Raw genomic sequence first — 115,343 nt, forward strand, 5'->3', positions numbered from 1 at the left:
AACCCACCGCCGCCGAGCGCCAGCGCCTGACCCCAAGCCAGCTGCAGGCCCTGGAGGCGATGCCCGCCTCGTTCACCCTGCCCGCCGAACCGGGCGACGAAGTGAGCACGGTGGCCGCGATGCCGGAGCAATGGCCGGGTACCACGATGGATGTCAACGAACAGGTGCAGGCCGAGGTCAGTTGCCTGCTGTACATCAGCCCGCGCCAGTATTACCCGGGCATGACCGACATCTACGCGGCCAAGGGCGATGACCCGCAGCGGGTGGTGCTGGAGTTTGCCGAAACAGGCGAAGCGGATGCCTTCAGCCTGTGGAAAGTGAGTGCCCGCTACCGCTTCAAGCAGGCCAGCCTGCAGCAGCAGGTCGACAAGGGTGAACTCGCGCTGCTGCCGGCTGACGAGCAGAACCGCAAGAGCCTGAGCATCGCGTTCAAGCTGGCGGACCTGGGCGAGCACGAGCTGATGCGTGCCTACCAGATCGACTATCGGGTCAAGGCCCTGAACAGCCAGTGCTACGCCGAGCAGATGAAGCTCGGGCGGCCGTACACCTTCTTCATGGGTACGGGGCTGGATCGGGTGGAAGCGGTCACTTATCCACAGAAATGAGTTGGCTGCTTCGCCAGCAAGGCTGGCGAAGAGGCCCGTCGGCCTTACACCAGCTCGGCCCGGCGCAACTCGCTCTTCAGGTACGCATAGTAGATCGGCCCCGCGACCACGCCCGGCAAGCCGAACGCCGCCTCGAACACCAGCATCGCCAGCAGCAGCTCCCACGACTTGGCGCGAATCTGCCCGCCCACGATGCGCGCATTGAGAAAGTACTCGACCTTGTGGATCACGATCAGGTAGCCCAGCGCCGCCACAGCCACCCAGATCGACAGCGACAGGCCGACGATGGTGATCAGCGTGTTGGACATCAGGTTGCCGATCACCGGCAGCAGCCCCAGCAGGAAGGTCAGCACGATCAGCGTCTTGGTCAGCGGCAGGTGCACCCCGAACAGCGGCAGCACCACCGCCAGGAATACCCCGGTAAAGGCGGTGTTGAGCAGCGAAATCTTGATCTGCGCGAACACGATGTTGCGAAACGCCTGCACCAGCAGCGACAGGCGCTCGAACAAGGCCGCGGCCAGCGGTTTGCGCTGGGTCAGGTCGGGGATGCGCTGCAAGGCCACGATGGCGCCCAGGATCATGCCGATCAGCAAGGTCACGAACATGTGCGCCGCGCCCTTGCCCACCAGTTGCAGGTCGGCCAGGTGGGTGCGCAACCATTCGCCGATGGCCACCTTGAACTCCGCCGCACTGGCCGGCAGGTAGGCGTCGATGAACGGCGGCAACTGCCCGCGCGCCTGGTCCACCAGCAGCATGAACTTGTCCAGCGACGCGCCGGGATTCTCCGCCTCGTGCAGCAGAAAGCTGATGGCCCCGGCAAACAGCAGGCTCAGCACGCTCACGATCAGCGTGCCCAGCAACGCCACCGCTACCCAGCGCGCACGCTGCCCGGCAATCAGGTGCTGCAGCTTGGGCGTGAGCATGTTGACCAGCTCGAACACCAGCAGGCCGGCCAGCAGGCTGGGCAGCAGCTTGAGCGGCAGCGCCAGCAGCAACCCGGTGAACACGATGAGCCAACTCGCCAGGACGATCTGGCGCTGGGTAAATGTCATACAACCTCGGAGGCAGAAAGACCACAAAGACGGCAGTCTGCCAGCCTTCTACGAGCAGGCATAGGGGCACGCGGGGCGCGGCGCGCTGGCGTTGCCAGGGCAATCTTTCTATGATGCCCGCCCTCACGGAATGACCGCGCGCCCATGCGCAATCGCAGGAGCGTGCATGCGCGAAAAAGATATCCTCGAAATACTGGTGCCGATTCTCTGCGTGCTGATTGTCTGGCGCATCACGCCGATCTTCTGGACGTTCTTCATGACCTGGCTCAACCGCGTCAGGTACCTGCGCCGCGCCACCCCGATACGCCAGCTGAACGACGGCGAACGCGAGGCCCTGGCGTTTCTAGGCGGCCCGGCCTACATGCTGCGCACGCTGGTCGGCACCACCGACCTGCCCTGGAAGAAACTGGCCCACGTCACCGGCAAGCGCGCCGCGGTGTACCGCCTGCAAGGCCCGCTGGACACCTGGGGCTACTCGCTGCAGCACTTCGGCGAAACACACCACCGCATCCAGGGCATCGCGGTGCACATGCCGCTGGAGGACATCGAGGAAAAGACCGACCCGCACAACGAGGTGGAGGTGATGTTCAGCCGGGGCGTGGCCATCATTCTTAGCGTCAATGGTCGGCCCACCCTCATCGAAACCCTGCGCCTGTGGCAGCCTCGCCTGCTGCCGCTGCAGGAACACGCCGACACGGCCAAGGAACCCCATGCGTAAGGTACTGCTGTGCGCGCTCGCGCTGTTGCTCGCAGGCTGTGACAAGGACTTTCTGGTGCTGCACTTCCAGGCGCCGGTGGGCGACCTGTACTACAGCCGGGACGTGCATTACAGCTACCGCGAATCGATCTTCGCGCTGCTGGCCGCGCACCACATCCCCACCGACAGCCTGGTGATGGAGATGGACGAGTACAACGACAAGGTGGTGCACCTGCGCCTGACGGACGACTCACTGAGCCCACAGCAGCTGGACGAGATTCGCGAGGTGTTCGAAGCCATCATCCCGGCACGCAATGCGGTGACCCTGAACATGAAGCTGCGGTTCGACGCTGGCCAGGCCCAGGGGCTGACTGGCCAGCGCCAGGGCACCGGCGCGCCGCCGCGTCACTTCGACAGCACCGTGCTGACCCCGCAGAACCTGCACATTGCCCTTGGCCAGGACATCGGTACCCCGCCGCACAGCAACCCCTACCTCAAGGTGCTGCCGCAGGCCGATGACCAGATGCTCTGCACCCTGGAGGCCGGCATGACTCCGACACTGCCGTTCTACATGCTCGCCACCGGGCCAGGCGAGCTCGGATCGGGCCGTCAGGGCCTGCTGCACGTGCGCAACCGCGACTTCCAGGCCGCACAGGTGCCAGTGCACCTGCAGTTCGAAGACGCGGCGCTGCGCCGACTGGTCGATAACGGCACCCTGCAGGTGGCGTTCAGCACCCGCAACTGGCTCGACTACCTGAACCCCGACAACATTCACCTGCACTTCGTGATCGGCCCGCCACTGGTATCGGCGCCGATGGCCGAGATGACCCATGCGCGTGCCCGGGAACTGCACGCCGAGTGCAACCAGCGCATGGACGCACTGGGGCGGCCGTTCTCGTTCTTCTTTGGCGAGGGCGTGGACCGGCTGGTGTATGTGGGCCTGCCGGCACGCGACTGAGCCTCAGCGAGGGCTCATTTCTTCTTCAGGCAGGTACTCATGAACGCCTTGCGCTCGTCGCCCTTGAGCGCCTGGGTGGTGGCGTCGGCATTGCAGGTCTTCATCTTCTCCTGCTGGGTCGCGGGCTCGGCCTTTTTCAGGCAGGTGCTCATGAACGCCTTGCGCGCGTCACCCTTGAGCGCCTGGGTGGTGGCGTCGGCATTGCAGGTCTTCATCTTCTCCTGCTGTGCGGTGGCGGCGAACCCCTGCGAACACATCAGGACGCCAAGCAGCAGCAACGGCACACGCAACATTTTCATGGGGCATTCTCCTGGTCGCCACGCCATCCGCGCAGCCTCGACACCAGTGTAGACAAGAATTTTTACAAACCCCTGTCAGCCGCGGCGCGCCTGGCGTCGGTACTGCTCCGGGGTGCACTGGGCCTGGCGCTGGAACATCGCGATAAAAGCCGATGGGCTGCCGTAGCCCAGGTCGAAGGCGATCTGCTGGATGCTCTGCTCGCCCTCCAGGGCCTCGATGGCCCGCAGAAACCGCAGGCGCTGGCGCCATTCGCCAAAGCTGATACCCAGCTCGCGGATGAACTGGCGGGCCAGGGTGCGCTCGCTCACATGCACGCTGGCGGCCCAGTCGCCCAGCGGACGGTTGTCCCCAGGGTTGCGTTGCAGGGCCTGCAGCACGCTGCGCAGGCCCGGGCCCTGGGCATACGGCAGGTAGCCGGTGTGCACCGGCGCGCAGTGCAACTGGTCCACCAGCACCTGGGCCAGGCGCTGGTCGGCATCGGTGCGCGGTACCTTGACGTCGCGCCGGGCAAAATCGCCGAGGATGGCCTTGAGGATGTCGCTTATCACCAGGCTGCACGGCTGCGCAGGCAGGCTCTGGCTCAGCTCGCGGGTGATGTACACCGAGCGGTACACCACGGCCTGGGGGTTGTAGCAACCATGCTCGGTGTCCGGCGGCACCCATACCGCGTAGTTGGGCGGCGAGAAGAAGCGCCGACCGTCGATCTCCAGCTGCATCACCCCATGGGCGGTGTAGTTGAGCTGGCCCCAGGCGTGACGGTGCGCGGCGCTGTGGGTGTCGGCGCCGAACTCGTCATAGCGGAAGTACACCGGTGCCGGTAGCGCGTCCAGCTGCGGGATGTCGAGGTATTTGCGTGCCATGCTGTCGGTCGAATGCTGTCTGGATCAATGGGCGGGTTGTCTGGATCGCAGTATAAACATCCAGACAGACAGGCGGATAATGACCGCCGTCATCTTCAAAGAGTCCCTGTTGCATGAATTATGCGTTCCCCCTGCTGGCCATTCTGATCTGGGCCGGCAACACCGTGGTCAACAAGCTGGCCGTCGGCGCCATCTTCCCTGCCGAGATCGGCTTCTACCGCTGGGTGCTCGCCGGCCTGCTGCTCAGCCCGTTCCTGCTGCGGGCAGTGCTGCGCAACCGCGCGGCGATCCGCCCGCACCTGGGCAAGATCATCATCCTCGGGGTGCTGGGCATGGCGGTGTACCAGAGCCTGGCGTACTTTGCCGCCGCCATCACCAGCGCCACCAACATGGGCATCATCCTGTCGCTGATGCCGCTGATGTCGCTGACCCTGGCCATCGCCACCCTGGGCCAGCGCCTGAGCGCCGGCGCGCTGCTGGGTGCACTGGTGTCGTTCGCCGGGGTGCTGGTGGTGGTGTCCGGCGGCGACCCGGCCGCGCTGCTGGCCCACGGCCTGAACCTGGGAGACGCGATGATGCTGATCGCCACCCTGGCCTATGCGGTGTACAGCACCCTGCTGAAAAAGTGGCAGCTGCGCCTGCCGCCGCTGCAACTGCTGTACCTGCAGGTGCTGGTGGCGATCGTGGTGCTGTTGCCGCTGTACCTGTTCTCGCCCAAGGCCGGGCTGAGCGTGGACAACATCGGCCTGGTGCTCTACGCCTGCGTGCTGGCCTCGATCGTGGCGCCACTGGTGTGGATGCAGGCGGTGGTGCGCCTGGGGCCCAGCCGCACCACGCTGTTCTTCAACCTGCTGCCGGCGCTGACCGCGGTGATCGCGGCACTGGTGCTCGACGAGCGCCTGGCGCCGTATCACCTGGTGGGCGGCGTGCTGACCCTGGCCGGGGTGATTCTGGCCGAACGCTGGACCACCCCGCTGCGCCGCCTCAAAGCCCCGCCGCCTTCAGACGCGCCGCGTGCTCGGTAAACAGCCGTACCGGGTCGGCGCCCTTGCCCACCGCGCCGAGTGACTGGTTGACGATATCCAGGTGATCCAGCGGGTAGTCGTCGCCGATCACCTGGCCCAGGTGCGAGCTGAACCGCCCGACCATGCCGTCGCACTGGCCCGGTTCGCGCACGAAGGTGCGCGCGAACAGGCGGCAGAAGCGGTTGCTGCCATCGAAGCGGTTGCGCCCGCTGTCGGTGATGCCCGGCTGCAAGGTGCCCGACCACGAGTAGTAGCGCACCCCGTCGACCTCGGCCGGCCCCTCGCCACCCCAGGTCAGCGGCAGGCCCTGTGGATAACGCTGGTTGAACAGGGCCACGCCCTCGAATGTCAGCGACTGGTGCGAGGCGTGCACGTCGATGGGCAGGCCTGCCCCGCGCCAGCCGGTTTCCAGCCAGCCCATCAGCCGTGCCAGCCCGTGCAGCACCAGTTTGAGAAGGCGCCCGCGGACGGAATCGCCGGGGTAGTGCCTGTCCAGGTAGTCGGCCAGTTCGGAGCCGTGGTTGGGGCCCGCGATGGAGGTGACCGAGGCCACCCATTCCGGGCGCCTGGCCGCCGCATAACGGGCGGTCAGCGCACCCTGGCTGTGGCCCAGCAGGTGAACCTTGTCGGCGCCGGTGCGGCGGCGCAGGTCGTCGATGATGCGCAGCAGCTGTTCACCGCGCACCTCGTTGCCGTGGATCGGCGAGACCTGCACCGGGAACACCGTGGCCCCGCCCCGGCGCAGGGCCGCGACAATGCCGAACCAGTACGGGTACAGCACCAGGCGCACGAAGCCGAGCATGCCCGGCACCAGTACCAGTGGATAACGCGTTGCAAGCGCTTGCGACATGGCAGCCCCTCCCGATCCGTGGCAGTGCGCACCACCCTACAGGCACAACAATGGCAACTGCAATCGAACTCCCGGCGTGCGCTGCGGTTCCAACCCTTATCAGGCCATGACGGCCTTCACAAGGGAGCGAGACCATGTACAAGCACGCCCTGGCAGCCCTGCTGGCAAGCGCCACCCTGGTAGGCTGCGGCAGCAACCGCCCTGAAAACCCTGTGGACTACGTGACCTACCGCGAACAGCCGCTGGTCAAGCAGGTGGGCAACGGCATGACCATGCAGCAGGTGATCGCCATCGGCGGCAGCCCTTCCTCCGTCATCGACCTGCCCCACGGCGGCACATGCAACAACTACGTGCTAAACCATGAAGGCAAGCAACAGGCTTACTACGTGCGTTTCGATGCCACCGGGCATGTGGATGCCAAGGGCTTCAAGACGTGCGAGCAACGCCAGAAGGACGAACAGGCCCTTCCCGGCGCGTAAAACTTTTAGCGCGCCAATCAATCACACACTGTGCACCCGACGCGCCGTCAGAGCGTGAAACCCCGTTTTCAGCTTGGAGAACATGATGAGCAACGTTGAACTGACCGATGTACAAACCCTGCGCCACCGCGCCCGCCAGCACGTGGAAGACGGTGCGGTGACCGAAGGCTACACCGCCGACCGCGAAAAGATCCTGCGCCTGCTGAACGAGTCGCTGGCCACCGAGTGGGTGTGCGTATTGCGCTACAAACGCCACTACTTCATGGCCGAGGGGATCAAGGCCAACGTGGCCGCCGAAGAGTTCCTGGAGCACGCCAACCAGGAGATGGAACACGCCGACAAGCTGGCCGAGCGCATCGTGCAACTGGGCGGCGAACCGGACTTCAACCCCGACAACCTGAGCAAGAACTCCCACGCGCAGTACGTGGCAGGCAAGACCCTCAAGGAAATGGTGCTCGAAGACCTGGTCGCCGAGCGCATCGCCATCGACAGCTACCGCGAGATCATCCAGTACATCGGTGACAGCGACCCGACCACCCGGCGCATCTTCGAAGACATCCTGGCCCAGGAAGAAGAGCACGCGGACGATATGGCGGATCTGCTCAAAGGGCTGTAAACCGCAGCGACTTCATCGCGGGTCAAGCCCGCTCCCACAGGGTCCGTGGTGATCCTTGTGGGAGCGGGCTTGACCCGCGATGCGTTTAGCCAGCCTTGACGGTCTTGGGCGCCTTGCCCGAACGCATCTGCTCCAGCAACGGCGTGCACTGGTTCTCGTCCCCGCCGCTGGGCGCCACCAGCGCCAGCAACGCCGCCGCCGGCGCTACCGCCACCCCCAACGCCACCATCCCGGCCCCGCGCAACGCCAGCGGAATTGCCTGCACGCCTGCACTCGGCTTGGCGAACGGCCCGCGCACGTACAACGGCGAGCGCAGCGAGAACAGGCGCAGGCCCTTGGACTCGGGGTTGATCTTCAGGTCCAGTTGCTCGGTGGCGAAGTTGGCCGTGCCATCGATGTAGATGATCGCGTTCTCGGTGTCGAACACGAACAGGCGCGTACTGGCCAGGCCGTCCTTGATGCCGAAGTCCGCCGCCGCGCAGTTGATCTTCACCTCGTTGTCGCCAAACAGCTTGCCCACCACGTAGTTGCCCACGTTGAGCCCGGCGATCTCCATCAGGCCACGGCTGATCGCGCCGTCGTTGATCAGCAGCCGCAGGTCGCCATTGGAGGTGCCCAGCAAGGCCGCCACCGAGTTGCCGCGGCCACTGATGTCGGCATCGCCATTGAGCGCACCGAAGCTGGTCTTCATCGGTTCGAAGGTGGGGAACAGCTGCTTGAGCTTGAAGTTGCGCGCACTCAGGCGCGCACGCCCCTGCATCGGCACCGCGCGGCCATCCAGGCGGATCTGCGCATCCAGCTTGCCGCCGGCCACGCCAAAACTCAGCGGCTCCAGGCGCAGCACGCCGTCATCGAGCACGAAGTGCGCGGCCAGGTCCTTGAAGGGCAGTTCTTCGCTGTGCACGATGCGCTTGCCGCTGAAGCTCACGTCGGCGTCCATGGTGCGCCAGCGCTCGGTGCGAAACTCCTCCACCGGCAGCACCTTGCCGGCCGGCTGCTTGCTCGCGCCACCACGGGCCTTCTGTTCGGCGTTGGAGTCGGCGCCGATCAGCGGGCCAAGATCCTTGAACAGCAGTTGGTTGGACACCAGCTTGCCGGTGAGCTTTGGCCGCGGCTGGCTGGCGACGAAGGCCAGGTCGCCATGGATATCGCTGTCGCCGATCTTGCCGTTGAAGCCCTCGTAGCGGAACACCGCCCCGCCCGGCTCGTGCAGCTTGGCGATCAGGTGGCCGTCGGTGGAATAGGCCGGCGAGTCGGGCAGGGTCACGCCGGTCAGTGGGTACAGATTGCCCAGGCTTGCGCCCGACAGGCGCAGGCGCAGGTCGAGCGCGCCAAGGTTGCGCGGGTCGGTCAGGGTGCCGGCCACCGCGACGCGCGTGTCGGCGATGCGCACGTCAGCCTGCAGCGGAAACGGCTGCGTGGCGTCCTGCAGTGCCAGCAGCCCGCCGATCTTGCCGCTGCCATTCAACGGCTGGCCCTTGTAGCGGCCGTCGACCTTGAAGCCGAAGGCGTAGTCCTGGGGCGCCGAACCCTGGCTCGCCGCCTTGTCGGCGCTGGCCTTGCCGACGATGTCGGTGAACGGGATGGGCTTGCCCAGCGGGTCGACCTGCACCTTCACCACGGTCTTGAGGGTCTGGTCGTCGAAGGCCACCTCGCCTTTGTCGAAGCCGATGGCGCCGATATCCAGCACCCATTTGGACGGCTCGGCGTTCTCGTCCTTGGGCCCGAAATCGAAGGTCCAGTTGGCGCGGCCATCGGCCAGGCGCTTGAGGCTGGCCACCGGCAGGGTCAGGTCGATACGCGGGATCACGATGCGCTGGGCCAGCAGCGGCAGCGGCGAGAGGCGAAACTCCACGCGCTGCAGGCCGACCATCTGCGGCGCCTTGAGCCACTCGGGGTTGCCCAGGGTCAGGTCCTGGGCGATGAAGCGCGGCCATGGCACCCAGGCGCGCCAGCCGCCCTCGTCGCGATCGCGCTGCCAGCGCACGGCCAGGTCACCATTGATCGCAAAGGGTCGGTGCAAGGCCTCGGAGACCTTTTCGTTGAGGGTGGGCTTGATGCGGTTCCAGTCGAAGGTGGCGATGACGATGATCAGGACCGCCAGCAACAACAGCACAGTGGCGAAGGTCCAGGTGAGAATTTTGGCAGGGCGCGTCATTGCACGAATCTCCTGATGACAGCATGGCGAACAGCCATGCCCGTTGAGGGCACTTAACACTTCCGACTATCAATGCCGTCGATTGTTACCATTATCTTTATGAACTTCTTTATCTGACCCCCAAGCGTAGCATTGGCGCCGTACCCACTTACCAGCCCTCCCAAGGAGCGCCAGATCATGAAACGCCCATTGCTGCTCAGTTTTGCCCTCAGCCTGCTGGCTGCCAACGCCTTCGCCGTACCCGCCACCGAACAGAACCTCTCGGCCGAAGCCCGCGACAGCGCCAGCGTCATTGCACAGCCCCTCAAGACCCTGGCCGAAGGCGGTTCTGACCGCCTGATCGAGCGCAGCAACCGCGTTGCCGAAGGTGGTTCCGACCGCCTTGTCGAACGCAGCACTCGCATCGCCGAAGGCGGCTCGGACCGTCTGATCGAACGCAACAGCCGCGCGAGCTGAGCCCATGCGCCAGTGCCCGCGCCCACAGCCCGGTCCATCGACCGGGCTTTGTTTTTTGCGGCCCAGGCCCTAGAGTGCAGGGCTGTATGACTGTGAACCGATACTCGCCATGCTGCCGCGCGCCGAACAAAAGCTACAGACCCGACAGGCCCTGCTGGATGCCGCCCGCCACCTGATGGAGAGCGGCCGAGGCTTCGGCAGCATCAGCCTGCGCGAGGTAGCCAAGACCGCCGGCATCGTGCCCACCGGCTTCTACCGCCACTTCTGCGACCTGGACCAGCTGGGGCTGGCACTGGTCAACGAGGTGGACGAAACCTTCCGCCAGACCATCCGCCTGGTGCGCCACAACGAATTCGAACTGGGCGGCATCACCGATGCTTCGGTGCGCATCTTTCTCGATGTGGTGGCGGCCAACCGGGCGCAGTTCCTGTTCCTGGCCCGCGAGCAGTACGGTGGCTCGCAGCCGGTGCGCCAGGCCATCGCCAAGCTGCGCGAAGGGATCAGCTCGGACCTGGCGGCGGACCTCAAACGCATGCCGCGCTGGCGGCATCTGGACGACGCGGCCCTGGGGGTGATGGCCGACCTGGTGGTCAAGACCGTGTTCGCCACCCTGCCCGAACTGATCGACTCGCCGGCCGAGCCGGTACCGGGGCAGTTGAGCGCGCAGGCGAAGATCACCCAGCAGTTGCGCTTCATCTTTGTCGGGGCCAAGTACTGGCAAGGGCTCGGCGATCTGCGCTGAGCCCTTGGCTTGCCAGCGAAGGGGTGCTCAAGCCGAACCGCAATTCCTGCTACCATGCGCCACAAACGCCCACCGCGACGACGCCTCTCCATGCCCGACCTTCGTACCGCCCAGCCTGAACTCCCTGCCCTGCTCGACAGCGTCCAGCAGCACTTCGCCCAGCGCATCGTGCCGCTGTGGCAAGGCCCGGGCTGGAACGCGGACATGGCCCTGCCATTCGAAGCCCTCGACCCGCAGCACCGGCCCCTGCCGGTACAGCGCTACCGTGCCATGGCCTGCGCGCGCCAGCTGTACCTGTTCAGCAGCCGCATCGAGCAGCCTGGCGCCGCGGAACGTGCCGCCGCCCTGCTGCGCACCCTGCAACGCCACTTTCACGACGCCGAGCACGGTGGCTGGTTCTACAGCATCGACGCCCAGGGCAACCCGCTGGACCGCACCAAGGACCTCTACACCCACGCCTTCATCGTGTTCGCCTGCGCGCATTACTGGGGCAAGGTGAACGAAGCAATGGCCGAGTCGACCTTGAATGCAGCCCTTGAAGTGGTGCTGGAGCGCTTTGCCACCGAGCACGGCCTGTACGAGGCGAGCCTGGCCGAAGACTGGTCGACGCTGGGCAGCGGGCCGTTGCAGAACCCGCTGATGCACCTGGCCGAAGCCTTCCTCGCCACCCTGTCGGTGCGTCACGACGCGGTGGTACAGGACGCGCTGGTGAACCTCACCGAGGCCATGCAGGCGCACTTCATCGACCCGGCACATGGGGTGATGCTGGAGAAACCGCGCGGGGCTGTGGATAACTGGTTCGAACCCGGGCACCAGTTCGAGTGGTTCTATCTGCTCGAATCCTCACCGCTGCTGCGCGGCGGCGCGCTGCATGGCTCGTTGAGCCGCGCATTCGGCTATGCCGAGCAACAGGGAGTAAAGGACGGTGCGGTGCTGGCGATGCTCAATGTCGACGGCAGCGTGCGTGACGCCACCCAGCGCATCTGGGCCCAGGCCGAATACCTGCGTGCGTTGGCGCTGCGGCCCGACAGCGCGGGCAAGGTGCTGGCGCAACTGCAGGCATTGCAGCAGAACTTTCTGCATGACGGCGGCTGGCATGAATGCCGCGACGCCAGTGGCGCGGTGAGCCGGCACGATATGCCGTCGACCACGCCGTACCACCTGGCGACCTGCCTGGAAGGGTTGCAGCGCGCCCTCTGACGCCTTCGCCAGCAACGCTGGCTCCTACATGAGTTGCAGGAGCCGGCCTTGCCGGCGAAAGTGCACTCAGGCCTTCGAACGATCGATCGAGAACCCCGCCCACGCCTGGCTCACCGGCATCAGCTCGAGGCTGTTGATGTTGATGTGCGCCGGCTGGTTGAGAATCCAGAAGATGGTCTCGGCAATGTCCTGCGGCTGGATCGGCTCGGCACCGGCATAGGTGGCGTCGTAGCGCGCCTTGTCACCCCCGAAGCGCACCAGCGAGAACTCGCTCTCGCACAGCCCCGGCTCGATGTTGCTGACCCGCACGCCCGTGCCCTGCAGGTCGCAGCGCAGGCTCAGCGAGAACTGCCCGACGAACGCCTTGGTACCGCCATACACATGGCTGCCCGGGTACGGATAGTTGCCCGCCACCGACCCGACGTTGAGGATCGTCGCACCACGCCCGTGGGCGATCAGGCGCGGCAGCAGCAGGCGGGTGCTGTACATCAGGCCCTTGATGTTGGTGTCGACCATGGTCTCCCAGTCGTCCAGGTCGCACTTGGGCGCCGGGTCGGCACCCAGGGCCAGGCCGGCGTTGTTGATCAGCCCGCGCAGCTTGGCAAAGGTCGGCGGCAAGCCTTCGATGGCCGCTTCCATGGCCTTGCGGTCACGCACATCGAGTACCAGGCCATGCACTTCGGTCTGCTTGGACAGCTCCGCACACAGCGCCTCCAGGCGCTCCTGGCGCCGACCGGTCAGCACCAGCGACCAGCCCGCCTCGGCGAAGCGACGTGCGCAGGCTTCGCCAAAACCGGAGGTGGCGCCCGTGATGAATACGGTGGAAGTCATGGAAAATCTCCTCGGGAAAACGTGCCCACGGGCAACTGATCGACAGGGCGTGCAGCATGCCCCGCCACGGCGCTGCGCAGCAAGCCGAAAATCAACTGTACAAAAAACGATCAAAACTCTGAAAGCCTTGCCCCGCAAGGCCCGGCGCGAGCTGTACGCACGTTATCCACAGGCCCTTCCACACAGACTGGGGGCAACTGCACAGGCTGCGGCCCACGGTTTGAGCGGGCTGTGGCCTGGCGTGGGAAGTATTTCGCTTGACCTGGCGGCCGCCCCTTGAACAACGCGACAGCCAGAGATGCAGAAGGATAACTGCAGTGATGGCCCGAGGCCTTTGATCTCGCTGCCTGCGCCAGTCTTTCCAGTGCTTGCCCACAGAGTTATCCACAGGCTGCACAGATGAAATGAGGGGCAATCGACCTCGCCATAAAAGCCTTGACAAATGCCCGCTGCAGCGTCAGAAAAACCGCTGCTCAAAAAACAACCACACCTCTGTAAGCCTTGTATTACATGGTCTTCAGCCATGTACTACCAAGTTACCCACAGTCGGTTCCACACGAATCGGGGACAACTTCAATGCCTTTGAAAACAAGTGCCTGGAGCGACGTTGTGTCGCGTTACCTGCACACCTTCAAATAACTTTTCCACAATCTGCCGCAAGGCCGATCTGCGGCCCGATCGCGGGTCAAGCCCGCTCCCACAAGGTTCACCGCTGCCCCTGTGGGAGCGGGCTCGACCCGCGATTGGGTCGTAATACGCACAAAAAAAACCCCGGCAAGCCGGGGTCTTCTTTAATGTTCGCCGTCAGTGCCCACCCAGATACGCGTTGCGCACCTCCTCGTTGACCAGCAGTTCCTGCCCGGTGCCGGTCATGCGGATCTGCCCGTTGACCATCACGTAGGCGCGGTCCGACAGCTTGAGCGCATGGTTGGCGTTCTGTTCCACCAGGAAGATGGTCATGCCGGTCTTGGCCAGCTCGCGCAAGGTCGAGAAGATCTGCTTGACCACGATCGGCGCCAGCCCCAGCGACGGTTCATCCAGCAACAGCAACTTGGGCCGGCTCATCAGCGCCCGGGCAATCGCCAGCATCTGCTGCTCGCCACCGGACATGGTCATCGCCCGCTGGTTGCGCCGTTCCTTGAGCCGCGGAAACAGCTCGAACATGCGCTGCATGTCCTCGCCGGCGAACTTGTCGCCAATCGGGATGGTGCCCATCATCAGGTTCTCTTCCACCGACATGTCCGGGAACACCCGGCGCCCCTCCGGCGACTGCGCAATGCCGTTGGAGGCGATGTAGTGGGACGACTTGTGGGTGATATCGGTGCCCCGGTAGAGGATCTGCCCCGACGCCGCGCGCGGCTGGCCGAAGATCGACATCAGCAGCGTGGACTTGCCCGCGCCGTTGGAGCCGATCAGGCTTACCGTCTCGCCTTCGTCGATGTGCATCGAGACCTTTTTCAGCGCCTGGATCGGGCCGTAGAACACGTCCAGGTCCTTCAGTTCGAGGATCGGTACGCTCATGCCAGCTCCTCTTCATCGGCGCCCAGGTAGGCCGCGATCACCGTCGGGTTGTTGCGGATCTCCTGCGGCGCGCCCTCGGCGATCACGTTGCCGTGGTCCAGCACCACGATATGGTCGGAAATGCTCATTACCATGCCCATGTCATGTTCGATCAGTACCACCGTCAGGTCATGCTCGTCGCGCAGCACGCGGATCATGCGGCTGAGCGCTTCGGTTTCCTGCGGGTTGAGGCCGGCGGCGGGTTCGTCCAGGCAGATGATCTGCGGGCGCGTGCACATGGCCCGGGCAATTTCCAGGCGGCGCTGCTGGCCATACGAGAGCTCGCCGGCCAGGCGGTTGGCGCAGTCCACCAGATCGACCACCTCCAGCCAGTAGAAGGCATGGTCCAGGGCGTCGCTCTCGGCCTGACGGTAGGCCTTGGTGTTGAGCACCCCGGCCAGCAGGTTGCGGTTGACCCACATGTGCTGGGCCACCAGCAGGTTCTCCACCACCGACATTTCCTTGAACAGGCGAATGTTCTGGAAGGTACGCGCCAGCCCCGCCCGGTTGACCAGGTGGGTGCCGCCGAACATCTTGTAGTACAGGCGGCTGGCAAAGCTTCTGGGCGACACGAAGTCGGCCGCCTGGAAGCGTTCGCCCAGCAGCTGGATGACATTGGTGCGGGTGCCGCGCAGGTTCAGCTCGATCTTGCCGCCGCTGGCCTTGTAGAACCCGGTAAGGCAGTTGAACACGGTGGTCTTGCCCGCGCCGTTGGGGCCGATAAGCGCGAAGATGGCGTTGCGCCGGACCTTCAGGCTCACGTCGCTGAGCGCCTTGATGCCGCCGAACTGCATCATCAGGTTGTCGACCGAAAGAATCACTTCGTCGCTCATGGCGCCACTCCTTTACGCGGGACCACACCGGTGCGGCTGATGCGGATCAGCCCACGCGGTCGCCAGATCATCATCAACACCATCAGCACGCCGAACAGCAGCACGCGGTACTCGGAGAAGCTGCGCAGCAGCTCCGGCGCCACGGTGAGCACGAAGGCGGCGATCACCACCCCGACCGTCGAGCCCATGCCGCCGAGCACCACGATGGCCAGGATCAGCGCCGACTCGAAGAAGGTGAACGAGGACGGGTTGACGAAGCCCTGGTAGCTGGCGAAGAACACCCCGGCCAGGCCTGCGGTGGACGCACCCAGGGTGAACGCCGAGAGCTTGACCAGCACATGGTTCAGGCCCATCGAGCGGCAGGCGATCTCGTCCTCGCGCAGCGCTTCCCAGGCGCGCCCCACCGGCATGCGGGTGAGCCGGTGCTTGATGTACAGCACCGCCAGCACCACCAGGAACAGCACGATGTAGATGAACAGGAATTTCACGTTGGGGTTGTAGTCGATGCCGAAGAACTCGTGGAACGGTACCCCGCCGTCCTTGGCCCGGCGCCCGAATTCCAGGCCCATGAAGGTCGGCGACGGTACCGGCATGCCGTTGGGCCCGCCGGTGAACGACAGCCAGTTGTTGAGCACCAGGCGGATGATCTCGCCAAAGCCCAGGGTCACGATGGCCAGGTAGTCCCCGTGCATCCTCAGCACCGGAAAGCCCAGTATGCAGCCGGCCAGTGCCGCGGCGATCGCCGCCAGCGGCAGCACCGTCCAGAAGCCCAGCCCCAGGTACTGGTAGCCCAGCGCCAGGCCATAGGCACCGATGGCGTAGAACGCCACGTAGCCCAGGTCGAGCAGCCCGGCCAGGCCCACCACGATGTTCAGCCCCAGGCCCAGCAGCACGTAGATCAGCCCCAGGATGACCACGGTAAGCAGGTACTTGTTGGCGAAGAACGGGAACACGATGGCAATCACGATCAGTGCCGGGATGATCCAGCGCAGGCGCGACTTGTAGTCCGGCGCCAGCACATGCACACCCGAGCCACTGCTCTCGAAGCCCTGCAGGATGGCCTGGCCCTTGCTGGTCTGCAGGAACAGGCTGAGCACGAAGCGCCCCAGCATCACCCCCGCCACCAGCCAGGCGACACGCGCGGGCTGCATGTTGAAGCTGTAGCCGTCGAGCACCACGCCGACGATGGGGCCGAACACGATCAGGGAAATCAGCCCGGCGAGAACCATATCGACCAGGCTGCGCTTGATATCGATGGAAGCGTTTTTGGCAGCAGACATACTTACACCTTGGCCACGAGTGGGCGACCCAGCAGGCCTTGGGGACGGAAGATCAGGATCAGTACCAGCAGCGAGAAGCTGAACACGTCCTTGTAGTCGGAGTTGATCAGCCCGGAGAACAGCGACTCGGAAATCCCCAGGATGATGCCCCCGAGCATCGCGCCCGGCAGCGAGCCGATACCGCCCAGCACCGCCGCGGTGAAGGCCTTGATGCCGATGATGAAGCCGGCATAGAAGTCGAAGGTGCCGTAGTTCATGGTGATCAGCACGCCGGCCAGCGCGGCCATCACCGCGCCGATGACGAACACGTAGGAGATCACCCGGTCGGTGTTGATGCCCAGGATCGAGGCCATCTTGCGGTCCTGCTGGGTGGCCCGGCACATGCGCCCCAGCTTGGTGAACTTGATGATGTAGGTGAGCGCGGCCATGCCGACGAAGGCTGCCACCAGGATGAAGATCTTGGTGTAGGTCAGTTGCACGAAGCCGGTGCCCACTTCAAGGCGCCAGGCGCCTTCGAGCAGGGTCGGTACGCCCTGTTGGCGGGCGCCCTGGCTGATCTGCGCGTAGTTCTGCAGGATCAGCGAAATGCCGATGGCACTGATCAGCGGCGCCAGCCGGGTGGAGTTGCGCAGGGGTTTGTAGGCGATGCGTTCGATGGTCCAGCCATACACGCCGGTGACCACCACCGTGAAGATCAGCGTCCCGAGCATCAGCAGGGGAAAGGACTCGATACCGAAATACGCCAGCAATGCCAGGCTGATAGCCGCCAGGTAGGCGGAAATCATGTACACCTCGCCGTGCGCGAAGTTGATCATGCCGATGATGCCATAGACCATTGTGTAGCCGATGGCGATCAGACCATAGACCGACCCCAGGGTCAGACCATTGATCAGTTGCTGCAGGAAAATACCATCCATAACGCAATCTCACGTATTTGAGATTGCACAAGCGCCGACCACGTTGCACCGCCGTTGAGGCGGTACAAGCGGCGCCGGGTTGTGCAGATCTACGAGAAAAGACAGGTACGGCAAAAACCGGGGCGCGCCCCGGGCAGCGAGTGCCCGGGGTGCCGGCCGTTGTTATTTTTGTTTTTCCAGTTGGTGATACTTGCCGTCCTTGTCCCACTGGTAGACCACGTAGTCGGACACGGTCAGGTCACCCTTGGCGTCCCACTTCTTCTCGCCCATCACGGTCTGCACCGGGTTGGCCTTGAGCCACTTGGCAGCGTCTTCACCCTTGTTCGACTTGGAACCGTTGAACGCGGCGGCCAGGGCCTGGATCGAGGCGTAGGCGTACAGGGTGTAGCCTTCGGGCTCGGTACCGGCCTTGCGGAACTCGTCCACCACCGCCTTGCTGTCGGGCAGCAGGCGCGGGTCGGCGCCAAAGGTCATGTACACGCCATCGACGTACTGCTTGCCGCCGGCGGTCGACACCAGTTCGTCGGTGACGATGCCGTCGTCGGACATGAACTTGACGTCCTTGAGCCCCTGCTCGCGCAACTGGCGTACCAGCGGGCCGGCTTCGGGGTGCAGGCCGCCGAAGTAGACCACGTCGGCACCGGTGGAGCGGATCTTGGTGACCACGGCGCTGAAGTCCTTCTCGCCACGGGTCAGGCCCTCGTACAGCACCGGGGTGACGCCGCGCTTGGTCAACTGCGCCTTGGTGGCGTCGGCCAGGCCCTGGCCATAGGTGTCCTTGTCGTGCAGCACGGCAACCTTCTTGCCCTTGAGCACATCGACGATGTAGTCGCCGGCCACGATGCCCTGCTGATCGTCGCGCCCGCACATGCGGAACATGGCGCTCAGGCCACGTTCGGTGACCTGCGGGTTGGTCGAGCCGGGGGTGATGGCGATGACCCCGGCCTCGTCGTACACCTCCGACGCCGGGATGGTGTTGGACGAGCAGAAGTGCCCGACCACGCCGATGACCTTGTCCTGGTCGACCAGGCGGTTGGCCACGGCCACCGCCTGCTTGGGCTCGCAGGCATCGTCGCCCTTGACCAGCACGATCTTCTCGCCATTGATGCCGCCCGCGGCATTGATCTTGTCGGTGGCCGCCTGCGCACCTTTCATGTATTGCTCGCCAAACGCCGCGTTGGCACCGGTCATCGGGCCCGCTACACCGATCTTGACGTCGGCCTGTACATACGAAGACACGCCCATCGCCGTGGCAACGGCGAGGGCCAGAAAGCCTTTCTTGTAAAACGTCTGCGACATGAGGTGGTGCTCCTGAGTTTTTTTGGTTGGCACTACAACGTTCAGCAATTGCGATGAGCAAGGGCCGTGCCATTGGATTTTTATTCTGTAAAAACTCGCGATCAGGTTCGGCAGGCGCCGCTTTCGCGCCTTTTCCACGGGCCGTGCAACCTCCTGCCCTGCACCTGGCGCCACCCACGAACCGCTTGAAGCGCAACCCTTGAGTGCCATCATTGCAACCCTGACCTGTGTTTACGTGCAACCAGCCTGTAACAAGATACGTAACCGAACTGCACATCCTTGGTGCGCATCTGCTACAGCGGGCACCATAAGAGGCTAGCTGGCCAATGCGAAAACCGCCGCTACCCATAGCCTGCTACCGAATTACCCCGTCGGCGCCGGCCTCAGCGGCAAAAAGACTGGCACAATGGACTGCATTGGCGGCCCCGGATGGGCGCACGCCCGACCTGGAGTCCTTTATGAGCGAAAGTGCCTTCGCCAACCGCATCGTGCAGAGCCTGCTCGATACCGATTTCTACAAGCTGACGATGATGCAGGCGGTGCTGCACAACTACCCCAACGTGGATGTGGAGTGGGAGTTCCGCTGCCGAAACGGCGAAGACCTGCGCCCCTATCTGGCGCAGATCCGCGCACAGATCGAGCGCCTCAGCGAGCTGAGCATCAGTGCCGAGCAGTTGGGCTTCCTGGAGCAGATCAGCTTCATGAAGCCGGACTTCCTGCGCTTTCTGGGGCTGTTTCGCTTCAACCTGCGCTACCTGCACCTGGCCATCGAGCACGACGAACTGGTACTGTGCCTGCACGGTCCGTGGCTGCACGTGATCCTGTTCGAGGTGCCGCTGCTGGCGATCATCAGCGAGGTGCGCAACCAGCACCGTTATCCACAGATCAAGCTGGTGGATGCACGCGACCAGCTGTACCGCAAGTTCGACTGGCTGCGCGCCAATGCCAGCAGCGAGGAGCTGGCCGAACTGCAGGTGGCCGACTTCGGCACCCGCCGACGCTTCTCCTACAAGGTCCAGGAACAGGTGGTGAAGGTGCTGACGGCGGAGTTCCCGGCGCGCTTCGTGGGCACCAGCAACGTGCACCTGGCACGCAAACTGGATATCAAACCGTTGGGCACCATGGCCCACGAGTGGATCATGGCCCACCAGCAGCTCGGCCCGCGGCTGATCGACAGCCAGATCGCCGCCCTGGACTGCTGGGTGCGCGAGTACCGCGGGCTGTTGGGAATAGCACTGACCGACTGCATCACCATGGATGCATTCCTCGGCGACTTCGACCTGTACTTCGCCAAGCTCTTCGACGGCCTGCGCCATGACTCCGGCGATCCGGTGCAATGGGCAGAGAAGGCCATCGCGCATTACCGCAAGCTGGGGATCGACCCGATGACCAAGACGCTGGTGTTCTCGGACGGGCTGAACCTGACCAAGACCCTGGAGATATTCCGCGCCTTGCGCGGGCGCATCAATGTCAGCTTCGGCATCGGCACCAACCTCACCTGTGACATTCCCGGGGTGGCGCCGATGAGCATCGTACTTAAAATGACCGACTGCAACGGCCAGCCCGTGGCGAAGATTTCCGATGAAGCGGCCAAGACCCAATGCCGCGACGCCAACTTCGTCGCCTACCTGCGCCACGTATTCAAAGTGCCCAAGGAGTAACCCATGCAAGCCGTCCAGCGAGAGATTGCGCAGCAGCTCAAGGTTCAGCCGCCGTTCGCCGACGCGGCCGCGCTCGAGGCCGAGAAGGCCCGGCGCGTGGCCTTCATCCAGCAATGCCTGAAGAACGCCGGGCTCAAGACCCTGGTGCTGGGCATCAGCGGTGGTGTCGACTCGCTGACCGGCGCCCTGCTCGCCCAGCGCGCGATCAACGAGCTGCGCGAACAGACGGGCGATGTGCATTACCGCTTCATCGCCGTACGCCTGCCGTACCAGGTGCAGCATGACGAGCATGACGCCCAGGCGTGCATCGATTTCATCCAGCCTGACGAATGCCATACGGTGAACATCGCGCCGGCGGTGCAGGCGCTGGCGGCCGAGGTCGAGGCACTCAGGGACGGCAAGCCGGCGCTGGTGGATTTCGTGGTGGGCAACACCAAGGCGCGCATGCGCATGGTGGCGCAGTACACCATTGCCGGGGCACGTGGCGGGCTGGTGATCGGCACGGATCACGCGGCCGAGGCGGTGATGGGGTTCTTTACCAAGTTCGGTGACGGGGCCTGCGACCTGGCGCCGTTGAGCGGGCTGGTGAAACATCAGGTGCGCGACATCGCACGCAGCTTTGGCGCGCCGGAGTCACTGGTGGAGAAGGTGCCGACCGCCGACCTGGAAGACCTGGCGCCGGGCAAGCCGGACGAGGCATCGCATGGGGTGACCTATGCGCAGATCGATGCGTTTCTGCACGGCGAGGCAGTGAGCGAGGAAGCGTTCGAGATCATCAGGCGCACGTACGAGAAGACACATCACAAGCGCGAAATGCCATTCGCCCCTTGAAACGACTTCGCCGGCAAGGCCGGCTCCTACGGGTATCCACGAAACCCGGTAGGAGCCGGCCTTGCCGGCGAAGAGGCCAGACCAGGCAAGGTTACTTCAGGGTAACAGTGCCTTTCATCATCGAGATGTGGCCAGGGAACGAGCAGAAGAAGCCGTACTTCTCGTCAGCCTTGAGCTTGGAAACATCGAAGGTCACCGAGTCCTTCTCACCAGCACCGATCACCTTGGTGTGGGCGATCACGCGGTCATCACCTTCCTTCAGGTAATCCTTGTCGATACCGGCGCTCAGGCCGTCGGTGGCGATTGGCTGCATGTCAGCTTCTTTGCTGATTACCAGGTTGTGGCCCATGACGTTCTTCGGCAGGTTGCCCGAGTGGGTCAATTCGACGGTGAAAGTCTTGCAGCTCTTGTCGATCTCAATGGCCTTGGTGTTGAAGGACATCTGGTCGGTGGAATCGACCGTGACCTTGCAATCGGCAGCGAAGACCTGGGCACTGGCGAGGGTCAGCAGGGATACCGCAACAGCTTTGGCAAACATCGTGAATCTCCTTGGCAGGGGTTTTTTATCCGTTTCTATACTGCCCCAGAGCGTCCCCCACCGGCCTGATATGAGTCAAGGGGCAGGTTAGGCGCGCTGGTAGTAAATTTTCGCTATGGATTGTATACACAAAATCCGCGGGACCATCATGCGCCATTCAGGGACGATGAGACAACCTCTCAATTAGGAGTACAGGACATGTCCCTTGGTAGTCTGATGCGCAGCCTGCTGGCTGCCTATGCCTGCGGTGCCACTGGCAGCAACGTCGAATTCGCGCGGCCGGAGTGATGAGCCGTCACGCCGGGCCTTCATCCAGCGGCAACACCGTCACCTGCACCTGCGGGTCATGGCTGCCCCCGCCCAGAATCACCCCACGCAGCGGTGACACATCGGAAAAATCCCGGCCCCAGGCCAGGGTGATGTGCTCCAGCGCCGGCAGCAGGTTGTTGGTGGGGTCGAAATCCACCCAGCCGTTGACCGGGCAATACACCGACACCCACGCATGCGAGGCATCGGCCCCGATCAGCCGGGCCTGCCCGGGCGGCGGGCGCGTCAGCAGGTAGCCGCTGACATAGCGCGCCGCCAGCCCGCGCGAGCGCAGGCACGCGAGCATCAGGTGGGCGAAGTCCTGGCACACGCCGCGGCGACGCTGCAGCACCTCAACCAGCGGGGTGGCCACCTGGGTGGCACCGGCATCGAAGGTGAACTGGCTGAAAATCTGCTGCATCAGGGCCTGCACGCACAGCAGCAACGGCTGGCCCGGGGCGAAAAACGGCTCGGCAAACACGACGAAACGCTGCTTCAGCCGCACATACGGCGATTCGAAACGAAAGCGGCACGCCTCCAGCGTGGCCGCAGTCAGCGCCTGCCCCGAATACGCCAGCGCCTGGCACACCTGTTCCCACGGCGGCGAGGCAGCCAGCACCGGCGCGGCGCGCGACAGCACGTTCACCTGCACCCGCGTCACCACGCGCAGTTGATCATGCTGGCGCTCCAGCGCCAGCCGGGTCAGCGGGTTGCCGAAGCCGTCGAGCTCGTCGCGCCGCCGGGTCGGCAGCGGGTCGACCTGCAATTGCCGGTCTTCGCACTGCTGCCAGGCACAGGCCCGTGGCCACAGATGCACCAGTTGCTGGGCCAGGGACACCGGGCTGTCATAGCGGTAATGGGTGTCGTGCAGTACCTGGTAGCGCGCGCTCATCAGGCCGACACCGTCTGCTGGCTGATGTCATCGACATGCACGAAGTGGCGCAGCGCCAGTCGCTCGGAGGCCTGCAGGCTGGCCTTGGCAATCTCGCCCAGCAACTCGGCCAGGCCATCGAGCACCGCGCGCACGCTGGCCTTGCCGAACAGCGCGTGCTCCAGGCTGCCCAGGTCGAAGTGGTACAGGCGCTCGGCGAGCAGGGCCAGGGTCGGGTCTGGCGGGCTGCCGAACTCATCGCTGGATCGCTCCAGGGCACGCACCAGCAGCTTGAGCTGGAACAGCACCGCATGGGGGTTCTGCTGGTCGAGCAGGAGCAGGTCCAGCACCGGGATCAACTGCGCCACCGCCAGGTAGCGCGAGCGGTAGGTGATGCTGCTGTTGCCCAGTTCAAGCAGCCATTCCAGGCCCGCCTGGTCGAAGGCGCCGGGGCCGCGCAGAAAACTGGCCAGGCTCAGGCTCAAGCCCTGCAGGCGCTCGATGCGCCGCCCGATCATCAGAAAGCGCCAGCCTTCATCGCGGGTCATGTCGTCCAGGGCAAAGCCGGACAGCGCCGCCAGCGACATCACCAGGCGGTTGAGAAAATCCAGCAGCTCGCCGAAGTCCGCCGTCTGCCCACCCAGCGCCTGGGCTTCGTGCTGCAACTCCACCAGCGCCTGCCAGTTCTCCCGCGAGAGCTTGCCGCGCACCTGGGCGGCGGTCCACTGCAGGCGCTGCAGGTTGGCGCGCAGGCTGAACGCCCAGTCGGCATCGAGCAAGGCGGCGCGCAGGCGCTCGGCCAGGGTGCCCTCGGGGGGCAGCAGCTCAAGCTCTTCGGCCAGGGCCACCGCCGCCTGCCAGGTGGACGGATGTTCGCCATCCAGGTAGCGGCTGAGCAGGATGCGCAGCAGGCGCGCGCTGGTGTCGCAGCGCTCGCAATAGCGGCCGAACCAGAACAGGTTTTCCACGACCCGCGACGGCAGGTACGGGTCCTGGCGGATCAGATCGGCCACGCCAAGGGTGCGGCTGGCCTGCCACTGTTCGCCGACCGGGGCCGCCTCGCCGAGTACCCAGGTGTCCTTGCTGGCCCCGCCGCGCTGCATCGACACCACCTCGGCATCGGCCAGGGCGGCCACCCGGGTCAAGCCGCCGGGCAGCACCCGGTAGCCATCGGCGGTGGCCACCGCATACACCCGCATGCCGATCGGCCGCGCCTGCAGCGTGCCCTGCCATACCGGCGCCTGGGACAACTGCGCCAGTTCCTGTGCCACGTAGGCATACGGGCGTGCACGGATGCGCCCGGCCAAGGCATCGCGCGCCGCGTCGTCCAGGTCGCGCCCGAACAGCGCAGCGAAACTCTGCGAGGGGAACGCCGGCTTGATCAGCAGCTCCGGCAGCCTGGCCAGGGCCTGCTCCAGCGCAGGCGGCTCGCCGCACCACCAGGTGGCGATCGACGGCAGGCTCAGGGCCTCGCCGAACAGGTGCTGGTTGATGGCCGGCAGAAAGCCGAGCAGGCCGGGAGACTCGAGCACCCCGCTGCCCAGCGCATTGGCCACCAGCACGCGGCCCTGGCGTACCGCGTCGAGCAGGCCGGGCACGCCGAGGGCCGAGTCGGTACGCAGTTCCAGCGGGTCGCAGAAATCGTCGTCCAGGCGGCGCATGATCGCGTGTACCCGGCGCAGCCCGCCCAGGGTCTTGAGGTAAACCGTGGCATCGCGCACGGTCAGGTCGCTGCCTTCGACCAGTGGGTAACCCAGCTGGCGGGCGAGGAACAGGTGCTCGAAATAACTTTCGTTGAAGCGCCCCGGGGTCAGCAGTACCACCAGCGGCGGTTCCTGGCCGCTGGGTGCCAGGCGCAGCAGGCTCTGTTGCAGGTTGCGAAAGAAGCCGGCCAGGTGCTGCACGTGCAGGTCGCGGTACAGGTCCGGCAGGGTGCGCGTGACCAGCGTGCGGTTCTCCAGCGCGAAGCCGGCCCCGGAGGGCGCCTGGGTGCGGTCGGCGGTGACCCACCAGCGCCCATCGGGGCCGCGGGCAAGGTCGGCAGCGTACACATGCAGGAAGGTCGAGCCGGGCGGCGTGATGCCCTGGCACGGCCAGAGAAAATTGTTGTGGCCGAACACCAGCTCGGACGGCAGCAGGCCTTCGCCGATCAGGCGCTGCGGGCCATAGATGTCGGCCAGTACCGCGTTGAGCAGGTGCGCGCGCTGGGCGATGCCCGCCGCCAGCGCCTGCCACTCCTGCGCGGGGATCAGCTGCGGCAGCAGGTCCAGCTCCCACGGGCGATCGGTGCCGTCGGGGTCGGCGTAGATGTTGTAGGTGACGCCGTTTTCCTGCAGATGACGCGCCAGTTGGGCCTGGCGCTGGGCCAGCTGGGTGGGGCCGCTGCGTTGCAGGTGCTGGTGCAGGCGCTGCCAATGCGGGCGCACGCTGCCATCCGCCGCGAACATCTCGTGGTAGGAGGCAGGGCTTGGTGAGGCCAGCGGGTCAGCCATGGGCGTGCTCGGTGACGGCAGGTGATGCAGGGTAGCGTGTGGCGGGGATGGGGAGAAGGATGGATGTGGCCTTGCGGGCCTCATCGCGGGTCAAGCCCGCTCCCACAGGATAGTCAGTGGCCTATGGATCTGCACTGTACCTGTGGGAGCGGACTTGACCCGCGATGGCCGCGACGCGTATCAGCGTGGCAACACCGGCTCGCGGGTCTTCTTGCCCTTGCCCTTGCCACCCTTGGCGGCGTCCTTGCGTGCCTTGGCCGCTTCCTGGTTACGCGCAAAGGCGGCCGCCTTGGCCTGCTCGCGCTTGTCCCACGGCTTGGCACCGTCGCTGGCACGCGGCGGCAAGCCGGTGTGCTGGGTCAGGATCTTGGTTTCCTTGGCCACCTTGTGGCTGCCCGCCGGCGTCGAGTTCTTGCGCCGCGCACTCTGATAGCTGTCGGTCGCCGGCTGGTGCAGCGGGATCAACTGGTGTTTGGCCGGCCCGATCAGGTCGGCACGCCCCATGCGCTGCAGGGCTTCGCGCAGCATCGGCCAGCCCTTGGGGTCGTGGTAACGCAGGAACGCCTTGTGCAGGCGGCGCTGCTCCTCGCTCTTGACGATGGTCACCGCGTCGCTCTTGTAGGTGACCTTGCGCAGCGGGTTCTTGCCCGAGTGGTACATGGCAGTGGCCGAGGCCATCGGCGACGGGTAGAACGCCTGCACCTGGTCGGCGCGAAAGCCATTGCCCTTGAGCCACAGGGCCAGGTTCATCATGTCTTCGTCGGTAGTGCCCGGGTGCGCCGCGATGAAGTACGGGATCAGGTACTGCTCCTTGCCCGCCTCCTTGGAGTACTTCTCGAACATGCGCTTGAAGCGATCGTAGCTGCCGATACCAGGCTTCATCATCTGGTTCAGCGGGCCTTCCTCGGTATGCTCCGGGGCAATCTTGAGGTAGCCGCCCACGTGGTGGGTGACCAGCTCCTTGACGTACTCCGGCGACTCGACTGCCAGGTCGTAGCGCAGGCCCGAGGCGATCAGGATCTTCTTCACCCCCGGCAGGTCACGCGCACTGCGGTACAGCTGGATCAGCGCCGAGTGGTCGGTGTTCAGGTTGGGGCAGATGCCGGGGAACACGCACGACGGCTTGCGGCACGCAGATTCGATTTCCGGGCTCTTGCAGGCAATGCGGTACATGTTGGCGGTCGGCCCGCCCAGGTCGGAGATGACCCCGGTAAAGCCCGGCACCTTGTCGCGGATTTCTTCGATCTCGCGAATGATCGAGTCGTGGGAACGGTTCTGGATGATGCGGCCTTCGTGCTCGGTGATCGAGCAGAAGGTGCAGCCACCGAAGCAGCCACGCATGATGTTCACCGAGAAGCGGATCATGTCGTAGGCCGGGATCTTCTCCTTGCCATACGCCGGGTGCGGGACGCGCGCATAGGGCATGCCGAACACGTAGTCCATCTCTTCGGTGGTCATCGGGATGGGCGGCGGGTTGAACCACACGTCCACCTCGCCGTGCTTCTGCACCAGCGCACGGGCGTTGCCCGGGTTGGTTTCCAGGTGCAGCACGCGGTTGGCGTGGGCGTACAGCACCGCATCGCTGCGCACCTTCTCGTAGGACGGCAGGCGGATCACGGTCTTGTCGCGGGTCATGCGCGGGCTGGCCAGAATCTGCACCACCTTGGCTTCCTGCGGGTCTTCGACCGGGCCCTTCTCCTGCTCGATGGCGCAGGCCTGGGTGTCCTGGGTGTTCACGTACGGGTTGATGATCTTGTCGACCTTGCCCGGCCGGTCGATACGCGTGGAGTCCACTTCGTACCAGCCCTGCGGGGTGTCGCGGCGCACGAAGGCGGTGCCGCGGATGTCGGTGATGTCTTCGATCTTGTGGCCGTAGGACAGGCGCTGGGCGACTTCGACGATCGCGCGTTCGGCGTTGCCGTACAGCAGGATGTCGGCGCAGGCGTCGATCAGGATCGAGTGCCGCACCTTGTCCTGCCAGTAGTCGTAGTGCGCGATGCGGCGCAGCGAGGCCTCGATGCCACCCAGCACGATCGGCACGTGCTTGTAGGCTTCCTTGCAGCGCTGGCTGTAGACCAGGCTGGCACGGTCGGGGCGCTTGCCGGCCAGGCCGCCCGGGGTGTAGGCGTCGTCCGAGCGGATCTTCTTGTCGGCGGTGTAGCGGTTGATCATCGAGTCCATGTTGCCGGCCGCGACACCGAAGAACAGGTTCGGCTCGCCCAGCTTCATGAAGTCGTCTTTGCTCTGCCAGTTCGGCTGGGCAATGATGCCCACCCGGAAGCCCTGGGCTTCGAGCAGCCGGCCGATGATGGCCATGCCGAACGACGGGTGGTCGACGTAGGCGTCACCGGTCACGATGATGATGTCGCAGGAATCCCAGCCGAGCTGATCCATCTCCTCCCTGCTCATCGGCAGGAATGGCGCTGGCCCGAAGCATTCGGCCCAGTACTTGGGATAGTCGAAAAGTGGTTTGGCTGCTTGCATGTCAGTGACCGGTTCTTGGTATCAGGGAAATCGCGGGCGCGGAATATAGCACAAATTTTGACCAATTCCGACGTCAGAAGTCGGAATTGGCCATCGGTACCTTATTCGTCGTCGTCGAAGTTGTAGCTGCCCGGTGCCAGGTTCTCGAAGCGCGTGTACTTGCCGATGAACGCCAGGCGCACGAAGCCGATGGGGCCGTTACGCTGCTTGCCGATGATGATCTCGGCGATGCCCTTGTGCTCGGTCTCGGGGTGGTACACCTCGTCGCGGTACACGAACATGATCACGTCGGCGTCCTGCTCGATCGCACCCGATTCACGCAAGTCGGAGTTCACCGGGCGCTTGTTGGGGCGCTGCTCGAGGGAGCGGTTGAGCTGCGACAGGGCGATGACCGGGCAGTTGAATTCCTTGGCCAGGGCCTTGAGCGAGCGCGAGATCTCGGAAATCTCGTTGGTACGGTTGTCACCGCTGGAGCCCGGGATCTGCATCAGTTGCAGGTAGTCGATCATGATCATGGCGATCTCGCCATGCTCACGCACCAGGCGCCGGGTACGTGCGCGCATTTCCGACGGGCTGATGCCGGCGGTGTCGTCGATGAACAGCTTGCGGTCATTGAGCAGGTTGACCGCCGAAGTCAGGCGCGGCCAGTCGTCGTCGTCCAGCTGGCCGGAACGCACCTTGGTCTGGTCGATGCGCCCCAGCGAGGAGAGCATACGCATGATCAGCGATTCGCCTGGCATCTCCAGGGAGTACACCAGCACCGCCTTGTCGCTGCGCAACACGGCGTTCTCCACCAGGTTCATGGCGAAGGTGGTCTTACCCATCGACGGACGGCCGGCCACGATGATCAGGTCGGCCGGCTGCAGGCCGCTGGTCTTCTCGTCCAGGTCGGTGTAACCGGTGGAAATACCGGTGATGGCGCTGTCGGAGTTGAACAGCGTGTCGATGCGGTCGATGGCCTTGGTCAGCAGTTCGTTGACCCCTACCGGGCCACCGGTCTTGGGCCGTGCTTCGGCGATCTGGAAGATCTGCCGTTCGGCCTCGTCGAGGATCTCGGCGGCGTTGCGGCCCTGGGGGTTGAACGCGCTGTCGGCGATCTCGCTGCTGATGCTGATCAGCTGGCGCAGTGTGGCGCGCTCGCGAATGATCTGCGCATAGGCCTTGATGTTGGCCACCGACGGGGTGTTCTTGGCCAGCTCGCCCAGGTAACCCAGGCCACCGACCTGGGAGCTCAGGCCTTCCTTGTCGAGCTGCTCGTGCAGCGTCACCACGTCGAACGGGGTGTTGAGGTCGGCGAGCTTGTAGATGGCGCGGAAGATCAGGCGATGGTCATGCCGGTAGAAGTCGCCGTCGGAGACTTGATCGAGCACGCGCTCCCAGGCGTTGTTGTCCAGCATCAGGCCACCGAGTACGGCCTGTTCGGCCTCGATGGAATGCGGCGGCACCTTCAGGGCAGCGGTTTGCAGATCATATTGCTCGGGGGCGGTTATCTCGTTCATGGCCACTTGGGAATCAGGGTGTTGAAAAAGACAAAGGGCACGACCTGCAATGCAGGATCGTGCCCGATGTTAACCGGCTGGCACCCAGGGTGCCAGTCGATTGGTCCAGCTTAGGCTGCGACGACAACCACGCGAACGGTGGCTTCTACGTCGCTGTGCAGGTGCACGGCTACGTCGAATTCGCCAACGTTGCGGATGGTGCCGTTCGGCAGACGCACTTCAGACTTGGCCACTTCAACGCCGGAGGCGGTCAGGGCGTCAGCGATGTCGTGGGTGCCGATCGAACCGAACAGCTTGCCTTCGTCACCGGCGGTGGCAGTGATGGTCACTTCCAGCTCGGCCAGTTGGGCAGCGCGGGTTTCAGCCGAAGCTTTCTTGTCAGCAGCCAGTTTTTCCAGCTCGGCGCGACGCTCTTCGAACGCAGCCAGGTTGGCAGCGGTCGCAGCGGTAGCCTTGCCGAATGGCAGCAGGAAGTTACGACCGTAACCGGCCTTAACATTTACCTTGTCGCCCAGGTTGCCCAGGTTGGCGACTTTTTCCAGCAGGATCAGTTCCATTAGGTATAAACCTCTTAACTTTTAACCTTCACCGTTCGCGTCACCGGCATCTTTCGATGCAGAACGACCGCGAAAATCAATCAGGCTGTCGACAATGGCCAGAACCACGAGCAACGGATAAATCAGCTGCATGAACAGCACCAGCGTCACGTACATCCCCACCAGCCAGAACCTGGCCAGGCGCTTCTGCGCGACCAGCCCGTGAATCAGAGCCAGCCCGGCGAACACCAGCGGTACGCTGCACAACGGTGTCAACATCGCCAGTTCGCTGCCGAAATTCGGCGCTATCAGCATGCACACCAGCAGCAACAGCGCCGGTACCAGCGGGAGCCGTATGGCGCGAAACTCGCTGCCAAAGCCTCCCGGGTTGTACAACGCGGCTTGCCAGTAGCGACCCAACATCAGGGCCAGCAGACTGACTGCCTGCAGCAATGCCGCAATCAGGCCGGTAAGCACCGGTGCGATCACGCTCCCCAGGCGGGCCCGCTCTTCTACCGTCAACTGCTGGTAGAGACCGTCGAGCATCTGCGGCAGGGCTTTTTCAAGCACCTGCGCCAGCGCTTCGATCGGTTCGCGGAACACCGAACCCAGGATGACGCCATACACCAGGCCCCAGGCGATGCTGAACAACAGCACCCGGCTCCAGGACTGTCCGGCGCGTAGCAACGCAGCCAGACCGAAGGTTCCCAGCAACACCATCAAGGTGCGCGGTTCACCGAAGAACCACCAGACCAGCGCGGGCAGCAATGCCCAGGCGAGGATCCCGGAGGCGTCCTTGAAACCGCGCCGCAGGAACACCAGGCTCCCGGCGGCGGCACTCAACCAGAACAACAGCGGCAATGCCGCACAACCGACCACTACCAGAGTGGCCTGCACGCGACCGCGCATGATGAAATCAGCTAACGCTCGCATGCACTTTATCCCTTGCTACCTGTCGACGACCCGGTCTCAGCGGCCGTGGCTGTCGGTGTAGGCCAGCAGGGCCAGGAAGCGGGCGCGCTTGATAGCGGTAGCCAGCTGACGCTGATAACGAGCTTTGGTACCGGTGATACGGCTTGGAACGATCTTGCCGGTTTCGGATACATAAGCTTTCAGGGTGTTGAGATCTTTGTAATCGATCTCTTTCACTTCTTCAGCAGTGAAGCGGCAGAATTTACGACGACGGAAGAAACGTGCCATGTAATAGGCTCCTCAAAAGGTCCGTGGATTACTCGTCAGCGTTATCGCTGTTGTCGCTGTTGTCGCTGTCATCGCCTTCGGCGTTGTCAGCGTGCTCAGGACGGTCGCGACGCTCACGGCGCTCACTGCGGTTTTCTTCAGCCTTGAGCATCTCGGACTGGCCGGTAACGGCTTCGTCGCGACGGATGACCAGGTTACGGATCACGGCATCGTTGTAGCGGAAGTTGTCTTCCAGCTCGGCCAGGGCCTTGCCGGTGCACTCAACGTTCAGCATCACGTAGTGAGCCTTGTGAACATTGTTGATTGCGTAGGCCAGTTGACGACGGCCCCAGTCTTCCAGACGGTGGATCTTGCCGCCGTCTTCTTCGATCAGCTTGGTGTAACGCTCAACCATGCCGCCGACTTGCTCGCTCTGGTCAGGGTGGACCAGAAAGATGATTTCGTAATGACGCATGAATGCTCCTTACGGGTTGTAGTCTGCCACCAGGGTGGTCAGACAAGGAGTGAATGACACTGTTTGTCTTGCCTTGTGCGGTGGGCGCATGCGCGCCTGCCAGCGGGGCAAGGGGCGCAATTGTAGAGAAGCGCCGGGGCGCACGCAAGGCAATTGGTGATTATTTGAACAGCCTTGAAAGCATCGCGGGCCAGGCCCGCCCCCACACAGGCCACCGAAAGCCCTGTGGGAGCGGGCTTGACCCGCGAAAGTGGCAACGCCTTATCAGGCCTTGCGCTTGGCCTGACGCTGACGCACCGCCTCGAACAGGCACACGCCCGTGGCCACCGACACGTTCAGGCTGCTGACGCTGCCGGCCATCGGCAGCTTCACCAGAAAATCGCAGTGCTCGCGGGTCAGGCGGCGCATGCCCTTGCCCTCGGCGCCCATGATCAGGATGGTCGGGCCGGTCAGGTCCTGCTGATACAGTTCCTGTTCGGCCTCCCCCGCCGTGCCCACCACCCACAGGCCGCGCTGCTGGAGCTTCTCCAGAGTACGCGCCAGGTTGGTCACGGCCACCAGCGGAATCACCTCGGCAGCGCCACACGCCACCTTGCGTACCGCCGGGGTCAGGGTCGCCGACTTGTCCTTGGGCACCACCACCGCCAGCGCACCGGCCGCATCGGCGGTGCGCAGGCAGGCGCCCAGGTTGTGCGGGTCGGTCACACCGTCCAGCACCAGAATCAGCGGCGCGCCTTCGGTGCGGTCCAGCAGCTCTTCGAGCATCGCCTCGCCCCACACCTGGCTCGGGCTGACCTCGGCGACCACGCCCTGGTGCACGCCCTCGACCCAGGCGTCCATCTCGCGGCGTTCAGCCTGGCCGACCGTCACTCGGTTCTGTGCGGCCAGCTCCAGCAGGGCCTGCACCCGCGGTTCACTGCGGCTGTCGGCCAGCCAGATCTGCTTGACCCGCTTGGGGTGGTGGCGCAACAGGGCCTCCACCGCATGCACACCGTAGATCTTTTCCAGCTGACTCATGACTTGCCCTTGGGTTTACGTGAAGCGGAACCGGCTTTTGGCGGCCCCTTGCGGTGCTTGCTCGGTTTCTCCGAAGACGTCTTCGAGCCCTTGGCCGCAGGCTTGCCCACGGCGTTCTTGGCATCGGACAGCAACGCCTTCTTCATTTCCCGGCTCTTGCGCACTTCGGCGTTCTTGGCTGCGGCATCGGCCGGGAAATAGGCTTCGGAGGTTTCGTTCTTGCGGCTGCGGCGCGGCGGCTCGGCCGGCGCCGCTTCGACCTTGGCGGCCTTGGCCGGCGCGCTGTAGGGCTTGGCGGCACCATTGGACTTGGGCGGGGCAGCGCCCGTCTTGCCCTTGGCGGCAGGCTCGGCACCACGCTGCTTGCGACCGATCGGCGCATTCAGGGTGTTTTCGGCCATCTCGAAATCGATCTTGCGCTGTTCGAGGTCCACGCGCATCACGCGCACTTCGACCGTGTCGCCCAGGCGGAAGCTGCGACCGGTGCGCTCGCCCGCCAGGCGGTGGTGTACCGGGTCGAAGTGGTAGTAGTCACCCGGCAAGGCACTGACGTGCACCATGCCTTCGACGTAGATGTCGGTCAGTTCGATGAACAGGCCGAAACCGGTCACCGCGGTGATCACACCCGGGAAGCTTTCGCCCACGCGATCCTTCATGTACTCGCACTTGAGCCAGTTGGTCACGTCGCGGGTGGCTTCGTCGGCGCGTCGCTCGCTCATCGAGCACTGCTCGCCCAGCTGCTCCAGGGCCGCCTCGTCGTACGGGTAGATGCGCGCCTTGGGAATGCTCATCGCGCCGGCCCGCTTGACGTGCGGGGTTTCCTGGCGCGAACGGATCACGCTGCGGATGGCACGGTGGGTCAGCAGGTCGGGGTAACGCCGGATCGGCGAGGTGAAGTGGGTGTACGCCTCGTAGTTCAGGCCGAAGTGGCCGTTGTTGTCGGCGCTGTACACCGCCTGGCTCAGCGAGCGCAGCATCACGGTCTGGATCAGGTGGAAGTCAGGGCGACCGGCGATCTGCGACAGCAGCGCCTGGTAGTCCTTGGGCGACGGACCATCCTTGCCCTTGTGCAGCGAAAGCCCCAGCTCGCCGAGGAAGGCGCGCAGTTTTTCCAGGCGCTCCGGCGGCGGACCGTCGTGCACGCGGTACAACGCAGGGATCTCGTGCTTCTTGAGGAACTCGGCCGTCGCCACGTTGGCCGCGAGCATGCATTCTTCGATCAACTTGTGCGCATCGTTGCGCACGGTCGGGCGAATTTCCGCGATCTTGCGCTCGGCACCGAAGATGATGCGGGTTTCCTGGGTTTCGAAGTCGATCGCGCCACGGGTGTGACGGGCCGCCAGCAACACCTTGTACAGCGCATACAGCTGCTTGAGGTCCGGCACCACGTGGCTGTACTGCTCGCGCAGCGCCTTGCCTTCACGGGTACGGGCATGTTCGAGCATGCTGCTGACCTTGTTGTAGGTCAGGCGCGCGTGGGAGTGGATGACCGCTTCGTAGAACTGGTAATCGACCATCTGGCCGGACTTGTTGATGGTCATTTCACAGACCATCGCCAGCCGGTCGACGTTCGGGTTCAGCGAGCACAGGCCGTTGGAAAGTTCCTCGGGCAGCATCGGGATCACCCTCTCGGGGAAGTACACCGAGTTGCCGCGCACCTGGGCTTCGTTGTCCAGGGCAGAGCCCAGGCGCACGTAGCTGGACACGTCGGCAATCGCCACGAACAGGCGCCAGCCACCGGAGAACAGGCGCAGCTTGCCCAGGCTTTCGCAGTACACGGCATCGTCGAAGTCCCGTGCGTCTTCGCCGTCGATGGTGACGAACGGCAGGTGACGCAGGTCGATGCGGTGTTCCTTGTCCTTCTCTTCGACTTCAGGCTTGAGCTTGCGCGCTTCCTTGATGACCGCCTCGGGCCATACATGGGGAATGTCGTAGCTGCGCAGCGCCACGTCGATTTCCATGCCCGGCGCCATGTAGTTGCCGATCACTTCGACGATATCGCCCTGCGGCTGGAAGCGCTGGGTCGGCCAGTGGGTGATCTTCACCTCGACGAACTGGCCGACCTTGGCGCCGGCATTGCGGCCCGGGGTTACCAGCACTTCCTGCTGGACCTTGGGGTTGTCGGGGGTCACGAAGCCCACCCCGCCTTCCTCGAAGTAGCGCCCCACGATGCTTTCGTGGGCACGGGAGATCACTTCGACCACCACGCCTTCACGCCGGCCGCGCCGGTCAAGCCCGGACACGCGCGCCAGCGCTCGGTCGCCATCGAACACCAGGCGCATCTGCGCCGGGCTCAGGAACAGGTCGTCGCTGCCATCGTCGGGGACGAGAAAACCGAAACCGTCGCGGTGGCCCGAGATGCGACCCAGGATCAGGTCCAGCTTGTCTACCGGGGCATAGGTGCCGCGCCGGGTGTAGATCAGCTGGCCGTCGCGCTCCATGGCGCGCAGGCGGCGACGCAAGGCCTCGATCTGGTCCTCGGTCTGCAGGCCGAACTCTTCCACCAGTTGCTCGCGGGCGGCGGGAGAGCCGCGCTCGTCAAGGCGCTGGAGGATCAGCTCACGGCTAGGAATGGGGTTTTCGTATTTTTCCGCTTCACGAGCGGCCTCGGGATCGAGGGTCTGCCAATCGGCCATTAGTAGGGGTTCACCTTGTCTATATAGGGTTAGTTTGGCATAGCCGTATTGAAACCGGAAATCCGAGGCTTTGACAGCCCCGTCAGGGCCCTTGAGTGATGCCAAAACAGCCCAAGGAACAACGACTTGAAATTTTTGAGATTTTTTCTGAACGGGGCTTTACAGCCTTCGAGGGCATCCGTATAGTGCGCACCACAACGACGGACAGCGTCGTTATAGTTGAGAAGCGGCGCGATGTGAAGCATCATGAAGCCTCGACGATATGCCCAGATGGTGAAATTGGTAGACACGCCAGCTTCAGGTGCTGGTGACCTTACGGTCGTGGAAGTTCGAGTCTTCTTCTGGGCACCAATTTTCAAGTTTCAGATTAGCTTGCCTGTCTGGAATTTACGCAACACACGCTACACCGTTTCATGTTTCAATGCTTCAACTTTGCCCAGATGGTGAAATTGGTAGACACGCCAGCTTCAGGTGCTGGTGACCTTACGGTCGTGGAAGTTCGAGTCTTCTTCTGGGCACCATATTCTAGAGAAACCCGCGAAAGCGGGTTTTTTTATGCCTGCGATTCGAGCTCACCCCACTGCCGCCCATTCGGACGCTGCGTTGCCACCCCGCCCCGCCCAACAAATCAAGTGAGTTAACCGATAGTCAGCTCATGAATTTTTCCTCACGGGCGTACTTGAGAAACTATATCGTTTATCATTGTTTCAAGATTTGTAGCCCGCAAGCGAGGAACCACCCGCATGACGATCCGCATCAACCCGATTTTGCGCGGCCTGGCCGTTTCCGTGTTCAGCCTGGTGCTCGCAGCACCCGCCGCCATGGCCGCCGACCCTGTGACGCTGACCCTGTACAACGGCCAGCACAAGGAAATCGGCGAAGCCATCGCCAAGGCCTACGAGGCCAAGACCGGCATTCACATCAATATCCGCAAGGGCAGCAGCAACCAGCTGGCCAGCCAGATCGAGGAAGAAGGCGCACGCTCCCCGGCCGACGTCATCTATACCGAAGAATCGCCGCCGCTGAACAACCTGGGCGAGAAGGGCCTGCTGGCCAAGATCGACGATTCGACCCTGCAAGTGCTGCCCAAGGAATACGTGGCCAGCAACGGCACCTGGATGGGCGTGACCGCTCGCACCCGCGTGGTGGCCTTCAACCCCAAGGTGATCGACGAAAAAGACCTGCCACAATCGGTGATGGACTTCGCCGACCCCGAGTGGGACGGCAAGGTCGGCTTCGTGCCCACCAGCGGCGCGTTCCAGGAACAGGCCGTGGCCATCCTCAAGCTGCACGGGCGTGAAGCGGCCGAAGAATGGCTGACCGGCCTCAAGGCCTTCGGCAAGACCTACACCAACAACATGGTTGCCCTCAAGGCCGTGGAAAACGGCGAAGTGGCTGCCGTACTGGTGAACAACTACTACTGGTACGCCCTCAAGAAAGAGCGCGGCCAGCTGGACTCCAAACTCTACTACCTGGCCGACGGCGACGTCGGTGGCCTGGTGACCATCTCCAGCGCCGCGGCGGTCAAGGCCAGCAAGCACCCCAAGGAAGCCCAGGCCCTGCTCGCCTGGATGGCCAGCGAAGAAGGCCAGCGCGTGATCACCCAGACCACCGCCGAGTATCCGCTGCACAAGGGCATGGTCTCGGACCAGGGCCTGAAGCCGTTCGAAGACCTGCGCCCGCCGAAGATCACCCCGGCCGACCTGGGCAATGCCGAGGAAGCCCTGGAACTTGAGCGCGAGGTCGGCCTGCTCTGATGGAAGCCGTGCTGCCTGCGCCGTCTGTGGCGCGTTATGTTCCGCGCCGCAAGCGCCCCTCGATCTGGGTGGTGCTACCGGTGCTGCTGCTGGTGGGCCTGAGCCTGCTGCCGTTGCTGTACGTGGGCCTCAAGGCCTGGCAGGCCGGCTGGCGCGAGGCGTTGTACCTGCTGTGGCGGCCCTTCGTCTGGGGCCTGATGAAGAACACCCTGCTGCTGATGGCCGGGGTGACCGTGGCCTGCGCCGTGGTCGGCCTGGCCCTGGCCTGGCTGCTGGAGCGCAGCGACCTGCGCGGGCGGCGTTTGTGGGGCGTGATCCTGTGCCTGCCGTTTGCCGTGCCGGCGTTCGTCAGCGGCTTCACCTGGGTCTCGCTGAGCCCGCGCTTCGAGGGGCTGGGCGGGGCGATCCTGGTGATGGCGCTGTCCAAGTATCCACTGGTGTTCCTGCCGGTGGCCGCGACCCTGCGCAACCTCGACACCTCGCTTGAAGAATCGGCCCGCACCCTGGGCTACAACCGCTGGGGTGTGTTCCGCCGGGTCACCCTGCCGCTGCTGTGGCCATCGATCCTGGGCGGCAGCCTGCTGATTGCCTTGCACATGCTGGTGGAATTCGGCGCGCTGTCGATCCTGGGCCTGCAGACCTTCACCACCGCGATCTACCAGCAGTTCGAGCTGGAGTTCAGCAACGCCAATGCGGCGATGCTCTCGGCGGTGCTGCTGTTCATGTGCCTGTTGCTGCTGTGGTTCGAGCTGCGGGTACGCGGCAAGGCGCGGCACGTGCGCATCGGCCAGGGCGTGGCACGCCGCGCCAAGCCGATCCGCCTGGGTGGCTGGAGCATACTGGGGCAGTTGAGCTGCCTGCTGCTGGCAGTGCTGGGCAGCGGCATCCCGCTGGGCATGCTGGGCTACTGGCTGAGCGTGGGATCGTCGGCGGCCTTCCCGGTGGCCGACATCAGCCGGGCGCTGTTCTCGTCGCTGTCGCTGGCACTGGGCGGCGCGGGGGTGAGCCTGCTGCTGGCGTTACCGGTGAGCTTTCTGGTGGTGCGCTACAAGGGCCGCCTGGCGATCTGGGCCGAGCGCCTGCCCTACTTGCTGCACGCGCTGCCGGGGCTGGTGATTGCGCTGACCCTGGTGTATTTCGCCCTGCACTATGTGCCGGCGCTGTACCAGACCACCGGCCTGCTGTTGCTGGCCTATGCGCTGCTGTTCTTGCCGCTGGCGCAGGCGCCGGTGCGTACCGCGCTGACCAAGGCCGCACCACAGCTGGAAGAGGCGGCGCGCACCCTGGGCGCGACGCCGTTCAAGGCGTTCTGCAAGGTGACCCTGCCGATCATCTTCCCGGCCCTGGCGGCAGCGTTTGCGCTGGTGTTCCTGGATGCGATGAAGGAGCTGACCGCCACCCTGCTGCTCAGCCCCACCGGCATGACCACGCTGGCGACCGAAGTGTGGGCGCATACCGCCAACGTCGAATTCGCGGCGGCGGCGCCCTATGCGGCGCTGTTGATTGTGGTGTCGGGCTTGCCGGTGTACCTGCTGACGACGCGGATGTACCTGAACCGCGCCTAGACCGCGACGCATCCTTCGCCGGCAAGGCCGGCTCCTACAGACGACGCAAACCCTGTAGGAGCCGGCCTTGCCGGCGAACGTGGCTCACGCCCTGAACTGCCCCAGGCTGGCCTTCAACTGCGCCGCCAGGTCATCCAGCACCTTGCTGCTGGCCGTGGTCTGCATCACCACCTGCGCTGCACGCTCGGCCTGGGCATGAATCGTCTCGACCCGCCCACGCACCGCCTGCGCCCCCTGCGCCTGCTGCTCGGCCGCCCGGGTGGCCAGGCCGATCGCCGCATGCACCTGCTCCACCGACACCTGCACCGACTGCTGCAGGCGCGCGTTGTCCTTGAGCACGGTCAAGCCTTCGCTGGCCTGACGCCCGGCCTGGCTGATGGCTGCCACCGCCTCCCGCGCGCCCTGCTGCAAGGCACCGATGTGTGCCTGGATATCACCGGTCGAGCTCTGGGTCTTGCTCGCCAGCGCCCGCACTTCGTCGGCCACCACGGCAAACCCGCGCCCGGTCTCGCCAGCCCGCGCCGCCTCGATGGCGGCATTGAGCGCCAGCAGGTTGGTCTGCTCGGCAATGCCGTGGATCACCTCCAGCACCACCTCGATCTGCTGGCTCTGCTCGGCCAGCCGCTCGATCACCTTGGAGCCCGCCCCCACCTGCCCGGCCAACGCTTCGATCAGCTTGGCCACCTGGGCCGAGGTACGGCTGTTCTCGTCGGTGGCCTGGCGAATGTCCACCACCTGCTGCAACGCTGCCTGCATGGCCTGGCTTTCGGCCTGGGCTTCATCGGCCATGCTCGACAGGGCGCGCAGGCTCTCGGCCACCTCATCGCGCTGCGAAGCGGCCGCCGCATCGGCGCCCGCGTTGTTCTGCGCCATGGTGCCGATCTCGACCCCGGTGCGCTGCGCCACCTCGCCCGCTTCGCGCACGATGGGCTGCAGCTTGTCGACGAACTGGTTGACCGCCGCAGCCATGTCGCCGATCTCGTCTCGGCTGTCGATCGGTACGCGCTTGGTCAGGTCGCCGTCGCCGGCCGCCAGGTCGTTGAGCGCGGCAATCAGCAGGCGCAGCTTGCTCAGCACGCGCCGGCCGAGTACCACGGCCACCACCAGCAATACGCCGAAGCCCACCGCCACCAGCCCCAGGCCGATGTTCCAGCGCAGGGTCGCCGCTGCTTGCTGCACGGTCTGCGAGGTGTTGGCCTGCATCGCCGCGGCACTGGCCTGGGCCGCCTGCAGGCGGGCGCTCAGGGCCTTGTTGCTGTCGGCCGCAGCGCCCACCAGGCTGTCGCCGACCAACTGGTCGCCGCTGGCGATCAGCGCCGAGAAGCGCGCGTCCAGCGCCTTGAGCTCGTTGTCGACCGACGCCGTGGAGACGCCCATCACCACCTTGCCGATCTCGGTGCCGTTGGGGTTGATCGAGGCTTCGATCATGTACACCGCCGGGTCGTTGCGCGCCGCATCCAGCACCTTGTCGAGCGCCCGTTCGCCCTGGCCCTTTTCCATCAGGGCCTGGTTTATCGGGTTCTGCCGGTTCAGGTAGCGGGTCAGGTGCTGGCCCTGGGCGTCGTCGTAGACCACGAAGAGCACGTTGGCATTGCGCTGGGCGCGCCGGGAAAACTCCGACAGTGCCGGTATGTCGTCATCCCAGATGGCCCGCGGCGCAACCGATGCCAGCAGTTCGGCCATGTGATTGGCCGACTCCTTGAGGCTTTTTTCGAGGGTGACGCGCAGTTGCGCCTGCTCCTCCTGAAGGCGTGCGGATAGCCCGGCGGACAAACGCTGGCGGGTACTGGCCGAAAGGCTGTCCAGGCCCGAGCTGAGCTCACGCCCGGCCTGTTCCAGTTCACCCGACAGTTTCTGGCTGTCTGCACCCAGGCGATTACCCAGATCGGCCTCCAGCGCAGTCACCGTGCTCCGCGTCAGCGCGACCGCAACCAGCACCTGCACCAAAAGAGCGATACCCAACGCAACAAAGACAGGCCGCAACAGGCGGCTTCGTAACAATGAGAGAACGGCCGACACACAAGAACCCTCCGTATCGCGGGGCCATTATAGTGATGGCACCTTATAGGACGATTCTTACAGCAAAGGCCGTGCCGGGCAGCAGGCATACCGGTCAAATTCATAGCCAGGGCTGACCTTTATGACCCTTTCACCAACTGGCCAAAAAAAACGCCGCTGACCCGGAGGGACAGCGGCGTTCTTTACTGCCTACAGCGAATCAGGCAAACGGATGGCGCAGCACGATGGTCTCGTTGCGGTCCGGGCCGGTGGAGACGATGTCGATCGGCGCACCGATCAGCTCTTCCACACGCTTGATGTAGGCACGGGCGTTGGCCGGCAGTTCTTCCAGGGTCTTGGCGCCCACGGTCGACTCGCTCCAGCCCGGCACTTCTTCGTACACAGGCTGCAGGCCCACGTAGCTGTCGGCGTCGGTAGGGGCAACGTCCTTGCCCGCTGCGTCCTTGTAGCCGACGCAGATGTTGATGGTTTCCAGGCCATCGAGCACGTCCAGCTTGGTCAGGCAGATGCCCGAGATGCTGTTCACGTCGATGGCGCGACGCAGGATGACGGCGTCGAACCAGCCGCAACGACGGGCACGGCCGGTGGTTGCGCCAAATTCGTGGCCCTGCTTGGCCAGGTGCGCACCAACGTCGTCAAACAGCTCGGTCGGGAACGGGCCCGAACCCACGCGGGTGGTGTAGGCCTTGGTGATGCCCAGAATGTAGTCCAGGAACATCGGACCAACGCCCGAACCGGTCGCAACGCCACCGGCGGTGGTGTTGGAGCTGGTCACGTAGGGGTAGGTACCGTGGTCGATGTCCAGCAGCGAACCCTGGGCACCTTCGAACATGATGTCCTTGCCGGCGCGACGCAGGTCGTGCAGCTCGGCAGTCACGTCCAGCATCAGCGGCTTGAGCAGTTCGGCGTATTCCTTGCACTCGGCCAGGGTCTTTTCGAACTCGATGGCCGGCTCTTTGTAGTAACCCACCAGCATGAAGTTGTGGTAGTCCACCAGCTCGCGCAGCTTGTCTTCGAAGCGTGGCATGTTGAGCAGGTCGCCCACACGCAGGCCACGACGCGCAACCTTGTCTTCGTAGGCCGGGCCGATGCCGCGACCGGTGGTGCCGATCTTCAGCTCGCCACGGGCCTTTTCGCGGGCCTGGTCCAGGGCCACGTGGAAGGACAGGATCAGCGGGCAGGACGGGCTGATGCGCAGGCGCTCGCGCACCGGTACGCCCTTCTCTTCCAGCTTGGTGATCTCGCGCAGCAGGGCGTCGGGAGCAACCACCACACCGTTGCCGATCAGGCACTGCACGCCTTCGCGCAGCACGCCCGAAGGGATCAGGTGCAGCACGGTCTTCTCACCGTCGATCACCAGGGTGTGGCCGGCGTTGTGGCCACCCTGGTAGCGCACTACGGCGGCAGCATGTTCGGTCAGCAGATCGACGATCTTGCCTTTGCCCTCATCACCCCACTGGGTGCCCAGGACTACGACATTCTTACCCATAACACTTGTCCTCATTCGCGCAAACTTGGCGCCGGCTCGTGCCGGCGTGGAATCTCAAATGGCCAGCGGCAGAACCTGCCAAAGCCCGTTTTGCTGAATCAATTGCCGATCGCAATCCGCCTCGACGGCGGCGGTCAGCGGCTGCCCAGGCAAGGCCTGAACCACCCGCTGGCCCTCACTGCGCAATTGGCAGACCAACTGCCAAAGTGCTGCATCGCTGCTGTCGGGCATCCAGATCCCGCCAGACGGCAACACCACCTCGGCTCGCCCCAGTGTGACCAGGGTCTTCAAATCCGTGGAGAAACCGGTAGCCGGGCGTGCCCGGCCAAAGTCCGCTCCGATGTCGTCATAGCGACCGCCCTGGGCGATCGACTGGCCGACGCCTGGCACGAAGGCGGCAAACACCACACCGGTGTGGTAGTGATAGCCGCGCAACTCGCCCAGGTCGAAATACAGCGGCAGCTCGGGGTAACGCGTGGCGAGGCGCTCGGCGATCGCCATCAGGTCATCCAGCGCCGCCAGCACTGCGGCCGGGGCACGGCCCAGGCGCACACGTGCCTGCTCGAGCACTTCGCGCCCACCGCACAGCTCGGTCAGCGAACGCAGCATGCCGGCCAGGTCAGCCGGCAGCGTGGCGGTCAGCTCGATCACTTCGTCGATGGCCTTGCGCTGCAGGGCGTCGAACAACTGCTGCTCGACCGCGCCCGACAGGCCGGCCGCACGGGCCAGGCCGCGGTAGATACCGACATGCCCGAGGTCCATGTGCACATCCGGCACGTCGGCCAGTTGCAGCATGGCCAGCATCAGGCTGATGACCTCGACGTCGCTGACCGGGCTGGCATCGCCGTACAGCTCGGCGCCCAGCTGAATCGGGCTGCGCGAGGTCGACAGGGCACGTGGCAAGGCGTGCAGCACGCTGCCGGCATAGCACAGGCGGCTCGGCCCTTCACGGCGCAGGGTGTGCGCGTCGATGCGCGCCACCTGTGGCGTGATGTCGGCCCGAAAGCCCATCTGCCGCCCGGATTGCGGGTCGATGACCTTGAAGGTGCGCAGATCCAGGTCCTGGCCGGCACCGGTGAGCAGCGATTCCAGGTACTCGATATGCGGGGTCACGACAAACTCGTAACCCCAGCTCTGGAACAGGTCCAACACCTGACGACGCGCGATCTCGATGCGCGCCGCCTCAGGTGGCAGTACTTCTTCGATGCCATCTGGCAGCAGCCAGCGGTCTACCGTTGCCATTACGCCATTTCCCCTATGGTCCGGGCGGCCTGCCCGCGGGCGAGCCTTGAGTGAAGCAGCTATCGGCACACAATGACGGGCAGCGCTGATTCCAGCGAAACCGCAGTGCCGATACCCTCGTAAAACCTGAAGTGCGCCACAAGCCCGGGCCCGATAAAGGCCAATCGATCTTGCAGACGCAAAAAAGCCGGGAATTTCCCGGCTGCCGCATCATACACCCGTTTTCTCGCGGGAGGCACCCCGCCCGACGTTTTAGCCGCCGGGCGGGGTGTGCATGCTTACGGTTTGGTCTTGCCCATGAAGCGGAAGAACTCGCTGCTCGGGTCCAGCACCAGCACGTCGCTCTTGTCGGCGAAGCTCTCGCGGTAGGCCTTCAGGCTGCGATAGAACGCGTAGAACTCCTGGTCCTGGCCATAGGCCTTGGCGTAGATGGCTGCTGCCTGGGCATCACCATCACCACGGGTTTCTTCCGACTCGCGATAGGCTTCGGCCAGCAACACGCGGCGTTGACGATCGGCGTCGGCACGGATGCCTTCGGCCAGCTCGTTACCCTTGGCGCGGTGCTCGCGAGCTTCACGCTCACGCTCGGTGCTCATGCGTTCGAACACGCTGCGGTTCACTTCCTTGGGCAGGTCGATGGCCTTGACGCGAACGTCGACCACTTCGATGCCCAGCTCCTTGCTGGCCATGCGGTTCAGCGAAGCGGTGATGTCAGCCATCAGCGCGTCACGTTCACCGGATACCACCTCATGCAGGGTGCGCTTGCCGAACTGGTCGCGCAGGCCGCTTTCCAGACGGCGCGACAGACGTTCGTCGGCGATCTGCTTGAGGCCCGAAGTCGCGGTGTAGAAACGCTCGGCGTCCTGCACGCGCCACTTGGCGTAGGCATCGACCATCACCGCTTTCTTCTCCAGGGTCAGGAACCGCTGGGTCGGTGCGTCAAGGGTCATCAGCCGCGCGTCGAACTTGCGCACCTGGTTGACGTAGGGAACCTTCACATGCAGGCCAGGCTGCACATCGGCCTGTACCACACGGCCGAATTGCAGCAGCACGGCGCGTTCGGTCTGGGCCACGATGTAGAAGCTGTTCCAGGCGACGATCGCCAGCACCACGGCGACGATCACGGCGATCAGGGATTTATTGCTCATCAGCGGCTCTCCCTGGAGCGCGTCTCGCGCTGTTGCTGTTGCAGGTCTGCGGCGGCACGGTTGGCGGCGTCATTGGCCGACGGCGTGACGCTGGTGACCGGGGTGCTGCCACTGCGGCGGCTGTCGATCATCTTGTCCAGCGGCAGGTAGAGCAGGTTGCTCTGACCGTCCTTGCCGGATACCAGGACCTTGCTGGTGTTGCTATACACTTCCTGCATGGTGTCCAGGTACAGACGCTGACGGGTCACCTCTGGAGCCTTGCGGTACTCGGCCACCAGCTTGGTGAAGCGGTCGGCCTCACCCTTGGCACGCGAGACCACTTCATCGCGGTAGCCGTTGGCATCCTCGATGATGCGCTGCGCCTGACCACGGGCTTCCGGCACCACGCCGTTGGCGTAGGACTCGGCCTGGTTGCGCGCACGCTGCTCGTCTTCACGGGCACGGATCACGTCGTCGAAGGCTTCCTGCACTTCACGCGGGGCTGCCGCGCTCTGCACGTTGACCTGGGTCACGGTGATACCGGTGCGGTAGGTGTCGAGGAAGCGTTGCAGACGCTCCTTGATTTCCACGGCCATCTGCTCACGACCTTCGGTCAGCACCTTGTCCATCGAGGTGGAACCCACCACGTGGCGCAGGGCACTGTCGGTCGCGTGCTGCAGGCTGACTTCAGGCTGATCGACGTTCAGCACGAAATCCTGCAGGTTGGTGATCTTGTACTGCACGGTCAGCGGCACTTCGACGATGTTCTCGTCTTCGGTCAGCATCTGGCCCTGCTTGGTATAAGCACGCTCGCGGGTGACGTTCTCCATGTACTTGCGATCGATCGGCGGGAAGTAGATGTTCAGGCCCGGCCCTACGGTTTCGTAGTATTTGCCGAAGCGCAGCACCACGGCCTGCTCCTGTTCGTCCACCACGTACACGGCGCTGTACAGCCATATGGCCGCCAGTACGGCCAGGCCGATACCCAGCAGACCGAAACCGGCACCCTTGCCGGAGCCGCTGTCGCCGCCCCGTTTCTTGCCACTGCCGAACATGCCGTTCAGGCTATCCTGCAGCTTGCGGAAGGCCTCGTCGAGATCCGGTGGTCCCTTCTTGTCGCCGCCACCACGGCGCCCACCCCAAGGATCCTGATTGTTCGAGTTGCCACCCGGCTCATTCCAAGCCATAGCGCTCTCCATCTGATAAAGCAAAGACGCGCCCACGGCGCGCCGTCCAATGCTACAGAATGCCTGTCACGGCTGCCCGACCGCGAGGTCGGGCTTGTATTGCAAAGTGTGTTGCTCGATGAACTCCAGCGGTTTCATCCCCTCGCGGCTTACCAGGCGATTGAACTCGACCCGGGACAAGCGTACCGCCAGCAGGGTGTTGCCGTCTTCGTCATGGTCTTCGCTCTGCACCGCCCCCAGGTCGAAGAACAGCGCGCGCAACCGCGCGAAACGCTGTTCCAGGCGCAGGGTACCGATGAACAGGTCATCCCCCAGCAGTTCTGCAATCGCCTGCCCCACCAGCTCCAGGCCACGACCGTCACGGGCCGACACCCATACCCGCTGCGGCTTGCCGTCGGCATCGCGCTGGATCTGCGGCTCGACCCCTTCGAGCAGGTCGAGTTTGTTATACACCTCGAGGATCGGCAAGCCTTCGGCACCGATCTCGCCGAGCACCGCCATGACCTGCTCGATCTGCTCCATGCGCTCCGGCTCATGGGCGTCGATCACGTGCAGCAGCAGGTCGGAGTTGCTCGACTCTTCGAGCGTAGCCCGAAATGCCTCGACCAGCTTGTGCGGCAGGTGACGGATGAAGCCCACGGTGTCGGCCAGCACCACCGGCCCGACGTCATCCAGCTCGAGCCGACGCAGGGTCGGGTCGAGGGTGGCGAACAGCTGGTCGGCCGCATACACCTCGGACTGGGTCAGCGCATTGAACAAAGTGGACTTGCCGGCGTTGGTGTACCCCACCAGCGACACCGAGGGGATATCCGCGCGCTTGCGCCCGCGCCGTGCCTGCTCGCGCTGGCTGCGCACCTTCTCCAGGCGGCCCTTGATCTGGCGCAGGCGTATGCGCAGCAGGCGCCGGTCGGTTTCGAGCTGGGTTTCACCCGGCCCGCGCAGACCAATACCGCCCTTCTGCCGCTCGAGGTGAGTCCAACCGCGCACCAGGCGCGTGCTCATGTGCTCGAGCTGGGCCAGTTCGACCTGCAGCTTGCCTTCGTGGGTACGTGCCCGCTGGGCGAAGATGTCGAGAATCAGACCCGTGCGGTCAAGCACGCGACACTCGAAGATACGTTCGAGGTTACGTTCCTGACTGGGCGTGAGGGTGTGATTGAAAATGACCAAATCGGCCTGTTCGGCTTTGACCAGGTCGCGAAATTCCTCGACCTTGCCGCTGCCAATCAGGAACTTGGCGGTAGGCTGGTGTCGCGCCACATTGGCGAACGCGACAATATCGGCACCGGCCGACAGGGCCAGCTCGCGGAACTCCTGCGGGTCTTCGCGCGCCTCAGGGCTCTGACCTTCCAAGTGAACGAGGATTGCCCGTTCACCACCACCGTGGCGCTCAAAGAACAAAGCAGACTCCTATCAGGCGTTACCTGGCTCAGCGTCGCCCTGTTCGGCGTCGGCTGCGCTTGGCAGACGAATCGGACGAACCGGCACCACTGTCGAGATCGCGTGCTTGTAGACCATCTGGCTGACGGTGTTCTTCAGCAGAATCACGAACTGGTCGAACGACTCGATCGTGCCCTGCAGCTTGATGCCGTTGACCAGATAGATCGAAACGCCGACCTTCTCTTTTCTCAAAGTATTCAAGTAAGGGTCTTGTAGCGAATGCCCTTTTGACATATGCCGCACTCCTGTAAGGATCAATAGTAAAAAATCAAAGAAATATGATGGCTCAGGCCGCCCCACCCCCAAGAGTAGACGGCAATTGCAGGGACTCAGCCCAATATGGAGACCGATCCCAGGTATTTCAAGGTGCGTGGCAGATTGTCGCAAGCCAGGCTGTCCAACCAGTGCAGATCGGCCCAACTGCGCAACCAGGTAAACTGCCGCTTCGCCAATTGGCGAGTGGCAATGATGCCGCGCTCCTGCATTTCAGCTGCACTCAACTTGCCATCAAGGTGATCCCAGACCTGGCGATAACCGACTGCCCGTATAGACGGCAGCCCTGCATGCAAGTCACTTCTGGCACGCAGTGATCGGACCTCGTCGACGAAGCCCTGTTCCAGCATTTGCCCAAATCGTAGCGCAATTCGCTCGTGCAGCACCTTTCGATCCTGCGGGGCGATTGCCAGGCTGGCGACAGTATAGGGCAATTGTTCCTGGCCCGAAGCGCCTGCGACGCTACTTTGCGCCGATTGACGCTCGCGATGTGACGTCATCGTCATGCCGCTGACCCGGTACACCTCCAGCGCCCGTACCAACCGCTGCGGATCGTTGGGGTGGATGCGCGCCGCCGATTCGGGGTCGACCGCCGCCAGCTGGGCGTGCAAGGCCTGCCAGCCCAGCTGTGCAGCCTCGGCTTCAAGCTCGGCACGCACCTGCGCATCGGCCGCAGGCATATCGGCCAAGCCTTCGAGCAGCGCCTTGAAATACAGCATGGTGCCGCCCACCAGCAGCGGGATATTGCCGCGCGCGGTGATCTCGGCCATGGCCTGCAGCGCATCGCGGCGAAAATCGGCTGCCGAATAGCTCTGGGCCGGGTCGAGGATGTCGATCAGCCGGTGCGGGTGCTCGGCCAGCAACGCCTTGGACGGCTTGGCGGTGCCGATGTCCATGCCGCGGTAGACCAGCGCCGAATCGACGCTGATAAGCTCGCACGGCAGCACCTTGGTCAGCTCGATGGCAAGGTCGGTCTTGCCGGCGGCGGTGGGGCCCATCAGGAAGATGGCCGGGGGATTGCGAACTGCCATATCAGCGACCGCGCAGGAACAGTTTGTCCAGATCGTCCAGGCCCATCTGGGTCCAGGTCGGTCGGCCATGGTTGCATTGACCGCTGCGCTCGGTGTTTTCCATGTCGCGCAGCAGGCCGTTCATTTCCGGCAGGGCCAGGCGCCGGTTGGCGCGAATCGCGCCATGACAGGCCATGGTACCGAGCAGCTCGTTCAGGTGTGCCTGGATACGGTCGCTGGTGCCGTATTCCATCAGGTCGGCCAACACGTCCTGCACCAGGCGATTGGCCTCGGCCTGCTTGAGCAACGCAGGGATCTGCCGGATCGCCAGGCTTTCCGGGCCCAGGCGCTGCAGTTCGAAGCCCAGGCGCTGGAACCACGCCGCGTGTTCTTCGGCGCAATCGGCCTCGCGCTGGCTCAGGGCCAGAGACTCGGGCACCAGCAGCGGCTGGCCGCTCAGGCCCTCGCTGGCCATGGCCACCTTGAGCCGCTCGTACATGATCCGCTCGTGGGCCGCATGCATGTCCACCAGCACCAGGCCCTGGGCGTTCTCGGCAAGAATATAGATGCCCTTGAGCTGCGCCAGCGCATAGCCCAGCGGCGGAATATCGCCCTGGCCCTGAGGCAGGTTGGCCGGCTCGCTGCCGGGCAGCGGGGCGAAGAATTCGCGATACACCCCCTGGGCCTCGGCCGCGGGCAATGCCTGGGCCGGACGCGGGGTGTACTGGTACTGGTAGCCGGCGCCCGAGCCACTGCCCGCGGCGCTGCCCGCCGTGTGCAGCATCGGCTGCGCCGGGGGCTGTTCGAGCAGGTTGGCGGCCAGGCGCATCTCGCCCTGGGGGCCGAACTCGCCGGCCTGCAGGCCACTGGGGCGCTCCACCTCGGGGGCAGCGGCTGCACCCGGCTGGTGATCCTGCGGGCGCACATCGGCCAGCGCCCGGTGCAGGGTGCCGTACAGGAAGTCGTGCACCATGCGCCCGTCACGAAAGCGCACCTCGTGCTTGGTAGGGTGCACGTTCACGTCCACGCCGGTGGGGTCGACCTCCAGAAACAGCACGAAGGTCGGGTGCCGACCATTGAACAGCACGTCGCGGTAGGCCTGGCGCACCGCGTGGGCGACCAGCTTGTCGCGCACGGCACGGCCGTTGACGAAGAAATACTGCAGGTCGGCCTGGCTGCGCGAGAAGGTCGGCAGGCCGACCCAGCCCCACAGATGCAGGCCGTTGCGCTCCACCTCGATCGGCAGCGCCTGCTCCAGAAAGCCCGGGCCGCAGATCGAGGCCACGCGCCGTGCGCGGGCCGTGTCGTCATGGGCTTCATGCAGGCTGAGGACGCTCTTGCCGTTGTGGCGCAAATGGAAGGCCACGTCGAAGCGCGCCAGCGCCAGGCGCCGGATGACTTCCTGCAGATGGTCGAATTCGGTTTTTTCGGTCTTGAGGAACTTGCGCCGGGCCGGGGTATTGAAGAACAGGTCGCGCACCTCGACCGAGGTACCCACCGGATGCGCTGCCGGCTGCACCCGCGGGGACATGTCGCGGCCTTCGGTTTCAACCTGCCAGGCCTGGTCGGCGTCGCGGGTGCGCGAGGTCAGGGTCAGGCGCGCGACCGAGCTGATCGACGCCAGTGCCTCGCCGCGAAAGCCCAGGCTCATTACCCGTTCGAGGTCTTCCAGGTCGCGGATCTTGCTGGTGGCGTGCCGCGCCAGGGACAACGGCAGGTCGTCGGCAGCGATACCGCTGCCATCATCGCGCACCCGCAGCAGCTTGACCCCGCCCTGCTCCACCTCGACGTCGATGCGCCGGGCGCCGGAGTCGAGGCTGTTTTCCAGCAGCTCCTTGATCACCGAGGCCGGGCGTTCGACCACCTCGCCTGCGGCGATCTGGTTGGCAAGCCGCGGGCTGAGCAGCTCGATGCGAGCGCCGCTGCTCATGGCTGGCCAGCCAGCGTGGTGGCCGGTACGTCGAGGTTCTGGCCCACCTTCAGCTCATCGGTTTTAAGGCCGTTGGTGCTGCGCAGGCTGGCCACGCTGACCTGGTAGCGCACCGCGATCATGGCCAGGGTCTCGCCCGGACGCACGGTGTGCTCGCGCGGGCCCTGGGCGATCTTGCCGCTGTCACGCAGGAAGGCGATGTAGGTACCCGGCGGCGGGTTCTGCTGGAAGAACTGGCGCACGCCACTGTGGATCGAGCGTGCCAGGGCCTGCTGATGGCTGGCAGTGGCCAGCTTGGAGGCCTCGTTGGCGTTGGAGATGAACCCGGTTTCCACCAGGATCGACGGGATGTCCGGCGACTTGAGCACCATGAACCCGGCCTGTTCCACGCGGCGCTTGTGCAGCGGGGTGACCCGGCCGATATTGCCCAGCACCTTCTGCCCCACGTTGAGGCTGGAGCTGAGCGAGGCGGTCATCGACAGGTCGAGCAGCACGCCAGCAAGCATGCGGTCCTTGTCGTCGAGGCTGACGTTGCCGGCACCACCGATCAGGTCGGAGCGGTTTTCGCTGTCGGCCAGCCAGCGCGCCGTCTCGGACGTGGCGCCACGGTCGGACAGGGCGAACACCGAGGCACCGAAGGCCGCCTTGGACGGTGCGGCGTCGGCGTGGATCGAGATGAACAGGTCGGCGCCCTTCTTGCGCGCAATCTCGGTACGCTTGCGCAGCGGGATGAAGTAGTCGCCGGTACGCGTCAGCTCGGCGCGAAAGCCCTTCTCGCTGTTGATCTGGCGCTGCAGTTCCTTGGCGATGGCCAGCACGATGTCTTTCTCATGCTGGCCGCGCGAGCCGGACGCACCCGGGTCTTCGCCGCCGTGACCGGCGTCGATGGCGATCACGATGTCACGCTTGCCGCTGGGCACCGGGGTCAGCTTGATCGCCGGCTGCGTCGGGGTCACCGGCACGGCCGGCGTGGTGGCCACCGACGGGGTCGGGGTGGGTGGCGTGGCGTCGGATTCCTGATCGAACAGGTCGACCACCAGGCGGTTGCCGTACTGGGCGTTGGGCGCCAGGGTGAAGCTCTTGGGCGTCACCGACTTTTTCAAGTCGATGACCACGCGAAGGTCGGTAGGGGTGCGCTGCGCCGAGCGCACGCTGGTGATCGGGGTATTGGAGGTGGACACGTTCAAAGGCGCACCCAGGGTTGCGCCATTGATGTCGATCACCAGGCGATCCGGGGCCGTCAGGGTGAACACACTGTGCTGCACCGGGCCGGACAGGTCGAACACCAGGCGTGTGTTGTCCGGCGCACGCCATAAACGGACACTCTTTACTTGCGTGATCGCGAAGGCATCGACGGTTACTGCCGCCAGCAGCAGTCCTACAACGCCAAACAGTGCGCGAAAGCGCATACCTATCCCCATTTTCTAATTGATATCCAAGGCCAGAGCGGCACACCAGGCTTCACCGCGAGAGCCCTGCGGCAACAGGTTCAGCGAACGCCCGTCCGCCTGGGGGCTTATGGTAATGGTCAGGTCGGGCTTTGGCAAAATGCCCGCCCCCTTCTGGGGCCACTCGAACAGGCACAGGGCGTCGTCTTCGAAGTAGTCGCGAATGCCCATGAACTCCAGCTCCTCCGGATCGACCAGGCGATACAGGTCGAAATGGAAGGCACGAATGTCGCCAATCTCGTAGGGCTCAACCACGGTGAAGGTAGGACTTTTCACCGCGCCGATGTGTCCCAGACCACGGATGATGCCCCGTGACAGGGTGGTCTTGCCGGCCCCCAGGTCACCCTCGAGGAAAATCACGCCGTGACCCTTGGTCACCTGGGCGATACGGGCACCGAACTCACACATGGCCGCTTCGTCGGCCATAAACAGGGTTACACCTGACACGCTGAATGCTCCTCCAGAACTTGACGAATGACCGGTATCAGGTCGCTGGCCGCCAGCCCGCGACCTTGTACGCCCAGGCGCTCGCCGGCACAGGCGTGCAGCCACACCCCCAGGCAGGCGGCGTCCCAGGCCGGCATGCCCTGGGCCAGCAGCGCACCCAGCACGCCGCTGAGCACATCGCCCAGGCCGGCACCGGCCATGGCCGGGTGACCGCGCTGGCACAGTGCCAATTGCCCGGCCGGGTCGGCCACCAGCGTGCCGGCGCCTTTAAGCACACACACCGCCGCGTACTTGCGCGCCAGCTTGAGCGCCGCCCAGGAGCGATCGGCCTGCACCGCTTCGGTGGAAATCCCCAGCAGGCGCGCCGCCTCCCCCGGATGCGGGGTAATGATGCTGCCCGCCGCCAGCGGCAAGGGTGCTTGCGCCAGCAGGTTCAGCGCATCGGCATCCCACACCTGGGCGTGCCTGGCCGGCACCACCGCCGAGAGCAGGCTGCGCCCCCAGGCGGCCTGCCCCAGTCCGGGTCCGACCACCAGTACGGTGGCGCGTTCAATCGGCGCCATCAACTGGTTGGCCGAATGCACGCCCAGGCTCATCACCTCGGGCAGGCGGGCCAGCGCGGCGGGCAGCTGCTCGCTGCGGGTGGCCAGTGACACCAGGCCGGCGCCGCAGCGCAGCGCCGCCTCGGCACTGAGCAGCACCGCACCGCCCGTGCCACGGTCGCCACCGACCACCAGCACATGGCCGAAGTCGCCCTTGTGCGCGGCATTCGAGCGCGGCGCGAGGCTCGCCAGGGTGACGCTGGTGAGCACCAATGGCTGATTTGCAGGGTGTTTGGTCTGAGGCATGCGTCGTTCGGCTCCGATGTCTGGCAGAATTATACGCACCTGAGTCATCGTTGCCCTATTTCGCATGTCTGCTTCCCCCCTCGATCTACCCGCCCTCGCCCAATCGATCAAGGATTGGGGCCGTGAACTGGGCTTTGCGCACGTCGGCATTGCCGGTGTGGAGCTGGGCGAACACGAAAAACACCTGGAACGCTGGCTGGCCGAGGGCTATCACGGCGAGATGGAGTACATGGGCGCCCATGGCAGCAAACGCTCGCACCCCGACGAGCTGGTGCCGGGCACCTTGCGCGTGGTGTCGCTGCGCATGGACTACCTGCCGGGCGACACGCAGATGGCGCAGATGCTCGCCCAGCCCGAAAAGGCCTACATCTCGCGCTATGCGCTGGGGCGCGACTACCACAAGCTGGTCCGCAAGCGCGTACAGCACCTGGCCGAGCGCATCCAGAAAGACATCGGGCCGTTCGGCTTCCGCGCCTTCGTCGACAGCGCGCCGGTGCTGGAAAAGGCCATCGCCGAACAGGCCGGGCTGGGCTGGATCGGCAAGAACACCTTGTTGCTCAACCGCAAGGCGGGCAGCTACTTCTTCCTCAGCGAGCTGTTCGTCGACCTGCCGCTACCGGTGGACGAGGCACAGGCCACCGAGCATTGCGGGCGGTGCAGTGCATGCCTGGACATCTGCCCCACCCAGGCCTTCGTGGGGCCGTATGTGCTGGATGCGCGGCGCTGCATTTCGTACCTGACCATCGAACTGAAGAGCGCGATCCCCGAAGAGCTGCGGCCGCTGATCGGCAACCGGGTGTTCGGCTGTGACGATTGCCAGATCGTGTGCCCGTGGAACCGCTTTGCCCGGCCCACCGGCGAAGCGGATTTCAAGCCGCGCCACGGGCTGGACAACGCCGGGCTGGCGGAGCTGTTCATGTGGGATGAAGAGACGTTTCTGGCCAGCACCGAAGGCTCGCCGCTGCGCCGGGCAGGGTATGAGCGCTGGTTGCGCAACCTGGCGGTGGGGCTGGGCAATGCGCCCTCGACCATCCCGGTGCTGGAGGCGCTCCAGGCGCGGCGGGAGTATCCGTCGGAGCTGGTGAGGGAGCATGTGGAGTGGGCGCTGCGTCAGCATCAGGCACGCCTCTAGGCAGGCGGTGCGGCCTTCGCCGGCAAGGCCGGCTCCTACACAGGCCGGTGCCGTCTGTAGGAGCCAGCCTTGCTGGCGAACAGGCCCTCAATGCTCGTCGTTGTACTGGAACTTCGGCATTTCCCAGCGAAACCGTATCGCCAGCAGCCTGAGCAGCAACCCGCCAAACAGCGTCAGCAGAATCGCCTGCTCCCCCGGCACCTTGAAGTACACGCACCCCAGGTAGAACCACGCCGCCAGAAACGACACGCTGGCATACAGCTCACGCCGGAAGATCAGCGGAATGTCGTTGCAGAAGATATCCCGCAGGATGCCGCCAAACACGCCGGTGATCACCCCGCTGATCGACGCCACCAGCATGCCCTGGCCCATTTCCAGCGCGGTCATGCAGCCAATCAGGGTGAACGCCACCAGCCCCAGCGCATCGAGCACCAGAAACAGCGAACGCAGGTGGCGCATCAGCGGCGCGATGAAAATGGTGATCAAGGCCGCCACGCTGGTCAGCACCAGGTACTCCGGGTGCTTCACCCAGGTCAGCGGGTAGTGGCCCAGCAGCACGTCGCGCACCGAGCCTCCGCCCAGGGCCGTGACGCAGGCGATCAGCACCACGCCGAACCAGTCCATGCCGCGCCGCCCGGCCGACAGCGCCCCGGTCATGGCTTCGGCGGTAATGGCGATCAAATAGAGCATCAACAGCATGATGGCGCAGGTCCGTGCAAAGAGGCGCGCAGTCTACCCAGTTGCCCCAGGCACCAAAAGGGGGCGCGCCAACGATTGTTGGCGCAGTGCGGGTCAGAACTTGATGAAGTGCTCGCGGTAGTGGCGCAGTTCGGCGATGGATTCGCGAATATCGTCCAGCGCCAGGTGCGTGCCACCCTTCTTGAAGCTGTCGCGCACCTCGGGAGCCCAGCGTGCGGCCAGCTCCTTGAGGGTGGACACGTCCAGGTTGCGGTAGTGGAAGAAATTCTCCAGCTCGCGCATGTGGCGGTACAGGAAGCGACGGTCCTGGCAGATGCTGTTGCCGCAGATCGGCGACTTGCCCTTGGGCACCCACTGCTCCAGGAAGCGGATCGTCTCGGCCTCGGCCTCGGCCATGCTCACCTTGCTCTCGCGCACGCGCTGGGTCAGGCCGGAGTTGCCGTGGGTACGGGTGTTCCACTCGTCCATGCGCGCCAGCACCTCGTCACTGTGGTGGATGGCGATCACCGGGCCTTCGGCCAGGGTGTTCAGGTCACTGTCGGTGACGATGGTGGCCATCTCGATGATGACGTCGCTGTCCGGATCCAGGCCGGTCATTTCCAGATCGATCCAGATCAGGTTCTGTGGGTTCTGCATGATTCTGCTCCTCGGTAGGCGCGCAGTTTAGCCTAGTGGAGCGTGCTAGACTCGACGCCGTTGCACCCTCACATGCTTTGCTTGACGAAACGAGACCTACATGGCCAAACGCCAGCTCAATCGCCGCCAGAACTGGCGCATCGAAAAAATCCAGGGTGAGCGCGCCGCCCGCGCTGCCAAACGCGAACAGCACACGCTGGACACCCTCGAAGGCGGCGACCTGGGGCCTGAACAACTGGGCCTGGTGATTGCACACTTCGGCGTGCAGGTGGAAGTCGAAGCACAGGACGGCGACGTGGCCGGCCAGGTGTTCCGTTGCCACCTGCGCGCCAACCTGCCGGCGCTGGTCACTGGTGACAAGGTGGTATGGCGCGCCGGCAACCAGGGTATCGGCGTGATCGTGGCGCAGATGCCGCGCAGCACCGAGCTGTGCCGCCCCGACAGCCGTGGCCAGCTCAAGCCGGTGGCGGCCAACGTCGACCTGATCGTGATCGTGTTCGCCCCGGCCCCCGAGCCGCATGCCAACCTGATCGACCGTTACCTGGTGGCCGCCGAGCATGCCGGTATCCGCCCGCTGCTGCTGCTGAACAAGGCCGACCTGATCGACGAGCAGAACGCCCCGGCGCTGAATGCGCTGCTGGCGGTGTACCGTCAGCTGGGTTACCCGCTGCTGGAAGTGTCGGCGCACCATGGCGACGGCATGCAGCAGTTGCAGACCTTGCTCGATGGGCACATCAGCGTGTTCGTCGGCCAGTCCGGGGTGGGCAAGTCGTCGCTGGTCAACAGCCTGCTGCCCGATGTCGACACCCGCGTGGGCGAGCTGTCGGAGTGGTCGGGCCAGGGCCAGCACACCACCACCACCGCGCGGCTGTATCACTTCCCGGGTGGCGGTGAGCTGATCGACTCGCCGGGCATTCGCGAGTTCGGCCTGGGGCACGTGAGCCGGGCGGACGTGGAGGCCGGCTTCATCGAGTTCAACGACCTGATCGGCACCTGCCGCTTCCGCGACTGCAAGCACGACCGCGAGCCGGGCTGTGCGCTGCTCAAGGCGCTGGAAGACGGGCGCGTGCAGCAGCAGCGCATGAACAGCTATCGCTCGATCATTGCCAGCCTGCCGCAGGACAGCTACTGACGGTCATGGCGCAGGCGTTTGTTCGATGAACATCGCATGCGCCACATCCTCGACCAGGGCCTTGGACATGCCGCTCAGGTAATGTGCCGCCCAGACAAGCGTGCCATCCGGCTCGATGCCGGCTTGCAAGGTGAGCTTGTAGGCGCAACTGAGCAGCAGGGCCGATTGTTCCAGGGCGAAGTCGGCGTTGTGCCCGGCTTGCACGCGAAACAGACGCTCGGCGCTCGGGCCACCCTCGCCTTCGCCGAAAGTGCCGACGCCTAGTGTCTTGAAGACTGAGCTGTTTTCCATCTGTTATCTCCCGACGACTTTATTAATTGGCTCTACGGGCGTCTTCGCCGGCAAGGCCGGCTCCTACAGGTACTGCGAGCCTTTGTAGGAGCCGGCCTTGCCGGCGAACGAGCGCACAGCGCTCGCGATCAGTGCACGAGAGGATGTCTTCGAGGGGCAGATTGGCGTATTGGGGTGGATCGGGGACGATTTTCAACATGACCAACTCCAGTATCAGTGGAGCTACCACGCTTTGCTGTCAAACAAATAGGTGGCAGCTGTACGCGGGTTGACAGACCGAGGATACCGGAACTCGGCGCACACGAAGTGCCCCACGCACAGCCGCCATAAAGCGATGCACATGTGGTCCGAAATCAGTAACGGCCTGTCAAAACCGGTCGTTGAACACCAACGACGCGACGCAGACTAGAGCGCTACCGTGACCACCGCAATGGCGGGAAAGCGGCAAAAGTATGATTGGGAAGGGGCCTACAGGGAATAGGGAAATTCCGAAGATTCGCCTTACGCGGACACCTGTAGGAGCCGGCCTTGCCGGCGAAGGCGTCAGTTGTCGCAACACATTTGTAGGCCTTTTCACCCAGGCATGTAGTCCACCTCCTGATTCAATCCCACGCCTTGCACCACGCGTCGTAATCATCAAAGGTATCCCGCACCAGATTTGCGCCCACCAGGGACCTCCGGATGCCAGTCTCACTCCTCTACTGCCGCAACGACCTGGCCGCCGCCATGGCCATCGGCGAGCACCTGCGCCTCGAGGGCCTGGCCACCTGCCTGGAGGCCATCGACCCCCAGGCCGACGATGCCTGCACCCTCACCACCCTCATCAGCCGCAGCCTGCACGGCTGCACCCACCTGATCGTGCTGGTGTCGGGCAACACCTGCGGCGCCTGGTGGGTGCCCTTCGCACTGGGCGCCGCAGCGCTGGCCGACCGACGGGTCGCCACGTTCCAGCTGGGCGAGCCGGCCAGCCCCACCTACCTGGGCGAACTGCCGGCCATGGCGCAAGCCGCCGACCTGGACCTGTTCGTCAGCGCTTACCGCCTGGAACACACCCTTGGCCGCGCCCTCAACCTGCCCACGCAGGCCGCACCCGGCGACAATCGCTGCAATGCCCAGCACTTCCAGGCCGAGCTCAAGGCCAGCATCGGTCGCGGCTACTGAAATGCCGAACCCCACACAGCACAACGCCCGCACGGATCACTCCATGCGGGCGTTGTCGGCTGCCGGCTCACTGCGGCTTGTTGGGCTCGTCCATCTTCAACACGCCATCCTCGAAGATGTTCAGCTTCTCGCGCAGTTCACGCGGCTGCATCGGCTCGGGCTCGGGCGTCGGTGCCGCAGCGCCCGGCGCAGGTGCCGCGCCCGGCTGGGCTGCGTCCGGCGGCGTCGGCGAGGTCTGTTCGCCCTCGATGGTGCGCTGGGCCTTCTTGGTCAGCACGATGATGTCGATACGACGGTTCACCGGGTTGAGCGGGTTCTCGCGGTCGAACAGCGACGACGATGCATACCCCACCACCCGCGCCACCTGGGCATCCGGATAGCCACCGGCCACCAGCGCCCGACGCGCCGCGTTGGCACGGTTGGCCGACAGCTCCCAGTTGCCGTAATCACCGGTGCCGGCGTAGGGCTTGGCATCGGTGTGGCCGCTGATGCTGATCTTGTTCGGCACCGCCTTGATGGTGTCGGCCATGGCCAGCAGGATGTCCTCGAAGTACGGCTGCAGGCGCGCACTGCCCAGGTCGAACATCGGCCGGTTCTCGGCGTCCATGATCTGGATGCGCAGGCCGTCCTGGGTGATCTCGAACAGGATCTGGTCCTTGAACTTCTGCAGTTGCGGGTTTTCTTCGACCTTGTTCTGCAGCTCCTGCAGCACCAGGTTCAAGCGGTCTTTCTCGACCTGCTCGGCCATGCTCTCGACCGCGTCCTTGTCCAGCTGGATGCTGGTGTCAGGCGTCGGCTCGGACTGCACTTCAGGGTTGATGGTCTTTTCCGGGGCCAGCTCCGGCGAGCCGCCCAGGTCGATGATGTACGGGGTGCCACTCTCGGAGAACCCGATCGGGTCCTTGAAGTAGCCGGCAATCGCGATCTTCTGCTCGGGCGTGGCGGTGGACAGCAGCCACAGCACAAGGAAGAACGCCATCATCGCCGTGGCGAAGTCGGCGAACGCGATTTTCCAGGCGCCGCCGTGATGGCCGCCGCCGAAGCGCTTTACGCGCTTGATGATGATCGGCTGATTGTTTTCCATGGATCAGCGACCGCGAACTGCTTGTTCCAGCTCGGCAAAGCTTGGACGGTGCTTGGGGAACAGCACCTTGCGACCGAACTCCACCGCCAGCGATGGCGGCATGCCGGAGGCCGACGCCACCAGTGCGGCCTTGATCGCCTCGTACACGTTGACCTCTTCCTTGGCGTCGTGGGCCAGGGAGGTGGCCAGCGGGCCGAAGAAGCCGTAGGCCGCCAGAATACCGAAGAAGGTACCCACCAGCGCCGCACCCACGTGCAGGCCGATGGACTTCTGGTCGCCCTCGCCCAGCGAAGCCATGGTCACCACGATACCCAGTACCGCCGCCACGATACCGAAGCCGGGCATGCCGTCGGCGATGCCGGTCACGGCATGGGACGGGTGGTCGAGCTCTTCCTTCATGCTCAGCAGTTCCATGTCGAACAGGCCTTCGAGCTCGTGCGGGGCCATGTTGCCGGTGGACATGATGCGCAGGTAGTCGCAGATGTACGCGGTCATGCGCTCATCCTTGAGTACCGCCGGGTACTTGGCGAAGATCGGGCTGGCCGCGGCGTCTTCGATATCGCCCTCGATCGCCATCATGCCTTCGCGCCGGCTCTTGTTGAGGATCTCGTAGATCAGGCCCAGCACTTCTATATAGAAGGTGTGCGAGAAGCGCGAGCCGAACATGCTCAGCGACTTCTTGATCACGTGCATGGTCATGTAGCCGGGGTTGGCCTGCAGGAACGCACCAAAGGCGGCACCGCCGATGATCAGCACCTCGAAAGGCTGAATCAGGGCCGCGATCTTGCCGTGAGAAAGAACGTATCCGCCAAGCACGCTCGCGAATACGACAATGATGCCGATAATTTTAGCCATAGATTGGAAGCACTTACTGTCGTGGTCAGGGTCGGGGGCGGAAGTTCGTAAAACTCTTCTTCTACTTATCGGCAGTTCTGCGCCAGACTATAGCCAGTCAAGGCGAAAAGCCAGTTCGGCCACCTCCCAGCATGCCTAGTGAACTCACGTGCCAACTCAAATTCCAAAGACCCTAGACGCCTGGATCAAACTGCTCGACAGCGTGCAACTGCCGGTGCCGCTGGACAGTCACGAGCGGGTAAAAGCCGCCATCGGCGACAGCCGCCGCTCGCTGCGTGACATCGCCGATCTGATGCAGGACAGCCCCGCGCTGGTGCTCAGCGTGATGCGCGAAGCCAACCGGCATACCCACGCCAGCATGGCCGAGCCGGCCGAAAGCCTGGAAATCGCCCTCAACCGGCTTGGCCTCAAGCGCGCCGAAGAACTGCTGCTGCGCCTGCCCACCGCGCCGCCGGCGCAGATCCCCAAGGCCCTGCGCCACCTGCAGATGATCAGCCTGCATGCCAGCCAGCAGGCCAGCGGCCTGTTCGCCAGCCAACTGGCGCGGCTGTGGCAGGAGATCCACTGGGGCAGCCTGCTGTTCCTCTCGCCGTTGTGGACCCTGGCCCTGGCGCACCCCAAGCTGATCGAGGAATGGGAAGTGCGCGTGGTGCACCGCGGCGAGCCGGCCCTGCGCGTGGAGCGCGAACTGTTCGGTGTACCCCTGCTGGCGCTGTGCCGCGCCCTGGCCGACTACTGGCGCCTGCCCAACTGGGTCACCCAGGGCTATCACGTGCTCAGCGAAGAACGCCGCCTGCTGGTCAAGGTCATGCACATCGCCCGCCTGCACGACAACCCGCTGCGCCAGCAACAGCTGCTGGACGCCGACCCGGCCCTGCGCCGCTGGCTCAACCAGCCGGCCAACACCGTGCTGCTTGCCAACGGCCTGGCCCTGGCGGCGCAGCACGCCTGGGACTGCCCGCACAGCCAGCGCTGGCAACGCCTGACCAGCCTGTACCTGCAGGTGCCGCTGAGCGACGTGCAGCAACAGGTGCACCAGCAGGCCGCCAACAGTGCGCGCCTGCACGCCGACGACGACCTCTACCACCCCGCCGAATCGCTGATCTGGCCGACCGGCTCGCACTACGTGCACCGCCGCCTGCGGCCTGCCGACGTACCCTCGACCGAATCGCTGGGGGCCTGGCGCAAGTACTGCGCCGACCTGCTGGTGGAGCCCAGTGCATTCACCAACGCCATGCACCTGACCACCTACGCCCGCGATGCCCTGGTGGCCTGCGGCATGCAGCGGGTGATGATGCTGATGGCCGACAAGGGCATGACCCACCTGCGCGTGCACCAGATCGCCGGACTGCCCGCCGAGGCCGGCGGCCTGGTGGTGCCGCTCGCCCAGAGCAAGCTGCTGCAACGCCTGCTGACCCAGTCGGCACAACTGCGCCTGACCCCTGACAACTATGCCCAGTTCGGTGCCCTGCTGCCCGGCACCCTGCGCGTGCTGTTCCGCGGCCAGCACCTGCTGCTGCGCTCGCTGTCGAGCAACGGCAAGGTGGTGATGGTGGTGCTGGCCGACCAGGGCGGCGGCCCGTTCTCGGAGATCAGCGTGCAGGCGTTCGGCAAGACCGCCCAGTGCATCGAGCGCGCCCTCACCGCCTTCAGCAACCGCAGCACCTGACCCATGCGCTACAATCGCCCACTCTGTTCCGATCTGGAGACTCTGGATGACTGACTTTTCCGGCTTGCCCCTGGTGATTGAACCCGCCGACCTGCAAGCCCGCCTGGATGCGCCGGGGCTGATCCTGGTCGACCTGACCAGCACGAAACGCTATGGCAGCGGGCACATTCCCGGTGCGCGCTTCGTCGACCCCAAGCGCACCCAGCTGGGCCAGCCACCGGCGCCCGGGCTGCTGCCGAGCCAAGGCGACCTGGAAAAGCTGTTCGGCGAGCTGGGGCACAACCCGGACGCCGTGTATGTGGTGTATGACGACGAAGGCGGCGGCTGGGCCGGGCGCTTCATCTGGTTGCTGGATGTGATCGGCCATACCCGCTACCACTACCTCGACGGTGGCGCGCTGGGCTGGACGGGCGAGCTCTCGACCGATGTGCCCGCGCCCGCTGCCGGCAGCGTCAGCCTGACCCTGCACGAAGCCCCCACCGCCACCCGCGAATACCTGCAAAGCCGCCTGGGCGCTGCCGACCTGGCGGTCTGGGATGCGCGCAGCCCGCAGGAATACCGGGGTGAGAAAGTGCTGGCCGCCAAGGGCGGACACGTCCCGGGCGCGGTCAACTTCGAGTGGACGGCCGGCATGGACCAGAACGATCACCTGCGCATCCGCAAGGACATGCCCCAGATCCTCGAGCAGTTGGGCATCACCCGCGACAAGGAAGTGATTACCCACTGCCAGACCCACCACCGCTCCGGCTTCACCTATCTTGTGGCCAAACACCTGGGCTACCCACGGGTCAAGGCCTATGCCGGCTCATGGGGCGAATGGGGCAACCACCCCGACACGCCTGTAGAAGTTTAAGGAAATTCAATGAAATCCCGCTTGTTCATCATCAGCCAGTACCTGCTGCCCCACCACCTGCTGTCGCGCCTGGCCGGCTGCGTGGCCGAATGCCGCGTGAAATGGTTCAAGAATGCCTTCACCGCGTGGTTCGCCAAGCGCTACCAGGTCGACATGTCCCAGGCCCAGGTCGAAGACCTGACCGCCTACGAGCACTTCAACGCATTCTTCACCCGCGCGCTCAAGCCGGATGCACGCCCGCTGGACCAGACTCCGGGGGCGATCCTGTGCCCGGCCGACGGCGCTGTCAGCCAGCTGGGCCCGATCGAGCATGGCCGCATTTTCCAGGCCAAGGGCCACAGCTTCAGCGCCCTTGAGCTGCTGGGCGGCGACCCGGCCAATGCTGCGCCGTTCATGGGCGGCGAATTCGCCACCATCTACCTGTCGCCCAAGGACTACCACCGCGTGCACATGCCGCTGGCCGGTACCCTGCGCGAGATGATCTACGTGCCGGGCCGGCTGTTCTCGGTCAACCAGACCACCGCCGAAAACGTGCCGGAACTGTTTGCGCGCAACGAGCGCGTGGTGTGCCTGTTCGATACCGAGCGCGGGCCGATGGCCGTGGTGCTGGTGGGCGCGATGATCGTGGCGTCGGTCGAGACGGTATGGGCCGGGCTGGTCACGCCGCCCAAGCGCGAGCTGAAGACCTTCCGCTACGACGAGGCAGCGCGTGCACCGATCCACCTGGAAAAAGGCGCCGAGCTGGGCCGCTTCAAGCTGGGTTCGACGGCTGTGGTGCTGTTCGGGCCAGAGCAGGTGAAGTGGGCCGAATCGCTGGGTGCGGGGTCGGTGGTGAACATGGGCGAATGCCTGGGGTTGCCGGCGCAGCACGCCTGACCCAACAAAAAGCCCGCAGCGATGCGGGCTTTTTTGTGCCTGGCTGTCGGGCCTCATCGCGGGTCAAGCCCGCTCCCACAGGGGCTGCACGGCCTTCTGGAGCGATGGCAAACCTGTGGGAGCGGGCTTGACCCGCGCAGCGGCCGCGCCTTCTCAGTCGCGACCGTCGCGATCCCTGAAGCCCAGCAGATACAGCACCCCATCCAGCCCCAGCGTCGAGATCGCCTGCTTGGCCGACTGCTTGACCAGCGGCTTGGCCCGGAACGCCACGCCCAGGCCGGCAATCGCCAGCATCGGCAGGTCGTTCGCACCGTCGCCCACGGCAATCGTCTGCTCCATCTGCAAGCCTTCCTTGCGTGCCAGCTCGGTCAACAGGTCAGCCTTGCGCTGCGCGTCGACAATCGGCTCCACGGCCACGCCGGTCACCTTGCCGTCCACCACTTCCAGCTCGTTGGCAAACACATAGTCGATGCCCAGCTTGGCCTGCAGCTGCTTGGCAAAGTAGGTGAAGCCACCCGACAGGATCGCGGTCTTGTAGCCCAGGCGCTTGAGCTCGGCGAACAGCACCTCGGCGCCCTCGGTCAGGCGCAGCGAAGCACCGATCTCGTCCAGCACGCTGACGTCCAGGCCCTTGAGCAGCGCCAGGCGCTCCTTGAAGCTGGCACGAAAATCCAGCTCGCCACGCATGGCACGCTCGGTGATTTCCGACACCTGCTCGCCCACGCCTGCCGCCTTGGCCAGCTCGTCGATGACCTCGGCCTCGATCAGGGTGGAGTCCATGTCGAACACCGCCAGGCGACGGTTGCGGCGGAACAGCGAGTCCTGCTGGAAGGCGATGTCGACGTTCAGCTCCTGCGCCACGCTGAGGAACTCGGCACGCAGGGCCTGCGGGTCGGCCGGCTCGCCACGCACGGAGAACTCGATGCAGCCCTTGCCCTGGTCGGCCGGGGTGTCCAACGCGATACGACCCGACAGACGGTCGATATGGTCGATGTTCAACCCGTACTGGGCGGTGATGGAGCTCACCCGCTGCAACTGCTCGGCAGTGACCTTGCGCGTCAGCAGGGTCACGATGTGGCGGGCCTTGCCCTGGCCGTCGACCCACTGCTGGTAGTCCTGCTCGGAAACCGGGGTGAAGCGCACCTGCTGGTCCAGCTTGTACCCGGTGAAGAGGATGTCCTTGAGCACGGCGCTGGCCTGCTCGGTGCTGGGGATTTCCACCAGGATGCCGAACGACAGCGTGTCGTGGATGACCGCCTGGCCGATGTCGAGGATGTTCACCCCGCCCTGGGCGAGCACGCCGGTAATGGCCGCGGTGAGACCCGGACGGTCCTCGCCGGTGATGTTAATCAGAACGATTTCGCGCAAAACGGGCTCCGACACAGTGACAAAACGCGCATTCTACCCACTTTCGCAGACCATCGGGCGCAGTCGATACTTTGCCGGCCCATGCCCTGTCGCTATACTGCGCAGCACCTTCTCCGACATAAAGAGCCGCGCTCTGTGAACCGGCCCACGCCAGTTAAAACCGACAATTTCTTCCTGCTGATCTTCCGTGCCCTGCGCCAGCGCCGTGTGCCGTTGGCCTTGCGGATCGCCTGCCACAACGTGTTTCTGGTAGCGCTGGCGCTGGTCATCTACGCCGGGGTCATGGGCCTGCAGTTCAAGCAGGCCATGCACGAGCAGGCCGACGCCCTGGGTCAGAGCCTGACCACGCAGACCGCCACGTCTGCCACCGAACTGCTGGTGTCCAACGACATCCTCAGCCTCAACGTGCTGCTCGGCAACCTGGTGAAGAACCCGCTGGTGGCCCATGCCGCCATCTACAGCGTCGACAACCGGATCCTCGCCGAAGCCGGCCAGCGCCCGAAAAACGGCCTGCTGGGCGAGGTCGAGGGCCTGTACCAGACCAAGATCACCTTCCAGGACGTGACGGCCGGGCAACTGCGCATCAGCCTAGACATGAGCCAGTTCCAGCAGCCGCTGACCATCAGCCTGCAGAGCATGGGCATTCTGGCGGCGATCCTGCTGGCCCTGGCCCTGGCCTTGAGCCTGCGCCTGGGGCGCTTTATTTCGACGCCGCTGCTGCAACTGCGGGTGTGGCTGCGCGACCTGGATGCCTACACCCCGGCCACCGACCGCCAGGACGAGATCGGCGACCTGGCGCGCCAGCTGCATTCGCGCTTTGCCCCGCCACCGCCGGAGCCTGAAGCAGAGCCCGAGGAAGAAGACGACTACGACGAACATGAAGCGCAGCCGGCCTTGCAGGTGCGCAACCTGCGCGAGCCGGCGCTGGAGCCCAAGCCGGCGCTGCCCAGGCCAGTAGCGCATGATGAAGACGACGACGAGGCGTTTGCCGACCTGCGCGACGACAGCGATGCCGCGCCGCAGGCTTTAGTACCCACTGCGCCACGCGAGCCGCAGGCCAGTGCGGTGCTGGCGGTGCAACTGGGCTCCCAGGAGCAACTGCGCCGCCTGCCTCGGGCACGTCTGACCGAACTGCTGGACCGCTACCGCGACTGCCTCGACCAGGCCGCGTCGCTGTATGAAAGCGAAGTGCACACGCTCAACGATGGCAGCACGCTGCTGTTGTTCCACAGCTCGGAAAGCGGCGAGGACTACCTGACCAACGCCATCTGCTGTGGCGAACTGCTGCGTGCCCTGGGGCATGCGTTGCAGGTGGAAGTGGCCGACAGCGGGATTACCCTGCAATTGCAGCTGGGCCTGGCGCTGGGTGAAGACCTGCACGGCCTGAGCCAGATCGACCTGCTGCTGACCGACAAGGCCCAGGATGCCCTGGCGTTGTCGCAACACAGCCGCAACCTGCTGCTGGTGGAGCGCAAGGTCAGTGATGATGCGCTGATTCGCCAGCGTGCCCGCATCCGCCCGATTGCCAGCCCTGAAGGGGCGTGCTGTGTGGAGCGCCTGATGGAGCCGTATCCGTCGATGCTGGAGCGTCAGCTGGCACGGATGCACGAGCGCCAGATCAAGACCTGAGGCCCCGTAGGAGCCGGTTAAAACCGGAACACTTCCATCTCGGTACGAATCGGTGTCGCCATCGGAATCTTCGGCTTCTCCGGCTCCTTGCGCACTTGCTGTACCGGCGTGGCCTTCTTCGGCTGTTCCTGCACGATCGGCGGCTGATTGGCCAACGGCTTCAACGCCACGCTCAACTGCTCGGCCAGACGCTGCAGCAGTTGCCCCTGCGCCTGTACCTGCGCCGCCGAGCTGCCTTCATGGGGCTGCTCGAAATGCACGATGCGGTTGTCACGCACCTGGCCACGACGATCAAGCAAGCGCCACTGGGCATCGAGGATCGCCGGCTGGCCAACGCCCGAATCCAGGCGCGTGATCGACAGCAGCACCTGCACATCCGGGTTGAACCCGGTACTGGCCGGTGCCAGCACCACACGCTGGCTGTCCAGGCGCCAGGCCAGCTGGCGCACCAGCAACTGGTCGATGTCGGCCGACAGGCTGCCCGCCCAGCGACCATCGGTCGCTGCCGTCAGGCTGCCGTCACGCTGGCGTTGCAGCAGGGTTTCGCGTTGCAGGTAGTCGGCCACCGAGACCGGCCCCAGCACCACGGCCATGCCGTTGCTCTGGCCAGGTTGCCCCGGCTCGCCACTGTCGAGCTGATACAGCGCTACCGGCTGGTGCATGCTGCACCCGGCCAAGCCCAGCACGCCACTGAGCAGTAGAACAAATGGAAGGCGCAGAAAAGTCATCATCCCATCCAGGCGGCCGCCACACGGCTTGCCGCAGTGATACTCATGAATACGTCGGGCACACAGCTACGCTGGCACCACAAGGGGCCTATCATCCGCGAAAGTTCCGTGCGACTCCAGTGTTTAAGCCGCAAACGGTCACTAAAATACCCGTTTGCGGCCACCAGGTCGCTTATTCGACGTTTTCCACCAGCAGCGCATCGACCCGCTGGAAGCCGCGCGGCAGCTTGTTGCCACGCCGCCCACGCTCGCCCTTGTAGTGCTCCAGATCATCGCCCTTGAGCGACAGGGTACGCTTGCCGGCCTGCAATACAAGGGTCGAACCTTCGGGAATCACTGCCAGGTCGGTGACAAATTCTTCACGACTGGCCACGCGATCGCCCGGAATGCCGATGATCTTGTTGCCCTTGCCCTTGCCCAGCTGTGGCAGGTCACTGATCTTGAACACCAGCAGGCGCCCTTCGGTGGTCACCGCCGCCAGCCAGTCCTGCTCGCGGTTGCCCACCGGGCGCGGCAGGATCACCTTGGCGTTGTTCGGCAGGCTCAACAGGGCCTTGCCGGCCTTGTTCTTGGCCTGCAGGTCTTCGCCCTTGACCACGAAGCCGTAGCCGGCATCGGAGGCAATCACGTACAAGCCGTCATCCTCGGGCATCAGCACGCACTCGAACGAAGCACCGGGCGGCGGGGTCAGGCGACCGGTCAGCGGTTCACCCTGGCCCCGTGCCGACGGCAGCGTATGCGCCGGCACCGAGTAGCTGCGGCCGGTGGAGTCGATGAACACCGCGTACTGGTTCGAGCGCCCCGCGGCTGCGGTCTTGAAGCCGTCGCCGGCCTTGTACGAGAGCCCGGTGGCATCGATGTCGTGGCCCTTGGCCGAACGTACCCAGCCCTTCTCGGACAGCACCACCGTGACCTTTTCGTTGGGCAGCAGGTCGTGCTCGGTCATCGCACGGGCTTCGGCGCGCTCGACGATCGGCGAGCGACGGTCGTCGCCATAGGTTTCGGCGTCCTGCAGCAGTTCGGTGCGCACCAGTTTCTTGAGCTTGGCTTCGCTGCCCAGCAGCGCCAGCAACCTGGCCTGTTCCTTGAGCAGTTCGTCCTGCTCGTTGCGCAGCTTCATCTCTTCCAGACGGGCCAACTGGCGCAGCCGCGTGTCGAGAATGTAGTCGGCCTGGATCTCGCTCAATGCAAAGCGCTCGATCAACCTGGCCCGCGGGTGCTCCTCGGTACGGATGATGTGGATCACTTCATCCAGGTTGAGGTAGGCGATCAGCAAGCCGTCCAACAGGTGCAGGCGACGCTCCACCTTGTCCAGGCGGAACTGCAGGCGACGGCGCACGGTCTGCACACGGAACTGCAGCCACTCGACCAGCAGCGTGCGCAGGTTCTTCAACTGCGGCTTGCCGTCCAGGCCGATGATGTTGATGTTGACCCGGTAGCTGGACTCAAGGTCGGTACTGGCGAACAGGTGCTGCATCAGCGCTTCGTGGTCGACGCGGCTGTGCACCGGGATGATCACGATGCGGCACGGGTTCTCGTGGTCCGATTCGTCACGCAGGTCGGCCACCTGCGGCGCCTTGGACGGCTTGGCCTGCATCATCGCGGCGATCTGTTCCAGCACCTTGGCGCCCGACACCTGGTGCGGCAGCGCGGTGACCACGATGTCGCCGTCCTCGATGTGGTACACGGCGCGCATGCGCACCGAGCCACGGCCGGTTTCGTAGATTTTCAGCAGGTCGGCGCGCGGGGTGATGATCTCTGCTTCGGTCGGGTAGTCCGGGCCCTGGATGTGCTCGCACAGCTGTTCGACCGTGGCCTTGGGCTCGTCGAGCAGGCGCACGCAGGCTGTGGCCACTTCGCGCAGGTTGTGCGGCGGCACGTCGGTGGCCATGCCCACGGCGATACCGGTGGTGCCATTGAGCAGGATGTTCGGCAAACGTGCCGGCAACACCAGGGGCTCGTCGAGGGTACCGTCGAAGTTCGGGCCCCAGTCCGCAGTGCCCTGGCCCAGCTCGCTGAGCAGCACCTCGGAATAGCGCGACAGGCGCGCTTCGGTGTAGCGCATGGCCGCGAAGGATTTGGGATCGTCCGGCGCACCCCAGTTGCCCTGGCCGTCGACCAGGGTGTAGCGATAGCTGAAGGGCTGCGCCATCAGCACCATGGCTTCATAGCAGGCCGAATCGCCATGCGGGTGGAACTTGCCGAGCACGTCACCGACGGTACGCGCCGATTTCTTGTGCTTGGAATCGGCGTCCAGGCCCAGTTCGCTCATGGCGTAGACGATGCGTCGCTGCACCGGCTTCAAACCGTCGCCGATATGCGGCAGCGCACGGTCCATGATCACGTACATGGAGTAGTTGAGGTAGGCCTGTTCGGTGAAGTCAGCCAGTGACCGGCGCTCTACGCCATCGAGGCTGAGATCAAGGGAGTCGCTCATGCGGGCCTCATCATTTCAAGGTCTGGCGCAGCAGCAAGGTGCCGCCGCGCTGGGTAAATTCGAGTCGTTTCAGGGCACTCATGCCCAGCAGTACCTGCTCGCCGTCCAGCCCCGGCACCACCAGGGCGCGTACGTCGCGCAGCAGAATATCGCCCAGTTGCAGGCTGTCGAGGCGGGTGCGATAGCCCTCGGTACGACCATTGGCGGTACTAAGGGTCACGGGCGCACCACGCTCCAGGCTGAACTGCCGGGCCAGGCTCTCGGGGATCGCCACGTCGGTGGCGCCAGTATCCAGCAGAAAATGCACGGCCTGGCCGTTGATCAGACCGTCGGCCACAAAATGCCCCTGGCCATTGCCCAGCAGCCGCACCTCGACATAGCCATCGCCGTGCTGCGAGCTGATCTGGCTGTTGGGGTTGGCCTGGCGCTGTTCCCAGTCGCCGAAAAAGCGCGTGGCCAGGAACAGGCCGGCCGCCCACGCCAGCACCAGCATCACCCGGCCGGCACGCTTGCCCGGTGCCTGGCTCACGGTTTGGCGCTCCAGCCGCCCTGGGGCGCTGCAAAGCGCCACACGATCGGGCGGTTTTCGCCATCGGCGCGTCGACCGCCGTTGTTGTCCAGGCCTATCCAGGCACCCTTGGCATCGATCACCAGGGCCTCGGCCAGGCCGAACGGCTGCGAGTACTGCCGCGATTCGATCAGGGCATCGGCAGCGAACGACCAGCAGCGCTCCACGCTTCCAGTGTCGGCATCACGCCGGCAGATACGGTAGGCGTTGCGCTCCAGGGTGAACAGCTTGCCTTCGAACAGCGCCAGGTCGGCAAAATCCCGGGGCCGCTCGCGGGCGTTGGGCATCTGCGCAGGCTGCATCTCGGTGCCGGCCTCGCTGAGCAGCACGCAGCCATCACCGCAGTGCCAGGTGGTCTGCTGGCGATTGATCGAAATCAACCCGCGGCGCTCGCGCTCGGCGGCCAGCCACAGGCGATCGCCGGCCGGGTTCACGGCGATGCCTTCGAACAATGCATTGAAGTGCAGCAGCATGCCGCTGGCGCGCGCCTGGCGGACCATGCTCGGGTCGATCTTCAGCCAGCTGGGGTCGCCTGCGACCGGTACCTTGAGCACCGCCACATGGGTTTCGCTGACCAGGTAGTGATTGCCTGCGGCATCGCAACTGATGCCTTCGAAATCCAGCTCGCCGCCGCGCACGTAGGACATTGCCCAGTTGCTCGAGCGCAGGCCCCAGGGCAGGCCGCTGTCCGGCACCGGCGGCACCTCCAGGCGAATACCTTCGGCCTGCCACACCGTCTGGGTGGTGTCCAGGCGGTACAGCAGGTCGTCGTCGCGGTCCGAGACGGTCCAGAGCTCGCCGTTGCACAGGGCCAGCCCCGACAGGTTGCCGCCACGCATGCCCTCTACCGGATGCTCGCTCTGCATCGCCAGCTCCGGCCAGGTTTCGGCCAGCGCCGGCACGCCCAGCAGTGACAACAGCGCTGCCAGGCACCGAGCGATCAAGCCAGTACCTCGGCCAGGTTGCCTTTGGACTCCAGCCAGCTCTTGCGGTCGCCCGCACGTTTCTTGGCCAGCAGCATGTCCATGATCTCGCGGGTGCCTTCGAGGTCTTCCAGGGTCAACTGCACCAGGCGCCGGGTGTTCGGGTCCATGGTGGTTTCACGCAGCTGCGGCGGGTTCATCTCGCCCAGGCCCTTGAATCGGGTGACCTGCGGCTTGCCGCGCTTCTTCTCGGCCACCAGGCGGTCGAGGATGCCGTCGCGCTCGGCCTCGTCCAGGGCGTAGTAGATCTCCTTGCCCAGGTCGATGCGGTACAGCGGCGGCATCGCCACGTACACGTGGCCGGCCTCCACCAGCGGGCGGAAGTGCTGCACGAACAGGGCGCAGAGCAAGGTGGCGATGTGCAGGCCGTCGGAGTCGGCGTCGGCCAGGATGCAGATCTTGCCGTAGCGCAGCTGGCTCATGTCGGTGGCACCGGGGTCGACGCCGATGGCCACCGCGATGTTGTGCACTTCCTGACTGGCCAGCACTTCGCCGCCGTCGACTTCCCAGGTGTTGAGGATCTTGCCGCGCAGCGGCAGGATGGCCTGGAACTCCTTGTCGCGCGCCTGCTTGGCCGAACCACCGGCCGAGTCACCCTCGACCAGGAACAGCTCGGCGCGCATCGGGTCCTGCCCGGCGCAGTCGGCCAGCTTGCCCGGCAGTGCCGGGCCCTGGGTCACGCGCTTGCGCTCGACCTTCTTGCTGGCCTTGAGCCGGCGCCCGGCGTTGTTGATCGCCAGTTCCGCCAGTTGCATGCCCACTTCAGGGTGGGCGTTGAGCCACAGGCTGAAGGCATCCTTGACCACGCCGGAAACGAATGCGGCGGCCTCGCGGGACGACAGGCGCTCCTTGGTCTGGCCGGAGAACTGCGGCTCCTGCATCTTCATCGAGAGCACGAAGCTGATGCGCTCCCACACGTCCTCGGGGGCCAGCTTGACCCCGCGCGGCAGCAGGTTGCGGAACTCGCAGAACTCGCGCATGGCATCGAGCAGGCCCTGGCGCAGGCCGTTGACGTGGGTGCCGCCCTGGGCGGTGGGGATCAGGTTGACGTAGCTTTCCTGCACGCTGTCGCCGCCTTCGGGCAGCCACAGCAAGGCCCAGTCCACGGCCTCCTTGTTACCCGCCAGGCTGCCGCAGAACGGCGCGTCGGGCAGGCGCAGGAACTCGCTTACCGAGTCTTCGAGGTACGAGCGCAGGCCGTCCTCGTAATGCCACTCGACCTTCTCGCCGGTGCCTTTGTCCTCGAAGCTGACCAGCAGCCCCGGGCACAGTACGGCCTTGGCCTTGAGCACATGCTTGAGGCGGCTGATGGAAAACTTGGGCGAGTCGAAATACTTGGGATCGGGCGCGAAGTACACGCTGGTACCGGTGTTGCGCTTGCCGACGGTACCGATCACTTCGAGCTCGGTGGCCTTGAAGCCGTCGGCGAAGGTCATCTGGTACTCGTTGCCGTCGCGCTTGACCCGTACCCGTACCTGGTTGGACAGGGCGTTGACCACCGAAATGCCCACCCCGTGCAGGCCGCCGGAGAACTGGTAGTTCTTGTTGGAAAACTTGCCGCCGGCGTGCAGCTTGGTGAGGATCAGCTCGACGCCCGACACGCCCTCTTCGGGGTGGATGTCCACGGGCATGCCGCGACCGTCGTCGGACACTTCCAGCGAATGGTCTGCATGCAGGATGACCTGCACGGTGCGAGCGTGGCCGGCCAGCGCTTCGTCGACGCTGTTGTCGATGACTTCCTGGGCCAGGTGATTGGGCCGGCTGGTGTCGGTGTACATGCCCGGGCGCTTGCGCACCGGGTCAAGGCCGGAGAGGACTTCGATGGCGTCTGCGTTATAGGCGCTAGCGCTGGGATTGGCCATGGGTTCTCGTCGTCAGTCGTAGGTGAAAATAATCAGTCAAAGTACAGAAAAATCGAATGCCTGGTACACCTGCGGTGCAATGCCGGCAAAGCTCAGCATGGCCGGCAGGTGCTGCGCGAAGCCCTGGAAGCTGTGGTCGCCACCGGCCTCGATGCGTAGCGCACAGGCCCGATAGAAGGCCTGGGCACGGCGGTAGTCCAGGGTTTCATCGCCCGTCTGCAGCCATACCTGAAAGCGCTCGGGGTCGCTCGGTGCGGGCACTTCCAGCTCGGCCAGGGCCTGCACGTGGTCCAGTGTCAGCTCCCAGGTTTCCCCGGTGTAGAAATTCTGCTGCGGGCCCAGGTAGCCGTCGAACAGCTGGTGCGGATTGACGGCCGGGTTGATCAGCAGGGCCTTGAGCCCGTGGCGCTGGGCCAGGTGGGTGGCATAGTAGCCCCCGAGCGAGCTGCCGACCAGCAATGGCGAACCCAGCTCGGCGATGGCACGTTCAAGCTGCGCCACGGCCTGGCGCGGATGGTTGTCCAGCAGGGGCACGCGCAGCTGCCCGGCCAGCCCCAGCTGCTGCATCACACTGCTCAGCTGGCTGGCCTTGGTCGAACTGGGCGCACTGTTGAACCCGTGGATATAAAGAATCGAACCCGACATGATCGCCCCCGATGCCCATGCAACGCCCGTCGCAACGAGCACAAAAGACGCGCAGTTTAGCCTGTTCGAGAAGCCTTGAGCGGCAACTTTCAAACATCAGGTTGCAACCGGGCGGTGATATTCGCGTTCACTTGCAGCTTGCAGCGCTCAGTACCCACTGCTGCCGTAATCGACGGTGAAGGCAAAGTCGGTCACGCGCGAGACCCCGGTCTCGAGCCTGCCGTCGTCATGCAGGCGCAGCCAGCGATACCCCGGGGCCTGGTCGCCCACCTTGAAGTCTTCACTGCCCGGCTCGAACTGAATGCAGGTGGAAGGCGAAGCGAGCAGACGCACACCGTCACGCAGCTGGTCCCATTCCTGGTGGATATGCCCCCAGAGCAGCGCGCGCACCTGTGGATAACCCTTGAGCAGGTCGAACAGCACATCGGCGTTGCGCAGCCCGATGGGCGCCATCCAGGCGCAATCGATGGAAACCGGCTGGTGATGGAAGCAGATCAGGCAATGGCGCTGCGGTGCGGCCTCCAGGGCCTGCCTGAGCAGTTGCAGCTGATCGTCTGCCAGCAGCCCCGGCACCGAGCCGCACACGGCCGAGTTGAGCATGATCACCCGCCAGGCGCCGGCATCCACCACCGGCTCGAGCAGCGAACTGCCGCGTGCCACCTGGGCCATGGGGAACGGCTCGTCGTGATTGCCGGCCAGCCAGCGGGCCGGGGCCGGGATCCTGCCGCTGAGGGCCAGAAACTGCAGATAGGATTCGACGCTGCCATCCTGCGACAGGTCGCCGGTGGCCAGCACCAGGTCGACCACCGGCTGTTCGTCGAGTACCCGCTCGACCACACGGCGCAGGCTGTCGCGGGTATTCATGCCCAGCAGCGTGCCTTCGGCTTCGGCGAACAGATGACTGTCGGAGAGCTGCACCAGCAGCACCGAGGCGTCACGGGAAGGGATGATCGAGTGCGGCAAGGCCGTCTCCTTGGGCGGATTCTGCACGATTATGGTGGGAATGCAGGCAACGGCAAACCCCGCGCCCACGACACCGGTCACATTTTCAGCGAACCGCTTCCAGTTCGTGGCCGCAGGCCAGGCAATGGCTCAGCCACTCGCCCAGGAACAGGTTGAGCTGGGCCTTTTCGTCCGGCTGGTGCATGGCCGCATTGGGGTACGGGTAGACACTGCGAAAGCGCCGCGCATGCTCGGCACTGACCACCTCGGCCATGCGCGCGTCGTGGTACACCTGCACCTCCAGCTGCGGCACCGGCAGCCACGGCAGGCTGTGCTCCTGGCGCACGCGCAGGGTGGTGGTGTAAGGGCAGGCCAGCACCACGTCGAGCACCAGCACGCCGAGCATCTGGTCACCCTGGGTCATGCCGATGCGGCGCGAGCTCTGGGTGGTGCGCATGTCGGGCAACAGTCGCATCAGGCGCGCATAGTTGGCCTCGCAGGCAGCCTGCAAGCCGACCAGATCGACCCGGTAGCGCTCGCGCAACAGATTCACGACCACAGCCCCCTGACTTCATCACGGTTCAACGCCAGCCATTGCAGGGCAATGATGCTCGCGGCATTGGCAATGCGCCCATCGCGCACGGCCTGCAACGCATCCTCGAACGCCCAGGCCTTCACGCGAATGTCTTCGCCCTCTTCTTCCAGCCCGTGCAGGCCGCCCGCGCCGTCGCTGTGGCAACGCCCCAGGTACAGGTGCACGAATTCATCGCTGCCGCCGGGCGACGGAAAGTACTTGGTCATCGGCCACAGCGCACTGAATGTCAGCCCAGCTTCCTCCTGCGCCTCGCGGTGCGCAACCTCCTCGGGCTGTTCGTCCTTGTCGATCAGACCGGCGACCAGTTCCACCAGCCAGGGGTTGTCGACCTTGCCCATGGCGCCGACGCGAAACTGCTCGATCAGCACCACTTCGTCACGCTGCGGATCATAGGGCAGCACGCACACTGCGTCGTGGCGCACGAACAGCTCACGGCTGATCTCGCGGCCCATGCCGCCGGCAAACAGCTCGTGGCGCAGGTGCAGCCGGTCGAGCCGGTAAAAGCCCTTGAAGCAGTTTTCGCGCCGCACGATCTGTACGTCGGTCGGCATGGCCTTTGGCTTGTCTGTCATGGATACCTCGTTACCCCATTACCACGTCGCGCCATCCTAACCTGCACACTGCGCGGTTTCACCCCTTTAAAACAATCGTGCGGGCTGCGAGGATAGGCGCAGCCTTTCTTGTCAGCTTAGTGGCGAACCGACGGCATTGCCGACGGTCCAAGCCCGATTACCGTTGCACTACAAGGATCATCATGTCACTTGCGAAATTAGCCTGCGTGACCGCCCTGGCCTTGACCCTGGGCGCCTGCCAGAGCCTGTTCCAGCCCAACATGCGCGTGCCGCTCGAGGTCAAGCGCGACAGGTGGGAGCACATCAAGCCGGGCTGCACCGCAGCCGACTGCCCGCTGGTGAACATCGACACGGTGCACTTCCCCACCAACCCCAAGCTCGATGCGATCGTCGAGCGCAGCCTGCTCAAGCTCACCAGCGATGGCGAGGGCGCACCGTTGCCGGCCTCGCTCAAGTCCTACGAGGACAGCTACCTGCAATCGGCCCAGAGCCGCAACAGCAGCTACCTGCAGGCCAAGGTACGCGAGCAGCATGACGGCTTGGTGATCATCGAGTTGTCCAGCTACCTGGACACCGGCGGCGCGCACGGCATGCCGGGGCGCGGCTTCATCAACTATTCGCGCCAGCAGGACAAGGTGCTGACCCTGCAGGACATGCTGGTGCCGGGCCAGGAGGCAACCTTCTGGAAGACCGTCGAAGAGGCCCACAAGGGCTGGCTGATCAGCACCGGCATGGACAAGGACGCCGAGTTCGTGAAGAACTGGCCATTCCAGAAGTCACCGCACGTCGCCCTGACCTACGGCGCGGTGGTGGTGAAGTACGAGGTGTATGCCATCGCCCCGTACTCCATGGGCCACATCGAGCTCAAGATCCCCTACCCGCGCCTGAACGGCGTGATCAGGCCCGAGCTGTTTCCCGGCCGCGGTTGAAGCCCAGCAACAGATGCAGCGCCCCTGCCAGCAGCAAGGCTGGCAGGGTGGCGCCAACGTCTGCGGCGTAATGCGCCAGCACATGGTAGGTCGCCACGCCACAGGCCCACGCCACCAGCGCCCCGTAGTGCAGGCCGTCGACCACACTGGGCAGGCGACGCCGGCGCAGCACGTAGTGGTCGCTCAGCACCACACCGAACAGCGGCGCGAACACCGAGCCGATCAGCAGCAGGAAGTTCTCGTACTGGCCCAGCGGCGCGAAGCAGGCGATCAGGGTGCACACCACGCCGATCACCAGTGCCAGGTGCTCGACCTTCACGCCTGACAGCAGGCTGCTGGACACCGCCGCCGAGTGGATGTCGGCAAAGGCCTTTTCCGACTCGTCGAGCAGCACCAGCAACAGCGGGATGCCAAAGCCTGCGCCGGCCAGCGCCAGCAGCAGGGTGCTGGCTTCGCCATCGGTGGCGAAGGCCAGGATGTAGGCCACGCCCAGGCTCATCATCCACAGGTTGCCGATGAAGTAGCCCAGTGCGGTACCCACGAACACCTGCCCCGAATGCCTGCCGAAGCGCGAGTAGTCGGCAATCAGCGGCAGCCACGACAGCGGCATGGCGATGGCGATGTCAAAGCCCCCCCCCAGCGACATCGAGCCGTCCCCGGCGCGCGCCCACAGGGCAGCCAGGTCGGCCTTGGCGAACAGGTTCCAGGTCAGCCACAGGCAGGCGCCCAGCAGCAGCCAGATACCCCATTTGCGCAAAATGCGGCGCACGAAGGTCAGCGGGCCGGCCACCGCCAGCGCGGTGGCCAGGGCGCCGAAGCACAGTGCCCACAGCAGCGGGCTGACCCACAGGCTATCGGCGCCGAAGGCCCGCGCACCGAGCAGGCTGGCGGCGTCGCGCATCACGATGATTTCGAACGCGCCCCAGCCAACCAGTTGCAGCAGGTTGAGAATGGCCGGCAGCGCCACGCCGTGGCGGCCCAGGCTCAGGCGCAGGGTGCCCATGGCCGACAGGCCGGTGTCGCTGCCGATGACGCCGGCGGCGGCCAGCAGCAGAACGCCGACCAGCGTGCCGAGGGTGATGGCCAGCAGCGCTCCGGACAGGCCCAGGCCGGGGCCGAGCAAGGCGCCGGTCTGCAGCACCATCAGGCCGATGCCGAGGGAGAACCAAAGGGAGAACAGGTCCCGCGCGCCGAAGACGCGATGGCTGTCGGGAATTGGGGAATCGGGGGAGTAGTGGCTGGGTGTGCTCACGATCAGGGCTCGGCAGGAGAGTGGGGGTTGGATTGCAGGACGCTTTCGCCGGCAAGGCCGGCTCCTACAGGGTTTCGTGTCGCCTGTAGGAGCCGGCCTTGCCGGCGAAGGGATCGCCTCAGACCTTCTGGTACAACTGGCTGCCTTCCTGGCGGAACCGCTCGGCCTGCTCGCGCATGCCCTCTTCTACCGCCACCTCGACCGGCTGGTTGGCGGCGTATTCACGCACTTCCTGGGTGATCTTCATCGAGCAGAACTTCGGCCCGCACATCGAGCAGAAGTGCGCGACCTTGGCCGAATCCTTGGGCAGGGTCTCGTCGTGGAACGAGCGTGCGGTGTCCGGGTCCAGGCCCAGGTTGAACTGGTCTTCCCAGCGGAACTCGAACCGCGCCTTGCTCAAAGCGTTGTCGCGGATCTGCGCGCCCGGGTGCCCCTTGGCCAGGTCCGCCGCGTGCGCGGCGATCTTGTAGGTGATGATGCCGGTCTTGACGTCGTCCTTGTTCGGCAGCCCCAGGTGCTCCTTGGGCGTCACGTAGCAGAGCATCGCGCAACCGAACCAGCCGATCATCGCCGCACCGATGCCCGAGGTGATGTGGTCGTACCCCGGCGCGATGTCGGTGGTCAGCGGGCCCAGGGTGTAGAACGGCGCCTCGTCGCAGCACTCGAGCTGCTTGTCCATGTTCTCCTTGATCAACTGCATCGGCACGTGGCCGGGGCCTTCGATCATGCACTGCACGTCATGCTTCCAGGCGATCTTGGTCAGCTCGCCCAGGGTCTCCAGCTCGCCGAACTGCGCCGCGTCGTTGGCGTCGGCGATCGAGCCCGGGCGCAGGCCGTCGCCCAGCGAAAAGCTGACGTCGTAGGCCTTCATGATTTCGCAGATTTCGTCGAAATGGGTGTAGAGGAAGTTTTCCTTGTGATGCGCCAGGCACCACTTGGCCATGATCGAGCCGCCGCGGCTGACGATGCCGGTCACGCGCTTGGCGGTCAGCGGCACGTAGCGCAGCAGCACGCCGGCATGGATGGTGAAGTAGTCCACGCCCTGCTCGGCCTGTTCGATCAGGGTGTCGCGAAACAGCTCCCAGGTCAGGTCCTCGGCCACGCCGTTGACCTTCTCCAGTGCCTGGTAGATCGGCACCGTACCGATCGGCACCGGCGAGTTGCGGATGATCCACTCGCGGGTTTCATGGATGTGCTTGCCGGTGGACAGGTCCATTACCGTGTCCGAGCCCCAGCGGATGCCCCAGGTCAGCTTGGCCACTTCTTCCTCGATGGAGGAGCCCAGCGCGCTGTTGCCGATGTTGCCGTTGACCTTCACCAGGAAATTGCGGCCGATGATCATCGGCTCCAGCTCCACATGGTTGATGTTGGCCGGAATGATCGCGCGGCCGCGAGCGACTTCCTCGCGTACGAATTCGGCGGTGATCTCCTTGGGGATGCTTGCGCCGAAGCTGTGCCCGGCGTGCTGCTGGTCGAGCAGGCCGGCGGCGCGGGCCTCCTGCAGCTTCATGTTCTCGCGGATGGCCACGTACTCCATCTCGGCGGTGATGATGCCCTGGCGCGCGTAGTGCATCTGGCTGACGTTGGCGCCGGCCTTGGCCCGGCGCGGGTTGCGCACGTGGGCAAAGCGCAGCTTGGTCAGTTCCACGTCGTTCAGGCGCATCTGGCCGAAACTGGAGGACAGCCCGGCCAGGCGCTCGGTGTCGCCGCGCGCGTCGATCCAGGCCGAGCGCACATCGCCCAGGCCCTTGCGCACGTCGATCTGCACGGTGGGATCGGTGTAGGGGCCGGAGGTGTCGTACACCAGCACCGGCGCGTTGGCTTCGCCGCCGAAATCGGTGGGGGTGTCGTCCAGGCTGATTTCGCGCATCGGCACCTGGATATCGGGGCGCGAGCCCTGCACGTAGATCTTGCGCGAACGGGTGAACGGCTGCACGGACTGCTCGTCGACCTTGGCCGATTCACTCAGGTGCGCGGGGTATTTTTGTTTTTGGCTCATCACAGGCTCTCCAGACGGGTTGGCAGTCGGAGTGAACCTGAAAGGCACGGGCGCACCAGGGCTGGTGCTGTGCCGAAAACGGAAGATGCCACACCAGCCAAAAAGCTGAAATGACAATCCCGCAGCCGACACAAGAGGGCTCGCGGGAGACGAGCAATCTTGTTCCCTACGCAGGCGCTAACCTGATCAGGTTCAACGGGATCCGGAATTATCCGATCTCAGCCTCAACGCAAGGCACCCCGACAAGAACGCGCCCAGCATAGACCGGTGCGACGCGAAACGCCAACAGTCCAAGCACAAGCATGATAAAAGGCGCAAATAGCGGATTGTTGCAAAATGCCTGCGCAACTACACTCATCGGTTCAGAAATACTCAACCGTTCAAGGACTGCCCTATGCTGCGCAAACTTTCACTGGCCCTCGCCGTGTCGTGTGCTACCAACGGAATGGCCTGGGCAGCAGAACCGCCCCTGTCGGTACGCACCGATCTGGTCAGCGTGTATCAGGAAGCGGTGAACAACAACGCCGACCTGGCCGCTGCCCGCGCCGACTACGGCGCCCGCAAGGAAGTGGTGCCCCAGGCCCGTGCCGGCCTGCTGCCCAACCTCTCGGCCGGCGCCGAGATGATGAACAGCCGTACGAAGATCGATCCCCCCTCGATCACCGCCAACCGCAGCGGCAACTCCTGGCAGGCCACCCTGGCCCAGCCGATCTTCCGCGCCGACCGCTGGTTCCAGTTGCAGGCAGCCGAAGCGGTGAACGAACAGGCGGCGCTGGAGCTGTCGGCCACCGAACAGAACCTGATTCTGCAAAGTGCCGAGAACTACTTCGCCGTGCTGCGCGCCCAGGACACCCTGGCCTCGACCAAGGCCGAAGAAGCCGCGTTCAAGCGCCAGCTCGACCAGAGCAACGAGCGCTTCGACGTGGGACTGTCGGACAAGACCGACGTGCTGCAGTCCCAGGCCAGCTACGACACCGCACGCGCCAACCGCATCGTCGCGCAGCGCCAGGTGGACGACGCCTTCGAGGCCCTGGTGACCCTGACCAACCGCGACTACAACTCGGTGCAGGGCATCGTGCACACCCTGCCGGTGCAGGTACCCACGCCCAATGACGCCAAGGCCTGGGTAGAAACCGCCGCAAAGCAGAACCTGAACCTGCAGGCCACCAACTACGCGGTCAACGCGGCCGAGGAAACCCTGCGCCAGCGCAAGGCCGGGCATGCGCCGACGGTGGACGCGGTGGCGCGCTACCAGAAGGGTGACAACGACAGCCTGGGCTTCAGCAACCCCAACCTGACGGGCCAGAACTACCGCGGCGACGTGGAGCAGACCAGCATCGGCCTGCAGCTGAACATCCCGATCTACAGTGGCGGGCTGACCAGCTCGCAGGTGCGCGAGGCGTACCAGCGCCTGAGCCAGAGCGAACAGCAGCGCGAGAGCCTGCGTCGCCAGGTGGTGGAAAACACCCGCAACCTGCACCGCGCGGTGAACACCGACGTGGAGCAGGTGCAGGCGCGCAAGCAGTCGATCATTTCCAACCAGAGCGCGCTGGAAGCGACCGAAATCGGTTACCAGGTGGGTACGCGCAACATCGTCGACGTGCTGGATGCACAGCGCCAGCTGTACACCTCGGTGCGCGACTACAACAACACCCGGTATGACTACATCCTCGACAACCTGCGCCTGAAGCAGGCCGCCGGGACCTTGAGCCCGCAAGACCTGAATGACCTGGGTCGCTACCTCAAGCCCGACTACAACCCGGACAAGGACTTCCTGCCGCCGGACCTGGCCAAGGCGGCGCAAGCCAATTTCGAAAGGCCCTGAAACAGCTTCGCCGGCAAGGCCGGCTCCTACAGGTGTTGCGCACCCCGTGTAGGAGCCGGCCTTGCCGGCGAACAGGCCTCACGCCTTGAGCAGATTCCCCAGCCCATCCAGCAGGCGCTTCAACGCCCCCTGATTGGCCCGCATCACCCCGACCCCCGCCTCGCCCATCTTCAGTGCATCGCTGGGCAGCTCGATCAGGCGCCGCACCTCGGCCGCCAGCCCCTGGGCATCATCCACTTCGCACAACGCCCCCGCCTCGCGCAGCATCGCCGCGATCTCGAGAAAGTTGAACAGATGCGGCCCACTCAGCACTGGCCTGGCCAGTGCAGCCGGCTCCAGCAGATTGTGCCCGCCGTTGGGCACCAGGCTGCCGCCGACGAACGCGATGTCCGCCAGCGCATACAGAAACAGCAGCTCGCCCATGGTATCGCCCAGCAGTACCTGGCAATCCGCCGTCACCGGCGCACCGCCAGAGCGGCGCACCGTGGAAAACTGCGCTGCGCACAACCCATGCACCGCATTGAAGCGCTCCGGATGACGCGGTACCAGCATCAGCAGCGCGTCCGAATGGTGCGCCAGCAACTGCCGATGCGCTGCCAGGATCACCTCGTCCTCGCCCTCATGGGTGCTTGCGGCAATCCACACCGGCCGTTGCAGCGCCTGCCACTCTTCACGCAGCGCCCTGGCGCGCACCGGCAGCTGCGCATCGATGGTCAGGTCGAACTTGATCGAGCCGGTCACCTGCACGCACTCGGGCCGCGCACCGAGCTGGCGAAAACGCTCGGCCTCGGTTTCGGTCTGCACCGCGATCAGGCTCATCTCGGCCAGCATCGGCCGGGTCAACCCGGCAAAACGCGCATAGCCCCTGGCCGAACGCGCCGACAACCGCGCATTGGCCAGCGCCACCGGTATGCCACGTCGGGCGCACTGGTGGATATGGTTGGGCCACAGCTCGGTCTCCATGATCACCGCCAGTTGCGGGCGAGCACGCTCCAGAAACCGCGCCGCCGCCCACGGCAGGTCGTACGGCAGGTAGCAGTGCTGGATGCGTGGCTCGTTTGCGAACAGCGCCTGGATGCGCTCGGAACCGGTGGGCGTCATGCAGGTGATGGTGATCGGCAACTGTGGATAACGTTGCAGCAGGGCGCGCACCATCGGCGCGGCGGCGATGCTCTCGCCCACCGACACCGCATGCACCCAGATGCCCCCCGGCTGCAGGGGCGGCAGCTTCAGGCCGAAGCGCTCGGCGATGCGCCGGGCATAGGCCGGCGCCTTTCCCGAGCGCAGGTACAGGCGCAGCGCGACCAGCGGCAGGCCCAGGTGAAACAGCAGGGTATATAGGGTTCTGTTCATGGCGCCGAAGTGTACTAGCCAATGGCGCACAAATGCACTGCGAAGCGCTCGGCCAGCCAGCGCGCGGCCGGCCCCAGCGGCTCGTCGCGGCGCCACGCCAACTCCACCACCAGCGCCGGCGGGCGCCACTCGCTGGCAAGCTCCACCATCTGCTGCTGGTAGGCCGGGTACTGCACCACATGGCGCGGCAGCCAGGCCCAGCCCAGCCCGCGCATGAGCATCTCGGCCATCACGTAGAAGCTGTCGGCGCGCCAGATCTGCGGGCTGATCGGTTCGCCGCCAGGGTAGCCGCTCTGCTGGGGTGTGATCAGCAACTGACGGTGCTGCGCCAGCTGCTGGCGATTGACGCTGGCCAGTTGCGCCAGCGGGTGATGCACCGCGCACACGGTGACCATCTCCACGCTGCCCAGCGCCTGGCGCTCCAGCGCTGCAGGCATGTGCTCGTGGTGAAACATCAGGCCCAGGTCGGCACGGCGCTCCAGCAGCTTGCGCGCCACATCGCCCTGGGCCCCGCTGGCCACCTGGATTTCCAGCAGCGGGTACTGCACGGCCAGCTCGTCGAGGCTGTCGAGCACCGGCTGGAAGGGCATGGCCTCGTCCTGCGCCAGGCGCAGTTGCGCCTCCTGCCCGCGCATCAGCGCCTGCGCCCGGCCGTCCAGGCGCTCGCACTGGCGCAGCAGCTCGCGTGCCTCCTCGAGCAACGCCTGGCCGGCATCGGTCAGGCGCGGCTGACGCCCGCTGCTACGCTCGAACAGCGTGACCCCAAGGTCGGCCTCGAACAACGCGATGGCGTTGCTGACCGCCGACTGGGCCTTGCGCTGCTCACGCGCCACCGCCGAGAACGAGCGCAGTTCGGCGACCCGCACGAAGGTGCGCAGCTGTTCGAGGTTCCATTGACCGTGCATGCCAGCCTATCTCCAGAATAGATAGGTAATGACTTTACCCCATTGCGCCATCCTCTAGAATGCGCGACCAGAACAGAGGACTACCATGAACGCCTATACCTACCTGGCCATCGCCATCTGCGCCGAAGTCATTGCCACCGCCTCGATGAAGGCGGTCAAGGGCCTGAGTACGCCGCTGCCCCTGCTTCTGATGGTGTGCGGCTACATCGTGGCGTTCTGGATGCTGACCCTGGTGGTGCGCAGCATTCCGGTAGGCATTGCCTACGCCATCTGGTCGGGCCTGGGCATCGTGCTGATCAGCATCGCGGCGCTGGTGATCTATGGGCAGAAACTGGATGTGCCGGCCATGCTCGGCATGGCCATGATCGTCGGCGGCGTGGTGGTGATCCAGGTGTTCTCCAAAACCACCGGGCATTGATGAGCGACAGGGTACGAAACCTCACAGGCTGTATACTGCGCTCCTGTCTTTGCTTGTGAGGTGCGTGCATGTCATCCGTTATTTCCACCGACGTGCTGATCGTCGGCGCAGGGGTCGCAGGCCTCTGGCTCAATGCCCGCCTGCGCCGCCTGGGCTACTCGACGGTGCTGGTGGAACGCGCCAGCCTCGGTGGCGAGCAGACCCTCAAGTCCCAGGGGATCATCCACGGTGGTGCCAAGTACGCCCTGCACGGTGCGCTCACCGGCGCCTCCGAGGCCATTGCCGACATGCCGCGGCGCTGGCGCGAGGCCCTGGCCGGCAACGGCGAACTGGACCTGAGCGGCGTGCGCCTGCTGTCCGAGGCGCACTACCTGTGGTCGCCCGGCACCCTGGCCGGCAACCTCACCAGCTTCTTCGCCAGCAAGGCGGTACGCGGCCGGGTCGACCAGGTCAAGGGCGACCAGTTGCCCCCTGCCCTGCAGGACCGTGCCTTCAAGGGCAAGGTGTACCGCCTGGCCGAACTGGTGGTGGACGTGCCGAGCCTGCTCGCGCGCCTGGCAGAGCTGGCCGGCGACAGCCTGCTGGCCGGTGAACATATCGAACCGCTGCATGAAGGTGACGAACTGGTCGGCTTGCGTGTCGATGGCCGCGATATCCGCGCCCAGCGCGTGGTGCTCAGCGCCGGTGCCGGCAATGCCGCGCTGCTGCAAAGCCTGGGCCTGAGCCAGCCGGCCATGCAGCGCCGACCGCTGCACATGGTCATGGCCAAGGGCCCGAGCCTCAAGCCGCTGTACGCCCACTGCCTGGGCGGTGGGCCCAAGCCGCGCATCACCGTGACCACCCACCCGGCCGCCGACGGCCAGTGGGTGTGGTACCTGGGCGGCGACCTGGCCGAAGCCGAGGGCGTTGCCCGCGAACCCGAAGCGCAGATCGCTGCCGCCCGCAAGGAGGTCGCGGGGCTGCTGCCCTGGGTCGACCTCAGTCAGGTGCAGTGGGCCACCGTGCGTGTCGACCGCGCCGAACCCGCGCAATCGGGCCTGGTGCGCCCCGACAACGCCTTCCTCGCCGACCAGCAGCGCCTGCTGGTGGGCTGGCCGACCAAGCTGGCCCTGGCACCGGACTTCGCTGACCGCGTGCTGAACAGCCTGGAACGTGACGGTATCAAGCCAGGCAATCTGCCTGCCCTGCCGCCCCTGCCAAAACCGCCCCTGGCACAACCGGTATGGGAGCAACTGCTGCCATGAGCCTGCCGACCCTGCACCCCTATCACCGCCCGCTGGGCAGCACCGGCCTGAGCGTTTCCCCGCTGGGGCTGGGCACGGTCAAGCTGGGCCGCGACCAGGGCGTCAAATACCCCAACGGCTTCACCATCCCCGACGACGACGAGGCCCGCCTGCTGCTGCGCCAGGCCCGTGAGCTGGGCATCAACCTGATCGACACCGCACCGGCCTATGGCCGCAGCGAAGAGCGGCTGGGCCCATTGCTGCGCGGCCAGCGCCACGACTGGGTGATCGTCAGCAAGGTCGGCGAAGAGTTCGACGACGGCCACTCGCACTTCGACTTCAGCGCCGCCCACACGCGCCGCTCGGTGGAACGCAGCCTCCAGCGCCTTGAAACAGATTGTATCGATCTTGTACTGGTGCATTCCGACGGCAACGATCTGCGCATTCTGCAGCAGGAAGCGGTGTACGAAACCCTGGCCCGACTCAAGCAGGAAGGCAAGATTCGCGGCTTCGGGCTGTCCGGCAAAACCGTCGAAGGTGGGCTGCAGGCCCTGCAATCAGGCGATTGCGCGATGGTTACCTACAACCTCGACGAGCAGGGCGAACGCCCGGTGCTGGACTATGCTGCCGAACACGGCAAGGCCATCCTGGTGAAAAAGGCCCTGGCCAGCGGTCATGCCTGCCTGGCCCCGGGCGTCGACCCGGTGCGGGCCAGCTTCGAGCTGCTGTTTGCCCACCCCGGGGTGAGCAGTGCTATTGTCGGCACCATCAATCCCGTGCACCTGGCTCACAACGTGGGCGTGGTTGCCAAGATCCTGAGCCAGCGCTGAGCCGCCGTCGCGGCCGACCCCAACGCAAGAAGGAGCCGAGATGCCGCGCACGCTGATCCGCAAGAACCCCAGCAACTTCAAGACCCTGCCCCTGCATGTGGAAGCCGGCCCCGAGGGCCTGAGCTACCAGAGCATCGGCATGCCGCTGAACTTTGCCCAGACCCTGCAGCGGCGCAAGGCCATCCAGGTGGCCGACCCCGAGCGTTTCGCCGTGGAGCTGGCCAACCTGGGCGTTTCGGTGCGCCTCACCCTGCAGTGGCAGAACCGCGACTACTGGGTGCTGGTGCGCCAGCGCCGCCAGGACCGCGGTGATGTGGTGCTCAAGCTGATCTCCGGTTACGTGCCCGCTCAGGAGCTGAACCTGCCCTTGCACACGGCCGTGCAGGAAGTGGCCGAGGAATGCCTGCTGGAGACCCCGGAAGGCTGGCTTGGCGGGCGTTTCAACGACACCTGGTTGCCGGCGCCGTACGCCGACGCGCTGCATTACCGTGAAGCGATGCCCTTCGTGCTGACCCCTCACTCGGGGGCCGCGCGACCGGTGCGCTGTGGCAACCAGCCGTTGATCGAGCGACCGCGAGCCTATGTCCACCTGCCCACGGCGTCACTGCAACTGATTTATGACCTGCGCCTGCAAGTGCCCAGGGAAGCCAAATCATTGAGCCTGTTCCATGTGGACGAGCGCCTTGAGGGCGACCAACTGGTGGCACGCCTCAACCGCAGCCGGCCAGACTTGTACCTTATGCCGCTGGAAGACGGTCAGCCGCAGGCCGAGCTGTACACCCTGAAGAAGGACCGATTGGTGCCGGCGAGTACACGTGGTATCTACCTGGCCGAAAGCTTTGCCCGCCAGGATGGCTGGCTGGTGCGTGAAGAGCGGATTCGCTGGAAGGACTGGCTGAGGCAGCAGGGGCTGGTGGCGCCCAGGCCGGACTCGAAACTTAAAAGGCTGACGGGCAAGGCCCGCCAGCTGTTGGGGCTGGCTTTGCAGAAGTAGGACGTTTTTGCAGGCCCTAATCGCGGGTCAAACCACTCAGTTCTTGCGGATTTTCTCCACGATCGCCGTGGTCGAGCTGTTTTCCACCAGCCCCAGCACCTTCACCGTACCGCCATAGGCCTTGACGATATCGGCGCCCACCACCTGATCGATGCCGTAGTCGCCACCCTTGACCAGAACGTCGGGCTTGACCTCGGCAAGCAGGTTTTCCGGGGTACCTTCGGAGAAGCTGATGACCCAGTCCACTGCCCCCAGCCCCGCCAGCACCGCCATGCGCCGGTCGACACTGTTGATCGGGCGACCCGGCCCCTTCAGGCGACTGACCGAAGCATCGTCATTGACCGCCACGATCAACCGGTCGCCCTGCGCACGCGCCTGCTCCAGGTAGGTCACGTGCCCGGCATGCAGAATGTCGAAGCAGCCATTGGTGAACACGATCTTCTCGTTGTGCGCCCGCGCATCGTCGATGGCCAGCAGCAACTGCTCAAGGCTCAGCACCCCGCGCTCGGAGCCTTCTTCGCGCTGGATGGCGCGGCGCAGTTCCGGCGCGCTGATGGCCGCCGTACCCAGCTTGCCGACCACGATGCCGGCAGCCAGGTTGGCCAGACCGACCGCATGGGGCAGCTCCTCACCGGCGGCGATCGCCGCCGCCAGGGTGGAGATCACGGTATCGCCGGCACCGGTCACATCGAACACTTCACGCGCCCGTGCCGGCAGGTGCATGGCCGGATGGCCCGGGCGCAGCAAGGTCATGCCGTGCTCGCCTCGGGTCACCAGCAAGGCGCCCAGTTCCAGCTCGCGCATCAGCTCGCCGCCCTTGTTGACCAGTTCGGTCTCGTCGGCGCAATGCCCGACGATGGCCTCGAACTCGCCCAGATTCGGCGTGATGACGCTGGCGCCGCGGTAGATCGAGAAATCCTTGCCCTTGGGGTCGGCCAGCACCGGAATGCCCTTGGCCCGCGCGGCCTGGATCAGGCTCTGGTGGTTCTTCAATGCGCCTTTGCCGTAGTCGGACAGCACCAGCACCTTCACCCCTTCGAGCAGGGCGTCGACTTCGGCGCCCAGCGACAGCGGGTCGGTGGCAAAGGGTTCTTCGAAATCGATGCGCAGCAATTGCTGGTGACGGCTCATGACCCGCAGCTTGACGATGGTCGGCTGATGGGCGATGCGCTGGAAGATCGAACGCACCCCCGCTGCCTGCAGGCTGTTGGCCAGGCTGTCGGCGGCCTCGTCCTGGCCGGTGACGCCCACCAGCGAGGCCGGCGCACCCAGCGCGGCAATGTTCAGCGCAACGTTGGCTGCACCACCCGGACGGTCCTCGATCTGCTCGACCTTGACCACCGGTACCGGGGCTTCAGGTGAAATGCGAGAGGTACCGCCATGCCAGTAGCGGTCGAGCATGACATCCCCGACCACCAGTACCGGAGCTTGATCGAAACGCGGCATGGACAACTTCATGGGCAACCCATATAGACAAAATGAACAGGGGCGGGATATTAGCACAGCCCTGGCACCGGCCTGTTCGGCGCCGGTAACCTGCTGTGACAACCAGGGCGCAGAACGCGCCCTGGCAGGGTGACTCAGGTGATGTCGGCCTTGGCCGGCTCATCCAGGCCCATGGCGTGCAGGCGCGCGTAATAGCCGTTTTCGGCCAGCAACTGGCCATGCGTGCCACGCTCGACGATGCGCCCCTGATCCATCACCAGGATCAGGTCGGCCTTCTCGATGGTCGACAGGCGGTGCGCGATCACCAGGGTGGTACGGCCTTTCATCACCTGGTCCAGGGCGGCCTGGATGTGCCGCTCCGACTCGGTGTCGAGGGCCGAGGTGGCCTCGTCCAGAATCAGCAGCGGTGCATTCTTGAGCAGGGCCCTGGCGATCGCCAGACGCTGGCGCTGGCCGCCGGACAGCAGCACGCCGTTCTCGCCGACCTCGGTGTCCAGCCCTTGAGGCAACTGATCGATGAACTCCTTGGCATACGCGTCGGCTGCCGCAGCCTCGATCTGCTCGCGCGGCGCACCGGCCAGGTCACCGTAGGCGATGTTGTTGGCCACGGTGTCGTTGAACAGGGTCACATGCTGGGTCACCTGGGCAATGTGCCGACGCAGGTTACGCAGGCGGTACTGCTCCACCTCCACGCCATCGAGCAGGATCTCGCCCTCGGCATGCGGGTAGAAACGCGGTATCAGGCTGGCCAGGGTCGACTTGCCGCTGCCCGAACGCCCAACCAGCGCCACCATCTGACCCGGCTCGGCGGTGAAGCTGATGTCATCGAGCACGCGGCGCTCGCTACCCGGGTAGGTGAAGCTCAGGTGACGTACATCCAGGCGCCCGGTAACCCGGTCGCGCTCGACGGTACCGTGGTCGACTTCCGGCTCCACATCCAGCTGCTCGAAGATGCTCTCGGCCCCCGACACACCCTTCTGGATGGTCGAGCTGACTTCCGACAGCTGGCGGATCGGCTTGGGCAGCAGGCCGGCCGCGGTAATGTAGGCCACCAGGTCGCCGGCGGTGGAGTCGCCGCGCAGGTACAGCACCAGGAACATCAGCACGGCCATGGCCGAGTAGATCACCAGTTGCAGCATCGGTGTGTACACCGCGCTGGTCTTGGTCATGCGCAGCTGCTTCTCGGTGTTGCTCTGGCTGGCATCGGCGAAGCGCTGCTGCTCGTAGTTCTCGCCCCCGAAACTGCGCACCACGCGATAGCCCTGGATGGTCTCGGACGCGACATGCGTCACATCGCCCATGGCCACTTGGATCTTCTTGCTCTGCTTGCGGAATTTCTTGCTCGAACTGCTGACCATCAGCGCGATCAGCGGCAGGATCGCCAGCATCACGATGGTCAGCTTCCAGTTCATCCACAGCAGATAGCCGAACAGGAACACCACGGTCAGGCCTTCGCGGATCACCACCTTGATTGCATCGGTGGCGGCGCCGGTGACCATGGTCACGTTGAAGGTGATACGCGAAATCAGGTGTCCGGAGTTGTGGCTGTCGAAATAGCGGTTGGGCAGTACCAGCAGCTTGTTGAACAACTCCACCCGCAGGTCGTGCACCAGGCCCAGGGAAACCTTGGCCAGAAAGAAGTTGCCCAGAAACGAGCCCAGGCCCTGCCAGGCGGCGATCAGCACGATCAGCAGCGGCACGGCCTGCAACAGTTGGAGGTCACGCAGGTAAGGCACGTTGGGGAACAACACCGCTTCGGGATTGCTCAGCCCATCGACGAAATACTTGAGGATGCCCGCCAGCATGGGCTGGGTCGAGGCGAATATCACGAAGCCGAGGATACTCAGCAGGAAAATGCCAATGTAGGGCTTTACGTAGGTCAACAGTCGGAAATAGATCTTCAGACTGGAGCTCTGCTGCGCCGTGCGCGGTGTTTCAGCCATCTTCGAGCTCACTGTTCAGGTTGAACGATCGATTTTATCACAGCCTGCCGATTGGGCACGCGCCCGGTCCGGCATGCTGGCGTGGTGCATTGGTGAAGTTTTCGGCATTATGCCCTGTCTTTCCTGCTCGCTACTTCGACAAGGCCATCTACATGCAATGCTCCCGGCTCCCTCAGGCCGACCTCAACCAACTGATCGTCGGTGCCCAGATACTGGAAGCTGACAGCTACGGTGCGAAAGTCTACCTGCTAGAGAACGGCAATATCCTTAAACTTTTCCGGCGCAAGCGCCTGCTGTCGTCGGCGTTGCTGCGGCCCTACTCCCGCCGCTTCATCGACAACGCCGCCAGGCTGGAGCAGTTGGGCATTCCGACTCTGCGTGTATTGGCGCATTACCGCCTGGAAAAGCCCGGCATGACGGCGGTGCTGTACCACCCCCTGCCCGGCCAGACGCTGAGCCAGCTCAGCCGCAAGGAAGGTTTCAGCTGGCAGCAGGCACTGCCGGACATGGTCCGCCTGGTACGGACCCTGCATCGATCGGGGGTGTATTTTCGCTCGCTGCACCTGGGCAACATCGTGGTGACGCCCGACCAGCAGTGGGGGCTGATCGATGTGGCGGACATGCGTTTTCTGCGCGGGCCGCTGAGCCGGCGCATGATCAAGCGCAACATACAGCACTTTGGCCGCTACCTGTCACGTGAAAAACTCAACGGGAGCTTCCCCCTCGCCGAGCTGGAGCAGGCTCTACTGACTCCCTGAGTCAGGCTTGACCGCCCACATTTCCCGCAGGGTTCGACTGAAGCACTCCCAGGCTTGCTCCGGGGCCAGCGAGCGGTGCTGCGCCTGGGCAACGGCGGTTGCCGGCAGGCTGGCGCAACGCTCGATGGCAGCGGCCCACTCCTGCACGTCACCGACCCGTGCGTAAAGACCGCTATCACCCAACTGTTCATGGAACACCGGCAGGTCACTGCATAGTACCGGCACGCCGGCAATGACTGCCTCCTGCAGTACCAGGCCCAGGCCCTCGGCCCGGGAAGGCACGAGCAACCAGTCGAACGCCTGGTACAGGCGGCCCAGAATGTCACAATGCCCTGTCAGCGATACCTTGCCCTGCAGACCCAGCGCCTGGATCTTTTGCTGCAGCAATGGCCGCTCGGGGCCTTCGCCGAGAATGACCAGGCGCAGATCGGGTTGCGTCCGGCTAGCGGCGGCAAATGCATCGATCAGGTAGTCGAACCCCTTGTCCATGACCAGGCGACCGACAGCCCCCATGATCCGCACACCGGGCTCCCTCAACCCCATGACCTCGCGCGCTTGCTGTGCTGTCAGTTGCTCGTCGCAAAAACGGGTAGGTTCCAACGCGGTACGCAAGGCCGTCACCTTCAGGCCCAGCTCGGCCTGCAATGACGCCGCCAGCGTGGCCGACACCGCCACCAGTGACAGCTGCGCCGGCTTGAACCCGCACAACAGCGCCACATCCCTGGGGTGCAAACGGGTCTTGCCGTGAAACACCACAGTAGCCTTCACCTCAGGCAACCCCCTGAGAACAGGCAGTATCAGGCGCGATACCCCCAGCCCATCGAGCAGCAATGCGTCGGCTTGGGCTTCGATCAACGCCTTGCGTAGACGAGCGCGTAACCAAGGCTGCAGCAGCCCCCATACATGACGGCCCTTTATCAGGCGTTGCGGCAAGTTCCATTCTCGAGACGGCCCAGGAACACACGCCGCCCCCTGACCTTGCAACAGCCAGCTGTTCACGGAAATCTCAGGAGGCACCAATGAAAGGATCTGCTGATGGACCTTGTGAACCGAGACGAACGGCGAGCCACCAGCCCACATGATATTGATGACGTTCACTGGCCAGCCCACCTTGATTCACATATTACTGAAAAGACAGAAAACAACTCACGAAAAAAGAAGAGCAAGACCCACTCCCACCACCAACCCCACCGTTACCGCCAACGTCAACCGAACACGCTCGCGCTTCTTGCGACGTGCCTTGCGCAGCCGCTCCTCGGGCATCGTGACGTGATGGCCGAATCCGGTGTGCAGTACCGCATCGCCTTCAAGGGTCACAGCGGTCAGTTCAAGTTCGGCATACCGCTTTGACAGCGACTTTTCACCGCCATGCGCAGCGAAGGGTGCACATAGATGATAGTCACTCAGGCGCCGCAGCCCTGGGTTCAGCGAGAAAGACTGCCACTCGGGCTTGTCCGAGAGCAGTGGGTAGCAAGGGACCCCAGCGATGATCTCGCGCTCGCCCAGATGAATGTAGGGGCTGTTGACGTTGAGGTCGTAGACGAAATTGCGCAGCCATACCTGCAGCAGTGTCGGCCGCGCCTCGAGAATCGCTCGCGAATCTTCGACGAAGGCCGGGCGATAGAACCGCCAGTCATCCTCGCAATGAAAGATGTACGGGGTTTTGACATGACCGTAAGCCAGATCGATCGACGCCAGCTGCCCAAGCTTGGGCTTGTTCACGAACACCGTGCAGTAAGGCTTCCAGTGCTCCGGAATGGCGTCGTGCACGGCCTCGTCACCGCTGTCTTCGGTGATGAAAACCTCACGGATAGGCGCCGTGTTGAACTGATCGAAGCTGTCCAGCGTCAGCTTGAGCAGATCGAACCGCCCACAGCTGGTCACTACCAGCGTCACATCACTCTTTTCACTAAATTGCACAGCAACCCCCGGTAAATGCGTCCATGCAGTTGCAACCTCTCCAGTCCGTTCAGGCTGCACGCCCAGTGGAGTCAGACCCCCAGTTTCAGACGCAGACGCTGCCAAGCGCTCAGTGGTGGGTGAGGACGGAGTACCGGCTGCAACTGCTCGACAATACTGCGCCCGACCTGGGCGAAACTGAAACGTGAAACCGCCAGATCACGGCCGTTGGTGGCGATACGCTGCACCAGGGCCTCGTCGGCACGCAGGACCTTCAATTTGGCCTGCAGTTGGGCAATGCTGCCATACAGTACGACGTTGTGCATGTCCTGCAAACCCAGCGCACGATTCTCCGCCTCGCCCTGGTCGAACGCCAGCAGCACGCAACCGCAGGCCATGGCCTCGAAGTTCTTGATCATGTACTCGCCCATGCCGACGTCGGCGCTGACGAAGAAACGAATGCGGTTGAGCGTGTCGCAATACTCGGCACCCGAATTGGTACGGGTCACCACCAGGTTCTCGACTTGCCCCAGCTCGTCGAGCAACGCCTTGCGGCCGCTGTAGGCCACACTGTTGGTGCTGCCGACGAAGGCAAGTTCCATGTCCCGCTCGCGCCCCTGGTCGGCCAGCAACTGCTGGTCGTAGCCCTTGGGCACGAACACCGCGTCGAAGCCTTCCTGGCGCAGACGCTCGCTGACCATGTAACCCGAGCTGATCACCCGGGCCCAGGGCAGCTTGCGGTAATGCGCGCTGAACTTGCCGGTGTACTTGCACGGAATGTAGTTCTGGTAGGCATCGTGCTCCAGAATGACCAGATTGGGCACGGTACGGATGAAACCGACCTGACGGATCTCCTGCTTGAAGCGCAGGAAGAAGATGATGCGGCCGTACCGGGTGACGTCCACCTCGCGGCGAAAATACCCGCGCAGGTCGCGCTGTTCGGCACTGCTCAACCAGCGCAGGTCGCATTCGCAATGGGCCGCAACCCCTTCGTACAGCCGGTCAAGAATGGCCCGCTGTTCCTTCTGCACCAGAAATAGAACTTTCATTGTCTTCCTTGCGGCGCTCGGGCCACAGCTATGCAGTCATGCACCGGGTTCAGAGGTCCCGGCGCCAGAACAATTCGTGTCGACGTACCGCCTTGCGGAAGAACTCGTTCTCACCGTAAGGCGAAGGCTGACGACCGGCCAGCCAACGTTGCAGCAGGCGACGCAGGCGACGCTTGAAGGATGCACGCGGCTGCAGGTCATGCATCATGCCCAGGGCCATGGCCTTGTCGCGCTGGGTGTCCAGCGTCAGGCTCAGGCTGTAGGGCGCCCAGGCCTGGCCAGGCTCGACCTGCGGCGGCAAGGCAATGCCGGCACCGCTGTCACCCATCGGCCAGCGATCGTTGTCATGCAGGTGGTTGGCGTAGTACAGCACGCTCTCGGGCTGCCATTGCAGGCCGTGCAACGCTTCGAGCACGGCGGCCTGGGCACACAGGTGGTCAGGATGCGGGTCCAGAGTCGGGTGCGGCATCACCAGCACCTGTGGACGCGCCTGCATGATCAGTGCACGCAGGTCGGCCAGAAGGTTGTTCCAGGTGGGCGCGCCGTCCTGGTCGCCCGGCAGCGACAGGGCGTTGAGCTGGCGGAACAGCCGCGTATCGCTCAGGTCGGCTTCGCGTGAGGCGACGGGCTGATCCGGTGCGGCCTGCATGGCGGGCAGTTGCAGGCAGAAATAGCCCAGTTGCACGCACTGCGCTTCTGGCACACCCGCCCAGCGCGGTACGGCGATACTGTCCCAGGCGCGCAAGCGGCCCTTCAGGCGTGCGGCCTGCGCAGGCTCCAGGCCCATCTGCTGGTAATGCTCGGCCTCGATCTCGCCGGCCGTAAGCGTCACGACCCACGCCTCTTCGGCCTGGCTGTACAGCCCGTAGGCAGCCAGTTCCGCATCGTCGGCGTGGGGCGCAATCACCATCACACGGCGCTGGCGCAGGTCGCTGGCGCGCACCACGATCAGCGACGCAGCCTCGACCACCCGGCAGCAACGCCCGCGGATGCGCAGAGTGCCGGCCAGCAGCGCCGGCGCCTGCCCGGTCAGATTGAGGTAGCGCAGCCCGTCGACCCCGCGCTCGAAGCCCTGCAGGTCCGCCACCCCCTCGCCCGACACCTCGACGCCAGGATCACGAAAACGTCCCAGCAGCGAGCTTTTGACACGCACCTGCAGCACCAGCGTCTCATCGCCCGACAGGCGCAATGATGCCGGCGCACGCAGCACCAGGCCGTCCAGCGACACCGGCACACGCTCGCAGGGTTCAGGGAACTCGTACAGATAATCATCACCTGGCGAATAGAACAGGTGATCGGCAAACCATGCTTCGTGAGCCACCCACAACAGCGGCAACAGCATCAGCGCCAGCCACCATTTCACCAGCACGCCCAGGGCGATCAGCACCACCAGAGCGACCAGCAGGCCCACGCGCTTGTTGCGCCGATGGCGCCTGAGCAACTGCTGCTTGCGGCTCACACCTGAAACACCGGCACGGGGTTGCACCATCGGTCCTTGTACTCGCGATCGGCGCGGCCGAAGGAGAACCGCAGCGGCTTGTTCAGCGCACGCGCGGCTTCCCAGGCGCTCTGGGTGTTGAGAAAGCTCAGCACGCTGCCCGGGCTGAACGCACGCGTCTCGGGGTCGACGCCGCCGTTGACGTACTCGACGCTGACCCACTCGGGAGCCTCGACGCGGTACACCAGCTGGATCGCGATCGGCTTGTCTTCCAGAAACAGCACCGAGCCGATCAGCAACGCGCGCAGGCGTTCGACCATCTCGGCCATGCGCTCGGCACCGGTGGCCGCAAAGCCCCAGCGGCGCTGGAACAGGTCGCAATACATCGACGCGATCTCGGTACTGGTGAACTCGGTGATGGCCCGCACCTGCCCGCCCGCCTCTTCCAGCAAGCGCAGTTCGCGGCGCTGGTTGTAGCGAAACTTCTTCGACAGCTCTTCGGGCTGGCGTGCCATGGCCAGGGCTTCGGGCTGCGCCTTGAGGCCGCTGAAACGGCCCTGGTTGAGCTCGGACAGGTAGCGCCCGGCATGGCGCAGCGGCGCCTGTGCATCGGCAGCGGCCGGCAGAATCAGCTCGGCATTGCCCAGGTCGAACAGGCCCTTCTTGCCCCGGCGCTTGAGCACGTCCTTGGACAGTGCCAGGTAGCGGTCCCAGGTGGGTATGGCCGCCTTCAGTTCGTCACCCTGGTACCAGCCCAGGTAACGCACCGGAATATCGGCCATCTCGGCCAGTTGCGCGAGCACCAGCGGGTGGGTCCCCACACTGCCGCCAAAGCGCTGCCAGGCGTCGGCGTAGGCCGGCGCATCGATCACGCGCCAGCCGCGCTCACGCCAGCCTTGTACATAATTGAGCATCAGGCCTGCCCCGTCAGTTCGACAACCTGGGGAAGGTGCCAGAAAGTCTCGCGCACGGCCGTGTCGGAGAAGCGTTCGCGCAGGCGCTCGAGCATGCGCTCGGCACAGGCCTGGCGTTGCGCCTGGTCCAGCTCGGCCAGGTGTTGCAGGCCTTGCGCCAGACGCTCGGCATCCCCGAGCGGGAACAGGATGCCGACACCTTCGACCACTTCCTTGGCGCCACCGCAGGCGGTGGCCAGCAACGGCACGCCGGCCACCATCGCTTCGAGCAGCACCATGCCGAAAGGCTCGTGGTCCGAGCTCAGGGCAAACACGTCGAAGGCACTGAAATAGCGCCGTGCATCCGGTACCTGGCCGAGAAAGTCCACCTGTGCGGCAATACCCAGCGCCTCGGCCTGCGCCATGAGCGCGTGCTCCAGGCGGCCGGTGCCCAGCACCGCCAGGCGGGCGCCTGCCGGCAGTGCCGGCAGCGCCTGGGCAAACCCGCGCAGCAAGGTGGCCTGGTCCTTGTCCGGATGCAGGCGGCCGACATTGCCGACGATCCACGCCTTCGCATCCAGGCCCAGGGCCTGGCGCGCCTGCGCGGCGGGCACCAGACTGGCCTGCAGGGCGTCGATATCGATGCGGTTGTACAGCGTCTGGATACGCTCGGCCGGCCACTTGGGCAGGCACTGGCGCATGTCGTCGCGCACCGCGTCCGACACCCCGAGCAGGCTCAGGCGTTTGCTGAACAGGTTGGCGAACAGCTGGCGGGTACGCCGCTGGTAGTCGCCAAAGGCGTGGTGCACGCCGATCACCGGCAGGCGGGTGGCCAGCAGGGCGATGTAGATCGGCTTGAAGCGGTGGGCGATGCAGAAGCTGAATCGGCGCGACGCGGCAATGCGGCGCAGTTCGCGAATCGCGCCCAGCTTCAAGCCACGAATGGCCTTGGAGCTGAACTCGAGAAACAGCACTTCATCGCTCGCACAGCCCGCCGCCACCTGCGGATCGGCGGCGCCGGTGAGAAACACCGTGGTGACGCGGTAGCCCTTGCCCGCGAACAGGCTGGCGTACTGACGGGCGCAATCGAGAAACGGCCCGTCATAGCCGTGGCAAAACTGCAGGACGTGCCGTTCAGCCAACGCTGTCATAAGCTTTCGCGCCGTCCTTGACCACCAGGATGTCTTCCATGATCAGGTACTGCAGGTCCGAGCCGAAGAACATGTTCAGGGCATCGGTCGGCGAGCAGATCATCGGTTCGCCACGACGGTTGAGCGAGGTATTGAGCGACACGCCGTTGCCGGTCAGGGTCTCCAGCGCCTTCATCATGTCGTAGTAGCGCGGGTTGTACTCGCGCTTGAGCACCTGGGCCCGCGAGGTGCCATCTTCGTGGACCACTTCCGGCACGCGGGTCTTCCACTCTTCAGCCACTTCGAAGGTGAAGGTCATGAACGGGGCCGGGTGATCGATCTTGATCATCTGCGGCGCCACGGTGTCGAGCATCGACGGGCAGAAAGGCCTCCAGCGCTCGCGGAACTTGATCTGGTGGTTGATGCGGTCGGCCACGCCCGGCACGCTCGGGCAGCCGATGATCGAACGTCCGCCCAAGGCCCGCGGGCCGAACTCCATGCGGCCCTGGAACCAGGCCACCGGGTTGCCGTCGACCATGATCCGGGCGATCTGCTCGGGCATGTTGTCCAGCTTGCGCCAGGTCGGCTTGTGTTCGTGACGGGCGCAGGCGGCGATCACGTCCTCGTTGCTGTACGCCGGGCCGAGGTAGACGTGTTCCATCTTCTCGACCGGTACGCCACGGGCGTGGGACACATAGGCGGCAGCACCGACTGCGGTGCCGGCGTCGCCCGAGGCGGGCTGCACGAACAGCTCCTTCACGTCGGGACGGGCGATGATCTTCTGGTTCAGCTTGACGTTCAGCGCGCAGCCGCCGGCAAAGGCCAGCTTGCCGGTTTCCTTGAGCACGTCACCCAGGTAGTAGTCGATCATCTGCAGCGCGAGCTTCTCGAACAGCGCCTGCATGCTGGCCGCATAGTGGATGTACGGCTCGTCGGCGATGTCGCCTTCGCGCTTGGGGCCCAGCCACTCGATCAGCTTGGGCGAGAAGTAGAAACCCTTGCCCTTCTCTTTATAGCGGCGCAGGCCGATGACGTTGGCGTAGTCGGTGTTGATCTCCAGCTCGCCGTTTTCGAAGCTGGCCAGGCGCGAGAAGTCATACTTGCTGGCGTCGCCATACGGCGCCATGCCCATGACCTTGAACTCGCCGTCGAGCATTTCGAAGCCCAGGAACTCGGTGATCGCGCCGTACAGGCCGCCGAGGGAGTCCGGGTCGAAGAATTCCTTGATCTTGTGGATCTTGCCGTTTTCGCCGTAGCCGAAGAACGTGGTGGCGTACTCGCCCTTGCCGTCGATGCCCAGGATCGCGGTCTTTTCCTTGAAACCCGAGCAGTGGTAGGCGCTGGAGGCGTGGGCCAGGTGGTGCTCGACCGGTTCGATCTTGATCTTTTTCGGATCGAAGCCCAGTTGTTCCAGGCACCAGACGATCTTGTTGCGGTAGCGCTTGTAGCGACGGTTGCCCATCAGCAGCGCGTCGAGGGCGCGATCCGGGGCGTACCAGTAACGCTTGGCGTAGTGCCAGCGGGCCTTGCCGAACAGGCTGATGGGGGCGAACGGAATCGCTACCACATCGACATCGGACGGCTTGATGCCGGCCTGTTCGAGGCAGAACTTCGCCGATTCGTAGGGCATGCGGTTCTTTGCATGTTTGTCGCGCACGAAGCGCTCTTCTTCAGCGGCGGCAATCAGCTTGCCGTCGATGTACAGGGCCGCGGAAGGATCATGGCTAAGGGCGCCGGACAGGCCAAGAATCGTCAATGCCAAGGGTCTAGCCTCTTCAAATCTGTAGATGTGCGCCCCGGCCTCATGGGCGGGTGGCAGCGAAAGGGCGGGATTATAGCGTAAAGCGTGGTACGGAGTGCAGGGCGCACTGCTGGCGTGGAACCCATCGCGGGTCAAGCCCGCTCCCACAAGGACATCATTGCCTCTGTGGGAGCGGGCTTGACCCGCGATAGGCCAACACATTCACAACACCCTACTCGGCAATCAGCCAGTCCATGCGCCAGCTGCCCTGGGTCTGCCCCAGCACCTGGGCCAGCCACGGCAGCAGTGCGCGCAGCTCTTCTTCCAGGCCCCATGGCGGGTTGGCGATCGCCAGGCCAGAGCCGTTCAAGCCCTGCGGGCTGTCCTGCGGGTGCACGTACAGCTCCACCCGCAGCAGCTTCGGCGCACCGGTGCTGGTCAGGTCCTGATAGAAACGCACCAGCTGGCGCTGGTCCTTGATCGGGTACCAGATGGCCGCGACCGTCTGGCGCATGCGGCCAATCGTCTCCTTCATCGCCACCGTGCAGCGCTTGAGCTCGTCGGCCTGCTCGAAGGGCGGGTCGATCAGCATCACCGCGCGCTTCTCCTGCACCGGCAGCAAGGCCCTCGGCACGTGCCAGCCCTCGCCCAGGTGCACCGCCACGCGTGGGTCCTTCTTCATGTTTTCCTTGAGCAGGCGCCCGTCTTCGGGGTGCTTCTCGTTGAGCAGCACGCGGTCCTGCTGGCGTGCCAGGCGCCGTGCCAGCTCGGGCGACCCCGGGTAGTAGCGCAGCTCGCCGTCGGGGTTCATCTTTCGCAGGATGCGCAGGTAATCGGCCGTCACCTCGAGCAGGTCGTCGCGCCCCCAGAGCCGGCCGATGCCTTCCAGCCACTCGCCGGTGCGGGTCGCCTGGTCGCCCTGCAGGTCATACAGGCCAAGGCCGGCGTGGGTGTCGAGGTAGGCGAACGGCTGCTCCTTGCGCGACATCAGCGCAATCAGCCGGGTCAATACGAGGTGTTTGAACACGTCGGCGTGGTTGCCGGCGTGAAAGGCGTGACGATAGTTCATGGCAACTCCTGCAAGGCCCGGAAGTTTACCCTGTCAGGCCCGCGCCGTCAGGTGACAGCCGCCAGAATGACAACGGCCCGACCTCCAGAAGAGGCCGGGCCGTTGCCGGGCAGCATGATGCAGCCGTGTTACTTGTCGGCGTGGAACGCCGCTTCAGCGGTTTCGAAACGCTTGACCATCGCAGCCGACGGGCTGCCCGCCTTGCTCACGAAGTAGATCGCCAGCGATGCGAACAGGAAGCCCGGGATGATTTCGTACAGGCCCATGGTGTCGAACTGCTTCCACAGGATCACGGTCACCGCGCCCACCACGATACCGGCCAGTGCGCCGTTGCGGGTCATGCCCTTCCACAGTACCGAAATCAGCACCACCGGGCCGAAGGCGGCACCGAAGCCGGCCCAGGCGTAGGCCACCAGGCCCAGCACGCGGTTGTCCGGGTTGGCGGCCAGCGCGATGGCGATCAGCGCAACCGCCAGTACCATCAGGCGACCGACCCATACCAGCTCGACCTGCGAGGCGTTCTTGCGCAGGAAGGTCTTGTAGAAGTCTTCGGTCAGGGCGCTGGAGCACACCAGCAGCTGGCAGCTCAGGGTACTCATCACTGCTGCCAGGATGGCCGACAGCAGCACACCGGCAATCCACGGGTTGAACAGGATCTTGGCCAGTTCGATGAACACGCGCTCGTGGTTCTCGGTGACCGGGCCGGCCACTTCAGGGTGCGCCGAGAAGTAGGCGATGCCGAAGAAGCCCACGGCCACGGTACCGGCCAGGCACAGGATCATCCAGGTCATGGAGATGCGACGGGCATTGGCGATCGATTTCACCGAGTCTGCCGCCATGAAGCGCGCCAGGATGTGCGGCTGGCCGAAGTAGCCCAGGCCCCAGCCCATCAGCGAGATGATGCCGATGAAGGTGGCGCCCTTGAACATGTCGAAGTTGCCCGCGCCCTGGGCTTCGATGGCCAGGAAGGTGGTGTCGAAGCCGCCGGTGGCGATCAGCACGATCACCGGGGTCAGGATCAGCGCGAAGATCATCAGCGTGGCCTGCACGGTGTCGGTCCAGCTCACCGCCAGGAAGCCACCGACGAAGGTGTAGGCGATGGTGGCAGCAGCACCGGCCCACAGCGCCGTCTCATACGACATGCCGAAGGTGCTTTCGAACAGGCGGGCACCGGCCACGATGCCGGAGGCGCAATAGATGGTGAAGAACACCAGGATCACGATTGCCGAAATGATGCGCAGCAGGCCGCTGTGGTCTTCGAAACGGCTGGCGAAATAGTCCGGCAGGGTCAGCGCGTCGCCGTTGTGCTCGGTCTGCACGCGCAGGCGGCCGGCCACGAACAGCCAGTTCAGGTAGGCACCGACGGTCAGGCCGATGGCGATCCAGGCTTCGGAAAGGCCCGACATGTAGATGGCCCCCGGCAGGCCCATCAGCAACCAGCCGCTCATGTCCGAGGCACCGGCCGAGAGCGCGGTCACCACGCTGCCGAGGCTGCGGCCACCGAGGATGTAATCGGAAAGGTTGTTGGTGGAGCGATAGGCCATGAAGCCGATCAGCACCATTGCCGCGATATAGATCACGAACGTGATCGTGATTGGATTGCTAAAACTCATTGTTGCGCCCTGGCGTTTGTTTTTATGTAGTGACAGCCGCTAACGGTTGCACCCAGGCGGCGAATCCTATGCAACAACGCAAACAAGGTGCAACCAGTTTCTTCAGTCAAGTTGCACCTGGTCGGATATTTCGCATAACAACGTGTTTTTGCTCCATTTGGGAGCAAAAACCGCCGTTTACATAAGCAAATGCACCTTGAACAGCCATTTATGCTGTGGGGTTTTAGCCACCGGACGAGTAGCACTGCTCAACGCGATTATTTGGGTTGCACTAGGTTGCACCCACAAAGGCGCCCGGCTAATCTTGGCGCCAGCTTAGCCACGGCCCAGTGGCAATAATGAGGATAAGAAATGGCGACGACCACCCTTGGGGTCAAACTCGACGACCCTACCCGCGAGCGACTGAAAACGGCTGCGCAGTCCATCGACCGCACCCCGCACTGGTTGATCAAGCAGGCGATCTTCAACTACCTGGAGAAGCTCGAGGGTGGCGCCACCCTGACCGAACTCAGCGGTCAGCCCGGCAATCAGAGCGACGACGCCGGCGATGTGCAGGCCGACCACTCGCACCAGTGCTTCCTCGAGTTCGCCGAGAGCATCCTGCCGCAGTCGGTGCTGCGCGCCTCGATCACCGCCGCCTACCGTCGTCCGGAACCGGAAGTGGTGCCGATGCTGCTGGAGCAGGCACGCCTGCCCGCGCCCATGGCCGAGGCCACCCACAAGCTGGCCGCCGGCATTGCCGAAAAGCTGCGCAACCAGAAGAGCGCCAGCGGCCGCGCCGGCATCGTCCAGGGCCTGCTGCAGGAGTTCTCGCTGTCGTCCCAGGAAGGCGTGGCGCTGATGTGCCTGGCCGAAGCCCTGCTGCGCATTCCCGACAAGGGCACCCGCGATGCGCTGATCCGCGACAAGATCAGCACCGGCAACTGGCAGCCGCACCTGGGCAACAGCCCGTCGCTGTTCGTCAACGCCGCCACCTGGGGCCTGCTGCTGACCGGCAAACTGGTGTCCACGCACAACGAATCCGGCCTCACCTCCTCGCTCAGCCGCATCATCGGCAAGAGCGGCGAGCCGATGATCCGCAAGGGCGTCGACATGGCCATGCGCCTGATGGGCGAGCAGTTCGTCACCGGCGAGACCATTGCCGAAGCCCTGGCCAATGCCAGCAAGTTCGAAGCCAAGGGTTTCCGCTACTCCTACGACATGCTCGGTGAAGCCGCGCTCACCGAGCACGACGCGCAGAAATACCTGGCCTCCTACGAGCAGGCCATCCACGCCATCGGCAAGGCCTCCCATGGCCGCGGCATCTATGAAGGCCCTGGCATCTCGATCAAGCTCTCGGCCCTGCACCCGCGCTACAGCCGCGCCCAGTACGAGCGCGTGATGGACGAGCTGTACCCGCGCCTGCTGTCGCTGACCCTGCTGGCCAAGCAGTACGACATCGGCCTGAACATCGACGCCGAAGAGGCCGACCGCCTGGAGCTGTCGCTGGACCTGCTCGAACGCCTGTGCTTCGAGCCGCAGTTGAGCGGCTGGAACGGCATCGGCTTCGTGATCCAGGCCTACCAGAAGCGCTGCCCTTACGTGATCGACTACGTCATCGACCTGGCACGCCGCAGCCGTCACCGCCTGATGATCCGCCTGGTAAAGGGCGCGTACTGGGACAGCGAGATCAAGCGCGCCCAGGTCGAAGGCCTGGAAGGCTACCCGGTGTACACCCGCAAGGTGTACACCGACGTCTCCTACATCGCCTGCGCCCGCAAGCTGCTGTCGGTGCCCGAAGCCATCTACCCGCAGTTCGCCACCCACAACGCCCACACCCTGTCGGCCATCTACCATATCGCCGGGCAGAACTACTACCCTGGCCAGTACGAGTTCCAGTGCCTGCACGGCATGGGCGAGCCGCTGTACGAACAGGTGGTGGGCAAGGTGGCCGACGGCAAGCTGAACCGTCCGTGCCGCGTGTACGCCCCGGTCGGCACCCACGAAACGCTGCTGGCCTACCTGGTGCGTCGCCTGCTGGAAAACGGCGCCAACACCTCGTTCGTCAACCGTATCGCCGACCAGTCGATCTCGATCCAGGAACTGGTGGCCGACCCGGTCGCGACCATCGAGCGCATGGCCACCCAGGAAGGCGGCTTCGGCCTGCCGCACCCGCGCATCCCGTTGCCGCGTGACCTGTACGGTGCCGAGCGCGCCAACTCCAGCGGCATCGACATGGCCAACGAACACCGCCTGGCCTCGCTGTCGTGCGCCCTGCTGGCCACCGCGCACAACGACTGGAAAGCCGAGCCGATGCTCGGTTGCGCGTCCAGCGACGAAGCTGCCGCACCGGTGCTGAACCCGTCCGACCACCGTGACGTGGTCGGCCACGTGCAGGAAGCCACCGTCGAGGACGCCGACAACGCCATCCAGTGCGCACTCAACGCCGCACCGATCTGGCAGGCCACCCCGCCGGCCGAGCGTGCCGCGATCCTGGAACGTGCCGCCGACCTGATGGAAGGCGAGATCCAGCCGCTGATGGGCCTGCTGGCCCGCGAAGCCGGCAAGACCTACGCCAACGCCATCGCCGAGGTGCGCGAAGCGGTCGACTTCCTGCGCTACTACGCGGTGCAGGCACGCAACGACTTCAGCAACGACGCCCACCGCCCGCTGGGCCCGGTGGTGTGCATCAGCCCGTGGAACTTCCCGCTGGCGATCTTCAGTGGCCAGGTGGCTGCAGCGCTGGCTGCCGGCAACCCGGTACTGGCCAAGCCTGCCGAGCAGACCCCGCTGGTGGCCGCCCAGGCCGTGCGCCTGCTGCTCGAGGCCGGCATCCCGCAAGGCGTGGTGCAACTGCTGCCGGGCCGTGGCGAGACCGTCGGTGCGCGCCTGGTAGGCGATGACCGGGTCAAGGGCGTGATGTTCACCGGTTCCACCGAAGTGGCGCGCCTGCTGCAACGCAACATTGCCGGCCGCCTGGACAGCCAGGGCCGTCCGATCCCGCTGATCGCCGAAACCGGTGGCCAGAACGCGATGATCGTCGACTCCTCGGCGCTGACCGAGCAGGTGGTCATCGACGTGGTCTCCTCGGCCTTCGACAGCGCCGGCCAGCGTTGCTCGGCCCTGCGCGTGCTGTGCCTGCAGGAAGACTCGGCCGACCGCGTGATCGAGATGCTCAAGGGCGCCATGGCCGAAAGTCGCCTGGGCAACCCGGAGCGCCTGAGCGTGGACATCGGCCCGGTGATCGACGCCGAGGCCAAGGCTGGCATCGAAAAACACATCCAGGGCATGCGCGACAAGGGTCGCAACGTGTATCAGGTGGCCATTGCCGACGGTGAAGAGATCAAGCGCGGCACCTTCGTGATGCCGACCCTGATCGAGCTGGAAAGCTTCGATGAACTGCAGCGTGAGATCTTCGGCCCCGTACTGCACGTGGTGCGCTACAACCGCAAGCACCTCGACCAGCTGATCGAGCAGATCAATGCATCCGGCTACGGCCTGACCCTGGGCGTGCACACCCGCATCGACGAGACCATCGCCAAGGTGATCGACAACGTCCATGCCGGCAACGTCTACGTCAACCGCAACATCGTCGGCGCCGTGGTCGGCGTGCAGCCGTTCGGTGGTGAAGGCCTGTCGGGTACCGGCCCCAAGGCGGGTGGCCCGCTGTACCTGTACCGTTTGCTGTCCACGCGCCCGGCCGATGCCATCGAGCAGTCGTTCCAGCGCAGCGACGCCGGCACTGCCCCGGACGTGCGTCTGCGCGAGCAGTTGCTCAAGCCGCTGCAATCGCTCAAGGCGTGGGCCGGCAGCAACCAGCAGGCCGAGCTGGCGCAGCTGTGCGAGCAGTTCGCGCAGCAGTCGCAGAGCGGCGTCACCCGCCTGCTCAACGGCCCGACCGGCGAGCGCAACAGCTACACCATCCTGCCGCGCGAGCACGTGCTGTGCCTGGCCGAGTCGGAGGCTGATCTGCTGACTCAACTGGCAGCGGTAATGGCGGTGGGCAGCTCGGCAGTGTTCGTCGACGGCGAGCCGGGCAAGGCCTTGCGTGGGCGCTTGCCGAAGGATGTGCAGGCGCGCATCAAGCTGGTGAGCGACTGGGCCAAGGACGAGGTGGTGTTCGACGCGGTGCTGCATCACGGCCATTCGGACCAGCTGCGCGCAGTATGCGAGCAGGTGGCCAAGCGTGCCGGTGCGATCGTGGGTGTGCAGGGCTTGTCGTCGGGTGAAACCGCGATTGCGCTGGAGCGCCTGGTGATCGAGCGTGCGTTGAGCGTGAACACCGCCGCGGCAGGCGGCAATGCCAGCCTGATGACCATCGGCTAACCACCGAGGCGTTGCCAATCGCGGGTCAAGCCCGCCCCACAGGATCGATGCAGATTCTTGTGGGGGCCGGCCTGGCCCGCGATTTTTTTTGCGGACACACACCTGACAACGGTTCTGACCCCTCATCACCCCCACCTATTAACCTGTCCACCTCCCGCCCGCATGCCTAGACTCGGCCCCATCCCCACCAAGGTATGGCCGCCATGTCCGACACCCTGCTCAGCGCCCGCAACCTGGCCTTCGAACTCTACGAAGTGCTCGACGCCGAGGCCCTCACCCAACGCCCACGCTTCGCCGAGCACAGCCGCGAAACCTTCGACGCCGCGCTGCACACCGCTCGCACCCTGGCCGAAAAATACTTCGCCCCGCACAACCGCAAGGGCGACGAGCACGAGCCACGCTTCGAGAACGGCCAGGCCATCCTGATCCCCGAGGTCAAACCTGCCGTCGACGCCTTCCTCGACGCCGGATTTCTCAACGCCAACCGCGACTTCGAGGCCGGCGGCATGCAGTTGCCCACCCTGCTCTCGCAAGCCTGCTTCGCCCACTTTCAGGCCGCCAACGCCGGCACCACCGCCTACCCGTTCCTGACCATGGGCGCCGCCAACCTGATCGAGAACTTCGGCACCGACGAGCAAAAGCGCCTGTTCCTGCAACCGATGATCGAGGGCCGCTTCTTCGGCACCATGGCCCTCACCGAACCCCACGCCGGCAGCTCGCTGGCCGATATCCGCACCCGCGCCGAACCCGCCGCCGACGGCAGCTTCCGCCTCAAGGGCAACAAGATCTTCATCTCCGGGGGCGATCACACGCTGTCCGAGAACATCGTGCACCTGGTACTGGCCAAACTCCCCGACGCACCACCCGGGGTAAAGGGCATTTCGCTGTTCATCGTGCCCAAGTTCCTGGTCAACCCGGACGCCAGCCTGGGCCAGCGCAACGATGTGGTGCTGGCCGGCCTGTTCCACAAGATGGGCTGGCGCGGCACCACCTCCACCGCACTCAACTTCGGCGACAACGGCCAGTGCGTCGGCTACCTGATCGGCCAGCCGCACCAGGGCCTGGCCTGCATGTTCCAGATGATGAACGAGGCGCGCATCGGCGTGGGCATGGGCGCGGTGATGCTCGGCTACGCCGGCTACCTGTACTCGCTGGACTACGCCCGCCAGCGCCCGCAAGGCCGCCTGCCCGACAACAAGAACCCCGCCACCGCCGCCGTGCCGATCATCCAGCACAGCGATGTGAAACGCATGCTGCTGACCCAGAAGGCCTACGTCGAAGGTGCCTTCGACCTGGGCCTGTACGCCGCCCGGCTGTTCGACGACAGCCATACCGCCGCCACCGAAGACGAGCGCCAGCAGGCCCAGCAACTGCTCGACCTGCTGACCCCGATCGTCAAGTCGTGGCCGTCCGAATTCTGCCTCAAGGCCAATGAGCTGGCGATCCAGATCCTCGGTGGCCACGGCTACACCCGCGATTACCCGGTAGAGCAGTACTACCGCGACAACCGCCTGAACCCGATCCACGAAGGCACCCACGGCATCCAGTCACTCGACCTTCTCGGGCGCAAGCTGGCCCAGCACGGTGGCGCCGGCCTCAAGCAACTGGTACGCCTGATCGCCGGCACTTGCGCCCAGGCCCAGGCCTACACCCGCCTGGACCCGTTGCGCGAACCGCTGGAACAACTGCTCAGCCGCCTGCAGCACGTGACCCTGGGCCTGCTTGGCGAGTTGTCCACAGGCCAGGTCAACAGCGCCCTGGCCAACTCGGCGCTGTACCTCAAGGCCTTCGGTCACTGCGTGATCGGCTGGCGCTGGCTGGAGCAGGCGATTCGCGCCGAACAGGGCCTGGCCCGCGGCAACCCGGCCGATACCGGGTTCTATCGGGGCAAGTTGCAGGCCGCACGGTTTTTCCTCACCTGGGAAGTACCGGCCTGCCATAATGACCTCGCATTGCTCGAGGCCCGCGACGACACCTGCCCGGGCATGCACGAGGAGTGGTTCTGAGGGGGAACCACCGTCACCCGGAGGTTCGCGCATGTTCGATTTCACCGCGCCGCTGCGCCAGCGTTTCGCTGGCCTGAACAGCGGCGCCGAGTTTTTCTCCCTGCGCTATGTGCAGGAAGCCCACCAGCACCTGTCGGTGCGCAAGAACATCGCCGAACCACCCAGCCTGACCCGCGACCAGGGCGCGATGCTCACCGTGCGCGTCAACGGCGTGGAGGCCTACGCGGCCACCGCCGACCTGTCCCAGGCCGGCCTGCAACGCGCCCTCGACCAGGCCGAGACGCTGGCCCGCCAGATCGCGCGCCACGCCCTGCTCGACCTGCGCGAGCAACCGGTGTCCAGCGCCCGCGCCGACTACTGCTCGCCCAACCTCAACAGCACCTTCCCGGCCCTGGCCGACTGCTATGAACTGCTGGCCCGCGAATCGGCCAGCGTGCCGGGCGATTCGCGCCTGGTGAACTGGCAGGCCAGCCTGGGCCTGAGCACGGTCGAGCAGATCTACCTCAACAGTGCCGGCGCCGAACTGCGCCAGGCGCAACGCTTCGTGTTCCCCGGCATGAGCGTCACCGCCTTCGACGGCAGCGACAGCCAGAGCCGCAGCCTGGGCCGCGAGAACTTCGGCCAGCAGGGCGGCGTGGATGTGATCGAGCGCTGCGGCCTGCTCGGTGCCGGGGCCCAGGTGGCCGACCAGGCCCTGCAACTGCTGCTGGCGCCCAACACCCCGAGCGGGGTACGCGACCTGCTGCTGATGCCCGACCAGATGATGCTGCAGATCCACGAGTCCATCGGCCACCCGCTGGAGATGGACCGCATCCTGGGCGACGAGCGCAACTACGCCGGCACCAGCTTCATCAAGGCCCAGGACTTCGGCCACCTGCAGTACGGCTCGGCACTGCTCAACGTGACCTTCGACCCGGCCATCCCCGAAGAGCTGGCCAGCTACGCGCACGATGACGACGGCACCCCGGCCCACAAGCAGTTCCTGATTCGCGAGGGTGTACTGGTGCGCCCGCTGGGCGGTGCGCTGTCACAGTTCCGCTCGGGCCTGGACGGCGTTGCCAACAGCCGCGCCTGCGGCTGGAACCGCGCACCGATCGACCGCATGGCCAACCTCAACATCGAGCCGGGCGACAAGTCCCTGGCGCAACTGATCGGCGGCATCGAGCACGGCATCCTGATGCGCACCAACCGCTCGTGGTCCATCGACGATGCGCGCAACAAGTTCCAGTTCGGCTGCGAATGGGGCCAGTTGATCGAGCACGGCGAACTCAAGGGCGTGGTCAAGAACCCCAACTACCGCGGTATTTCCGCCGGTTTCTGGCGCAACCTCAGCGCCGTGGGCGACGCCAGTACCTTCCAGGTGCTCGGCACGCCCAACTGCGGCAAGGGCGAACCCAACCAGGTGGTGCGCGTGGGCCATGCCTCGCCGGCCTGCGTGTTCAGCCAGATCGACGTATTCGGAGGAGACGCCTGATGGCCGCCAGCCCTTTGCACAACTTCCAGGACCTGGTCGCATGGCTGCGCGACAACGTGCGCGCCCCCGAACAGTTCACCCTGAGCTACAGCGCCGAGCAGTCGCAATTCATCCGATTCAACCATGCCAGGGTGCGCCAGGCCGGCGACGTGCAACAGGCCGGTGCGAGCCTGAAGCTGATTGCCGACGGTCGCCAGGCCGACCTGCACCTGACCCTCAGCGGCGAGCCGGCGCTGGACCGCGAGCGCCTGCACCAGGCACTGGCCGAGCTGCGCCAGATCCTGCCGCTGATCCCTGCCGACCCGTACCTGTTGCTCAACGACAGTGCCTGGCACAGCCATCAGGTACAGGACGGCCCGCTGCCGGATACCGCACGGGTGCTCGAGCAGATCGAACACGGCGCCGGCGCGCTGGACCTCGTGGGCATCTATGCCGCCGGGCCGATCAGTCGCGGCTTTGCCAGTTCGTTCGGCGCCTCTGGCTGGCATCAGGCCAACAGCTTCAATTTCGACTTCAGCCTGTTCCACGCCAACGGCCAGGCGGTGAAGGCCAACTACGCCGGGCAGGTGTGGGACAACGCCGCGTTCGCCCGGCGCCTGGCCCAGGCCCGCGAGCAGCTGGAGTACCTGGGTCGTCCACTCAAGACCCTCGCCCCCGGCCAGTACCGCGCCTACCTGGCACCGGCAGCGATGGACGAAATCATGGGCATGCTGTGCTGGGGCGGTTTTTCGGCGCAGGCCATCGCCAGCAAGGACAGCCCGCTGCAACGCCTGTATGCCGGCGATGCGGCATTGAGCCCGCTGGTGAACATCACCGAACAGGTCAGCGGCTCGCTGAGCCCGGCGTTCTCCGGCGAAGGCTACCCACGCAGCGACGTGCAGCTGGTGGACGCAGGGCGGGCGCGCGAACAGCTGACCAATGCGCGCAGCGCCGCCGAGTTCGAGCAGGTCGCCAATGGCGCCGAGGCCCACGAGTGGCCGAGCGCCTTGAGCCTGGCCGCCGGCGAGCTGGCGCTGGATGAGGTGCTCGCCAGGCTGGGTACGGGCCTGTACATCAGCAACCTGTGGTACCTGAACTACTCCGACCTGCCGGCGGCGCGCATGACCGGGCTGACGCGCTTTGCGACATTCTGGGTCGAGGACGGTCAGATCCAGGCGCCGGTCAGCACCATGCGCTTCGACGACAGCGTGTACAGCCTGCTCGGCTCGCAGCTGGAGGCGCTCACGACCGAGCGCGAGCTGATCCTGTCGACCAGCACCTACGGACAGCGCCAGACCAGTTCGAGCCATTTGCCGGGGGCGCTGGTCAAACGCCTGACGCTGACATTGTGATGCCGCCATCGCGGGTCAAGCCCGCTCCCACAGGGATCACCGCCGCCCCTGTGGGAGCTGCGGTTCGACGCTTCGACTTGCCCGCGAAGGGGCCCTCAAGGACATAGAGCATGCCCAACCGCACCCCGCTGGACCCCGTCACCGCCCGCTGGATTCCCTGGGTGGTGGCCATCGCCTTCTTCATGCAGTCGCTGGACGGCACCATTCTCAACACCGCGCTGCCGGCCATGGCCCGCGACCTGGCGGAAAACCCGCTGCGCATGCAGTCGGTGATCATCGCCTACATGCTCACCGTGGCCCTGCTGATCCCGGCCTCGGGCTGGATCGCCGACCGCTTCGGCACCAAGCGCATCTTCTTCAGCGCGATCCTGCTGTTCAGCATCGGCTCGCTGCTGTGTGCACTGTCCAACAGCCTCGGCATGCTGGTCGGTGCCCGCGTGATCCAGGGCCTGGGCGGCGCGCTGATGCTGCCGGTGGGGCGCCTGGTGGTGCTGCGCGCCTACCCGCGCACCGAACTGGTGCGCATCATGAGCTTCATCACCATCCCCGGCCTGCTCGGCCCGCTGCTGGGCCCGACCATGGGCGGCTGGCTGGTGGAGTACCTGAGCTGGCACTGGATCTTCCTGCTCAACCTGCCGGTCGGCGCGCTGGGCTGCTACGCGGTGTGGAAGTTCATCCCCGACCTGCGCGGCTCCGAGCGCACACGCTTCGACGGCGTGGGCTTTGTGCTGTTCGGCGCCGCGATGGTACTGATCACCATCGCCATGGAGGGCCTGGGCGAGCTGCACCTGCCGCACCTGCGCGTGATGCTGCTGCTGTTCGCCGGCATGGCGTGCCTGGCCGCCTACTGGCTGCGCGCCGGCAGCATCGACAACCCGCTGTTCTCGCCCCGGCTGTTTCGCACCCGTACCTTCTCGGTGGGCATCCTCGGCAACCTGTTCGCCCGCCTGGGCAGCGGCGCACTGCCGTTTCTGGTGCCGTTGCTGCTGCAGGTGGCGCTGGGCTATTCGCCGTCCCAGGCCGGCATGAGCATGATCCCGCTGGCCGCCTCGGCGATGGTCGCCAAGTCCATCGCCCGGCCGCTGATCGAGCGCCTGGGCTACCGCACCATCCTCACCGGCAACACCCTGCTGCTGGGCGTGCTGCTGTGCAGCCTGGGGCTGGTCAACGAACACACCCCGTATGCCCTGCTGCTGGTGCAACTGGGGCTGCTGGGGGCGGTGAACTCGCTGCAGTTCACGGCGATGAACACCGTGACCCTGATCGACCTGGACGACGCCAGCGCCAGCAGCGGCAACAGCCTGCTGTCGGTGGTGGCGCAGCTCTCGCTGAGCCTGGGTGTGGCCTGCGCCGGCGCACTGCTGGGCGGCTTTACCGGCGCCGGCAGCGGCGATGGGGTGGAGACCACGCTGGGCGCGTTCCAGCTGACCTTCCTGACCATCGGCCTGATGTCGATGCTGGCGGCGGCGATCTTCATGCAGCTGTCCAGGGCGGACGGAAGGCGTGCCCGTCGTCCGGAACCGGAGATCGAGGCTTAGGGCTAATGGCCACGAGGCTGGTACACTGCGCGACATTTTGTTTTGCAGGCCCGCCTCGTGACCACCATTGCCACCGAATTCGCCACCTTGCCGCTGTCCGCCGCCATGCTGGCCAACCTGGACGCCCTCGGCTACGCCCAGATGACCCCGATCCAGGCCCAGAGCCTGCCGGTGATCCTCAAGGGCATGGACCTGATCGCCCAGGCCAAGACCGGCAGCGGCAAGACCGCCGCGTTCGGCATCGGCCTGCTCAACCCGATCAACCCGCGCTACTTCGGCTGCCAGGCCCTGGTGCTGTGCCCCACCCGCGAGCTGGCCGACCAGGTGGCCAAGGAGCTGCGCCGTCTGGCCCGCTCCGAAGACAACATCAAGATCCTGACCCTGTGCGGCGGCGTGTCCCTGGGCCCGCAGATCGCCTCGCTGGAACACGGCGCGCACATCATCGTGGGCACCCCGGGCCGCGTGCAGCAGCACCTGCGCAAGGGCACCCTGGTGCTCGACGGGCTCAACACCCTGGTGCTCGACGAAGCCGACCGCATGCTCGACATGGGCTTCTACGACGCCATCGCCGACATCCTCGGGCAAACCCCGGAGCGTCGCCAGACCCTGCTGTTCTCGGCCACCTACCCGGCCGGCATCAAGCAGCTGTCGGCCGCATTCATGCGCAACCCGCAGCAGGTCAAGGCCGAGTCGCTGCATGCCGACACGCAGATCGAGCAGCGCTTCTACGAGATCTCGCCCGAGCAGCGCATGGACGCGGTGACTACCCTGCTGGCGCACTTTCGTCCGCAGTCGTGCGTGGCGTTCTGCTTCACCAAGCAGCAGTGCCAGGAAGTGGTCGATCACCTCAAGGCCAAGGGCATCGCCGCCGAGTCGCTGCATGGCGACCTGGAGCAGCGCGACCGTGACCAGGTGCTGACCCTGTTCGCCAACCGCAGCACCTCGGTGCTGGTGGCCACCGACGTGGCCGCGCGCGGGCTGGATATCGACGCGCTGGACATGGTCATCAACGTGGAGCTGGCGCGGGACTCGGAAATTCACGTGCACCGCGTGGGCCGCACCGGGCGTGCCGGCGAGAAGGGCCTGGCGGCGAGCCTGGTGGCCCCGTCCGAAGCGCACCGCGCCCAGGCCATCGAGCAGCTGCAGAAGGCGCCCCTGCGCTGGGAGCAGATCGACAGCCTCAAGCCCCAGGCCGGCGGCCCGCTGGTGCCGACCATGAGCACGCTGTGCATCGGTGCCGGGCGCAAGGACAAGCTGCGGCCGGGCGACATCCTGGGTGCGCTGACCGGTGATGCCGGCATCCCGGGCACCCAGGTGGGCAAGATCGCGATCTTCGATTTCCAGGCCTTCGTGGCGGTGGAACGCGGCGTGGCCAAGCAGGCGCTGCAGCGGCTCAACAGCGGCAAGATCAAGGGGCGCTCGCTGCGGGTTCGCATCGTCTGAGTCGTTTATCGCCTATCAGGGCCTCATCGCGGGTCAAGCCCGCTCCCACAAGGACTTGCGTACCTCCTGTGGGAGCGGGCTTGACCCGCGATAGCTTCAACACCTATTTGAGGATTTTGCAGTGCGTTCCACCGAAGTGATCATCATCGGCGCTGGCGCCGCCGGCCTGATGTGCGCCATCCACGCCGCCAACCGCGGCCGCCAGGTGCTGCTGCTGGACCATGCCAACAAGCCCGGCAAGAAGATCCTGATGTCCGGTGGCGGGCGCTGCAACTTCACCAACCTGTACACCGAGCCGGCCAACTTCCTCTCGCACAACCCGCACTTCTGCAAGTCGGCCCTGGCCCGCTACACCCAGTGGGACTTCATCGAGATGGTCGGCAAGCACGCCGTGCCCTATCACGAGAAAAAACTCGGCCAGCTGTTCTGCGACAACAAGTCCAGCGACATCCTCGACATGCTGCTCAGCGAGCTTCAGAGCGCCGGCGCCGAGCTGCGCATGGACACGCGCATCGAGCAGATCGAAAAGCTCGAGCATGGCTACCTGCTCGAAACCAGCATGGGCACGCTGCAATGCCAGTCGCTGGTGATCGCCACCGGCGGCCTGTCGATCCCGACCCTGGGCGCCACCGGTTTCGGCTACCAGGTGGCCCGCCAGTTCGGCCACACCCTGCTGCCGACCCGCGCCGGGCTGGTGCCCTTCACCATCACCGAGCCGCAGCTCAAGGCCATGTGCACCGAGCTGTCGGGCACCTCGGTGGACTGCGTGGCCAGCTGCAACGGCACCAGCTTTCGCGAGA

General features: G+C 65.0%; 97 protein-coding genes, 2 tRNA genes, 1 pseudogene and 1 riboswitch (2 of these 101 running past the window's edge). Of the genes and pseudogenes, 36 read left to right on the forward strand and 64 right to left on the reverse strand.

Annotated elements, in window-relative coordinates:
* A protein-coding gene (locus tag CR917_RS22255) for a hypothetical protein (RefSeq protein ID WP_104572983.1) crosses the window boundary here: on the forward strand, nucleotides 1-605 show its 3' portion. Its footprint begins 334 nt before the window's first position; only the last 605 of its 939 coding nucleotides appear in the window; its start codon lies off the left edge, out of view; the stop codon is at nucleotides 603-605.
* 44 nt (nucleotides 606-649) lie between these two features.
* On the opposite strand, the gene CR917_RS22260 is transcribed toward CR917_RS22255, so the two are convergent.
* Entirely contained in the window at nucleotides 650-1,657 is a 1,008-nt protein-coding gene (locus CR917_RS22260; RefSeq protein ID WP_054916161.1) for an AI-2E family transporter, read from the reverse strand.
* 166 nt (nucleotides 1,658-1,823) lie between these two features.
* Between CR917_RS22260 and CR917_RS22265 the strand changes: the two genes are divergently transcribed.
* Complete coding sequence (locus CR917_RS22265; RefSeq protein ID WP_104572984.1) at nucleotides 1,824-2,375, forward strand: hypothetical protein; 552 nt, start codon at nucleotides 1,824-1,826, stop codon at nucleotides 2,373-2,375.
* Nucleotides 2,368-3,312: a hypothetical protein gene (locus CR917_RS22270; RefSeq protein ID WP_104572985.1), complete on the forward strand. Its 945-nt coding sequence runs from the start codon at nucleotides 2,368-2,370 to the stop codon at nucleotides 3,310-3,312. The genes CR917_RS22265 and CR917_RS22270 overlap by 8 nt, the downstream gene beginning before the upstream one ends.
* Nucleotides 3,313-3,326: 14 nt before the next feature.
* Here the strand turns inward: CR917_RS22270 and CR917_RS22275 are convergent, their stop codons facing one another.
* Both CR917_RS22275 and CR917_RS22280 read right to left on the reverse strand, forming a co-directional pair.
* Nucleotides 3,327-3,611: a PsiF family protein gene (locus CR917_RS22275; RefSeq protein WP_104572986.1), complete on the reverse strand. Its 285-nt coding sequence runs from the start codon at nucleotides 3,609-3,611 to the stop codon at nucleotides 3,327-3,329.
* Nucleotides 3,612-3,686: 75 nt separating this feature from the next.
* On the reverse strand, nucleotides 3,687-4,472 hold the full coding sequence (locus CR917_RS22280) for a helix-turn-helix domain-containing protein (RefSeq protein WP_043863502.1): 786 nt from the start codon (nucleotides 4,470-4,472) through the stop codon (nucleotides 3,687-3,689).
* A 113-nt stretch (nucleotides 4,473-4,585) separates the two neighbouring features.
* Between CR917_RS22280 and CR917_RS22285 the strand changes: the two genes are divergently transcribed.
* Entirely contained in the window at nucleotides 4,586-5,497 is a 912-nt protein-coding gene (locus tag CR917_RS22285; protein WP_054916165.1) for a DMT family transporter, read from the forward strand.
* Here the strand turns inward: CR917_RS22285 and CR917_RS22290 are convergent.
* Nucleotides 5,457-6,347: a triacylglycerol lipase gene (locus CR917_RS22290; RefSeq protein ID WP_104572987.1), complete on the reverse strand. Its 891-nt coding sequence runs from the start codon at nucleotides 6,345-6,347 to the stop codon at nucleotides 5,457-5,459. The genes CR917_RS22285 and CR917_RS22290 overlap by 41 nt on opposite strands.
* 134 nt (nucleotides 6,348-6,481) lie before the next feature.
* On the opposite strand from CR917_RS22290, the gene osmE reads away from it, so the two are divergent.
* Nucleotides 6,482-6,826, forward strand: a complete 345-nt coding sequence (gene osmE / locus CR917_RS22295; RefSeq protein ID WP_043863505.1) for an osmotically-inducible lipoprotein OsmE — start codon at nucleotides 6,482-6,484, stop codon at nucleotides 6,824-6,826.
* An 85-nt stretch (nucleotides 6,827-6,911) separates the two neighbouring features.
* Complete coding sequence (locus CR917_RS22300) at nucleotides 6,912-7,442, forward strand: bacterioferritin (RefSeq protein ID WP_043863506.1); 531 nt, start codon at nucleotides 6,912-6,914, stop codon at nucleotides 7,440-7,442.
* 85 nt (nucleotides 7,443-7,527) lie between these two features.
* Here CR917_RS22300 and CR917_RS22305 read toward each other — a convergent pair whose 3' ends face one another.
* On the reverse strand, nucleotides 7,528-9,600 hold the full coding sequence (locus CR917_RS22305; RefSeq protein ID WP_043863507.1) for an AsmA family protein: 2,073 nt from the start codon (nucleotides 9,598-9,600) through the stop codon (nucleotides 7,528-7,530).
* A gap of 177 nt (nucleotides 9,601-9,777) precedes the next feature.
* Here CR917_RS22305 and CR917_RS22310 point away from each other — a divergent pair.
* From CR917_RS22310 to CR917_RS22320, 3 genes and pseudogenes are all read left to right on the forward strand, one after another.
* Nucleotides 9,778-10,053, forward strand: a pseudogene (locus CR917_RS22310) (phage infection protein); the annotation flags it as partial.
* Nucleotides 10,054-10,165: 112 nt separating this feature from the next.
* Entirely contained in the window at nucleotides 10,166-10,798 is a 633-nt protein-coding gene (locus CR917_RS22315) for a TetR family transcriptional regulator (RefSeq protein WP_043863508.1), read from the forward strand.
* 90 nt (nucleotides 10,799-10,888) lie between these two features.
* The gene (locus tag CR917_RS22320) at nucleotides 10,889-11,998 is read left to right on the forward strand and encodes an AGE family epimerase/isomerase (protein ID WP_043863509.1); all 1,110 of its coding nucleotides are present in this window, start codon (nucleotides 10,889-10,891) and stop codon (nucleotides 11,996-11,998) included.
* A 66-nt stretch (nucleotides 11,999-12,064) separates the two neighbouring features.
* Here the strand turns inward: CR917_RS22320 and CR917_RS22325 are convergent, their stop codons facing one another.
* The 6 genes from CR917_RS22325 to CR917_RS22350 all read right to left on the reverse strand — a co-directional run bounded on the left by CR917_RS22325 (nucleotide 12,065) and on the right by CR917_RS22350 (nucleotide 18,718).
* The gene (locus CR917_RS22325) at nucleotides 12,065-12,829 is read right to left on the reverse strand and encodes an SDR family oxidoreductase (protein ID WP_043863510.1); all 765 of its coding nucleotides are present in this window, start codon (nucleotides 12,827-12,829) and stop codon (nucleotides 12,065-12,067) included.
* An 804-nt stretch (nucleotides 12,830-13,633) separates the two neighbouring features.
* The gene (locus CR917_RS22330; RefSeq protein WP_043863511.1) at nucleotides 13,634-14,350 is read right to left on the reverse strand and encodes an ABC transporter ATP-binding protein; all 717 of its coding nucleotides are present in this window, start codon (nucleotides 14,348-14,350) and stop codon (nucleotides 13,634-13,636) included.
* Nucleotides 14,347-15,222, reverse strand: a complete 876-nt coding sequence (locus CR917_RS22335; protein WP_054916169.1) for an ATP-binding cassette domain-containing protein — start codon at nucleotides 15,220-15,222, stop codon at nucleotides 14,347-14,349. The genes CR917_RS22330 and CR917_RS22335 overlap by 4 nt, the downstream gene beginning before the upstream one ends.
* Complete coding sequence (livM, locus tag CR917_RS22340) at nucleotides 15,219-16,502, reverse strand: high-affinity branched-chain amino acid ABC transporter permease LivM (protein ID WP_043863512.1); 1,284 nt, start codon at nucleotides 16,500-16,502, stop codon at nucleotides 15,219-15,221. Before livM ends, CR917_RS22335 begins: the two co-directional genes overlap by 4 nt.
* A gap of 2 nt (nucleotides 16,503-16,504) precedes the next feature.
* A complete protein-coding gene (locus CR917_RS22345) occupies nucleotides 16,505-17,419 on the reverse strand; it encodes a branched-chain amino acid ABC transporter permease (protein WP_043863513.1) in 915 nt (304 codons plus the stop codon).
* A 162-nt stretch (nucleotides 17,420-17,581) separates the two neighbouring features.
* Nucleotides 17,582-18,718, reverse strand: a complete 1,137-nt coding sequence (locus CR917_RS22350; protein ID WP_043863514.1) for a branched-chain amino acid ABC transporter substrate-binding protein — start codon at nucleotides 18,716-18,718, stop codon at nucleotides 17,582-17,584.
* Nucleotides 18,719-19,176: 458 nt separating this feature from the next.
* Between CR917_RS22350 and pncB the strand changes: the two genes are divergently transcribed.
* Both pncB and nadE read left to right on the forward strand, forming a co-directional pair.
* The gene (gene pncB, locus CR917_RS22355) at nucleotides 19,177-20,379 is read left to right on the forward strand and encodes a nicotinate phosphoribosyltransferase (protein WP_104572988.1); all 1,203 of its coding nucleotides are present in this window, start codon (nucleotides 19,177-19,179) and stop codon (nucleotides 20,377-20,379) included.
* A 3-nt stretch (nucleotides 20,380-20,382) separates the two neighbouring features.
* A complete protein-coding gene (gene nadE, locus CR917_RS22360; RefSeq protein WP_043863516.1) occupies nucleotides 20,383-21,210 on the forward strand; it encodes an ammonia-dependent NAD(+) synthetase in 828 nt (275 codons plus the stop codon).
* A gap of 91 nt (nucleotides 21,211-21,301) precedes the next feature.
* On the opposite strand, the gene azu is transcribed toward nadE, so the two are convergent.
* From azu to rnr, 11 genes are all read right to left on the reverse strand, one after another.
* Nucleotides 21,302-21,748, reverse strand: a complete 447-nt coding sequence (azu, locus tag CR917_RS22365) for an azurin (protein WP_043863517.1) — start codon at nucleotides 21,746-21,748, stop codon at nucleotides 21,302-21,304.
* 295 nt (nucleotides 21,749-22,043) lie between these two features.
* The gene (locus tag CR917_RS22370) at nucleotides 22,044-22,946 is read right to left on the reverse strand and encodes a transglutaminase family protein (protein WP_104572989.1); all 903 of its coding nucleotides are present in this window, start codon (nucleotides 22,944-22,946) and stop codon (nucleotides 22,044-22,046) included.
* Nucleotides 22,946-25,417, reverse strand: coding sequence for a circularly permuted type 2 ATP-grasp protein (locus CR917_RS22375; RefSeq protein ID WP_058541586.1), 2,472 nt, complete (start codon nucleotides 25,415-25,417; stop codon nucleotides 22,946-22,948). The genes CR917_RS22370 and CR917_RS22375 overlap by 1 nt, the downstream gene beginning before the upstream one ends.
* Nucleotides 25,418-25,597: 180 nt before the next feature.
* Entirely contained in the window at nucleotides 25,598-27,901 is a 2,304-nt protein-coding gene (locus CR917_RS22380) for a YgiQ family radical SAM protein (RefSeq protein ID WP_043863520.1), read from the reverse strand.
* Nucleotides 27,902-28,002: 101 nt separating this feature from the next.
* On the reverse strand, nucleotides 28,003-29,400 hold the full coding sequence (gene dnaB, locus CR917_RS22385; RefSeq protein ID WP_043863521.1) for a replicative DNA helicase: 1,398 nt from the start codon (nucleotides 29,398-29,400) through the stop codon (nucleotides 28,003-28,005).
* 110 nt (nucleotides 29,401-29,510) lie between these two features.
* Nucleotides 29,511-29,957 carry a 50S ribosomal protein L9 gene (gene rplI, locus CR917_RS22390; protein WP_043863522.1) on the reverse strand — a complete coding sequence of 149 codons (447 nt, stop codon included), beginning with the start codon at nucleotides 29,955-29,957 and terminating at the stop codon, nucleotides 29,511-29,513.
* Nucleotides 29,958-29,978: 21 nt separating this feature from the next.
* Nucleotides 29,979-30,869, reverse strand: coding sequence for a hypothetical protein (locus tag CR917_RS22395; RefSeq protein ID WP_043863523.1), 891 nt, complete (start codon nucleotides 30,867-30,869; stop codon nucleotides 29,979-29,981).
* Nucleotides 30,870-30,905: 36 nt separating this feature from the next.
* Nucleotides 30,906-31,136 carry a 30S ribosomal protein S18 gene (gene rpsR, locus CR917_RS22400; RefSeq protein ID WP_003171373.1) on the reverse strand — a complete coding sequence of 77 codons (231 nt, stop codon included), beginning with the start codon at nucleotides 31,134-31,136 and terminating at the stop codon, nucleotides 30,906-30,908.
* 28 nt (nucleotides 31,137-31,164) lie between these two features.
* A complete protein-coding gene (rpsF, locus tag CR917_RS22405) occupies nucleotides 31,165-31,590 on the reverse strand; it encodes a 30S ribosomal protein S6 (protein WP_043863524.1) in 426 nt (141 codons plus the stop codon).
* 264 nt (nucleotides 31,591-31,854) lie between these two features.
* Nucleotides 31,855-32,607, reverse strand: a complete 753-nt coding sequence (rlmB, locus tag CR917_RS22410) for a 23S rRNA (guanosine(2251)-2'-O)-methyltransferase RlmB (protein WP_043863525.1) — start codon at nucleotides 32,605-32,607, stop codon at nucleotides 31,855-31,857.
* Nucleotides 32,604-35,243 carry a ribonuclease R gene (gene rnr / locus CR917_RS22415; RefSeq protein ID WP_104572990.1) on the reverse strand — a complete coding sequence of 880 codons (2,640 nt, stop codon included), beginning with the start codon at nucleotides 35,241-35,243 and terminating at the stop codon, nucleotides 32,604-32,606. Before rnr ends, rlmB begins: the two co-directional genes overlap by 4 nt.
* Before the next feature lie 264 nt (nucleotides 35,244-35,507).
* Here rnr and CR917_RS22420 point away from each other — a divergent pair.
* The 4 genes from CR917_RS22420 to CR917_RS22435 all read left to right on the forward strand — a co-directional run bounded on the left by CR917_RS22420 (nucleotide 35,508) and on the right by CR917_RS22435 (nucleotide 38,565).
* Nucleotides 35,508-35,594 (forward strand) — tRNA-Leu (locus tag CR917_RS22420).
* A gap of 83 nt (nucleotides 35,595-35,677) precedes the next feature.
* Nucleotides 35,678-35,764, forward strand: a tRNA-Leu gene (locus tag CR917_RS22425).
* A gap of 222 nt (nucleotides 35,765-35,986) precedes the next feature.
* Nucleotides 35,987-37,000 (forward strand): extracellular solute-binding protein, encoded by a 1,014-nt coding sequence (locus tag CR917_RS22430; RefSeq protein WP_043863527.1) that lies wholly within the window; start codon nucleotides 35,987-35,989, stop codon nucleotides 36,998-37,000.
* Nucleotides 37,000-38,565: an iron ABC transporter permease gene (locus tag CR917_RS22435; RefSeq protein ID WP_088514718.1), complete on the forward strand. Its 1,566-nt coding sequence runs from the start codon at nucleotides 37,000-37,002 to the stop codon at nucleotides 38,563-38,565. The genes CR917_RS22430 and CR917_RS22435 overlap by 1 nt, the downstream gene beginning before the upstream one ends.
* 84 nt (nucleotides 38,566-38,649) lie before the next feature.
* Here CR917_RS22435 and CR917_RS22440 read toward each other — a convergent pair whose 3' ends face one another.
* The 12 genes from CR917_RS22440 to CR917_RS22495 form a co-directional block, all read right to left on the reverse strand.
* Nucleotides 38,650-40,584, reverse strand: coding sequence for a methyl-accepting chemotaxis protein (locus CR917_RS22440; RefSeq protein ID WP_043863529.1), 1,935 nt, complete (start codon nucleotides 40,582-40,584; stop codon nucleotides 38,650-38,652).
* A 199-nt stretch (nucleotides 40,585-40,783) separates the two neighbouring features.
* The gene (locus CR917_RS22445) at nucleotides 40,784-42,073 is read right to left on the reverse strand and encodes an adenylosuccinate synthase (RefSeq protein ID WP_043863530.1); all 1,290 of its coding nucleotides are present in this window, start codon (nucleotides 42,071-42,073) and stop codon (nucleotides 40,784-40,786) included.
* 54 nt (nucleotides 42,074-42,127) lie between these two features.
* Nucleotides 42,128-43,315 carry an ATP phosphoribosyltransferase regulatory subunit gene (locus CR917_RS22450; RefSeq protein WP_043863531.1) on the reverse strand — a complete coding sequence of 396 codons (1,188 nt, stop codon included), beginning with the start codon at nucleotides 43,313-43,315 and terminating at the stop codon, nucleotides 42,128-42,130.
* Between the two features lie 278 nt (nucleotides 43,316-43,593).
* Nucleotides 43,594-44,463 (reverse strand): protease modulator HflC, encoded by an 870-nt coding sequence (gene hflC / locus CR917_RS22455; RefSeq protein WP_043863532.1) that lies wholly within the window; start codon nucleotides 44,461-44,463, stop codon nucleotides 43,594-43,596.
* Nucleotides 44,463-45,629, reverse strand: coding sequence for an FtsH protease activity modulator HflK (hflK, locus tag CR917_RS22460; RefSeq protein ID WP_043863533.1), 1,167 nt, complete (start codon nucleotides 45,627-45,629; stop codon nucleotides 44,463-44,465). The genes hflC and hflK overlap by 1 nt, the downstream gene beginning before the upstream one ends.
* A 66-nt stretch (nucleotides 45,630-45,695) precedes the next feature.
* The gene (gene hflX / locus CR917_RS22465) at nucleotides 45,696-47,027 is read right to left on the reverse strand and encodes a ribosome rescue GTPase HflX (RefSeq protein ID WP_058541590.1); all 1,332 of its coding nucleotides are present in this window, start codon (nucleotides 47,025-47,027) and stop codon (nucleotides 45,696-45,698) included.
* A 12-nt stretch (nucleotides 47,028-47,039) separates the two neighbouring features.
* Entirely contained in the window at nucleotides 47,040-47,300 is a 261-nt protein-coding gene (gene hfq, locus CR917_RS22470) for an RNA chaperone Hfq (RefSeq protein WP_043863535.1), read from the reverse strand.
* Nucleotides 47,301-47,395: 95 nt separating this feature from the next.
* Nucleotides 47,396-48,370 (reverse strand): tRNA (adenosine(37)-N6)-dimethylallyltransferase MiaA, encoded by a 975-nt coding sequence (gene miaA, locus CR917_RS22475; protein WP_043863536.1) that lies wholly within the window; start codon nucleotides 48,368-48,370, stop codon nucleotides 47,396-47,398.
* A 1-nt stretch (nucleotide 48,371) separates the two neighbouring features.
* Nucleotides 48,372-50,279 carry a DNA mismatch repair endonuclease MutL gene (mutL, locus tag CR917_RS22480; protein WP_104572991.1) on the reverse strand — a complete coding sequence of 636 codons (1,908 nt, stop codon included), beginning with the start codon at nucleotides 50,277-50,279 and terminating at the stop codon, nucleotides 48,372-48,374.
* Nucleotides 50,276-51,700, reverse strand: coding sequence for an N-acetylmuramoyl-L-alanine amidase (locus CR917_RS22485; protein WP_196932996.1), 1,425 nt, complete (start codon nucleotides 51,698-51,700; stop codon nucleotides 50,276-50,278). The genes mutL and CR917_RS22485 overlap by 4 nt, the downstream gene beginning before the upstream one ends.
* Nucleotides 51,701-51,703: 3 nt before the next feature.
* On the reverse strand, nucleotides 51,704-52,174 hold the full coding sequence (tsaE, locus tag CR917_RS22490) for a tRNA (adenosine(37)-N6)-threonylcarbamoyltransferase complex ATPase subunit type 1 TsaE (protein ID WP_043863539.1): 471 nt from the start codon (nucleotides 52,172-52,174) through the stop codon (nucleotides 51,704-51,706).
* Complete coding sequence (locus CR917_RS22495; RefSeq protein ID WP_058541594.1) at nucleotides 52,162-53,022, reverse strand: NAD(P)H-hydrate dehydratase; 861 nt, start codon at nucleotides 53,020-53,022, stop codon at nucleotides 52,162-52,164. The genes tsaE and CR917_RS22495 overlap by 13 nt, the downstream gene beginning before the upstream one ends.
* 64 nt (nucleotides 53,023-53,086) lie before the next feature.
* Here CR917_RS22495 and queG point away from each other — a divergent pair, with 64 nt between their 5' ends.
* Nucleotides 53,087-54,154, forward strand: a complete 1,068-nt coding sequence (queG, locus tag CR917_RS22500; RefSeq protein ID WP_043863541.1) for a tRNA epoxyqueuosine(34) reductase QueG — start codon at nucleotides 53,087-53,089, stop codon at nucleotides 54,152-54,154.
* Nucleotides 54,155-54,241: 87 nt separating this feature from the next.
* On the opposite strand, the gene CR917_RS22505 is transcribed toward queG, so the two are convergent.
* Together CR917_RS22505 and orn are read right to left on the reverse strand one after the other, a co-directional pair.
* Nucleotides 54,242-54,856: a trimeric intracellular cation channel family protein gene (locus tag CR917_RS22505; RefSeq protein ID WP_173925102.1), complete on the reverse strand. Its 615-nt coding sequence runs from the start codon at nucleotides 54,854-54,856 to the stop codon at nucleotides 54,242-54,244.
* Between the two features lie 90 nt (nucleotides 54,857-54,946).
* Nucleotides 54,947-55,489, reverse strand: a complete 543-nt coding sequence (gene orn, locus CR917_RS22510) for an oligoribonuclease (RefSeq protein WP_043863543.1) — start codon at nucleotides 55,487-55,489, stop codon at nucleotides 54,947-54,949.
* 100 nt (nucleotides 55,490-55,589) lie between these two features.
* Between orn and rsgA the strand changes: the two genes are divergently transcribed.
* On the forward strand, nucleotides 55,590-56,621 hold the full coding sequence (gene rsgA / locus CR917_RS22515; protein WP_043863544.1) for a small ribosomal subunit biogenesis GTPase RsgA: 1,032 nt from the start codon (nucleotides 55,590-55,592) through the stop codon (nucleotides 56,619-56,621).
* Nucleotides 56,622-56,624: 3 nt separating this feature from the next.
* On the opposite strand, the gene CR917_RS22520 is transcribed toward rsgA, so the two are convergent.
* Nucleotides 56,625-56,912, reverse strand: a complete 288-nt coding sequence (locus tag CR917_RS22520; RefSeq protein WP_058541598.1) for a DUF3077 domain-containing protein — start codon at nucleotides 56,910-56,912, stop codon at nucleotides 56,625-56,627.
* Nucleotides 56,913-57,593: 681 nt separating this feature from the next.
* On the opposite strand from CR917_RS22520, the gene CR917_RS22525 reads away from it, so the two are divergent.
* Entirely contained in the window at nucleotides 57,594-58,073 is a 480-nt protein-coding gene (locus tag CR917_RS22525; RefSeq protein ID WP_054916177.1) for a toll/interleukin-1 receptor domain-containing protein, read from the forward strand.
* A gap of 67 nt (nucleotides 58,074-58,140) precedes the next feature.
* Here the strand turns inward: CR917_RS22525 and motB are convergent, their stop codons facing one another.
* Both motB and motA read right to left on the reverse strand, forming a co-directional pair.
* Entirely contained in the window at nucleotides 58,141-59,157 is a 1,017-nt protein-coding gene (gene motB, locus CR917_RS22530) for a flagellar motor protein MotB (protein ID WP_043863547.1), read from the reverse strand.
* Between the two features lie 3 nt (nucleotides 59,158-59,160).
* Nucleotides 59,161-60,012: a flagellar motor stator protein MotA gene (motA, locus tag CR917_RS22535; protein ID WP_043863548.1), complete on the reverse strand. Its 852-nt coding sequence runs from the start codon at nucleotides 60,010-60,012 to the stop codon at nucleotides 59,161-59,163.
* Nucleotides 60,013-60,160: 148 nt separating this feature from the next.
* Between motA and CR917_RS22540 the strand changes: the two genes are divergently transcribed.
* The 3 genes from CR917_RS22540 to asd are packed head-to-tail and all read left to right on the forward strand — an operon-like array spanning nucleotide 60,161 to nucleotide 63,410.
* Nucleotides 60,161-61,681, forward strand: a complete 1,521-nt coding sequence (locus CR917_RS22540) for an HDOD domain-containing protein (protein WP_054916178.1) — start codon at nucleotides 60,161-60,163, stop codon at nucleotides 61,679-61,681.
* A gap of 46 nt (nucleotides 61,682-61,727) precedes the next feature.
* Complete coding sequence (locus CR917_RS22545) at nucleotides 61,728-62,534, forward strand: rhodanese-like domain-containing protein (RefSeq protein WP_043863550.1); 807 nt, start codon at nucleotides 61,728-61,730, stop codon at nucleotides 62,532-62,534.
* Nucleotides 62,535-62,543: 9 nt separating this feature from the next.
* The gene (asd, locus tag CR917_RS22550; protein WP_043863551.1) at nucleotides 62,544-63,410 is read left to right on the forward strand and encodes an archaetidylserine decarboxylase; all 867 of its coding nucleotides are present in this window, start codon (nucleotides 62,544-62,546) and stop codon (nucleotides 63,408-63,410) included.
* A gap of 153 nt (nucleotides 63,411-63,563) precedes the next feature.
* On the opposite strand, the gene serB is transcribed toward asd, so the two are convergent.
* Nucleotides 63,564-64,778 (reverse strand): phosphoserine phosphatase SerB, encoded by a 1,215-nt coding sequence (serB, locus tag CR917_RS22555; protein WP_104572992.1) that lies wholly within the window; start codon nucleotides 64,776-64,778, stop codon nucleotides 63,564-63,566.
* Nucleotides 64,779-64,913: 135 nt separating this feature from the next.
* Here serB and CR917_RS22560 point away from each other — a divergent pair, with 135 nt between their 5' ends.
* Complete coding sequence (locus CR917_RS22560) at nucleotides 64,914-66,407, forward strand: HAMP domain-containing protein (protein WP_104572993.1); 1,494 nt, start codon at nucleotides 64,914-64,916, stop codon at nucleotides 66,405-66,407.
* A gap of 17 nt (nucleotides 66,408-66,424) precedes the next feature.
* Here CR917_RS22560 and CR917_RS22565 read toward each other — a convergent pair whose 3' ends face one another.
* The 9 genes from CR917_RS22565 to CR917_RS22605 form a co-directional block, all read right to left on the reverse strand.
* Nucleotides 66,425-67,135 (reverse strand): membrane integrity-associated transporter subunit PqiC, encoded by a 711-nt coding sequence (locus CR917_RS22565; protein WP_043863554.1) that lies wholly within the window; start codon nucleotides 67,133-67,135, stop codon nucleotides 66,425-66,427.
* A 172-nt stretch (nucleotides 67,136-67,307) separates the two neighbouring features.
* Nucleotides 67,308-69,572: a DNA topoisomerase IV subunit A gene (parC, locus tag CR917_RS22570; protein ID WP_043863555.1), complete on the reverse strand. Its 2,265-nt coding sequence runs from the start codon at nucleotides 69,570-69,572 to the stop codon at nucleotides 67,308-67,310.
* Between the two features lie 10 nt (nucleotides 69,573-69,582).
* Nucleotides 69,583-70,101, reverse strand: a complete 519-nt coding sequence (locus tag CR917_RS22575; RefSeq protein WP_043863556.1) for a TIGR02281 family clan AA aspartic protease — start codon at nucleotides 70,099-70,101, stop codon at nucleotides 69,583-69,585.
* Nucleotides 70,098-71,084, reverse strand: coding sequence for an esterase-like activity of phytase family protein (locus CR917_RS22580; RefSeq protein ID WP_058541604.1), 987 nt, complete (start codon nucleotides 71,082-71,084; stop codon nucleotides 70,098-70,100). The genes CR917_RS22575 and CR917_RS22580 overlap by 4 nt, the downstream gene beginning before the upstream one ends.
* Nucleotides 71,081-72,985 carry a DNA topoisomerase IV subunit B gene (gene parE, locus CR917_RS22585; RefSeq protein ID WP_043863558.1) on the reverse strand — a complete coding sequence of 635 codons (1,905 nt, stop codon included), beginning with the start codon at nucleotides 72,983-72,985 and terminating at the stop codon, nucleotides 71,081-71,083. Before parE ends, CR917_RS22580 begins: the two co-directional genes overlap by 4 nt.
* Nucleotides 72,986-73,021: 36 nt before the next feature.
* The gene (locus CR917_RS22590) at nucleotides 73,022-73,630 is read right to left on the reverse strand and encodes a YqiA/YcfP family alpha/beta fold hydrolase (RefSeq protein ID WP_043863559.1); all 609 of its coding nucleotides are present in this window, start codon (nucleotides 73,628-73,630) and stop codon (nucleotides 73,022-73,024) included.
* A 147-nt stretch (nucleotides 73,631-73,777) separates the two neighbouring features.
* Nucleotides 73,778-74,593: a 3',5'-cyclic-AMP phosphodiesterase gene (gene cpdA / locus CR917_RS22595; protein WP_058541605.1), complete on the reverse strand. Its 816-nt coding sequence runs from the start codon at nucleotides 74,591-74,593 to the stop codon at nucleotides 73,778-73,780.
* An 85-nt stretch (nucleotides 74,594-74,678) separates the two neighbouring features.
* The gene (locus tag CR917_RS22600) at nucleotides 74,679-75,131 is read right to left on the reverse strand and encodes a DUF1249 domain-containing protein (RefSeq protein ID WP_043863561.1); all 453 of its coding nucleotides are present in this window, start codon (nucleotides 75,129-75,131) and stop codon (nucleotides 74,679-74,681) included.
* Entirely contained in the window at nucleotides 75,122-75,739 is a 618-nt protein-coding gene (locus tag CR917_RS22605; protein WP_043863562.1) for an NUDIX domain-containing protein, read from the reverse strand. Before CR917_RS22605 ends, CR917_RS22600 begins: the two co-directional genes overlap by 10 nt.
* 182 nt (nucleotides 75,740-75,921) lie before the next feature.
* Here CR917_RS22605 and CR917_RS22610 point away from each other — a divergent pair, with 182 nt between their 5' ends.
* Complete coding sequence (locus CR917_RS22610) at nucleotides 75,922-76,668, forward strand: RsiV family protein (RefSeq protein WP_043863563.1); 747 nt, start codon at nucleotides 75,922-75,924, stop codon at nucleotides 76,666-76,668.
* On the opposite strand, the gene cytX is transcribed toward CR917_RS22610, so the two are convergent.
* Both cytX and thiC read right to left on the reverse strand, forming a co-directional pair.
* Nucleotides 76,637-77,920 (reverse strand): putative hydroxymethylpyrimidine transporter CytX, encoded by a 1,284-nt coding sequence (gene cytX / locus CR917_RS22615; protein WP_058541606.1) that lies wholly within the window; start codon nucleotides 77,918-77,920, stop codon nucleotides 76,637-76,639. The genes CR917_RS22610 and cytX overlap by 32 nt on opposite strands.
* A 118-nt stretch (nucleotides 77,921-78,038) precedes the next feature.
* On the reverse strand, nucleotides 78,039-79,919 hold the full coding sequence (thiC, locus tag CR917_RS22620; RefSeq protein ID WP_054915742.1) for a phosphomethylpyrimidine synthase ThiC: 1,881 nt from the start codon (nucleotides 79,917-79,919) through the stop codon (nucleotides 78,039-78,041).
* Nucleotides 79,920-80,065: 146 nt separating this feature from the next.
* Nucleotides 80,066-80,171: riboswitch (TPP riboswitch) on the reverse strand.
* A gap of 142 nt (nucleotides 80,172-80,313) precedes the next feature.
* Between thiC and CR917_RS22625 the strand changes: the two genes are divergently transcribed.
* The gene (locus tag CR917_RS22625; RefSeq protein WP_104572994.1) at nucleotides 80,314-81,744 is read left to right on the forward strand and encodes a TolC family outer membrane protein; all 1,431 of its coding nucleotides are present in this window, start codon (nucleotides 80,314-80,316) and stop codon (nucleotides 81,742-81,744) included.
* A gap of 78 nt (nucleotides 81,745-81,822) precedes the next feature.
* Here the strand turns inward: CR917_RS22625 and waaA are convergent, their stop codons facing one another.
* Complete coding sequence (gene waaA / locus CR917_RS22630; RefSeq protein ID WP_104572995.1) at nucleotides 81,823-83,097, reverse strand: lipid IV(A) 3-deoxy-D-manno-octulosonic acid transferase; 1,275 nt, start codon at nucleotides 83,095-83,097, stop codon at nucleotides 81,823-81,825.
* Between the two features lie 14 nt (nucleotides 83,098-83,111).
* A complete protein-coding gene (locus CR917_RS22635) occupies nucleotides 83,112-84,002 on the reverse strand; it encodes a LysR family transcriptional regulator (protein ID WP_043863568.1) in 891 nt (296 codons plus the stop codon).
* An 85-nt stretch (nucleotides 84,003-84,087) separates the two neighbouring features.
* On the opposite strand from CR917_RS22635, the gene CR917_RS22640 reads away from it, so the two are divergent.
* From CR917_RS22640 to CR917_RS22655, 4 genes are all read left to right on the forward strand, one after another.
* Entirely contained in the window at nucleotides 84,088-84,420 is a 333-nt protein-coding gene (locus CR917_RS22640; RefSeq protein WP_043863569.1) for a multidrug efflux SMR transporter, read from the forward strand.
* 68 nt (nucleotides 84,421-84,488) lie between these two features.
* Nucleotides 84,489-85,664, forward strand: coding sequence for an FAD-binding oxidoreductase (locus tag CR917_RS22645; RefSeq protein WP_058541608.1), 1,176 nt, complete (start codon nucleotides 84,489-84,491; stop codon nucleotides 85,662-85,664).
* Nucleotides 85,661-86,473 carry an aldo/keto reductase gene (locus CR917_RS22650; protein WP_058541609.1) on the forward strand — a complete coding sequence of 271 codons (813 nt, stop codon included), beginning with the start codon at nucleotides 85,661-85,663 and terminating at the stop codon, nucleotides 86,471-86,473. Before CR917_RS22645 ends, CR917_RS22650 begins: the two co-directional genes overlap by 4 nt.
* 40 nt (nucleotides 86,474-86,513) lie before the next feature.
* Entirely contained in the window at nucleotides 86,514-87,467 is a 954-nt protein-coding gene (locus CR917_RS22655) for a hypothetical protein (RefSeq protein WP_043863572.1), read from the forward strand.
* 36 nt (nucleotides 87,468-87,503) lie between these two features.
* On the opposite strand, the gene hldE is transcribed toward CR917_RS22655, so the two are convergent.
* Both hldE and msbA read right to left on the reverse strand, forming a co-directional pair.
* Nucleotides 87,504-88,925: a bifunctional D-glycero-beta-D-manno-heptose-7-phosphate kinase/D-glycero-beta-D-manno-heptose 1-phosphate adenylyltransferase HldE gene (gene hldE / locus CR917_RS22660; RefSeq protein ID WP_058541610.1), complete on the reverse strand. Its 1,422-nt coding sequence runs from the start codon at nucleotides 88,923-88,925 to the stop codon at nucleotides 87,504-87,506.
* A 122-nt stretch (nucleotides 88,926-89,047) separates the two neighbouring features.
* On the reverse strand, nucleotides 89,048-90,856 hold the full coding sequence (gene msbA / locus CR917_RS22665) for a lipid A export permease/ATP-binding protein MsbA (protein ID WP_058541611.1): 1,809 nt from the start codon (nucleotides 90,854-90,856) through the stop codon (nucleotides 89,048-89,050).
* A 152-nt stretch (nucleotides 90,857-91,008) separates the two neighbouring features.
* Here msbA and CR917_RS22670 point away from each other — a divergent pair, with 152 nt between their 5' ends.
* Nucleotides 91,009-91,614 carry a toluene tolerance protein gene (locus CR917_RS22670; RefSeq protein WP_104572996.1) on the forward strand — a complete coding sequence of 202 codons (606 nt, stop codon included), beginning with the start codon at nucleotides 91,009-91,011 and terminating at the stop codon, nucleotides 91,612-91,614.
* Here the strand turns inward: CR917_RS22670 and CR917_RS22675 are convergent.
* The 9 genes from CR917_RS22675 to putP form a co-directional block, all read right to left on the reverse strand.
* Entirely contained in the window at nucleotides 91,600-92,712 is a 1,113-nt protein-coding gene (locus CR917_RS22675; protein WP_058541613.1) for a glycosyltransferase, read from the reverse strand. The genes CR917_RS22670 and CR917_RS22675 overlap by 15 nt on opposite strands.
* A gap of 48 nt (nucleotides 92,713-92,760) precedes the next feature.
* Nucleotides 92,761-93,534, reverse strand: coding sequence for a glycosyltransferase family 2 protein (locus CR917_RS22680; RefSeq protein WP_104572997.1), 774 nt, complete (start codon nucleotides 93,532-93,534; stop codon nucleotides 92,761-92,763).
* A gap of 71 nt (nucleotides 93,535-93,605) precedes the next feature.
* The gene (locus CR917_RS22685; RefSeq protein ID WP_104572998.1) at nucleotides 93,606-94,562 is read right to left on the reverse strand and encodes a glycosyltransferase; all 957 of its coding nucleotides are present in this window, start codon (nucleotides 94,560-94,562) and stop codon (nucleotides 93,606-93,608) included.
* 49 nt (nucleotides 94,563-94,611) lie between these two features.
* A complete protein-coding gene (locus CR917_RS22690; protein ID WP_104572999.1) occupies nucleotides 94,612-96,021 on the reverse strand; it encodes a PIG-L deacetylase family protein in 1,410 nt (469 codons plus the stop codon).
* Nucleotides 96,018-96,914 carry an antimicrobial resistance protein Mig-14 gene (locus CR917_RS22695; RefSeq protein ID WP_104573000.1) on the reverse strand — a complete coding sequence of 299 codons (897 nt, stop codon included), beginning with the start codon at nucleotides 96,912-96,914 and terminating at the stop codon, nucleotides 96,018-96,020. Before CR917_RS22695 ends, CR917_RS22690 begins: the two co-directional genes overlap by 4 nt.
* Entirely contained in the window at nucleotides 96,914-98,044 is a 1,131-nt protein-coding gene (locus CR917_RS22700) for a glycosyltransferase (RefSeq protein WP_104573001.1), read from the reverse strand. The genes CR917_RS22695 and CR917_RS22700 overlap by 1 nt, the downstream gene beginning before the upstream one ends.
* Nucleotides 98,028-99,785 carry a carbamoyltransferase gene (locus tag CR917_RS22705; protein WP_043863582.1) on the reverse strand — a complete coding sequence of 586 codons (1,758 nt, stop codon included), beginning with the start codon at nucleotides 99,783-99,785 and terminating at the stop codon, nucleotides 98,028-98,030. Before CR917_RS22705 ends, CR917_RS22700 begins: the two co-directional genes overlap by 17 nt.
* A 211-nt stretch (nucleotides 99,786-99,996) precedes the next feature.
* Nucleotides 99,997-100,833, reverse strand: coding sequence for a 23S rRNA (adenine(2030)-N(6))-methyltransferase RlmJ (locus CR917_RS22710; protein WP_104573002.1), 837 nt, complete (start codon nucleotides 100,831-100,833; stop codon nucleotides 99,997-99,999).
* A 128-nt stretch (nucleotides 100,834-100,961) separates the two neighbouring features.
* Nucleotides 100,962-102,446 (reverse strand): sodium/proline symporter PutP, encoded by a 1,485-nt coding sequence (gene putP / locus CR917_RS22715; protein WP_043863584.1) that lies wholly within the window; start codon nucleotides 102,444-102,446, stop codon nucleotides 100,962-100,964.
* 351 nt (nucleotides 102,447-102,797) lie between these two features.
* Here putP and putA point away from each other — a divergent pair, with 351 nt between their 5' ends.
* The 7 genes from putA to CR917_RS22750 all read left to right on the forward strand — a co-directional run.
* Nucleotides 102,798-106,751 (forward strand): trifunctional transcriptional regulator/proline dehydrogenase/L-glutamate gamma-semialdehyde dehydrogenase, encoded by a 3,954-nt coding sequence (gene putA / locus CR917_RS22720; RefSeq protein WP_104573003.1) that lies wholly within the window; start codon nucleotides 102,798-102,800, stop codon nucleotides 106,749-106,751.
* Between the two features lie 203 nt (nucleotides 106,752-106,954).
* The gene (locus CR917_RS22725; protein WP_104573004.1) at nucleotides 106,955-108,757 is read left to right on the forward strand and encodes an acyl-CoA dehydrogenase; all 1,803 of its coding nucleotides are present in this window, start codon (nucleotides 106,955-106,957) and stop codon (nucleotides 108,755-108,757) included.
* Nucleotides 108,758-108,788: 31 nt separating this feature from the next.
* Nucleotides 108,789-110,231: a TldD/PmbA family protein gene (locus tag CR917_RS22730; RefSeq protein WP_104573005.1), complete on the forward strand. Its 1,443-nt coding sequence runs from the start codon at nucleotides 108,789-108,791 to the stop codon at nucleotides 110,229-110,231.
* Nucleotides 110,231-111,562, forward strand: a complete 1,332-nt coding sequence (locus CR917_RS22735) for a TldD/PmbA family protein (protein WP_104573006.1) — start codon at nucleotides 110,231-110,233, stop codon at nucleotides 111,560-111,562. The genes CR917_RS22730 and CR917_RS22735 overlap by 1 nt, the downstream gene beginning before the upstream one ends.
* Nucleotides 111,563-111,672: 110 nt before the next feature.
* Nucleotides 111,673-113,100: a multidrug transporter subunit MdtD gene (gene mdtD, locus CR917_RS22740; protein WP_043863589.1), complete on the forward strand. Its 1,428-nt coding sequence runs from the start codon at nucleotides 111,673-111,675 to the stop codon at nucleotides 113,098-113,100.
* Nucleotides 113,101-113,205: 105 nt separating this feature from the next.
* Complete coding sequence (dbpA, locus tag CR917_RS22745) at nucleotides 113,206-114,543, forward strand: ATP-dependent RNA helicase DbpA (protein WP_229589801.1); 1,338 nt, start codon at nucleotides 113,206-113,208, stop codon at nucleotides 114,541-114,543.
* Nucleotides 114,544-114,664: 121 nt separating this feature from the next.
* On the forward strand, nucleotides 114,665-115,343 hold the 5' portion of the coding sequence (locus CR917_RS22750) for an NAD(P)/FAD-dependent oxidoreductase (RefSeq protein WP_043863590.1). 503 nt of this gene lie beyond the right edge of the window; 679 of the gene's 1,182 nt are visible here — the first part of the coding sequence; it begins with the start codon at nucleotides 114,665-114,667; the stop codon falls past the right edge of the window.

Source organism: Pseudomonas sp. BRM28 (assembly GCF_002939405.1).
GTDB classification, from domain to species: Bacteria; Pseudomonadota; Gammaproteobacteria; order Pseudomonadales; family Pseudomonadaceae; genus Aquipseudomonas; species Aquipseudomonas palmensis.

Coding starts and splice junctions, on each gene's coding strand:
- CR917_RS22725 (WP_104573004.1), top strand. CDS start 106,955: ATGTCCGACACCCTGCTCAGCGCCCGCAACCTGGCCTTCGAACTCTAC.
- hfq (WP_043863535.1), bottom strand. CDS start 47,300: ATGTCAAAAGGGCATTCGCTACAAGACCCTTACTTGAATACTTTGAGA.
- rpsF (WP_043863524.1), bottom strand. CDS start 31,590: ATGCGTCATTACGAAATCATCTTTCTGGTCCACCCTGACCAGAGCGAG.
- CR917_RS22605 (WP_043863562.1), bottom strand. CDS start 75,739: ATGACAGACAAGCCAAAGGCCATGCCGACCGACGTACAGATCGTGCGG.
- rlmB (WP_043863525.1), bottom strand. CDS start 32,607: ATGAGTCAGCTGGAAAAGATCTACGGTGTGCATGCGGTGGAGGCCCTG.
- CR917_RS22640 (WP_043863569.1), top strand. CDS start 84,088: ATGAACGCCTATACCTACCTGGCCATCGCCATCTGCGCCGAAGTCATT.
- CR917_RS22590 (WP_043863559.1), bottom strand. CDS start 73,630: ATGTCGGGTTCGATTCTTTATATCCACGGGTTCAACAGTGCGCCCAGT.
- CR917_RS22280 (WP_043863502.1), bottom strand. CDS start 4,472: ATGGCACGCAAATACCTCGACATCCCGCAGCTGGACGCGCTACCGGCA.
- CR917_RS22525 (WP_054916177.1), top strand. CDS start 57,594: ATGCCAGTCTCACTCCTCTACTGCCGCAACGACCTGGCCGCCGCCATG.
- orn (WP_043863543.1), bottom strand. CDS start 55,489: ATGCAGAACCCACAGAACCTGATCTGGATCGATCTGGAAATGACCGGC.
- CR917_RS22395 (WP_043863523.1), bottom strand. CDS start 30,869: ATGCGAGCGTTAGCTGATTTCATCATGCGCGGTCGCGTGCAGGCCACT.
- nadE (WP_043863516.1), top strand. CDS start 20,383: ATGCAAGCCGTCCAGCGAGAGATTGCGCAGCAGCTCAAGGTTCAGCCG.
- osmE (WP_043863505.1), top strand. CDS start 6,482: ATGTACAAGCACGCCCTGGCAGCCCTGCTGGCAAGCGCCACCCTGGTA.
- motA (WP_043863548.1), bottom strand. CDS start 60,012: ATGGCTAAAATTATCGGCATCATTGTCGTATTCGCGAGCGTGCTTGGC.
- CR917_RS22485 (WP_196932996.1), bottom strand. CDS start 51,700: ATGGGGATAGGTATGCGCTTTCGCGCACTGTTTGGCGTTGTAGGACTG.
- CR917_RS22275 (WP_104572986.1), bottom strand. CDS start 3,611: ATGAAAATGTTGCGTGTGCCGTTGCTGCTGCTTGGCGTCCTGATGTGT.
- CR917_RS22375 (WP_058541586.1), bottom strand. CDS start 25,417: ATGGCTGACCCGCTGGCCTCACCAAGCCCTGCCTCCTACCACGAGATG.
- CR917_RS22270 (WP_104572985.1), top strand. CDS start 2,368: ATGCGTAAGGTACTGCTGTGCGCGCTCGCGCTGTTGCTCGCAGGCTGT.
- hflK (WP_043863533.1), bottom strand. CDS start 45,629: ATGGCTTGGAATGAGCCGGGTGGCAACTCGAACAATCAGGATCCTTGG.
- livM (WP_043863512.1), bottom strand. CDS start 16,502: ATGTCTGCTGCCAAAAACGCTTCCATCGATATCAAGCGCAGCCTGGTC.
- CR917_RS22345 (WP_043863513.1), bottom strand. CDS start 17,419: ATGGATGGTATTTTCCTGCAGCAACTGATCAATGGTCTGACCCTGGGG.
- CR917_RS22655 (WP_043863572.1), top strand. CDS start 86,514: ATGCCGCGCACGCTGATCCGCAAGAACCCCAGCAACTTCAAGACCCTG.
- CR917_RS22695 (WP_104573000.1), bottom strand. CDS start 96,914: ATGCTCAATTATGTACAAGGCTGGCGTGAGCGCGGCTGGCGCGTGATC.
- CR917_RS22430 (WP_043863527.1), top strand. CDS start 35,987: ATGACGATCCGCATCAACCCGATTTTGCGCGGCCTGGCCGTTTCCGTG.
- pncB (WP_104572988.1), top strand. CDS start 19,177: ATGAGCGAAAGTGCCTTCGCCAACCGCATCGTGCAGAGCCTGCTCGAT.
- mdtD (WP_043863589.1), top strand. CDS start 111,673: ATGCCCAACCGCACCCCGCTGGACCCCGTCACCGCCCGCTGGATTCCC.
- CR917_RS22735 (WP_104573006.1), top strand. CDS start 110,231: ATGGCCGCCAGCCCTTTGCACAACTTCCAGGACCTGGTCGCATGGCTG.
- CR917_RS22350 (WP_043863514.1), bottom strand. CDS start 18,718: ATGTCGCAGACGTTTTACAAGAAAGGCTTTCTGGCCCTCGCCGTTGCC.
- dbpA (WP_229589801.1), top strand. CDS start 113,206: ATGCTGGCCAACCTGGACGCCCTCGGCTACGCCCAGATGACCCCGATC.
- CR917_RS22265 (WP_104572984.1), top strand. CDS start 1,824: ATGCGCGAAAAAGATATCCTCGAAATACTGGTGCCGATTCTCTGCGTG.
- rsgA (WP_043863544.1), top strand. CDS start 55,590: ATGGCCAAACGCCAGCTCAATCGCCGCCAGAACTGGCGCATCGAAAAA.
- dnaB (WP_043863521.1), bottom strand. CDS start 29,400: ATGAACGAGATAACCGCCCCCGAGCAATATGATCTGCAAACCGCTGCC.
- CR917_RS22300 (WP_043863506.1), top strand. CDS start 6,912: ATGAGCAACGTTGAACTGACCGATGTACAAACCCTGCGCCACCGCGCC.
- CR917_RS22545 (WP_043863550.1), top strand. CDS start 61,728: ATGACTGACTTTTCCGGCTTGCCCCTGGTGATTGAACCCGCCGACCTG.
- CR917_RS22320 (WP_043863509.1), top strand. CDS start 10,889: ATGCCCGACCTTCGTACCGCCCAGCCTGAACTCCCTGCCCTGCTCGAC.
- CR917_RS22290 (WP_104572987.1), bottom strand. CDS start 6,347: ATGTCGCAAGCGCTTGCAACGCGTTATCCACTGGTACTGGTGCCGGGC.
- CR917_RS22450 (WP_043863531.1), bottom strand. CDS start 43,315: ATGGCAACGGTAGACCGCTGGCTGCTGCCAGATGGCATCGAAGAAGTA.
- CR917_RS22650 (WP_058541609.1), top strand. CDS start 85,661: ATGAGCCTGCCGACCCTGCACCCCTATCACCGCCCGCTGGGCAGCACC.
- CR917_RS22565 (WP_043863554.1), bottom strand. CDS start 67,135: ATGACTTTTCTGCGCCTTCCATTTGTTCTACTGCTCAGTGGCGTGCTG.
- CR917_RS22495 (WP_058541594.1), bottom strand. CDS start 53,022: ATGCCTCAGACCAAACACCCTGCAAATCAGCCATTGGTGCTCACCAGC.
- CR917_RS22445 (WP_043863530.1), bottom strand. CDS start 42,073: ATGGGTAAGAATGTCGTAGTCCTGGGCACCCAGTGGGGTGATGAGGGC.
- CR917_RS22305 (WP_043863507.1), bottom strand. CDS start 9,600: ATGACGCGCCCTGCCAAAATTCTCACCTGGACCTTCGCCACTGTGCTG.
- CR917_RS22330 (WP_043863511.1), bottom strand. CDS start 14,350: ATGAGCGTACCGATCCTCGAACTGAAGGACCTGGACGTGTTCTACGGC.
- parC (WP_043863555.1), bottom strand. CDS start 69,572: ATGAGCGACTCCCTTGATCTCAGCCTCGATGGCGTAGAGCGCCGGTCA.
- thiC (WP_054915742.1), bottom strand. CDS start 79,919: ATGAGCCAAAAACAAAAATACCCCGCGCACCTGAGTGAATCGGCCAAG.
- CR917_RS22670 (WP_104572996.1), top strand. CDS start 91,009: ATGCAATGCTCCCGGCTCCCTCAGGCCGACCTCAACCAACTGATCGTC.
- CR917_RS22635 (WP_043863568.1), bottom strand. CDS start 84,002: ATGCACGGTCAATGGAACCTCGAACAGCTGCGCACCTTCGTGCGGGTC.
- CR917_RS22710 (WP_104573002.1), bottom strand. CDS start 100,833: ATGAACTATCGTCACGCCTTTCACGCCGGCAACCACGCCGACGTGTTC.
- parE (WP_043863558.1), bottom strand. CDS start 72,985: ATGGCCAATCCCAGCGCTAGCGCCTATAACGCAGACGCCATCGAAGTC.
- CR917_RS22700 (WP_104573001.1), bottom strand. CDS start 98,044: ATGACAGCGTTGGCTGAACGGCACGTCCTGCAGTTTTGCCACGGCTAT.
- CR917_RS22645 (WP_058541608.1), top strand. CDS start 84,489: ATGTCATCCGTTATTTCCACCGACGTGCTGATCGTCGGCGCAGGGGTC.
- waaA (WP_104572995.1), bottom strand. CDS start 83,097: ATGAACAGAACCCTATATACCCTGCTGTTTCACCTGGGCCTGCCGCTG.
- hldE (WP_058541610.1), bottom strand. CDS start 88,925: ATGAAGTTGTCCATGCCGCGTTTCGATCAAGCTCCGGTACTGGTGGTC.
- azu (WP_043863517.1), bottom strand. CDS start 21,748: ATGTTTGCCAAAGCTGTTGCGGTATCCCTGCTGACCCTCGCCAGTGCC.
- queG (WP_043863541.1), top strand. CDS start 53,087: ATGTCTGCTTCCCCCCTCGATCTACCCGCCCTCGCCCAATCGATCAAG.
- hflC (WP_043863532.1), bottom strand. CDS start 44,463: ATGAGCAATAAATCCCTGATCGCCGTGATCGTCGCCGTGGTGCTGGCG.
- CR917_RS22610 (WP_043863563.1), top strand. CDS start 75,922: ATGTCACTTGCGAAATTAGCCTGCGTGACCGCCCTGGCCTTGACCCTG.
- rpsR (WP_003171373.1), bottom strand. CDS start 31,136: ATGGCACGTTTCTTCCGTCGTCGTAAATTCTGCCGCTTCACTGCTGAA.
- rnr (WP_104572990.1), bottom strand. CDS start 35,243: ATGGCCGATTGGCAGACCCTCGATCCCGAGGCCGCTCGTGAAGCGGAA.
- msbA (WP_058541611.1), bottom strand. CDS start 90,856: ATGGCTGAAACACCGCGCACGGCGCAGCAGAGCTCCAGTCTGAAGATC.
- CR917_RS22625 (WP_104572994.1), top strand. CDS start 80,314: ATGCTGCGCAAACTTTCACTGGCCCTCGCCGTGTCGTGTGCTACCAAC.
- CR917_RS22325 (WP_043863510.1), bottom strand. CDS start 12,829: ATGACTTCCACCGTATTCATCACGGGCGCCACCTCCGGTTTTGGCGAA.
- CR917_RS22260 (WP_054916161.1), bottom strand. CDS start 1,657: ATGACATTTACCCAGCGCCAGATCGTCCTGGCGAGTTGGCTCATCGTG.
- CR917_RS22730 (WP_104573005.1), top strand. CDS start 108,789: ATGTTCGATTTCACCGCGCCGCTGCGCCAGCGTTTCGCTGGCCTGAAC.
- CR917_RS22370 (WP_104572989.1), bottom strand. CDS start 22,946: ATGAGCGCGCGCTACCAGGTACTGCACGACACCCATTACCGCTATGAC.
- CR917_RS22380 (WP_043863520.1), bottom strand. CDS start 27,901: ATGCAAGCAGCCAAACCACTTTTCGACTATCCCAAGTACTGGGCCGAA.
- rplI (WP_043863522.1), bottom strand. CDS start 29,957: ATGGAACTGATCCTGCTGGAAAAAGTCGCCAACCTGGGCAACCTGGGC.
- CR917_RS22520 (WP_058541598.1), bottom strand. CDS start 56,912: ATGGAAAACAGCTCAGTCTTCAAGACACTAGGCGTCGGCACTTTCGGC.
- mutL (WP_104572991.1), bottom strand. CDS start 50,279: ATGAGCAGCGGCGCTCGCATCGAGCTGCTCAGCCCGCGGCTTGCCAAC.
- CR917_RS22435 (WP_088514718.1), top strand. CDS start 37,000: ATGGAAGCCGTGCTGCCTGCGCCGTCTGTGGCGCGTTATGTTCCGCGC.
- motB (WP_043863547.1), bottom strand. CDS start 59,157: ATGGAAAACAATCAGCCGATCATCATCAAGCGCGTAAAGCGCTTCGGC.
- putA (WP_104573003.1), top strand. CDS start 102,798: ATGGCGACGACCACCCTTGGGGTCAAACTCGACGACCCTACCCGCGAG.
- CR917_RS22335 (WP_054916169.1), bottom strand. CDS start 15,222: ATGAGCGACGAAGTGATTCTTTCGGTCGACAACCTGATGATGCAGTTC.
- asd (WP_043863551.1), top strand. CDS start 62,544: ATGAAATCCCGCTTGTTCATCATCAGCCAGTACCTGCTGCCCCACCAC.
- putP (WP_043863584.1), bottom strand. CDS start 102,446: ATGAGTTTTAGCAATCCAATCACGATCACGTTCGTGATCTATATCGCG.
- CR917_RS22315 (WP_043863508.1), top strand. CDS start 10,166: ATGCTGCCGCGCGCCGAACAAAAGCTACAGACCCGACAGGCCCTGCTG.
- CR917_RS22685 (WP_104572998.1), bottom strand. CDS start 94,562: ATGAAAGTTCTATTTCTGGTGCAGAAGGAACAGCGGGCCATTCTTGAC.
- miaA (WP_043863536.1), bottom strand. CDS start 48,370: ATGGCAGTTCGCAATCCCCCGGCCATCTTCCTGATGGGCCCCACCGCC.
- CR917_RS22285 (WP_054916165.1), top strand. CDS start 4,586: ATGAATTATGCGTTCCCCCTGCTGGCCATTCTGATCTGGGCCGGCAAC.